The 115,343-nt window shown below is 66.0% G+C and carries 93 protein-coding genes (1 of these 93 running past the window's edge); 22 read left to right on the forward strand and 71 right to left on the reverse strand.

Annotation, left to right across the window (positions count from 1 at the left end):
* From SH602x_RS21625 to ubiE, 6 genes are all read right to left on the reverse strand, one after another.
* Positions 1 to 29 carry the 5' end (the start) of an REP-associated tyrosine transposase gene (locus SH602x_RS21625; protein WP_479474261.1) on the reverse strand. Its footprint begins 565 nt before the window's first position, so 29 of the gene's 594 nt are visible here — the first part of the coding sequence; the start codon lies at positions 27 to 29; its stop codon lies off the left edge, out of view.
* 135 nt (positions 30 to 164) lie between these two features.
* On the reverse strand, positions 165 to 1,307 hold the full coding sequence (gene mqnE, locus SH602x_RS21630) for an aminofutalosine synthase MqnE (protein WP_479474262.1): 1,143 nt from the start codon (positions 1,305 to 1,307) through the stop codon (positions 165 to 167).
* Between the two features lie 199 nt (positions 1,308 to 1,506).
* A complete protein-coding gene (locus SH602x_RS21635) occupies positions 1,507 to 2,013 on the reverse strand; it encodes a hypothetical protein (RefSeq protein WP_479474263.1) in 507 nt (168 codons plus the stop codon).
* A gap of 305 nt (positions 2,014 to 2,318) precedes the next feature.
* Complete coding sequence (locus SH602x_RS21640) at positions 2,319 to 3,263, reverse strand: UbiA-like polyprenyltransferase (protein ID WP_479474264.1); 945 nt, start codon at positions 3,261 to 3,263, stop codon at positions 2,319 to 2,321.
* On the reverse strand, positions 3,260 to 3,946 hold the full coding sequence (locus SH602x_RS21645) for a UbiX family flavin prenyltransferase (protein ID WP_479474265.1): 687 nt from the start codon (positions 3,944 to 3,946) through the stop codon (positions 3,260 to 3,262). Before SH602x_RS21645 ends, SH602x_RS21640 begins: the two co-directional genes overlap by 4 nt.
* Positions 3,943 to 4,656, reverse strand: a complete 714-nt coding sequence (gene ubiE / locus SH602x_RS21650; protein WP_479471043.1) for a bifunctional demethylmenaquinone methyltransferase/2-methoxy-6-polyprenyl-1,4-benzoquinol methylase UbiE — start codon at positions 4,654 to 4,656, stop codon at positions 3,943 to 3,945. The genes SH602x_RS21645 and ubiE overlap by 4 nt, the downstream gene beginning before the upstream one ends.
* Positions 4,657 to 4,870: 214 nt before the next feature.
* On the opposite strand from ubiE, the gene SH602x_RS21655 reads away from it, so the two are divergent.
* Positions 4,871 to 5,662: a 2-phosphosulfolactate phosphatase gene (locus SH602x_RS21655; RefSeq protein ID WP_479474266.1), complete on the forward strand. Its 792-nt coding sequence runs from the start codon at positions 4,871 to 4,873 to the stop codon at positions 5,660 to 5,662.
* 36 nt (positions 5,663 to 5,698) lie between these two features.
* Here the strand turns inward: SH602x_RS21655 and SH602x_RS21660 are convergent, their stop codons facing one another.
* From SH602x_RS21660 to SH602x_RS21680, 5 genes are all read right to left on the reverse strand, one after another.
* On the reverse strand, positions 5,699 to 7,108 hold the full coding sequence (locus SH602x_RS21660) for a tetratricopeptide repeat protein (protein ID WP_479474267.1): 1,410 nt from the start codon (positions 7,106 to 7,108) through the stop codon (positions 5,699 to 5,701).
* A 180-nt stretch (positions 7,109 to 7,288) separates the two neighbouring features.
* Positions 7,289 to 8,122: a DUF4394 domain-containing protein gene (locus SH602x_RS21665; protein ID WP_479474268.1), complete on the reverse strand. Its 834-nt coding sequence runs from the start codon at positions 8,120 to 8,122 to the stop codon at positions 7,289 to 7,291.
* A gap of 68 nt (positions 8,123 to 8,190) precedes the next feature.
* On the reverse strand, positions 8,191 to 9,558 hold the full coding sequence (locus SH602x_RS21670; protein WP_479474269.1) for a DUF4331 family protein: 1,368 nt from the start codon (positions 9,556 to 9,558) through the stop codon (positions 8,191 to 8,193).
* Between the two features lie 258 nt (positions 9,559 to 9,816).
* Positions 9,817 to 10,608, reverse strand: a complete 792-nt coding sequence (locus tag SH602x_RS21675; RefSeq protein WP_479474270.1) for an anti-sigma factor domain-containing protein — start codon at positions 10,606 to 10,608, stop codon at positions 9,817 to 9,819.
* Entirely contained in the window at positions 10,605 to 11,204 is a 600-nt protein-coding gene (locus SH602x_RS21680) for a sigma-70 family RNA polymerase sigma factor (RefSeq protein WP_479474271.1), read from the reverse strand. Before SH602x_RS21680 ends, SH602x_RS21675 begins: the two co-directional genes overlap by 4 nt.
* 296 nt (positions 11,205 to 11,500) lie before the next feature.
* Here SH602x_RS21680 and SH602x_RS21685 point away from each other — a divergent pair, with 296 nt between their 5' ends.
* Positions 11,501 to 13,108 carry a glycine--tRNA ligase gene (locus SH602x_RS21685; RefSeq protein WP_479477129.1) on the forward strand — a complete coding sequence of 536 codons (1,608 nt, stop codon included), beginning with the start codon at positions 11,501 to 11,503 and terminating at the stop codon, positions 13,106 to 13,108.
* Between the two features lie 224 nt (positions 13,109 to 13,332).
* Here SH602x_RS21685 and SH602x_RS21690 read toward each other — a convergent pair whose 3' ends face one another.
* From SH602x_RS21690 to SH602x_RS21725, 8 genes are all read right to left on the reverse strand, one after another.
* Positions 13,333 to 13,896, reverse strand: a complete 564-nt coding sequence (locus SH602x_RS21690; RefSeq protein ID WP_479474272.1) for a hypothetical protein — start codon at positions 13,894 to 13,896, stop codon at positions 13,333 to 13,335.
* Between the two features lie 415 nt (positions 13,897 to 14,311).
* Entirely contained in the window at positions 14,312 to 17,170 is a 2,859-nt protein-coding gene (locus SH602x_RS21695; protein WP_479474273.1) for a cytochrome b N-terminal domain-containing protein, read from the reverse strand.
* 54 nt (positions 17,171 to 17,224) lie between these two features.
* A complete protein-coding gene (locus tag SH602x_RS21700) occupies positions 17,225 to 17,893 on the reverse strand; it encodes a QcrA and Rieske domain-containing protein (protein ID WP_479474274.1) in 669 nt (222 codons plus the stop codon).
* A gap of 229 nt (positions 17,894 to 18,122) precedes the next feature.
* Positions 18,123 to 19,127 carry a DHH family phosphoesterase gene (locus SH602x_RS21705; RefSeq protein WP_479474275.1) on the reverse strand — a complete coding sequence of 335 codons (1,005 nt, stop codon included), beginning with the start codon at positions 19,125 to 19,127 and terminating at the stop codon, positions 18,123 to 18,125.
* Between the two features lie 224 nt (positions 19,128 to 19,351).
* The gene (locus SH602x_RS21710) at positions 19,352 to 20,308 is read right to left on the reverse strand and encodes a bifunctional riboflavin kinase/FAD synthetase (protein ID WP_479474276.1); all 957 of its coding nucleotides are present in this window, start codon (positions 20,306 to 20,308) and stop codon (positions 19,352 to 19,354) included.
* 200 nt (positions 20,309 to 20,508) lie between these two features.
* The gene (locus tag SH602x_RS21715; RefSeq protein WP_479474277.1) at positions 20,509 to 22,095 is read right to left on the reverse strand and encodes a hypothetical protein; all 1,587 of its coding nucleotides are present in this window, start codon (positions 22,093 to 22,095) and stop codon (positions 20,509 to 20,511) included.
* Positions 22,096 to 22,181: 86 nt separating this feature from the next.
* Positions 22,182 to 22,991 (reverse strand): hypothetical protein, encoded by an 810-nt coding sequence (locus SH602x_RS21720; RefSeq protein ID WP_479474278.1) that lies wholly within the window; start codon positions 22,989 to 22,991, stop codon positions 22,182 to 22,184.
* Between the two features lie 136 nt (positions 22,992 to 23,127).
* The gene (locus tag SH602x_RS21725) at positions 23,128 to 24,435 is read right to left on the reverse strand and encodes a hypothetical protein (protein ID WP_479474279.1); all 1,308 of its coding nucleotides are present in this window, start codon (positions 24,433 to 24,435) and stop codon (positions 23,128 to 23,130) included.
* A 291-nt stretch (positions 24,436 to 24,726) separates the two neighbouring features.
* Here SH602x_RS21725 and SH602x_RS21730 point away from each other — a divergent pair, with 291 nt between their 5' ends.
* Both SH602x_RS21730 and dtd read left to right on the forward strand, forming a co-directional pair.
* On the forward strand, positions 24,727 to 25,797 hold the full coding sequence (locus SH602x_RS21730) for a hypothetical protein (protein ID WP_479474280.1): 1,071 nt from the start codon (positions 24,727 to 24,729) through the stop codon (positions 25,795 to 25,797).
* A gap of 317 nt (positions 25,798 to 26,114) precedes the next feature.
* Positions 26,115 to 26,564, forward strand: a complete 450-nt coding sequence (gene dtd, locus SH602x_RS21735) for a D-aminoacyl-tRNA deacylase (protein ID WP_479474281.1) — start codon at positions 26,115 to 26,117, stop codon at positions 26,562 to 26,564.
* Between the two features lie 68 nt (positions 26,565 to 26,632).
* Here the strand turns inward: dtd and SH602x_RS21740 are convergent, their stop codons facing one another.
* Positions 26,633 to 27,517, reverse strand: a complete 885-nt coding sequence (locus SH602x_RS21740) for an alpha/beta hydrolase (protein ID WP_479474282.1) — start codon at positions 27,515 to 27,517, stop codon at positions 26,633 to 26,635.
* 121 nt (positions 27,518 to 27,638) lie between these two features.
* Positions 27,639 to 28,745, reverse strand: a complete 1,107-nt coding sequence (locus SH602x_RS21745; RefSeq protein ID WP_479474283.1) for a metal-dependent hydrolase — start codon at positions 28,743 to 28,745, stop codon at positions 27,639 to 27,641.
* A gap of 163 nt (positions 28,746 to 28,908) precedes the next feature.
* On the opposite strand from SH602x_RS21745, the gene SH602x_RS21750 reads away from it, so the two are divergent.
* Positions 28,909 to 29,853 (forward strand): CvpA family protein, encoded by a 945-nt coding sequence (locus SH602x_RS21750; RefSeq protein ID WP_479474284.1) that lies wholly within the window; start codon positions 28,909 to 28,911, stop codon positions 29,851 to 29,853.
* A gap of 820 nt (positions 29,854 to 30,673) precedes the next feature.
* Here SH602x_RS21750 and SH602x_RS21755 read toward each other — a convergent pair.
* The 9 genes from SH602x_RS21755 to SH602x_RS21795 all read right to left on the reverse strand — a co-directional run bounded on the left by SH602x_RS21755 (position 30,674) and on the right by SH602x_RS21795 (position 41,102).
* Complete coding sequence (locus tag SH602x_RS21755; RefSeq protein ID WP_479471027.1) at positions 30,674 to 31,687, reverse strand: acetyl-CoA carboxylase carboxyltransferase subunit alpha; 1,014 nt, start codon at positions 31,685 to 31,687, stop codon at positions 30,674 to 30,676.
* Positions 31,688 to 31,996: 309 nt separating this feature from the next.
* The gene (locus SH602x_RS21760) at positions 31,997 to 32,881 is read right to left on the reverse strand and encodes a serine/threonine-protein kinase (RefSeq protein ID WP_479474285.1); all 885 of its coding nucleotides are present in this window, start codon (positions 32,879 to 32,881) and stop codon (positions 31,997 to 31,999) included.
* Between the two features lie 266 nt (positions 32,882 to 33,147).
* The gene (locus tag SH602x_RS21765; RefSeq protein WP_479474286.1) at positions 33,148 to 34,320 is read right to left on the reverse strand and encodes a glycosyltransferase family 4 protein; all 1,173 of its coding nucleotides are present in this window, start codon (positions 34,318 to 34,320) and stop codon (positions 33,148 to 33,150) included.
* Positions 34,317 to 35,240: a tRNA pseudouridine(38-40) synthase TruA gene (truA, locus tag SH602x_RS21770; protein WP_479474287.1), complete on the reverse strand. Its 924-nt coding sequence runs from the start codon at positions 35,238 to 35,240 to the stop codon at positions 34,317 to 34,319. Before truA ends, SH602x_RS21765 begins: the two co-directional genes overlap by 4 nt.
* The gene (locus tag SH602x_RS21775; RefSeq protein ID WP_479474288.1) at positions 35,237 to 36,253 is read right to left on the reverse strand and encodes an aspartate-semialdehyde dehydrogenase; all 1,017 of its coding nucleotides are present in this window, start codon (positions 36,251 to 36,253) and stop codon (positions 35,237 to 35,239) included. Before SH602x_RS21775 ends, truA begins: the two co-directional genes overlap by 4 nt.
* Positions 36,254 to 36,454: 201 nt before the next feature.
* Positions 36,455 to 37,423 (reverse strand): HTTM domain-containing protein, encoded by a 969-nt coding sequence (locus SH602x_RS21780; protein ID WP_479474289.1) that lies wholly within the window; start codon positions 37,421 to 37,423, stop codon positions 36,455 to 36,457.
* Entirely contained in the window at positions 37,420 to 38,178 is a 759-nt protein-coding gene (locus SH602x_RS21785) for a hypothetical protein (RefSeq protein ID WP_479474290.1), read from the reverse strand. Before SH602x_RS21785 ends, SH602x_RS21780 begins: the two co-directional genes overlap by 4 nt.
* A 170-nt stretch (positions 38,179 to 38,348) precedes the next feature.
* Positions 38,349 to 39,551 carry a TIGR03000 domain-containing protein gene (locus SH602x_RS21790; protein ID WP_479474291.1) on the reverse strand — a complete coding sequence of 401 codons (1,203 nt, stop codon included), beginning with the start codon at positions 39,549 to 39,551 and terminating at the stop codon, positions 38,349 to 38,351.
* A 297-nt stretch (positions 39,552 to 39,848) separates the two neighbouring features.
* Positions 39,849 to 41,102, reverse strand: a complete 1,254-nt coding sequence (locus tag SH602x_RS21795) for a protein-L-isoaspartate(D-aspartate) O-methyltransferase (RefSeq protein ID WP_479474292.1) — start codon at positions 41,100 to 41,102, stop codon at positions 39,849 to 39,851.
* Between the two features lie 219 nt (positions 41,103 to 41,321).
* Between SH602x_RS21795 and SH602x_RS21800 the strand changes: the two genes are divergently transcribed.
* The 3 genes from SH602x_RS21800 to SH602x_RS21810 all read left to right on the forward strand — a co-directional run bounded on the left by SH602x_RS21800 (position 41,322) and on the right by SH602x_RS21810 (position 43,853).
* Positions 41,322 to 42,119, forward strand: a complete 798-nt coding sequence (locus SH602x_RS21800) for an HpcH/HpaI aldolase family protein (protein ID WP_479474293.1) — start codon at positions 41,322 to 41,324, stop codon at positions 42,117 to 42,119.
* 40 nt (positions 42,120 to 42,159) lie between these two features.
* Positions 42,160 to 42,969, forward strand: coding sequence for a hypothetical protein (locus tag SH602x_RS21805; RefSeq protein WP_479474294.1), 810 nt, complete (start codon positions 42,160 to 42,162; stop codon positions 42,967 to 42,969).
* Between the two features lie 92 nt (positions 42,970 to 43,061).
* Positions 43,062 to 43,853, forward strand: coding sequence for a protein kinase family protein (locus SH602x_RS21810; RefSeq protein ID WP_479474295.1), 792 nt, complete (start codon positions 43,062 to 43,064; stop codon positions 43,851 to 43,853).
* Positions 43,854 to 43,968: 115 nt separating this feature from the next.
* Here SH602x_RS21810 and SH602x_RS21815 read toward each other — a convergent pair whose 3' ends face one another.
* Both SH602x_RS21815 and SH602x_RS21820 read right to left on the reverse strand, forming a co-directional pair.
* Complete coding sequence (locus SH602x_RS21815) at positions 43,969 to 44,874, reverse strand: hypothetical protein (RefSeq protein ID WP_479474296.1); 906 nt, start codon at positions 44,872 to 44,874, stop codon at positions 43,969 to 43,971.
* 55 nt (positions 44,875 to 44,929) lie between these two features.
* Complete coding sequence (locus SH602x_RS21820) at positions 44,930 to 45,292, reverse strand: hypothetical protein (protein ID WP_479474297.1); 363 nt, start codon at positions 45,290 to 45,292, stop codon at positions 44,930 to 44,932.
* Between the two features lie 387 nt (positions 45,293 to 45,679).
* On the opposite strand from SH602x_RS21820, the gene SH602x_RS21825 reads away from it, so the two are divergent.
* Positions 45,680 to 46,525, forward strand: a complete 846-nt coding sequence (locus SH602x_RS21825; protein ID WP_479474298.1) for a transposase — start codon at positions 45,680 to 45,682, stop codon at positions 46,523 to 46,525.
* Positions 46,526 to 46,608: 83 nt separating this feature from the next.
* Here the strand turns inward: SH602x_RS21825 and SH602x_RS21830 are convergent, their stop codons facing one another.
* The 4 genes from SH602x_RS21830 to SH602x_RS21845 form a co-directional block, all read right to left on the reverse strand.
* On the reverse strand, positions 46,609 to 47,541 hold the full coding sequence (locus tag SH602x_RS21830) for an ABC transporter ATP-binding protein (protein ID WP_479471012.1): 933 nt from the start codon (positions 47,539 to 47,541) through the stop codon (positions 46,609 to 46,611).
* A complete protein-coding gene (locus SH602x_RS21835; RefSeq protein ID WP_479474299.1) occupies positions 47,538 to 49,910 on the reverse strand; it encodes a hypothetical protein in 2,373 nt (790 codons plus the stop codon). The genes SH602x_RS21830 and SH602x_RS21835 overlap by 4 nt, the downstream gene beginning before the upstream one ends.
* 354 nt (positions 49,911 to 50,264) lie before the next feature.
* Positions 50,265 to 50,627, reverse strand: a complete 363-nt coding sequence (locus SH602x_RS21840; protein ID WP_479474300.1) for a MazG nucleotide pyrophosphohydrolase domain-containing protein — start codon at positions 50,625 to 50,627, stop codon at positions 50,265 to 50,267.
* Entirely contained in the window at positions 50,614 to 53,463 is a 2,850-nt protein-coding gene (locus tag SH602x_RS21845; RefSeq protein WP_479474301.1) for a tetratricopeptide repeat protein, read from the reverse strand. The genes SH602x_RS21840 and SH602x_RS21845 overlap by 14 nt, the downstream gene beginning before the upstream one ends.
* A 257-nt stretch (positions 53,464 to 53,720) precedes the next feature.
* Here SH602x_RS21845 and SH602x_RS21850 point away from each other — a divergent pair, with 257 nt between their 5' ends.
* Positions 53,721 to 54,044 (forward strand): Rieske (2Fe-2S) protein, encoded by a 324-nt coding sequence (locus SH602x_RS21850; protein ID WP_479471008.1) that lies wholly within the window; start codon positions 53,721 to 53,723, stop codon positions 54,042 to 54,044.
* A 96-nt stretch (positions 54,045 to 54,140) separates the two neighbouring features.
* Here the strand turns inward: SH602x_RS21850 and SH602x_RS21855 are convergent, their stop codons facing one another.
* The 26 genes from SH602x_RS21855 to SH602x_RS21980 all read right to left on the reverse strand — a co-directional run bounded on the left by SH602x_RS21855 (position 54,141) and on the right by SH602x_RS21980 (position 89,229).
* Positions 54,141 to 55,121: a DUF6263 family protein gene (locus SH602x_RS21855; RefSeq protein WP_479474302.1), complete on the reverse strand. Its 981-nt coding sequence runs from the start codon at positions 55,119 to 55,121 to the stop codon at positions 54,141 to 54,143.
* A 5-nt stretch (positions 55,122 to 55,126) separates the two neighbouring features.
* On the reverse strand, positions 55,127 to 55,834 hold the full coding sequence (locus tag SH602x_RS21860) for a metal-dependent hydrolase (protein WP_479474303.1): 708 nt from the start codon (positions 55,832 to 55,834) through the stop codon (positions 55,127 to 55,129).
* Between the two features lie 127 nt (positions 55,835 to 55,961).
* Positions 55,962 to 57,386: a glucose-6-phosphate isomerase gene (locus SH602x_RS21865; RefSeq protein WP_479474304.1), complete on the reverse strand. Its 1,425-nt coding sequence runs from the start codon at positions 57,384 to 57,386 to the stop codon at positions 55,962 to 55,964.
* A 280-nt stretch (positions 57,387 to 57,666) separates the two neighbouring features.
* Positions 57,667 to 59,109, reverse strand: coding sequence for an NPCBM/NEW2 domain-containing protein (locus SH602x_RS21870; protein ID WP_479474305.1), 1,443 nt, complete (start codon positions 59,107 to 59,109; stop codon positions 57,667 to 57,669).
* The gene (locus tag SH602x_RS21875) at positions 59,106 to 60,161 is read right to left on the reverse strand and encodes a prenyltransferase/squalene oxidase repeat-containing protein (protein WP_479474306.1); all 1,056 of its coding nucleotides are present in this window, start codon (positions 60,159 to 60,161) and stop codon (positions 59,106 to 59,108) included. The genes SH602x_RS21870 and SH602x_RS21875 overlap by 4 nt, the downstream gene beginning before the upstream one ends.
* Positions 60,162 to 60,328: 167 nt before the next feature.
* Positions 60,329 to 61,213 (reverse strand): hypothetical protein, encoded by an 885-nt coding sequence (locus tag SH602x_RS21880; RefSeq protein ID WP_479474307.1) that lies wholly within the window; start codon positions 61,211 to 61,213, stop codon positions 60,329 to 60,331.
* A 118-nt stretch (positions 61,214 to 61,331) separates the two neighbouring features.
* A complete protein-coding gene (locus tag SH602x_RS21885) occupies positions 61,332 to 64,979 on the reverse strand; it encodes a hypothetical protein (RefSeq protein ID WP_479474308.1) in 3,648 nt (1,215 codons plus the stop codon).
* Positions 64,980 to 65,036: 57 nt separating this feature from the next.
* Positions 65,037 to 67,580, reverse strand: a complete 2,544-nt coding sequence (locus SH602x_RS21890) for a hypothetical protein (protein ID WP_479474309.1) — start codon at positions 67,578 to 67,580, stop codon at positions 65,037 to 65,039.
* Between the two features lie 10 nt (positions 67,581 to 67,590).
* Positions 67,591 to 69,786 carry a BatA domain-containing protein gene (locus tag SH602x_RS21895; protein ID WP_479474310.1) on the reverse strand — a complete coding sequence of 732 codons (2,196 nt, stop codon included), beginning with the start codon at positions 69,784 to 69,786 and terminating at the stop codon, positions 67,591 to 67,593.
* A gap of 191 nt (positions 69,787 to 69,977) precedes the next feature.
* Positions 69,978 to 70,874: a DUF58 domain-containing protein gene (locus SH602x_RS21900; RefSeq protein WP_479474311.1), complete on the reverse strand. Its 897-nt coding sequence runs from the start codon at positions 70,872 to 70,874 to the stop codon at positions 69,978 to 69,980.
* Entirely contained in the window at positions 70,828 to 71,895 is a 1,068-nt protein-coding gene (locus tag SH602x_RS21905; RefSeq protein WP_479474312.1) for an AAA family ATPase, read from the reverse strand. Before SH602x_RS21905 ends, SH602x_RS21900 begins: the two co-directional genes overlap by 47 nt.
* A gap of 99 nt (positions 71,896 to 71,994) precedes the next feature.
* Positions 71,995 to 74,448 carry an outer membrane protein assembly factor BamB family protein gene (locus SH602x_RS21910; protein ID WP_479474313.1) on the reverse strand — a complete coding sequence of 818 codons (2,454 nt, stop codon included), beginning with the start codon at positions 74,446 to 74,448 and terminating at the stop codon, positions 71,995 to 71,997.
* A gap of 145 nt (positions 74,449 to 74,593) precedes the next feature.
* A complete protein-coding gene (locus SH602x_RS21915; protein WP_479474314.1) occupies positions 74,594 to 74,953 on the reverse strand; it encodes a hypothetical protein in 360 nt (119 codons plus the stop codon).
* A 20-nt stretch (positions 74,954 to 74,973) separates the two neighbouring features.
* Entirely contained in the window at positions 74,974 to 75,504 is a 531-nt protein-coding gene (locus tag SH602x_RS21920) for a DUF420 domain-containing protein (protein ID WP_479474315.1), read from the reverse strand.
* 34 nt (positions 75,505 to 75,538) lie between these two features.
* Positions 75,539 to 76,309 carry an SCO family protein gene (locus SH602x_RS21925; protein WP_479474316.1) on the reverse strand — a complete coding sequence of 257 codons (771 nt, stop codon included), beginning with the start codon at positions 76,307 to 76,309 and terminating at the stop codon, positions 75,539 to 75,541.
* A gap of 66 nt (positions 76,310 to 76,375) precedes the next feature.
* On the reverse strand, positions 76,376 to 76,819 hold the full coding sequence (locus SH602x_RS21930; protein WP_479474317.1) for a cytochrome C oxidase subunit IV family protein: 444 nt from the start codon (positions 76,817 to 76,819) through the stop codon (positions 76,376 to 76,378).
* A gap of 72 nt (positions 76,820 to 76,891) precedes the next feature.
* A complete protein-coding gene (locus tag SH602x_RS21935; RefSeq protein ID WP_479474318.1) occupies positions 76,892 to 78,526 on the reverse strand; it encodes a cytochrome c oxidase subunit 3 in 1,635 nt (544 codons plus the stop codon).
* 73 nt (positions 78,527 to 78,599) lie between these two features.
* On the reverse strand, positions 78,600 to 79,511 hold the full coding sequence (cyoE, locus tag SH602x_RS21940; RefSeq protein ID WP_479474319.1) for a heme o synthase: 912 nt from the start codon (positions 79,509 to 79,511) through the stop codon (positions 78,600 to 78,602).
* Positions 79,508 to 80,650, reverse strand: coding sequence for a COX15/CtaA family protein (locus SH602x_RS21945; RefSeq protein WP_479474320.1), 1,143 nt, complete (start codon positions 80,648 to 80,650; stop codon positions 79,508 to 79,510). The genes cyoE and SH602x_RS21945 overlap by 4 nt, the downstream gene beginning before the upstream one ends.
* A 56-nt stretch (positions 80,651 to 80,706) precedes the next feature.
* Positions 80,707 to 82,554 (reverse strand): cytochrome c oxidase subunit I, encoded by a 1,848-nt coding sequence (locus SH602x_RS21950; protein ID WP_479474321.1) that lies wholly within the window; start codon positions 82,552 to 82,554, stop codon positions 80,707 to 80,709.
* Between the two features lie 119 nt (positions 82,555 to 82,673).
* Positions 82,674 to 83,579, reverse strand: a complete 906-nt coding sequence (locus SH602x_RS21955) for a cytochrome c oxidase subunit II (RefSeq protein ID WP_479474322.1) — start codon at positions 83,577 to 83,579, stop codon at positions 82,674 to 82,676.
* Positions 83,580 to 83,622: 43 nt separating this feature from the next.
* Positions 83,623 to 84,882 carry a c-type cytochrome gene (locus SH602x_RS21960; protein WP_479474323.1) on the reverse strand — a complete coding sequence of 420 codons (1,260 nt, stop codon included), beginning with the start codon at positions 84,880 to 84,882 and terminating at the stop codon, positions 83,623 to 83,625.
* A gap of 295 nt (positions 84,883 to 85,177) precedes the next feature.
* Positions 85,178 to 85,951, reverse strand: coding sequence for a cupredoxin domain-containing protein (locus tag SH602x_RS21965; RefSeq protein WP_479474324.1), 774 nt, complete (start codon positions 85,949 to 85,951; stop codon positions 85,178 to 85,180).
* A gap of 343 nt (positions 85,952 to 86,294) precedes the next feature.
* Entirely contained in the window at positions 86,295 to 87,140 is an 846-nt protein-coding gene (locus SH602x_RS21970; RefSeq protein WP_479474325.1) for a cupredoxin domain-containing protein, read from the reverse strand.
* Positions 87,137 to 88,441: a M14 family zinc carboxypeptidase gene (locus SH602x_RS21975; protein WP_479474326.1), complete on the reverse strand. Its 1,305-nt coding sequence runs from the start codon at positions 88,439 to 88,441 to the stop codon at positions 87,137 to 87,139. The genes SH602x_RS21970 and SH602x_RS21975 overlap by 4 nt, the downstream gene beginning before the upstream one ends.
* The gene (locus tag SH602x_RS21980; protein WP_479474327.1) at positions 88,441 to 89,229 is read right to left on the reverse strand and encodes a cupredoxin domain-containing protein; all 789 of its coding nucleotides are present in this window, start codon (positions 89,227 to 89,229) and stop codon (positions 88,441 to 88,443) included. Before SH602x_RS21980 ends, SH602x_RS21975 begins: the two co-directional genes overlap by 1 nt.
* 317 nt (positions 89,230 to 89,546) lie before the next feature.
* On the opposite strand from SH602x_RS21980, the gene purD reads away from it, so the two are divergent.
* Positions 89,547 to 90,842 carry a phosphoribosylamine--glycine ligase gene (gene purD / locus SH602x_RS21985; RefSeq protein ID WP_479470981.1) on the forward strand — a complete coding sequence of 432 codons (1,296 nt, stop codon included), beginning with the start codon at positions 89,547 to 89,549 and terminating at the stop codon, positions 90,840 to 90,842.
* A 238-nt stretch (positions 90,843 to 91,080) separates the two neighbouring features.
* On the opposite strand, the gene SH602x_RS21990 is transcribed toward purD, so the two are convergent.
* Entirely contained in the window at positions 91,081 to 91,935 is an 855-nt protein-coding gene (locus tag SH602x_RS21990) for an NYN domain-containing protein (protein ID WP_479474328.1), read from the reverse strand.
* A gap of 10 nt (positions 91,936 to 91,945) precedes the next feature.
* Positions 91,946 to 93,409 (reverse strand): hypothetical protein, encoded by a 1,464-nt coding sequence (locus SH602x_RS21995; RefSeq protein WP_479474329.1) that lies wholly within the window; start codon positions 93,407 to 93,409, stop codon positions 91,946 to 91,948.
* A 145-nt stretch (positions 93,410 to 93,554) separates the two neighbouring features.
* On the opposite strand from SH602x_RS21995, the gene SH602x_RS22000 reads away from it, so the two are divergent.
* On the forward strand, positions 93,555 to 94,610 hold the full coding sequence (locus SH602x_RS22000) for a bifunctional transcriptional activator/DNA repair enzyme AdaA (RefSeq protein WP_479474330.1): 1,056 nt from the start codon (positions 93,555 to 93,557) through the stop codon (positions 94,608 to 94,610).
* Positions 94,611 to 94,774: 164 nt separating this feature from the next.
* Complete coding sequence (locus SH602x_RS22005; protein ID WP_479474331.1) at positions 94,775 to 96,319, forward strand: porin; 1,545 nt, start codon at positions 94,775 to 94,777, stop codon at positions 96,317 to 96,319.
* A 149-nt stretch (positions 96,320 to 96,468) separates the two neighbouring features.
* Here the strand turns inward: SH602x_RS22005 and SH602x_RS22010 are convergent, their stop codons facing one another.
* The gene (locus SH602x_RS22010; RefSeq protein WP_479474332.1) at positions 96,469 to 97,737 is read right to left on the reverse strand and encodes a dihydroorotase; all 1,269 of its coding nucleotides are present in this window, start codon (positions 97,735 to 97,737) and stop codon (positions 96,469 to 96,471) included.
* Complete coding sequence (locus tag SH602x_RS22015; RefSeq protein ID WP_479470971.1) at positions 97,734 to 98,753, reverse strand: aspartate carbamoyltransferase catalytic subunit; 1,020 nt, start codon at positions 98,751 to 98,753, stop codon at positions 97,734 to 97,736. The genes SH602x_RS22010 and SH602x_RS22015 overlap by 4 nt, the downstream gene beginning before the upstream one ends.
* A 401-nt stretch (positions 98,754 to 99,154) precedes the next feature.
* On the opposite strand from SH602x_RS22015, the gene SH602x_RS22020 reads away from it, so the two are divergent.
* The gene (locus SH602x_RS22020; protein WP_479474333.1) at positions 99,155 to 99,664 is read left to right on the forward strand and encodes a hypothetical protein; all 510 of its coding nucleotides are present in this window, start codon (positions 99,155 to 99,157) and stop codon (positions 99,662 to 99,664) included.
* Between the two features lie 3 nt (positions 99,665 to 99,667).
* Here SH602x_RS22020 and SH602x_RS22025 read toward each other — a convergent pair whose 3' ends face one another.
* From SH602x_RS22025 to SH602x_RS22035, 3 genes are all read right to left on the reverse strand, one after another.
* Positions 99,668 to 101,299, reverse strand: coding sequence for an ABC transporter permease (locus SH602x_RS22025; RefSeq protein WP_479474334.1), 1,632 nt, complete (start codon positions 101,297 to 101,299; stop codon positions 99,668 to 99,670).
* A gap of 191 nt (positions 101,300 to 101,490) precedes the next feature.
* Entirely contained in the window at positions 101,491 to 101,871 is a 381-nt protein-coding gene (locus SH602x_RS22030) for a hypothetical protein (protein WP_479474335.1), read from the reverse strand.
* 87 nt (positions 101,872 to 101,958) lie between these two features.
* Positions 101,959 to 103,173: an argininosuccinate synthase gene (locus SH602x_RS22035; protein ID WP_479474336.1), complete on the reverse strand. Its 1,215-nt coding sequence runs from the start codon at positions 103,171 to 103,173 to the stop codon at positions 101,959 to 101,961.
* 226 nt (positions 103,174 to 103,399) lie between these two features.
* Between SH602x_RS22035 and larB the strand changes: the two genes are divergently transcribed.
* From larB to SH602x_RS22050, 3 genes are all read left to right on the forward strand, one after another.
* The gene (gene larB, locus SH602x_RS22040) at positions 103,400 to 104,179 is read left to right on the forward strand and encodes a nickel pincer cofactor biosynthesis protein LarB (protein WP_479474337.1); all 780 of its coding nucleotides are present in this window, start codon (positions 103,400 to 103,402) and stop codon (positions 104,177 to 104,179) included.
* Positions 104,176 to 105,081 (forward strand): NAD(P)H-hydrate dehydratase, encoded by a 906-nt coding sequence (locus SH602x_RS22045; RefSeq protein ID WP_479474338.1) that lies wholly within the window; start codon positions 104,176 to 104,178, stop codon positions 105,079 to 105,081. The genes larB and SH602x_RS22045 overlap by 4 nt, the downstream gene beginning before the upstream one ends.
* 232 nt (positions 105,082 to 105,313) lie before the next feature.
* Positions 105,314 to 107,476 (forward strand): alpha/beta hydrolase, encoded by a 2,163-nt coding sequence (locus SH602x_RS22050; protein ID WP_479474339.1) that lies wholly within the window; start codon positions 105,314 to 105,316, stop codon positions 107,474 to 107,476.
* A 133-nt stretch (positions 107,477 to 107,609) separates the two neighbouring features.
* Here SH602x_RS22050 and cobA read toward each other — a convergent pair whose 3' ends face one another.
* Positions 107,610 to 109,178, reverse strand: coding sequence for a uroporphyrinogen-III C-methyltransferase (cobA, locus tag SH602x_RS22055; protein ID WP_479474340.1), 1,569 nt, complete (start codon positions 109,176 to 109,178; stop codon positions 107,610 to 107,612).
* 162 nt (positions 109,179 to 109,340) lie between these two features.
* On the opposite strand from cobA, the gene SH602x_RS22060 reads away from it, so the two are divergent.
* Positions 109,341 to 110,777 carry a tetratricopeptide repeat protein gene (locus SH602x_RS22060; protein ID WP_479474341.1) on the forward strand — a complete coding sequence of 479 codons (1,437 nt, stop codon included), beginning with the start codon at positions 109,341 to 109,343 and terminating at the stop codon, positions 110,775 to 110,777.
* A 136-nt stretch (positions 110,778 to 110,913) separates the two neighbouring features.
* The gene (gene rpsT, locus SH602x_RS22065) at positions 110,914 to 111,192 is read left to right on the forward strand and encodes a 30S ribosomal protein S20 (RefSeq protein WP_479470962.1); all 279 of its coding nucleotides are present in this window, start codon (positions 110,914 to 110,916) and stop codon (positions 111,190 to 111,192) included.
* Between the two features lie 318 nt (positions 111,193 to 111,510).
* Here the strand turns inward: rpsT and SH602x_RS22070 are convergent, their stop codons facing one another.
* Positions 111,511 to 112,947, reverse strand: a complete 1,437-nt coding sequence (locus SH602x_RS22070; RefSeq protein WP_479474342.1) for a hypothetical protein — start codon at positions 112,945 to 112,947, stop codon at positions 111,511 to 111,513.
* A 479-nt stretch (positions 112,948 to 113,426) separates the two neighbouring features.
* Between SH602x_RS22070 and SH602x_RS22075 the strand changes: the two genes are divergently transcribed.
* The 3 genes from SH602x_RS22075 to SH602x_RS22085 are packed head-to-tail and all read left to right on the forward strand — an operon-like array spanning position 113,427 to position 115,249.
* The gene (locus SH602x_RS22075) at positions 113,427 to 113,921 is read left to right on the forward strand and encodes an RNA polymerase sigma factor (protein ID WP_479474343.1); all 495 of its coding nucleotides are present in this window, start codon (positions 113,427 to 113,429) and stop codon (positions 113,919 to 113,921) included.
* A complete protein-coding gene (locus tag SH602x_RS22080; protein ID WP_479474344.1) occupies positions 113,914 to 114,318 on the forward strand; it encodes a hypothetical protein in 405 nt (134 codons plus the stop codon). Before SH602x_RS22075 ends, SH602x_RS22080 begins: the two co-directional genes overlap by 8 nt.
* A gap of 40 nt (positions 114,319 to 114,358) precedes the next feature.
* A complete protein-coding gene (locus SH602x_RS22085) occupies positions 114,359 to 115,249 on the forward strand; it encodes a hypothetical protein (RefSeq protein ID WP_479474345.1) in 891 nt (296 codons plus the stop codon).
* Positions 115,250 to 115,343: the final 94 nt, after the last annotated feature.

Raw genomic sequence — 115,343 nt, forward strand, 5'->3', positions numbered from 1 at the left:
GGCTCCTGATCGTCGTCGGGTTGAGTCATCGCTGTCCCAGCCTTACTGAAACGCCGAATGCCGATTCGCTTCCAGCCGCGGATTCGGCATGCCCACCCTGCTGCGCGATGTGGGCATGGCACACGGACAAACGCCGCGACCGACTGAAGTTCGCCATCGACTCGCTACGCCGTGACGATCTCCTCCCCCACGCTCCAGGCGTTGGGCGTCGCGGCGTCGCGGACGATCTTGCGGTAGAGCGTGTCGCGTTCGACGGGTTCGCGGCCCGCTTCGCGGAGGATGCCTTCGATCTGCTCGACGGTCAGCAGCTCGGGCGTCTCGGCGCCGGCGTCGTGATAGATCAGCTCGTGCCGCACCGTACCGTCCAGGTCGTCCGCGCCGTAGGCGAGCGCCGTCTGGGCCGTGCCGATGCCGAGCATGATCCAGTACGCCTTGATATGCGCGACGTTATCCAGATAAAGCCGGCTGACCGCCATCGTGCGGAGGTCCATCGCGGCGCTCGGCTTCTTCAGATAATCGAGCTTCGTGTTCTCCGGATGGAAGGCCAGCGGGATGAACGTCTGGAAGCCGCCCGTCTCGTCCTGAAGCTGACGCAGCTTTTCGAGATGGTCGATGCGATGGTAGGCCGTCTCCAGATGGCCGTACAGCATTGTGCAGTTCGAACGAATGCCGAGGTTGTGCGCCTCCCGGTGGATCTCGATCCACTTGGAGGAGTCGGCCTTATGCTCGCAGATCTGCCGGCGAACCTCGGGATGAAAGATCTCCGCCCCGCCGCCGGGCAGGCTGCCCAGGCCGGCGTCCTTCAAGATTTCGAGAATCTCGCGGACGGACTTCTTGGTCAGGAATTCGAACCAGTTGATTTCGACGCCGGTCCACGCCTTGAGGTGCAGATCGGGGTAGGCGTCGTGCAGGATCCGGACGATGTGGACGTACCAGTCGAAGCCCCGCTGATGATGCAGGCCGCCGACGATGTGCATTTCGGTGCAGCCGTTGTCGACCGCTTCCTGGCCGCGGGCGAGGATCTGCTCGTCGCTCATCGCGTAGCCCTTCGGATCCCGCAGATCGGATCGGAAGGCACAGAACCGGCAGCGATAGATGCAGACGTTCGTCGGGTTGAGGTGGGTGTTGATGTTGTAGTAGGCGAAGTTGCCGTTCTTCCGTTCCCGGACGACGTTCGCCAGCGCCCCCACCTCGTGCAGCGGCACGTCGGGCTCGTACAGGAAGACGCCGTCGTCGAAATTGAGGCGTTCGCCCCGCTCGACCTTGTTGCGGATCTGGTTCAGTCGCGTCGCCGTTTCAGTCTTCATCGCGTTTCCGTTCGATTCCGCCCGCTATCTGAGCGGGGGACGTAAGTCCCCCGAGGCATGGGAGCCAAAAATAGTTCGGACTCGGGGGGTTCACGCCCTCCCGCTCAGAGACGTGGCTATTTCCTTCCCGCGTCGGGCGGGGCAGCTTTCACTTTCGTCCCCTGCGACAAACGGTCAAGGCGGGGCAGGGCAGGGGGGGTCAGGCGTAGGGGTTCGTCGGATCGACCTTTTTCAGCGGAGCGCTCGGCGTCGCGTAGGTCGGAACGATCCCCGCGGCTCCCCGTTCTACCTGGCCCTTGAGATCCCAGAACTTCACCAGCAGGATGATCACCAGGACGAACCACGCCAGCGCGGCGACGTATTGCACCAGCGGAACGACCGAGAACACCGCGCACAGGCAAAACCACAAGGCCAGGCCGGCGCCGCAGTCGCCGTTCTGATGGTTGCCCGTCGCGTGGAAATAGCGCTGGTAGCCGCTGGCGATCTTCGGAAAAACGAAAAAGTTCCAGACCAGCGGAAAGCAGGGAATCAGCAGCAGCCAGACGAGGCCCGGTTCGACCTCGCGAAACTGCCGCGGAATGGCCGCCGCGGTCTTGGCCGTGACCCAGCAGATGAAGGCCTGAATGCCGAGGCCGATCAGCATCGCGCCCGCCATCACGGCGAGCACGACGATCAGTTCGATGAGTTCCGGATCGGTCTGTTGCATCGTCACCCTCGGCTCCCTGGCTGCCGTTCGTCGCACGCCCGCGACGGGGGCGGACCGAGCGGATTCTAAACAGGGGGCCGGACGGGCGATATGGCGATGCTGGCGCGATTTGTGTGTGCCATGGCTGGCTTGTCCAGCCGTGCCGGAAGCAGGAAAGTAGCTCCACTCAAGGTTCGAAAGATTCGGCTCGGCTCTGAATCGAACGACTCCGGCGAATCCGTACGCACGTCGCACGGCTGGACAAGCCAGCCATGGCACACGGGACCGTTGCCGCGCTGCACCGGATCGGGATAACCCAACACATCTCAAGTGAAAAGAGCCGCCCGGCCGCATTCCATCGCGACCAGCACGAACAGGCCGAGGCTGATCACGGCGTTCGTGTGGAAGAAGGCCTGATTCACGCGGGAGAGATCGTCGGGCCGCACGATCGCATGCTGATACAGCAGCAGGCCCGCCGTCGCCGCGACGCCCAGCCCGTAGATCCATCCCAGCGGAAGTTCCGGCCCGCCCAGCGTCGCCGACCAGGGCAACGCCGCGAAGAAGGCGAGGCAGAACGCATGCAGCGCCGCAGCGATGCGCAGCGCTCCGGCGACCCCGAACCGCGAGGGGATGCTGTGGAGGCCCGAACGCCGATCGAATTCGGCGTCCTGACATGCATACAGGATGTCGAACCCGGCGACCCAGAACAGCACGCCGGCGCTCAGCAGCACGGAGGGGATCAGCTCTCGCGGATCGGCGACGACCTGCTCGCCGCGAATCGCGCTCCAGGCACAGACCGGAGCGAGGGCGAGCGCCGTGCCGAGCCAGAGATGGGCCAGCGACGTGAACCGCTTCGCGAAGCTGTAGCCGCATAGAAACAGCAGCACCGGCGCCGCGAGCGCTACGGGCAACCAGTTGGGCCAGAAGAGCAGGGCGCCTGCGAAAAACGTCAGCCCGGAGACGAGCGTGAACGCCCAGACTCCGGCGCCGGAAAGGAGTCCCGCGGGAAGGTGCCGGCCCGCGGTGCGGGGGTTGGCCGCGTCGATCTTCCGATCGGCGAGCCGGTTGAACGCCATCGCCGCCGAGCGGGCCGCGGCCATGCAGACCAGCACGCCCAGCAGATCCCGCCAGCGAAAGGCTCCGTCGCCCTGCTGTTGCGAAACCGTCCAGGCCAGCAGACTGCTCGCGAGCGCGAACGGCAGGGCGAAGACCGTGTGGCTGAAACGGATCAGTTCCAGGTAATGCCGCACGCCGGCGAACAGGCCAGTCATCGCCGTTCCTCGCTGCGCTCGGGTACGACTCCGTTCGCGTCCGGCGAACCCCACCGCCGCATCAGATCGTGGCGAATGCGAAGCTGGTCCAGGATCCGCGCGACGATGAAATCGACCAGGTCCTCCAGACGCGTGACGCCGTGGTACCAGCCGGGCGACGCGGGAAGAATGATCGCGCCGACTTCCGCCGCGCGCTTCATGTTGTCCAGATGCACCAGCGACAGGGGCGTCTCCCGCGGCACGAGGACCAACGGGCGGCGCTCCTTCAGATGCGCGTCCGCCGCGCGCTCGACCAGGTTATCGCTGGCTCCGTGCGCGACGGCGCTGAGCGTGCCGCCCGAGCAGGGGCAGATCACCATGCCGCGCGTCAGGAAGGAGCCGCTCGCCAGCGGAGCGAGCATGTTCGCATGATGCCAGTAAACCAGCCGATCCGCCGGGACGCGCTTCCCGAGGAACGTCTCCGGATCGAAGCGATCGAGGTCGAGATATCGGCCTGTCTCGTGCAGGAAGACTTCGCGCCCCGAGGGGCTGATCGACAGGTGGACCTGATGCCCCAGTTCGATCAGGACTTCGATCAGGCGCAGGCCGTAGACCGCGCCGCTCGCGCCGGTGAAGCCGACGGCGATCGGCAGTTCGTCGTCCATCACGTAGCGGCTCGCGTTCTCGAATCGCGGTTCGATCATGGCTTCGTCCCGCGATAGATCGAGGCGATGCCGAAGGTCATCGGCGTGACCTTCACGTCGGTCAGTCCCGCCGCCCGCATCCGCTCGGCCAGGGCTTCGCCGGAGGGAAACTGGCTCACGCTCTCGGGCAGGTACTCGTACGCGCGGGAAGGATCGTTCGCCAGCGTCCGACCCACTCGCGGCAGCACGCTCTTGAAGTACCAGGCGTACATCCCCTTCAGCGGCTGCACGCTCGGCATGGAGAACTCGAGCACGACGACGGATCCTCCCGGTCGACAGACGCGAGTCATCTCGGCCAGGCCCTGATCGGTGTCGGCCACGTTCCGCAGGCCGAAGGCGACCGTTACCGCCTGGAACGCGTCGCTGGGAAACGGAAGGCTCTGGGCGTCGGCTTCGACGAAGGTCGTGCGGTCGGAGTAGGGATGCGTCGCCTTTTTCTCTTCCGCGATCTCCAGCATGGGCCGGCAGAAGTCGGCGCCGATGACATCGGTCTGACCCTGCATCTTCTTCGCCAGCGCGAAGGCCAAATCGCCCGTCCCGGTGCAGACGTCCAGAATCGGAACGCCGGGGGTCAGGCCGAGTTCGCGCACCGTCCGGCTCCGCCAGTACCGGTCGACGTTCATCGACAGGACGTGGTTCATCAGGTCGTAGCGTCGCGCGATCGACGCGAACATGCTGCGAACGCGCTGATTCGACTTGTCGACCGTCATCGTGCCGTCGGCAGACGCCCGGGTAGGGCGAGAGAGAAATCGGGAAAGACCCGTCGCCGCCCCGACCGGGGCAGCGCAGGGGGCGCTACGTTAAGGACCGTCCGTCCGCGACAGCCGGACGGCGAACCCTCTTCGTTCACCGGAATCAGCCGGCGGACGTAACGCGGCCGAACCCTACTCGGGCCTTCGCTCGATCGAACCGACAGGCATCGCCATGACGCCGGTACGGACCTACTTCTTACCATCATCGATCCGACCGGGCGACCTGCAAGGGGCGACGGCGATCGTCGTGGACGTGCTGAGGGCGAGCACGACGCTGATCCAGGCGTTCCAGTCGGGCCTCCGCCGGGCCTACGTCGAAGGGGAGGTCGGCGCCGCCATCGAGCGGACCGCGGCGCTTCGTCGCACGCTCGGTAAAGAGGCCGTTCTGCTGGGCGGCGAGCGAAAGGGAATCCGCCTGCCGGGCTTCGACCTGGGCAACTCGCCGGCGGAGTACGACCCGGAAACGGTCGACGGAAAGACGCTGGTCTTCACCACGACGAACGGCACCCGCGCGCTGCTGGCGAGCCAGGAGGCGTCGCGGATCGTCTTCGGCGCCTTCACGAATCTCGCAGCGATCCGGATGCTCCTCATGCAGCGGGCACCGATCGCCATCGTCTGCGCCGGCACCGACGGCGAGGTGACGTGGGAGGACGTCCTCTTCGCGGGCGCTCTGGCCGATCGGCTGCTGGGGGGAGCGGTCGACCTGCCGAGCAGTTTCGACGAACTTCCGCCCGGTTACGACGACGCCACGCGGATCGCGATCGGCGCCTGGCGGGAGTTCGCGACGTCGACCGGCCTGCGGGTCCCGCTCGCGTCGCTCTTCGCCGAATCGCTGGGCGGGCGGAACCTGATCGAACTCGGGATGGAGAGCGACCTGTTCCTCGCCGCCCAGATCGACAAATCCGCCTTCGTCCCCACGTGGAATCCCGACGAACGGGCGATCGAAGCCGTGGCGCTGGTGTAGCCTGGACTGCCGCTGTTCCCTGGGAGCGAGGCCCATTCAATCGGCGGCGACGGCTCGCATCTTCTCCAGCGTCGCTTTCGCCTCGACCGCTTCGAGCGGCGCGAACGCGGGATCGATCTTCAGCGCCCGGGCGAGCAGTTCTTCGGCGCGAGCGAAGTCCTTGCGCTGGAATGCGATCATGCCCGCGTGAAAGAAGAGCAGCGGGTCCTGCGTGCCGGGCTCGAGCGCTTGCGCGATCGCCTGCTGGGCTACGTCGAACTTCCCGTTGCGGTAGAGCGCCCACGCGAGCGTGTCGTGGGCGTAGACGTCCTGCCGGGTCTCGGCGTCATACCGGGCGAACTCCAGCGCCTGTTCGCTGCGGACGCCGCGCGCGGAATAGATGCGCGAGGCTTCGCGACGATGGGCTTTCCCGGCGCTGCTGGCGGCCTCTTCGTCGATCGACGCGTCCAGTTCGGCGTAGACCTCCGCCGCGTCGGCTTCGCGACCGAGGCGCTTCAGAAGATCGCCGTACTGAACCACCAGCGGCGGGGCCGGCAGAATTCCGACCGCCTGCTCGTACAGTTCGACCGCTTCGTCGGTGCGACCTTGTGCTGCCCGCACGGCGGCGAGCCCCGCCATCGCCTGCGCGTCGCCGGGCGACAGTTCCAGCGCCAGGAGGAATTGTTCGGCCGCTGCGTCTTTGCGGCCTGCTTTCGAGAGAATCGAACCGAGCCGCCAGCGATACCACGCGACACTATCGGCGGGCCGGCCTTCCTCGACCTCGCGACGGACGGCTTCTTCGATCGCGGCGACCGCTGCATCGGTCTGGCCTCGCATCTCGGCCAGATGGGCCGTCCTCGCGAGAACCGCCGGCGCCTGGCTCTGCTCCGCCAGCTTCCCGTACGCATCGGCCGCTTCGTCATAGCGTCCGAGTTCGAGCAGCGCGTCGCCCGCGACGGCGAGCGTCTTCGGATCTTCCGGCGTTTCTTTCAAGTCGACCTCAATCGCGTCGAGCGCTTCGGCGAATCGGTGCTGCGCCTGAAGAGCTTCGGAGAGAAACAGCCGAGCCGCGCGCGACTTCGGATCGCGTTCGAGCGTTTCGCGGAACAACGCCTCCGCGCGCTCGTAGGCGGAGAAATCGTCGTCCTCGCGTGCCTGGCGCAGGTAGAGCTGGCCGAGCGTGATCCGGCTGGCCGTATCGCCCGCGCTGGCAGCCACGCGACGCTCGAACATGGCGATCGAAGTCGCCGTCGGCAGCAAGCCGCTCTTCGGAGCGAATCGCGTCTCCGGCTCTTCCGACGACCCTTCGTCATCGTCGTCGGCGGTCTGCTTCGCTTCGACGGTCGGATCCGCGCCGGCCGGCGACGGTTCGTCAGAGCGGGCGATCGAAGGCGAACCGACGTTCGCCGCGAACGCGGAGCAGAGCAGGCAGGTCGCGAGGCCGCGCTGCCGGATTCCGAAGATCATCGAGGCGCTCCGAGAGAAATAAATCGCGTCTCGCGAAACTGCAGCGGCCTGTGCGTTGAATACGCAGCGATTCAGATCGCCGGGAACGCTACATGTGAGTGCGACACGCACTAGAAGCAGCGCCAAGGCCGCGATCGCGACCAGGGCGCAAATGAAGTTCGCGAGAAGTGCGGCGGAATCTTACGGCATGACCGTCAGGCCCGAGAGCGGGAAGAACCCGAGCGCCGGGACGCCGAGTTCGATCGCAGCTCCCGAGTTCTGGTTGATGCGATAGATGCGCTGCCCGCCGTCGACGGTCAGAACCGCGAAGGCGGTTCCCGTCGCGGAGACGTCGAACCCGCCCACGGCGGATGCGTCGACGCCGAGCCGCCCGATCGTCTCGAGCGTGCCCGCGTTGTTGGCGACGGTGACGACCGAGTCGAGGTCGACGTCGATCCCGCGCTGCAGCGTCGCGGTCGCTCCGTCCACGTTATTGTCGTACGCGATGTGAGCGACCGCCGGATTCGCGTTCTGGTTCCGGTCGCCGTCGGCATAGAACAGGTCCGTCGCCAGGGTGGTCGTCCCGTCGTTCGGATTGAAGACGATATTCTGATCCGCGGTGGACACGAGCCGAATCCGATCGATCGTCGGATTGAAGTCCATCCCGAACTCCGTACCGCGCGGATTCCGCAGGCCGTTGAATTCCGGACCGACGGCAGTCGCCTGGATGGAGGGGCCGCCGTCGTCTTCCAGCAGGTAGAGCTGCGCGACGCGTCCCTCGACGCCGATCGCATAGAGCTCGCCGGTCGCGGGCCGGAGATCGAGGCCCATCAGAAGCTGCCCCTCGCCGACGCCGAGAATCTTCTGAATCCGGACCAGCGGCTCGGTAGCTTCCGAGTCGATTTCGATCAGCACGGGCACGAACGTGACCGACGAGAGAGCCTTCAATCGTTCCGCCGAGGCTGTCGAGACGCCTGCCGCGCCGGCGACGATCGCCAGCGCCGTCGCGGCGCGAAGAATAATGGTTCGATGCATGGGAGTCATCCTCAGATGTTCGGGTTCGAAGCTTCAGAGAGCGCGAGAGCGAGATCGCGAGCGGACGATCAGTCGCCGCCGCCGGTCAGGCTCCGCAGATCCCGGACTTGAACGCGATACGCGGCGAGAGCGTCGGCGCTCGCCTGAGCCGCTCCGGGCGCCGTTCCGCCGGATGGTTGATTGACGTTGAACTCGATGAAGAAGTACGCGAAGTATTCGAGCTCCGCGGCCGTCTGCCGCAGATTGGCGTACTGCGCCACGTCCTGTCCGGTGAAGTACCGAACCTGGACCTTCTCCGCCTCGAGCGCGTAGAGATAGGCGTAGTACGCGTAGGCGCTCGCGTAGGCGGCGAACGGGTTCGACGTATCGGCCTGATACGCGGCGTCCACCGAGAGAAACGCTTGACGCGGCAGCGTCGTGAGCTGGTCCGCCAGGGGACGGCGATCGATGAATCGTTCCCGCGTCTTCGCCAGGTAGGGGAAGTCTCTCGGGAAGCTGCGATCATTCGCGTCGACGCCGTCGGTCGTCAGGCCGCCGTTGGAGAGCAACGTCAGTTCGACGTCGATCACGTCGTCCGACAGGGCTCGACCGTTCGGGAAGGCCGCCGGCACGTCGGCGTCGTACGTCAACAGGTCCGGCAGCAACAGGTTGGCGAGATCGTTCGCGAGCGGGCGGTTACCGCCGTTGTACGTCGCGATCTTGTTCGTCATGACGTCGCCGAAGCGGGCGAAGTCGTTCTGCGGATCGCCCGCGTTGAAGGCGTTCTTGTTCGCGTCCGCGTCGAGCAGGGCGGTCGTGATCGCGGGACGTCCCATGCGATCGAACTGCCGACCGCGAATCGTCGTGCGGGCCCACAGGCCGAACTGCGTCGCGCCGAGCGAGGAGGTGGGCACTTCCAGAATGATCGCCGAGGTGAGGAAGCCCTCGAAGAAATCGTCGCCGGTGAAGTTCAGACCGTCGTTGAAGCCGTTTAGATCGAAGAAGAACGGATCGTCGAAGACGTCAGCGCGGAGCTTGCCGCCCCCCTGGAGCGAGACGTTCCTGCCCGCGGGACCGGATCCGAGTTCGCCCCCGTCGCTGCTGCGAATCGTGACGATCTGCTCTTCGCCGCGACCCTTCGCGAACGTGATCGAAAAGGTCAGGTCGGCGACCGCGTCCAGATCGCGATCGACGTTGAACTCATAGACGCCGGCCGTGTTGAACGAAGTCGGGCTCAGAACGCCCGCGGCCGGGTTGACCGTCATAACGAAGACGGTCCGGTTCGGATTCCTGGACGACTGAAAGACGTAGAGATCGTTGATATCGAGTCGCCCGTCCGCTTCGACCGAAGGCGAATCGAGATGGTCCGCTCCCCGAACCAGCGACGCGGGAAGGGACAGCGTCGCGAACGCGACCAGTCCGGTCCCTAAAAGAAGCGATCTCGCGCTGAACGACATGGTGGGTCCTTTCGTTGACTTGCTCGGACGAAGCCGAATGATGACGGCGGCTCTGCCGAGCGATTTCGAGGCCACGGATCCGTCGCTATAGAAATAGCTGTCGAAGAATCCGAAGCCGGCCTCGCCTCGAACGGCAGCATGCCGATACCTACGCACGCGCTTCCGATCCGGATTCCGACAATCGCGAGAATCAGGATCGTGCGGCTCAAGCGAGGCCGCAGCAGCGTCGCGCGGACGCGGAGAGACCGGACGGGGCGGTCAGCGGACCGCCCCGGCGAGCAAAATGGGACCGGTGGGCGCGGAAGATTCGCCGATCGGCTCCTCGGTCACCATCGCCGACGCCCACGCGATATCGCCCGCCGGGAGTTCGGCGTCGAACGTCGCCAGACCGTGTGCATCGGGATCGAACGATCCGAGCGAGACCGTTCGCTGGTCTTCCCCGACGGCCCAGAGGCGATAGCTGCTTCCTTCCGCTGCGCGATGCAGTCCACTGGCGAACAGGACCCAGCGATCGCGGTGGTCGTCCCATAGCACGCGACCCCAGGAGAGCTGATCGCCGGCTGCGGTCGGTTTCAGATCGAACCAGCGCGCCTCGCGCGTCCGGATCGCATCCAGGGCAGGGCGGAATCGCTCGTGCTCCGCGGTCAGCTTCGCGAGCTGAGCGTCGCTCTCCAGCGCCCGATAGCGATAGACCAGCCCCTGCGACGCTCCCGCCGCGACGACCAGCAGGACGATGCATGCCAGTCCGGCGACCAGTGCGAAGCGGATCGCTTTCCGGCGTCCTCGGGGAGACTCGGCGAGAGGACGGGGCGCGAGCGAAACCGAAGACGCAGGCAGGCCGGCCATCAGTCGCGGAAGCGCCGACGGCGGCAGCGGCTCGACCGGGAGGAGATCCGCAAGCTGCGCGACGACCGCCTCCATCTCCGCCATGCGGCCCGCGCAAACGACGCATCCCGTCGCGAGATGCTTCTGCAACTCGCGAAGTTCGAACTCGTCGGCAGCGCCAAGAGCTGCCGCGGCGATGATCCCTTCCGCCTGTTCGCAGTTCAAGTTTCTTCCTGCTCTCCGAACGCGCGTTGTAAGGCGTCCCGTAGTCGAGCCAATCCGGTCCGTATGCGAGTCTTGATCGTTCCCAGCGGCGTTTCCAGGCGCTCCGCGATCTCGCGGTGCGTCAATCCTTCGAAAAAAGCCAGGTCGATCGCGATGCGCTGGCTCTCTTCCAGTCCGGCCATGGCTCCTGCGATCGCCTTGCGGCGTTCGTCACGCTCCGCCGCGTCGTCCGGTCGCTCCGCCGTCGGAACGAGGGACGCCGACCCGAGTCGATCCGAGCCCCCGCCCGCATGCGGGCGACCGCCGTGGGCGTCGCGACGCCGTTTGCGGTCGATCGCCCGGCTTCTCGCCAGGAGCGTCAGATAATTACGGGGCGCCGCACGCGACGGATGGTATCGGTCCGATTTTCCCCACGCCTCCCAGAAAACCTCCAGCAGAACGTCTTCCGCCTCCTGCCGGTCGTCGAGAATCCGCACGCAGACGGCGAAGACGATGCCGCCATGACGGCGAAACAGGGTCGTCAACGCGGCGACGTCCTGTTCTCCGATCGCCGCCATCAGGGCGAAATCGTCGCGCTCGTCTTCCGTTTCGGCCAAAACCTCGGTCTCGTCGCGTCGAAGGCGTGCGGATGCGGGAGAAGCGTCACGCATTCTAGTCGGAAGGCGCCGACGTCGCCGCTTCGCCCCGAACCCGCGTTCGCCCCCCGCTCTCCCGCAATTCGACCCCTCCGGTAAACTACTCCTTTCCTTGAGAGCGTCATTCCTCGGGAAGCAGGTATCCAGCGACCCACGGAGGGCTTACGCCCTCCGCTCGCCCAGGGCTGACGCTACACGAGCCTGCAAGCTCGCTTCCGCCGATCCGTTCGATACGCAGAAAGCCATTCGTCATGGAGATGAACGAGCTCGTTTCGCTCGCCAAGCGCCGCGGCTTCCTCTTTCAGTCGAGCGACATCTACGGCGGCTTCCAGGGCTTCTGGGATTACGGACCGCTCGGCGTGGAACTGAAGCGGAACGTGAAGGAAGCCTGGTGGCGGGACATGATCGTCGGCCACGACGTCACGGCGGTGCCGCCGAACGCGCCTGGCGAGTTCGCGATGACCGGCCTCGACTGCGCGATCATCATGCATCCGCAGGTCTGGAAGGTCTCCGGGCACTACGACCTGTTCCACGACCACATGGTCGACTGCCGCGAAACGAAGAAGCGATATCGCTACGACCAGGTCCGCGGTCGCTGGGTCAAGCATCGCGAGGAGACCATCTTCGTCTGCACGCAGGCGGTCACCGAAGAAGAAGAGAGCGACATCCAGCAGAAGGCGCTGAAGCGGTTCAAGCTCCGCGCGAAGAACGCGGACGAACTCTCTTATGAGGGAGACATCGTCTCGCTCGACAAGGTCGGCGTCGCGAACTTCCCGAAGGTGCTCGGTCCCGACGCGAAGGAACTCGGCACGCTGACCGAGCCTCGCGAATTCAACCTGATGTTCAAGACGATCGTCGGCGCGCTCGGCAGCGAAGCGGACGCGGCGTTCCTGCGTCCCGAGACGGCGCAGGGGATCTTCGTCAACTTCAAGAACGTCCTCGACAGCTCGCGGTATCGACTGCCGCTGGGCATCTGTCAGATCGGCAAGTCGTTCCGCAACGAGATCACGCCGCGGAACTTCACATTCCGCTCGCGCGAGTTCGAGCAGATGGAGATCGAGTTCTTCTGCCATCCGAACCAGTCGGAGGAGTGGTATCGCTACTGGCGGAACCGCCGCTTCCAGTGGTATCTCGACCTGGGCCTGAACAGCGACAAGCTCCGCCTGCGCGATCACGACCACGACGAGCTATCGCATTACTCCCGCGGCACGGCGGATATTGAGTACGCGTTCCCCTTCCTGCCCGCCGGCGACTACGGCGAACTCGAAGGGATCGCCCATCGCGGCGACTTCGACCTCCGCAGCCACATGGAAGGGAAGCTCGACCCGAACACGAACCCGCTCGAAGTCGAGAAGGGCGCCGACGGCAAGCCGAAGTGGAAGGGGAGCGGCAAGGATCTGAGCTACCGCGACGACCTGACGGGCGAGCGGTACATCCCGCACGTGATCGAACCCTCCGCAGGCGCCGACCGGGCGACGCTGGCCTTCCTGTGCGAGGCCTACTCCGTCGATCAGGCGCCCGACGACAAGGGCGAGATGCAGGAGCGCGTCGTCATGCGATTTCACCCGCGACTCGCGCCGGTGAAGGCAGCCATCTTCCCGCTGGTGAACAAGGACGGCATGCCGGAGATCGCGACCGACGTCTACCGCGCGCTGAAGAAGGAACTGAACGTCTTCTACGACGACAAGGGCGCCGTCGGTCGTCGCTATCGCCGCCAGGACGAAGCAGGCACGCCCTACTGCGTCACCATCGACGGCCAGACGCTATCCGACAAGACAGTCACCATCCGCGACCGCGACACGCTGGAACAACGCCGCGTGAAGATCGACGACGTCGTCAGCGAGATCGTCCAGGCGGTGAAGTAGGGCGGCCGAGCGTCGATCGACGGACGCGACGAGCAGATCCGTGTGCCACGGCTGGCTTGTCCAGCCGTGCCGAGCCCCTGGACGATGCCGCTATCCGAATCGCCTTTCGCCGAGCGCGCGGCGCTTGACGCTGAGGCGTACGACGATGCAACACGGCTGGACAAGCCAGCCGTGGCACACAAGCCGTGAAGATAGCGAAACGGCTGAGATAGCTGCCCCGTCGCTCAAACCGCCGCGCGGGCCTTCCGAGGAAGCAGGGCGTCGAGGTGGAGCACCGCGTTCGACGACAGGGCGACGAAGCCGAACAGGGCGATGACGCCGCCGGTGCGCAGCAGCGCCGGGTCGAACAGGACGCCGCGAAGGAGCCACAACAGGCCCCAGCCGATCAGCGCCGTCGCGACGGTCGTTCCGAGCCAGAAGAAGGCGCCCAGCGCCGCGGGCTTCGCGGTCACGTTCGCTGACGAAGCGGCCGTCGCGGAAGCGGCTTCGACCGGCGTCGTCGGTTCGGCGGCGATGGCGGCGGCTTCGCGTTCGATCTCTTCCCCTTCTTCGTCGAGCGCCTGCCGCATCCGCACGAGCGTCTGCTCGAGCAGGACCTTGCGAACGGCCATCTCTTCTAGCATCGGCGCCAGTTCCTCCGCGTCGTAACGGAGCGTCGGAACCTCCTTCACGGCCATCTCCGACGGGCCGAGCAGCGTCGCTCGGACGTCGACCGGGGCAGGGGGCTCCGGCGGCGACGGCTCTTCGACGGGGGCGGGAGCAGGCGTGCGTTCCGCGGCGGATTTCACCTTCGGAAAGACGATCGGCAGGATCGTCGGAAGGTCGAAGGCATCTGATTCGGAAGCCTCTGTAACCTTGGCAGCGGCGACCGGAGTTGCGGCCGATCGTGTAGCGACCGTTCGCGACGAGGCGGGACGCTGCGCCCGACGGCGAACTTCGACCCTCGGTCGATCCGAAACGGGAAAGCGCTGAGGGTCGATCGGCATGACGAAACCGAGAGGCCGCGGAAACCGAGCGCCGACCCGCCCCGAGGCGGATCGACGATTCGTCCGCTCCTATCGTCCCACGACTCGTCGAACTTGAGCCGTTTCGGCGGGGCGACGAATGTCCCGTGTGCCATGCCCACGTCGCACAGCGTCGAAGTCGCGAAGCAGCGTGGGCATGGCACACCATGAGGAGAGGAGACCGCTACTTTCTACGCAACTACTCCGCAGCCGGTTCGCTCGTTTCCGCAGGGGCGGCCTCCGCAGGAGCCGTTTCAGCAGGCGCTGCCAGCTCTCCGCGCATCCACTTGAGCAGCAGTTCCAGATCGGTCTCGGAGAGCAGGCTCAGGTCGGGGTGATCCTCCCGGCGGAAGGCGGGCATGCGGTCGTTGCCGGCGCCGTAGAACTCTTCCGCCGCCGGGTTCGCGACGAAGCGCTTCAGCCAGTCGAGCGACCCGTAGCCGGTCAGATCGGGCGCGCCGGTTCCGACGTCGCCGTCGTCGCCGAACTTGTGGCAGTCGATGCACGAGCCGCCGCCGAAGGAGAACTCGACGAGCGCCGTCCGCCCCTCTTCGATCGAGCCGGCCTCTTCCGCTTCGGCGTCGAGATCGGCCTGCGAAGCAAGCTTCGCCTCGGCGCTGAGGGCGATGACGACCGCGTCGTAGGCCGCATTCGTTTCGTCATCCATGTCGGCGAAGGACGACTCGGAGAAGTCGACCATCTCGCCCTGTGCGTGGGCCGTTTTTCCGAAGAACCGGGCGCTCTGCATCTGCTCGGGCATCAGGAAGTCGGCCAGCCACGCCCGCGAGGCGAAGCCGTGCAGATTCGGCGCGGAAACGACCTTGGCCGCGATTCCCTGGCCCGCTTCGTCGGTGAAGGCGTGACAGGCGGAGCAGTTCCGCTCGAACAGCGCCTCCGCCCGGGCGACCTGGCCCGCCAGCGGATCGGCGAAGTCCTCGACGCGGGGAAGGCGTTCGACCGATGCGAGCGCCGACGTGGCCGCGGCGAGCGCCTGCTGCGGCGACGAAGAATCGACGGGCCGCTCGTCTTCGGGGCGATAGAAATCCCGGCGGAGCCAGTCGGCCAGCGTCGCGACCTCGTCCCACCGCAGGGCGTTGTTATGCGGCTTATCGAGGTCTGCCGCGAAGGCCGGCATGCGGTCGTTGCCCGCTCCGTAGAACCGCGGATGCGAGGGGTCGGCGATCATGCCGACGAGCCATTCGTAGGAGCCGTAGCCGGTGAGATCGGGCCCCAGGCCGATATGCCCCGCCTCGTGAAACTTGTGGCAGTGCGTCGCGCAGGTCGACTTGATCAGACGACGCCCCTCTTCGATCTGCGCCTTGTCTGCGGCGTCTGCGTCGCGTTGATAGGCCAGCCCTGCCTCTGCCGAAAGCGCGGCCGCGATGGCGTCGACCTGTTCGTTGATCAGCATCGGCGAGTCGGTATCGACCTCGGCGCCGACCGGAGCGATATGTTCCCGCACCCACGTCGCCATGCGGCTGTTCTTGTGGGCGGTGGAGCCGAAGTAGGGGGCGTCGATCCGGACAGGCGAACTCACGAGTTCCTCGCCGTCCTTCACAGGCGGCAGAGCGACGAACTCCTCCTTCGCGATCAGCGCGGGATCCAGCAGGCCGCGAATCCACGCCCGACTGCCGAAGCGATACAGATTGGGTCCGCCCAGTCCGGCATCCTGTTTCGGACGTCCCGCTTCGTCGAGAGGCCCGTCGATCGTGCGAACGAACGTCGGTTCGTCCGTCGCGTCCGCATCGGGCGTCGCGGGGTCGTAATGGGTATGGCAGCTCGCGCAGTGCTTCCCGAACAGTTCCGGTCCCTGGCCGAGCGGATCGCGGCGGAGCAGGATCGCGGCGCCCTCTCGCGAGATCAGGCCCTGCTGGGAAAGCTCGCCCGATTCCAGCGCGACGCGGCGCTGAATCAGGTCGCGCATCCGCAGAGCGTCGGCGTCGGCCTGCGCCACGGCGGCGTGATAGTCCTCGTTCTTCGCGTCTTCCTGCAGCGCCATGCGACTGAGCAGGACCATCGCCACGCCGAGAGCCGCGAAGCCGGCGATGTTGGCCCAGTGGCCGATCTTCCAGCGGCCCCACAGCGGGGCGAGCAGGATGAACGCCGTGACCAGCGTCGGGATGACGATCGCGCCGATGAACTCGCTCTCGCCGGGGAAGAACTTCAGTAGCTGAAACAGGTAGAGGAAGTACCACTCGGGGCGCGCGGCAGGATACTGCAGCGACGGATCGGCCGGCGGCTTGAGATCGGCGCCGGCGAGCGGTCCCTTCGTCATCGGGTCGGCCAGCACCGACGCGTCGAAGTGAATCGTCAGCGCCAGCGTCACGGCCAGCATCGCCAGGCAGCCCACCAGCGCCGCGAGCGGCTGATGGGGCCAGTAATAGATGGTCGCCTCGTGCTGCCTGGTTTCGCTCTGACGCGTCACGTCCTGGCGGTAGGCGGCCCAGGCGCGAATCCCGGTCAAAACGATGTACAGGATCGGCAGGATTCCGGCATGGACGGCGAAAAAACGGGTGAGCGTGTGATGGCCATACTCCGCTCCGCCGATGACGATCGCCTGGAGATCCGTTCCGCCCGGCGCGAGCGTCATCAGGTGGGTGCGAACGTTGCTCGACCAGTAGTTCTGCTGATCCCAGACCAGCAGATAACCCGCGAGCGCCGTCGCCACGAGCACGAACATCGAGACCAGCGTCAGCCAGTAGCGCAGTTCCCGCGGCGGACGGTACGCGCCGGTCAGGATCAGCACGACGAAGTCCAGGACCATGACGACGATCAGCACGTCGGTCATGTAGTGGTGGACGCCGCGGACCAGCCAGCCGAGGAACATCTCGTGCTGGATGTAATAGACGCTCTCCCACGCGGTCTGGGCGCTCGGACTGTAGGCGGTCCAGAGGAAGATGCCGGTGATCGCTTCGACCAGAAAGCCGAAGAGGATCATCGACGTCGTGACGTACCGCGCACGGAACTTCGCCGGCACGCGAAGATTGACGAAGCGCTGCCAGGCCGTCGACAGGCCTGCCCGCGATTCGAAATACTGCGACACCGGTCGAAAGTTCATCGATGCTCCGATCGTTCCGTTCCGTTCGCCCCGGCCGCGCGCGATGGCGACGACTCAGTCGGCGATCTTCTGCGCCGTCCCTGCCTTGTAATTCTGAAAGCGAACCCACACCTCGACGGACGACGCCGACTGGGCGGCGGTCTTCTCGTCGATCGGCTTCTCGACTCCCGGCAGCCGATACTCGACGGCGAGCGCGTCGAGCGGTCGGGGACTCGGGTTCGCCATCTCCGGCGTTTCGATCTTCGCCCCGTCGAGTTCGAACGAACTGTTATGGCAGGGGCAGCGAAAGACCGCCCGGGCGACGGAGAACCCGACGTAGCAGCCCGCGTGAGGACAGACCGCGTTGAACGCGAGAACCTGATCGGCGAGCCGCCTCAGGAAGATCGATCCGACCGGCTGGTTCGGCTCGCGATTCCAGGCGTCGACCTTGTCTTCCATGATCGCGAACTGAACCGGCGATCCGTCGAGCGGCAGCGCGTCGAGCGTCGTGATCCGCGTGAACTTGCCCTCGCCTCCTTCGCCGCCGCCCCCCTTCGAGCGCCGAATCAGCGGATCGAGGAACATCGCCAGTCCGGCGACCAGCGGCGTCCCCAGCGCAACGACGGCGAGAACCATCGTCGCCAGCGACGCCAGGAACGTCCGGCGCGGCGCAGGACCGGTCTCGGCGGACGACGATTCGGCGACGACGGGCTCCGGGCGCGTGTCCGTTTCCTTTCGGATCATCGAGTTCGAACCTCCTGCGGCGACTCAAAGATGGACGACGCGACCGTCAGCGATGGAAGAAACTTGCCGCGACAGGGCGCTCCCGCCGCGCTCGCGCAGAATCGCAGGCGCGAAGCTGAAGAGCGAAGGGCGAGCGATCGACGCCGTTCCACGATCGAAACGACGAGCGGATGCGAGGCGGGGTAGTGGGCGGGCGACGGATCGACCGGGAAGGGCAGGTCCGACACCATCAATCCTCCATAGCGGCTCGAACGGAGTCAAGCGCCAGCTTCCGAACGCTCGCCAGGTCGCCCTCCAGCCGGATGCCTGCCGCGTTCTGATGTCCGCCTCCGCCGAGCAACTCCGCCAGCCGCGAACAATCGAACGATCCGCGCGACCGGAGGCTTACCTTGAAGGAGTTGTCAGGCAGTTCGGAAAAGAATACCGCGACCTGCACGTGGGGCGTCCGCAGCGGCTGGTTGACCAGGTTGTCGGCGTCGTTGGGCGTCGCCGACAGCTCGACGTAGTCGCTCCGCAGCAGATAGGAGTGCGCGAGGCGACCCTCCTTTTCGAACGTCAGCCGGTCGAGCGCGCGGCCTTGCAGCTTCAGCCCCGCGATCGATTCCTGCTCGAACAGCGTGCGGTAGATGTAGTAGGGTTCCGCCCCCGCTTCGATCAGTTTGGCCGCCGCGCGGTAGGTCCCTTCGTTGACCGAGGGATAGCGGAACCAGCCCGTATCGGTCGCGATCGCGGCGAAGAGCGGCGTCGCCATCTCGGGATAGAGGGGCGTTCCGGTCGCGGCGAGACCGTCCATGATCAGGCGCCCGGTCGCTTCGACCGTCGCGTCCTTGAAGACGTCATGGCCGAGCGTGTCTTCGGTCTGATGATGGTCGAGCACCGCGACGCGGATATCGGTCTCCCGCACGTACTCCGCCATCCGCCCGATCTGGTTCCAACTGCTGGTGTCGACGATCAGCAGCACGTCGAAGGGGCCGACGCCGAAGTGATCGGTCAGCCGGTAGGGCTCGACGTCGACCGGCAGCGACTGAATGCGGTTCTCCGGATCGATGAACCGCAGGTTCGCCGGCGTCGGATCGGAATTGCAGATCAGCGTCTGTTTGCCGAGACGCCTGAGCCAGGCGTCCATCGCGAGTTCGCTCCCCAGCGCGTCGCAATCGGGGCGAGAGTGGCTCGTGATGATGAAGCGATGGGCGCCTCGCAGGACTTCTTCGAAGGCGTGCCAATCGATGGCCATGGGCGAATCGTTCTAGTGCGGGCGAATCGTGCAGGTCGCGGATCCAGCGATCGATTTTTTGTCGCCGGTAAAAGTGCTGGGCGCCAGGTTGTTCGACGGGGCTTCAGGGCGTCCGTGTGCCACGGCTGGCTTGCCCAGCCGTGCTGAATGGAGACCGCGGAACGCACGGCTGGACAAGCCAGCCATGGCACACGAGTCAACGACAGGAGCATCGCCGCTTCGATCTAGTGGGTCGATCGCGGCTGTGCGTCGGCGCTCGTCAATGTAACGATTTCGCGAGTCCGCGCGACGTCGGCATGCAGGGCCTCGATCAGGCGTTCCGCCGAAGGAAAGGGCTGCACGTCGCGCAGCCTCGCGAGAAACGTCACCTCCGCCGGCGTGCCGTACAGATCGCCGCTGAAGTCGAGCAGGTGGCACTCGATCTTGCGGACGTTCTCGCCGAAGGTGACGTTCGGCCCGACATGAATCGCCGTGGCCCGTTCGCCCCCGGGCCAGACGAATCTGCCGGCATAGATTCCGTCGCCCGGGATCAGCGTATCGACGTCGTCCAGATTCGCGGTCGGAAAGCCGAGATTCCGTCCGCGTCGTTCGCCGGAAACGACCCGTCCGCGAATGCGATAGGGTTCGGTCAGGAGCGCCGCCGCCTCGCCGACCGCCCCGGCGGAAAGCAACCGTCGGATGCGACTGCTGGAGATCGTCTCCCCTTCGCTGACCGCGGCGTCGAGGATTTCGAGGGCGATGCCGCGCTCGTCGCAGAGCGAGCGGAGCGTCTTGACGTCGCCGGCGCGATCCTTGCCGAAGTAGAAGTTCGGCCCCTCGATCAGCGCCCTGGCGCCGAGGGCGCCGGCGATCGCCCGATCGAAGAACTCGCGCGGCGAGAGCGCCAGGAGGTCGTGCGTCGTCGGACAGGCGAGCAGCACGTCGGCGCCTGCCCTGGCGAGCAGATCGGCCCGGCGCTCCATCCAGGTTAGCGGCGTCGGCGCCCGATCGGGACGGAGCAGCGTCGCCGGATGGGGATCGAACGTGAAGACGACGGCAGGTCCGCCGACTTCGTCCGCGCGACGGCGGAGGCGTTCCACGAGCTTCGCATGCCCGCGATGGACGCCGTCGAAGTTGCCGATCGAGACGGCTCCGCCGCGAGCCGCCGTCGGAAGCCGATTCAGATCGCGGAGCAGCAGCACGGAGGGCAGGGCAGGGGAGTACGAACGAAAGCGGTCGAGCCGCGCGTCGTCATCATACCTTGCAAGTCACCGACTTGGGACGTGCTATCGTCGTGCCGCCAAGGCGAGCGGAGGGTGTCAGCCCTCCGCGTGTTCCGCCAAGACTAAGACGTTTCGAAAGCCACGGAGGGCTCACGCCCTCCGCTCGCCAGGAAGTCGATCTACCGCACGCGGGCCCGGAAGCGGACGATGCCGCCCTGACCGACGGGGAGCGGATCGACGATCTCCCACCGCAGGACGAGCGAGTTGGCTTCGTTCGCCTCGACGAAGAACTCCGCCTCGCGGCTCGACTGGGCGGTCCCGTCGATGTATTCCAGGCGGGTCGTCAGGTTGTCGAGGATGGTGACGTTGCCGACCAGTTGCTCGCCCACGTTGTCGTAACGCAGGGTGAATTCAACCTCGTCGCCGGGCTGAGCGGCGCCCTTCGACGCCATCTTCACGACGCGGATCTGCGGCTTGCCCTGACGTTCGTAAATGATCGCCTCGGCGGGCTCCGTCACGCTTCGTTCGACCAGCGGGACGTCTTCGTCCACGAGCACCTGCACGGCCTTGCGGTCGGTCCAGGTCATGGCCGCGTCCATGCTCTTGGCCAGCCGCGGCTTCTCGCCCGCCAGGAATTCGCCCGTGCGGGTCAGGTGGAAGTCCTCGTAAAGCTGCAACGTATCGACGAACCGGGCCAGCAGGCGCGCGCCGTCGAGCCGACGGATCGCCTGACGTTCGAGCAGCGAGATCGGGTTCCGCTGGCCGAGTTCGGTCTGCGGCTGGAGCGGCTGGATCGCAGTCGTGACCGGGGCATGCTCGGTCTGGCCCTGAATGCGCGAGGCGTCGATCATGCCGGCCAGATAATCTCGCGACTGCGATGAGACGACGCCGCGAGTCTGTCGCACGGCCGCGAATCGGGGAGCGTAAATCGCTACGCGATTGCTGGGGCTGACGCGGGTTTCTCCGTCGAGCGTGTCGAAGTGGCCGACGGCGTCCTCGATATCGAGACCGCGCACGCGCCAGTCGGGATCGACCACCGCGGGCAGGTCAGCGTCGCCGCCGTCGAAGATCCACTCGTCGAGCGGCCAGGGGGCGGGCAGTCCGTCCGGACGCCAGCCCGCGTAAGGCTGCGGCCCCGCGGTGTAGGGCGCCATCGAAGGAGCCTGCGGAACCTGCGCTCCTGCGAAACCGTTCCGCGCCGCGGCCGCCTCTTCCGCCTTGCGCTTCCAGATCGCGGCAGTGACCGGCTGGCAGTGCGGGCAGACCTCGCCCCACGGCGTCATGATCGGCGGGCCATGATCGGCCGAATGGCTCGGCGGCAGGGCGGGCGGTTCGCCGATGACCGCGACCGGCGCGTCGCCCGATTCCAGATGCTGGACCGTCTGAATCGTCGCCGGTTGCGGCGCAGTCGCCGGAGCCGCTTCGGTCAGAACGGGCGCCACGGAGGATTCGTTCGCCACGGGCATCTCCGCGACCGGCTGCTTCGCGACGTTCGTCTCTGCCGGCGAAGACTTCGTGCCGACAGGGAACGGCGGCGCGGGAATGTCCGTCGCGACGGAGCCCGCAGGCGGAGTCTCCTGCGCGGCGAGCGGCGGGGCAGGGGAGGGCGTCGACCCGAACTCTTCCGCCGAGAGCGACGGCGGGGCCGCCTCCGCGACGGAACCGATCGTCGTCGTGCGCGAGGACTCGCTGAGATGACAGCCCGACAGCGCCAGCGCTCCCGCGGCGCAGGTCGCGGCGATGCCGGACCAGGTCAAGCGTCGCACGCTAGCAGATGCCATTCGTCGTTCAAGAACGATCGGGAAGACTCGAGTCATGCCTCTTCCTGTCGGCGCGTCTGCGCCTGCAATCGTCAGGGAGCGAAGGGCAGGGGATAGCGCCGGAGATCGAGATTCGGATCGGCAGCCTGCGGTACCGTCGGATGCGTCACCTCGCGCGGCGGCATCCAGATCGGCGGCGAAAGCATGCCCGGCATCTGCGCCCTGGGATCGACCGGCGGCATCCGCGAACCGATCCGAAGCACCGCCATCGGACGCCCCAGTCGGTCGGCCGTTTCCAGCGGTTCCTGCGTCGGGGCGATTTCGAAGTAACGTTGGAAGTCGTGACGATCCTGGACCGGCAGCGCCTGGTTAGGATCTTCCAGATAGACGACCCGCGTGACGAAGCTCCCTTCGAGCGCGAGGTCCAGTTCTTCGACCGTCAGGTGGATCGGAACGGGAAAGTTCCATTCCTGACCTGCGGGCGGGTAGAGCCGGCTCGTCAGTTCGATCGTCGGATAGAGCTCTTCGCCCGGACGAAGCGGAATCCCGGTCACCCGCAGCCGATAGGCGTAGCCGATCTGCATCGCGACCTTCGCCGAGCCGGCCTGGGGAGGCGAGAACTGACCGTCGACCTCGAACGAGACCGATCCGCCGTCGGGCAGCACGATCTCGACCGGTTGCCAGTAACCCGCCATGGGACCGCCGCGGGCAAGTTGCTCGCGACCGATGGCGCCGGGCGGCAGCTCGGTGTCGTGTCGATAATGCACGCCGCCTTGGGCCAGCGCCGGCGTCGCCGCCCCGCAGAGCAGGGCAGCGGCGAACGTCGCCTGGGCGGCAGTCCGCAGACTCGCGACGACGCTCTGGGGCGTCGTTCCGAACTGGGGTCGCGGTTTCGAGGTCATGCGCGATCTCGCGATACGCGGTCCCGGTACGAAAAACGATCAGGCGGCACTCGCCTGATCGTCCCGGATGTTGCGTGGCTTGAAGAAAACGCGGGACTTGCCCGCGTCTCTGTCCTGAGATTCGTTCGCGGTTCGCTTACGGGGTCGCGATGACGCCGGGGGCGACCGTCTCGGGCGGGCAGTACTCGCCGTCGACCACCGTCTCGCCGCCGATCTCGCCGCCCGAGTAGGCGCCGGGGAAGGCGGAGTTGCCGTAGACATGGACCATGTCGGTCTGCGGCTGGTTGAACTTCAGGTTCGGGCGATGCGTCTTCTCATGCACGTAGACGCGGTCCGCCGGGTTCGGGTAGCTCAGACCAGGAGTCTGCTTGACGTGCATCTTGATCGAGGGCGAGGGGCCCGGGATGTGATGCGGCGTGTGGTTATGGATCGAGTGACGCTGCAGACCGGCGGGCACCCCGAGCGGAATGTGGGGCGGACCGGGCAGTCCGATCGGCGTTCCCGTGTAGGGCATGCCGTACTGCGGACCGGCGCCGAAGCCCGGATGACCCGCCATGGCGCCCATGGGAGGACCGTATCCTCCGGCAGCTCCGGGCGGGCAGTAAGCGCCAGCGGCGCCAGCGTACCCCTGCGGGTAACCGCCGCCCTGCGGATAACCGCCGCCCATCGACGGATCGAACGAGGCAGCCCCTTCATATCCGGCAGGAGCGATTCCCGCCATGCCGCCGCCCGCCATGGCGCCGACCGGACCTTCGAGGTCCTTGTTGCCGAGGCGAATGATGGCCAGGATCGAACCGCGACGGTCCGCTTCCACGATCGGGTCGACGCCCGGATCGAGGCGAGTGCTGACCAGCGTATCGACGCCGGCGAGCGCCAGTTCCTGGAAGTCGGGATCCGGCAGGTAGATGACCTTCGTCACGAAGTTGCCGGTCAGCGCCTGGTCGAAGTCTTCCGCGGTGAACTGCACCGGGATGGCGCCGTGATCGAGGAACGTCGCCGTGCGAGGCGTCGCCGGTCCGATCTCGATCGTCGGGTAGAGTTCGACGCCGACGTAACCCGGACCCGGGATGTTCGTCAGCTTGAGTCGATAGATGCCGCCCTGGGTGAAGTCCATACGGGCCGGCGTGACCAGCGGCACCGAGTCGAAGCGACCGGGCGCGGTCACGTCGAAGCGGACTTCCATCTGCTCCGGATCGGCGAAGTAGACCTGGGCCGTGGCCGCAGGCGCGCCCATCATCGGTCCGTACATCGGAGCCGGAGGAATGACGCCCGGTCCGGGACCGCCGACGCCAGGACCCGGTTCCATCAGGCGGCTCGCAGGCGGCAGATTATGCGCGTGCGGGTCGCCTCCCCGACGGAAGTGAGGCTGCGCGACGGCGATCTGACAGACGCCGGCGGCGGCCGCAGCCGCGACGCAGAGGTAGAACGATCGACCGATTCGCATGAGGATCCCCCCCGAGTTTGTTATCCGCCCGCGAACGTCCCGCCTGTCGGCTGAGACGCCGCCTCCCTGCGGCTGTTCGCCCTTTGCTTCGAACCGTCCCGGTCGAAACTCGACTGGACGCTTCTCGGCGGCGCTCCCTAAGATGCCGCCCGCCGATTCGGACCGACTGCACCGCCAGGAAAAGTCGCCGACTTTCCCCGGCGCCGAGGGGATACCTCGCGCAGGGCGTTCCTGAATTAGGTGATCGGTTCGGCACAAAGGAATTCTTCGGCAAAAACGGCGCATCCGGCCATGGGTTTTCGACGATCGGTCCTCGCAGCGACGCTCTCCGCGGTCGCGATCGCCGTCACGGCGCCGTTTCTCCTCGAAGAACGGGCCCTCGCTCAGGCTCCGTCGGGCGGCTCGACCGTCCCCGAGATCAACCCCGGAAAGCCGCTGACGCCGCCCCCCGCTTCGCCTTTCGAGCGTCCGCCGGCAGTGGTCGGCGGGGCAGGGGAGGGCGCCGAATACGTCGAACGCTCGGCGGTGCTCCTCCGGACCGTTCCGCACCTCCAGTGTGCCGTTCGCTGTCGTACGGACATGAGCGGCCTCTCCGCCGTCGGCGCCGGCAGCTACGCCCAATCCACGATCGGCGATCGGCGTCGGATTCGATTGGAACTCGACCTGAGCGTAGGCGAGAACCTGCGGGCGGAGTTTCTGCAGGTCAGCGACGGCGACGTCGTCTGGGTCAGGAAGCGCCTCCCGGAAAAGGAAACGCTCGAACGCCTGCGCCTCCAACGGCTCCGCAAGGAACTCTCCGTCAACGCGACGGTCGATCCCGGCATCCAGATCGCCGAAGGAGGCCTGTCGCGGCTCCTCTTCGCGATGAACGAGGCCTTCGCCTTCGGATCGCCCCGGCAGGACACTCTGGACGGCGAACCGGTCTGGGTGGTCGAAGGGCTCTGGAAGCCCGAACGCCTGGAAGCCCGCTATCCGGCGATCGCCGAGTCGCTGCGTGCGAAGAAGGTGGTCGCCCTCGGCGCTCTTCCGGAGCGGAGTCCGACCGGCGCGCGGCTCTATCTTCGGCGAAGCGATCGGCTCCGCCTGTTTCCCCACCGCATCGAGTTCACGCGGCAGGAGACGTCCCATCCGCAGAGCCCGAGCCGGACGCTGCTGCAGTACGATCTGTTCGAAGTCCGCGAACCGTCGATGATCGACGACGCCCTCTTCAATTTCGACCCGCAGGGCCAGCCCTACGTCGATCGGACCGAGTCGTTCCGGGGCAAGCACTTCCCCGAAGGATCCCGTCCGCTGCCGCAGCCTGGCGCCGACGTCGTGCCGGGCGAACTCACCGCCGGCAGGCCCGAGTCCGGCGTTCGCTGACGCGCTGCGGCCGAGTCGAGGGGGCGGATGGCCTACGCACTCTCATCTCGGGGCTTATCGTCGATCGTGTGCCACTGCTGGCTTGCCCAGCAGTGCAGGGCCCCGGCAACGACTTCGACATTGCAAGAAGATCCATCACGGATTCGCCGTTCGGATATCGACGGCTTTCCTTCGGGATACGACGTCTGAGATCGGCGAACGCACCGCCGCACGCTGCACTGCTGGACAAGCCAGCAGTGGCACTCGGAAAGATTTCGCCGACCAACGTCGCCGCGCTCTGAGCGGTGCATCTTGAGTCTGTTCTAGAGACCTGTTCTATGCGAGCCGTCGTTCAACGCGTCCTCTCGGCACACGTCACCGTCGAAGGGCGCGAGGTCGGCAGGGTAGGGCAGGGGACCCTGGTCCTGATCGGCGTCGCGGAAGGCGACGAGCCGGCGGACGCGATCGCGCTGGCGGATAAGGTGGTCCACCTGCGCATCTTCGAAGACGACGAAGGGAAGATGAACCGCTCGCTGCTCGATACGGGCGGCGGACTGCTGGCGGTGAGCCAGTTCACCCTGCTGGGCGACTGCCGCAAGGGTCGCCGCCCCAGCTTCGCCACCGCCGCGGCGCCGGAACTGGGGAAGAAGCTCTACGAACGCTTCGTCGAAGAAGCCGCCCGCTTCAAGATCCCGATCGCGCTAGGACAGTTCCGTGCCCACATGCAGGTCCATCTCGTCAACGACGGACCGGTGACGATCCTGATCGATACGAAGAAGGAGTTCTGAGCCCCAGGCAGAGCAGGGCAGAGCAGGGCAGAGCAGGGCAGAGCAGGGGACTTTGAAATCGATGCCGTCTACTTCCTCGCCGCCGTCAGCGCCTTCAGGAACAGGTCCTGATGCAGCGCGAAGAGGTTGCCGTGATCGCCGCCGGCGATGACGGTCAGATCGACGGCTTCCTGGAACTCTTCGGCAAGCGTCCGGCTCATCTGGACGGGGATCACGTTGTCGGCGTCGCCGTGCAGGATCCAGGCGCGACCCTTGTTCGCCGCGAGCGCCTTAAGTCCGACGCGGTTGTCGAAGACGTGCTGAATCGGGATGTCCTTCGATACCAGGAACTTCGTCCGCGCCATATCAGGCGTGCTGGTGAACGGCGCATAGCAGACGACGCCCGGGATGTCCCATTCCTCGACTGCCATCAGCGCGGCGGCGGCTCCCAGCGAGTGCCCGAACGCGCGGAGCTTCGACGGCTCGGTCGTGACGTCCAGGCCGGTCGCCTTCTCGGCGGCCTGAAGCGACCGCTTCACGTTCTCGCGAATGGCGCTCGGGCTGGGCGAGCCTTCGCACGCGCCGTACCCGGGGTAGTCGACCAGTAGATACGCGTCCGAAGGCAAGGGCAGGGCACGGACCAGCGGATCGAAGTCGAGCGCCAGCGTTCCGTTCCCGCCGCAGAAGATCCAGACGCGTTCGGGCGACTCGCCCTTCTGCTGGGGAACCCACCACGCGGTCTGCGCGCCCTGTTCGGTCCGATAGTCGATCCGGACGCCGCCGCCCTCGGCGAACTCCGCGACCGTCTCCTCGCCGTACTTTCGCGGGAAGTACAGAAAGCTGCGCTCGATCTGTTCGAGCTGTCGCAGCATCTCCGGCGAAGGGGGCGGTTGTCCGTACGCTGTGAGACCGCCGGCGAGGCTGCAGCAGATCGCATACGCCATCGCCGCCAGGCCGGGTCGAAAACGATTCACTGCGCAGACTCCGGGCGAGGCGCCGAGAAGAACCGGGCCGAGCAAGATCGCTCCACGACCCGTGTGTTTCATCTTACGCGGCAGGAGCAGGCGCTGCGGCGATTCTCGCTTCCGCAGCGTTTCACCGCGGATAGAACGGAGCGCCGGGCGAGGGCAGGGCAGCGCTCGACGGCGATTCCCGCAGGCCGCTCGTCGGAATGGTCGAGAGCCCGGACGACGACGGCTGCATCGGGGGCGGCGAGAAGAACGACGGCGCGGGATTCGGCTGGGGCTCGACCGGACGATACGGCTGCCACGTGAAGGTCGATGACGGCGACGACGATGGCGAAGACATCGACGGAGGCGCCGGCGACGGGATCGATACCGTTCGCTCAACGGACGGCTGCGAGAACGGCGACGGATTGACGACTCCTGAGCGCTCCCCGTTCGACGGCAGCGTGGCAGGCGCCGGCTGTGCGAGCATGGAGCGCACGCGTTCGGCGGAGGGACTCGTTCGCTCGATCGCGCGATCGAGCAGCGAGCCGGGCTTCCGATCGAGGGAGTCGTACACTTTCTGAGCCACTCTCGGCAGGTCTTCGCGTTCGACGCCTAACTGTTCCAGGACCATCGGGTCGTTGGGCAATAGAAACGCCAGCAGCGCCAGCTTTCCGTAGACGCTGAGATTCGCCAGCGGTTTCGGACCGAAAAACTTCAGCGCCGTGCCGAAGGACTTCTTCACCTTCACGCCGCCGATGCCGACGTTGACGCTCCAGATCTCGTCCACGATCAGGTGCGACATGAACCCGACGACCACGCCGGCGGTCTTGAACAGCCGGATGTCGATCGTCTCGCCCGAGACGATCATGAACGACGCGACGCCGCAGATGGCCGCCGCCGGGAAGCTATGCCACATCCCGCGATGGACCGTATAGCGCTTGATGATCTCGGCGACGCCGAAGCGCACGAATGCGTAGAGGCAGATGGAGGCCAGCGCGATCGACTCCGTCGACCAGTGCAGCGCCTGCAGGCGATCGACGAACATCATCGGCACGATCGCCGCGCCGAACGAAATCGTCTCCCGCAACGGAACGCCCGAGTCGCTGTCGATATCGGGCAGCATTCCCGCGACCGAACAAAGCGTCCCGGTCACGATGCACGTGGCCGGATGCATGCCGAAAGCGAAACCCGCCCCGGCGAGGCCGACGCCGCAGGTCGTGCTGACGGTGATGTGGGTCTTGAAACCGGCCATGTTTCTCGGTCGTCGGCGACCCGTCGATCCTGAGTTCGCAGCGGAAGGTCCGCCGTCGCTCGCCGCGCCGAACACGCGCAGGGCGAAAAACTTATTACGAGACGCCCTGCTCTTTCGCCAAGAGGAATGTTTCCGTGCGGCATTCCCGGCCCGGAAACTGCCGTTGGCCGATTCCCGACCGGAGACGTATATTTCCGCGCCGTCGCCTCCGGCTATTCCGGAAGCGGGAACGCCCAAGACTGACGTCGCGGGAACGAACGGCTTAAGAGACTCGTCCCGCGACGAAGCTGACTTACTCCGACGGAGTTCCGCGCCGATGCAGGTGCAGATCTACGACCTGATCATGATCGTGGTGCTCGCCGCGGCGGCGCTCCTCGGCTTCTGGAAAGGGCTCGCCTGGCAGGTGGCCTCGGTCGGCTCGATCGTGCTGTCGTACTTCGTCGCCTACAACTTTCGCGACGTCGTGGCGTCCAAGATCCAGGCCGATCCCCCCTGGAACACCTTCATGGCCATGCTGTTGCTCTACCTGGGCACCATGATGGTGGTCTGGATCGGATTCCGGTTCGTGAAGGGCTTCATCGAACAGGTGAAGCTCTCCGAGTTCGACCGGCATGCGGGCGCCCTGCTCGGCGCCGTGAAGGGGGCGCTGATCTGCGTTCTGATCACCTTCTTCGCGATCACCCTGCTGGGCGATTCGCAGAAGAAGCAGATCGCCACGTCCTATTCCGGCCAGGCCATCGTGCAGGGAATCGACAACATCCCCATCGCCGTGCCGGAGGAAGTCCACGGCGTGCTCCAGAAGCTTCGCGATCAACTCGTCGCCGATGCCGGCGGCATTCCCAGTTCCGGCTTTCCGAGTTCCGGCGGAACGACGAGCGGCGGCGGACTCTTCTCCGACGGCGGGTTCTTCTCGTCGAACGATCCGCCCGGCAGCACGATTCCCGCGCCGGCGGAGCAGGGGACTCTGGGAGGACTTCGGGAGCTCTTCCCGACGACGCCGTTTCCCTCCGGCAACGGCCCTGCTCCCACGACCGGTCTGCGACCCGAAGGAGAGCGCGAAGCGAACTCTCTCCTTCGCGAGATCGAGCAGCATCTCAACCGACGCTGATCGGGATTCGCGTCCCGGTTAATCGGTTGCTCACTGGCGCGCTTTTTCTGCGCCGGTTTCCGGATCGTCAGCGCGCCGATTTATCGCGACGAACGAACACGCTTTCGCGCGCGAAATCGGGCTCCGCCAACCGAGCCGATCGGTCAACATCGGCGCCTGAAAACGAGCAACCTCGGGTCTTCGTTTCCGAAGCGCCCTGCCTCGTTTCCGGCAGGGGAGCAGGCCTCCGTCCGGAGCGCTTTTCAGCGCCTGTTGGACGCGTCGCTGCGCTGCCGAATCGAGGCCGAATATCGAAGTTCGAATCGGCGCTCGTGCGGACGGCTCGAAGGCCTTCGAACAGCTCGCCGAAGCCCGGCAGGCGAGGAAAGCGGTCGGAAGCGACTATGCCGTTTCCCGGGCGAATTTGGGTCCGCAACCGAACATAAGGGACATTATCGGACGTTGCACCGGGGGACTTTTCCCGGGAACTCGCCTCCCGGAAATGCCCTCGCCCGCATCGCGAAGCGGCCTCCGCAGAGCCTCCAGGAACGCGTCCGACAACAGGCTTCGACGCGACGATCGAACGCGCGATCCGACGCGAGCCGAGAGCCGATTTCCGAAACGAAAACCGGCGCGCGAAATCCAACTTCGCCGCGCGCGAACGACGAACATCGGCGGTCATCCGAGAGTGAGGTTCGAGGCGCGCCGAAGGCCTCGAAAACGCGCGCGAAAGCAGCGGCCGAAAGCGACCGAGAACGGGGTTCGAAAGCCGGCCGAAAACCGGGCGCGAACCGACGCTCCGCGCTCTCGAATCGAGCGCGAAAACAAACGCCGAAAATCGTCACGCCGACTCGGCCCGGACCAGCTCCGGAGCCGACTCGTGAAAGACGCCGATCCGGCGGAACTTTTCGTAGCGTTCCTGGACCAGCCGGTCCTGCGGAATGGACTTCAGTTCCGCGACGGTTCGCGCCAGAAAGTTCTTCAGATAGAGCGCGGCCAGATGCGGATCGCGATGCGCGCCACCGACCGGTTCCTGGATAACCTCGTCGACAATCCCGAACTCGCGGAGGTAACGCGAGGTGAACTTCAGCGCCGTCGCCGCGCTCTCGGCGAACTCGTGACTCTTCCAGAGAATGCCGGCGCAGCCTTCGGGACTGATGACCGAGTAGTAGGCGTTCTCGAGCATCGCCACGCGATCGCCGACTCCGATCCCGAGCGCGCCGCCCGAGCCTCCTTCGCCGATCACGACGCAGATGACCGGCGTTTTGAGCCGCGACATCTCGAACATGTTCTCGGCGATGACCGTCGCCTGGCCGCGCTCTTCGGCGCCCACGCCGGGATAGGCGCCCGGGGTGTCGATCAGACAGATGATGGGCACGCCGTACTTCTCGGCCATCCGCATTTTGCGGAACGCCTTGCGATAGCCTTCGGGATGCGCGCAGCCGAAGTAACAGGCCGTGCGTTCCTGATAGGTGCGACCCTTCTCGTGGCCGACGACCATCACCTTGTGCGAGTCGAGCCGCGCGAACCCGGTCAGCATCGCCCGGTCGTCGCCGAAGTATTTGTCGCCGTGCAGTTCGAAGAACTCGTCGAATACGAGCGACAGATAGTCCTTCGTATGCGGGCGATCCTTATGCCGCGCGACCTGGACCGTCTCCCAGGGCGAGAGATTCGAATAGAGCTTCCGCGCTGTCTCGGTCCACTCCCGGCGACACTGCCGGAGGCGTTCCTCCCGGTCGTGTTCGACCACGTCGCTCTGTTCGAGCTCCGCGATTTTCTGTTCGATCTCTGCCAGAGCGCCTTCGAAGGCAAGGCTTGCCGCGGCGACGAACTTCTTGGGATTGGGAGTCTGCATCGGAAGCGGGATATCGAACGACGGTCCGGCGAAACGGACCGGCGCGTCGGTTCGAGCGGAAGAAAGCGGCGCTGCGGACGGCGTAAAAGAAAGCGGCCGTTCGGCTTGCGCCGTGGCGACTTATTCTAGTCGCCCGGCAAGCTTTCTTGAATATACCGGCTCAGCGGGCCGCTCCGGCAAGAGCGGTTCCGTCGCAACTCCCGGCGCCGAAGAGTTTTCCGATCAGGCGCTCTAGGAGCGCCCAGCGTTCCCGGGCACTTTGCGAGCGCCCTGCCCTCGCCCGCCGAAACGCTGTGCGAGACCGCGACCCTACTTGGCGTCGCCTTCCTCGTCCTTCGGGCGAGACCGGAACATCCGCGTCGCCTTGAGCTTGGCGAGCACGGTCGTCATCGAATCCGGGCGGTCGTCGCGCTTCTTGGACAGCATCGACATCACGAGCGCGTTGAAATCGGGAGTGACGTCGCTGTTGAACGGCAGCATCGAGGGCGCCGGCGCCGAGAGATGCTTCTGCAGCAGTTCGTCCGGCGTGGCCGCCGTGAACGGAAGTCGCCGGCAGACGAGTTCGAACAACACGCAGCCGAGCGAATAAATATCCGCCCGCACGTCGATGTGCTTGCCCGTGATCTGCTCGGGCGACATGTAGCTGCGCGTTCCCTGCACCTTGTTGCGGACGAACATGTTCATCATGCCCGGCTTTTTCTCCTTCTCCGCGATGGAGAAGTCGATCAGCTTCAGCGCGCCGGTCGTGCGCGTCTGCGACAAGTCGGCCAGGAAGTTGTCCGGCTTCACGTCGCGGTGCAGGATGCCCTTGCGGTGGATGTACTTCAGCGACTCCGCCATCTGCTCGAACAGCGGCGTGAGATGCTGCGGCTGGAGCGCGTCCTTGTCGAGCCTGAGCACCTGCTTCAGGTTCTTGACGTTGTAGAACTCCATCGAAACGAACGGCAGCTCCTCGCCGCCGTAGAAGCCGTAGACCTCGATCAGGTTCGGGTGCTGGAGATCCTTGGCGATCTCGTACTCGTTCTTGAGCTGTTCGATTTCCGTCTTCTCGCGGATGAAGGCCTTCTGCAGGACCTTCAGGGCGCAGCGACTCTGCTTCTGTTCGTCGTAGGCCTCCCAGATGTCGCACGAGTGCCCCGTCCGCACGACGCGGATCAGACGAAAGTGCCCGAGATACTCTCTTCCGAACGACATGCCTGATCCCTTCGGGGCCGTTGAATTCCGACGAGTTTAGCGAATTTGACGGTCGGCAGACAGACAACGACGCCGCTCAGTCAGGCCGACAGTCGGTTCCGTTCGTGTGCCATGGCTGGCTTGTCCAGCCGTGCGGGCGGCGGGAACCGGCTCTCCCTTAGCCGAGCGAGCGCTACGACGCACGTCTGTAGCTCGATCGACCCAGGTTTCGCAGGGCTGGACAAGCCAGCCATGGCACACCGAATCGATCGAACCCGGCCAGCGACCTACCGCCGCGGAAAGCGACCCGCGAGGACGTCTTCGTACAACTCGCGGATCTGGCGGGTCATCGTCTCGCGACGGAAGGGGTCGGCGCATCGCGACTGCCCTGCCCTGCCCTGGCGTTCGCGCAGATCGGGATCGGCGACCAGCTTCGAGATCGCGGCGGCCAGACCCTGCACGTCGCCGGGCGCGATCAGTTCGCCCGTCTCGCCTGGGATCACGACTTCGCGGGCGCCGTCGACGTCGTAGCTGATCGCCGGTATGCCGGTCAGCAACGCCTGCGGCAGCGCCCGGGCGAGCCCTTCGCGGTAGCTGGCGTGCACGAGCAGATCGGCAGCGGAGAGATAGTCCGGGATCTGGTCAGGCGGGACGAGCCCGACGAAGAGAAAGCGGTCCGACAGGCCGAGTTCTTTCAGCTTCGCTTCGTGCTGCGAACGAAGCGTGCCGTCGCCGATGAAGAGGAACCGCGTCCGCGGATGGGCGGCCAGAACGGTCCGCGCCGCCTCGATCACGTCGTCATGTCCCTTGAGCGCGAAGAGCCTCGCGATCTTCGCGACGACGACTTCGTCGGGCGCGATGCCCAGACGCGCTCGCATCGCGCCCGTGTTCTCCCGGGCGTGCAGGAAAGGCTCGACGTCCATGCCGCTGCGGATGGTGACGAACTTCTCGCGGGGCGCTACGCGGGCGGCGACCAGTTGATCGGTCATCGCGTCGGCGACGCTGATCAGGGCGTGACAACGTTTGGCCGCATACGTTTCGCACCAGCGATAGACCGTCCGCACCGGCGCCGGCTGATAAGGATAGAACGGCGCCCCATGGACCGTATGCACGACGCAGGAGATCGACCGTTTCCAGGCGGCGAGGCGACCGAGGATGCCCCCCTTCGCGCTGTGCGTATGAACCACGTCGGGGCGGAATTCGTCGATCGTCCGCTTCAGTTCGGCGTACGCTCGCGCGTCGTCGCTGGGCGAGATGGCCCGCCGCAGATGCGGGATGACCTTCACCGCCAGATGGTCAGCGCGGGCCTGTTCGAGCAGAGCGCCTTCGGGTCCCTCGGACGGTCCCGTCGCGAGCAGCACGTCGTCGCCGTACAGCCGCATCAGGTCGAGGCAATTGTAAAGCGTGTTCTCCTGCGCTCCGCCGACGATCATCCGCGTGATGACGTGGAGAACCTTCATTCGAGGTCTCCCTCGTCTGCGATCTCACCAGTAGCGATCTTATATGCAGCGATCTCCTCGCCGGCGCCTTCTCCCCTGCCCTGCCCTGCCCTTTCCTGACCTGTTTCGTCCGAGCCGACGCCGTCGAACTTCGCCGGATAGTCGACGCTCCACAGAAACAGCCCCTGCGGCGGCGCGGTCGGAAAGATCTGCGAGCGCGTGCGTGCGGCGAGGACCTGATCCACCCACTCCGGCGCGGCGCTCCTGCGACCGATCTTGAACAGCAGTCCGACCAGGTTCCGCACCATGCGATACAGGAAGCCGTTCGACGCCACGTCGAACCAGATCGCCTCGCCCCAGGCGGTCTCTTCGCGGGTCACGCGAGCGTGCGTGATCGTCCTCACCGTCGACTTCCGTTGCGAGCCCTTCGCTTCGAAGCTCTTGAAGTCGTGCGTCCCGACGAACCGCGCCGCGGCGAGCTGCATCCGCTCCGAATCGAGCGGTCGGTGGCTGCGCCAGGAATATCGAGCGAGAAACGGATTGGGGACCAGGCCGTCGTCGATGCAGTAGCGATAGCGCTTGCCGGTCGCATGTCGCTGGGCATGAAAGTCCGCCAGCGTCTCGCGCACGTCGAGCACGACGACGTCCTCCGGCACATGCGCCTGGAGAGCCTTGGCAAGCGACGCGGGGGACAGCGACGTCGCTACGCGGAAGGAACAGACCTGCCCCTTCGCGTGCACGCCGGCGTCGGTGCGACCGCTGCCGAAGACGGTCGAGTCGCCGCCGACGATACGATTCAGCGCCTGTTCGAACAACTGCTGAATCGCGACGCCGTTCTTCTGTCGCTGCCAGCCGGCGTACGCGGTTCCGTCGTACGCGACGGTCATGCGAAACGTCCGTTCGTCGGCGGCGATCTTCTCCGCAGGCGACGGCTCGCTCAAGAGACCGCGGCCTGCATCCGGGCGAGCGTCTCCGCGATCTGCACCGCGTTGGTCGCGGCGCCCTTGCGCAGGTTGTCGCTCACGCACCAGAAGGCGATCCCGTTATCGAACGACAGGTCTTCGCGCACGCGACCGACGAAGACGGCGTCCTTGCCCGAGCAGGGCTGCGGCATGGGGTAGGCGCTGTTCGCGAGGTCGTCGATCAACTCGATGCCCGGGGCGTTGCGGAAGAGTTCCTTGGCCTCGTCGGCGGTCAGCTTCCGCTCGGTCTCGACCAGAATGCTCTCGCTGTGGCAGTTGGCGACCGGCACGCGGACGCAGGTCGGACAGACGCGGATCGTCGGATCGTCGAAGATCTTCTGCGTCTCGTAGACCATCTTCATCTCTTCCGACGTGTAGCCCTCGTGCTTGAGCGAGCCGATCTGCGGAATGAGATTGAACGCGAGCGGACGGACGAACGTCTCGTAGGCGTAGTCGCGGCCTTCGAGGGCGGCGCGGGTCCCTTCTTCCAGATCGCGCTCTCCCGCCAGCCCTGCCCCGCTGGCGGCCTGGTAGGTGCTCACGATCACGCGGCGGATCCGCGCGGCGTCGTGCAGCGGCTTCATGGCGACGACCATCTGCGTCGTCGAACAGTTGGGGCTCGCGATGATGCCGCGGTGATTCTTCAGGGCCTCCGGATTGACCTCGGGCACGACCAGCGGGACGTCGGGGCGCATGCGGTGGTAGCCGCTCTCGTCGACGACGATCGCCCCGCGCTCGACGGCCCAGGGAACGAACTCCGCCGCGGCGGGATCGGGCGTGCTGGCGATGACCAGATCGACCCCGTCGAAGGCCTCCGGCGTCAGGAGCTTCACGACATGCTCTTCGCCCCGGTAGACGATCGTCGAACCGGCCGACCGGGCGGTCGCCAGGAACGTGATCTTGTCGTGCGGGAACTCGCGCTCTTCGAGAAGTTGTCGAACGATTCGACCGACGGCGCCGGTCGCCCCGGCGAGCGCTAGATGTCCGATCATGCCTGGCGAGGAAGCTTTCTGCTCGCTGAAGTCAGCGGCGGAACGAAGAAAACGGCGGGGAATTCGAGGCCCGGCGAAACCGCCATGCTAATACGATTCGGAAAAATCGGAAAGAGTCGCCGTTTCGATGCGAGAGATCCTGAGCGGAGGGCGTGAGCCCTCCGAGTCCGGATCGAACGCGACGCCGAAGACTCGGGGGGTTTACACCCCCCGCTCAGAATCCGAGCGTTCTTTCGCGTCGCGTTTCCGACTTAGAAGCCGCTCGACGGTCGCAGGTTCGAGAAAAATGGCGTTCGCGGCGATCATGGCCAGCCCGAACGTCGCCATCCCCATCGCCAGAGCGATGCCGGCATGGACCAGCACGGCCATCGCCAGGACCAGCGGTCGCGTCCAGCGATTCCAGACGAGCGCGATGTAGGAGACCTCCCAGGCGACCGTGAGATGGGTCAGCGTCGCGAGCAGCCAGGGCGCCGCGGCCAGCCAGGTTAGATCGAGCGTCTGGTACTCGTAATTGCTGATGGCTCCCCACAGGGCACCGCCGTCCCACCACCCTGCCCCGCGAAGCTTCGACAGCCCGCCGAAGAGGTAGACGACGCAGAGATGCGACTGCATCAGCCGGGTCGCGATATTGGCGGAGATCGTTTCGGGGGCCTGAGTCGGAAGGAAGCTGCCCGTGCGGCGCCGGGCGTCGACGGAGGCGAACTCCCCTCCCGGATGGACGCAGAGATAGATCGCGATCATCGCGACCGCCTGGTCGAGACCGAACAGCGCCCCTTCCAGACGATGACAATACGCCAGCAGGACGACGAAGCTGGCGACGGCCGAGATGCGGGAACAGAACCCGACGGCGAGCGCGAGGTAACAGAGCCCTGAAACGATGTGGATCGCCCACAGCGCCGGCAGCGACTCGACGTACCACAGGGGCGACCAGGCCCATGATTGCAACCGCGCCGCATGATCGCGGGAGACGTCCGCCGGCATCCAGGCATGCTCGCCGAGGAACCCCGGCAGATCGAGGGCCCAGACGAGATGCATGTAAAGCAGCATGCCGCCCGCGAAGATCCGCAGGCAGGCGAGGACGTGCGGCTTCCTGGGAGTGAACCAGAAGCGGTCCCAGCCGGCGACGCCCTCGGCGAACCACCGCACGGGACTGAATTCGCGTGGGCTCATCGCGGCGCCTCGACAGGCGGCGCCGGGTTCTTCAGCAGGAGCGAACCGGCCTCGCGCGGAAGATCGCCGGGCGAGACCTGTCCGCGGTCAGGCGAGACTTCGGGCACGGTCGCGATCGGTCCTTCCGCGTCGCGAGGCAGCGTCACGTAGAGCGACGGGTCGTTCAATCGCAGGCCGAAACGTCGATGCTCGTACCAGTCGGGCTGGCGATGTTCGATCCGCTCGAGCGTCACCGCGCCCGCGTCGAACTGCGCCTGCACCCGACGCTCGAAGCCGTTCCACTTCTCGATGTAGTTCTCGCGACGGTTCTTCCAGAACGCATGGTCCGGACCTGCCTCGGGCGGAGGACCGGCGGGGCTCGCGTAGTCGGAGTGAAGCTGCTCGGCCAGCATGAAATGCCGGTGATAGAGGAGCCGCGGCCAATGCTGCTTCGTGTCGGGAAAGACGCCCTCGACGGAGGGTCGACCGTCGGCGAACGTCGCGCGGTACCGCACGAGATGACTCGGACCCGGATCGGGCGCGAAGAAGGCGTATCCGTGATTCAGGTAGAGCAGATCGATGTAGGGCTGCAGCGTGCGGAACGCGAAGCTGACCGGCGTCGCCGGAGCGCCCGGGGTGTACGTCTGCAACTGCAGCGGCGGAGCGACGACCGCGATCAGATGGACCGCCACCAGCGCCGAAACGAGCGCCTTCGCCCAGCGCGGCATGGAGGGCCGCGAGGCAGCGGGGGGCGTTTCGACGGTCGGTCGTGCCATGAACGACGAGAGGGAGGCGGAACGGCGGCGGGGACGCTTATCGGCCGAAAGCGCGGGGTCCGACCTTACACTGTAGCTCGTCCGTTTCGGGAAAGCGGGCGACGAAAAAAGCCCTGTCGGCAGGGGGCGCGACAGGGCTCTTCATCGTTTCGACGTCAGAATCGGTTCGTTCAGTCGGCGAGGGCGAACCGCTCGTCGGCGAAGTCGAAGGTCAGTTCCTTCACCTCGCCCGCGGCGATGTTCAGGCGGCGTTCCTGGACGATCTTGCGACCGTCGCGTTCGACGACCGCGCGAACGACGTAGTCGCTCCAGCGTTCGCCGGCGGCCAGTTCGGTCGTCGAGAACGTACGCGACGAGCCCTTCGCCGCCGTGGGAGCGCCCGACAGGAAGACCTGTGCGCCCTCGGGCACGGCGACCTTCACGGTCGTCACCGGATTGCTCGAAACCGAGCGGCCACCGAACGCCAGTTCTTCTCGCTGGCCGGCTCGCAGGACGACGCGTTCGCGCTTCACCGTGTCGCCGACCGCGATTTCGAGTTCGTAGGCGAACGATTCGCCCGGCGCCATCGTCGGCGTGACGAAACGGCGGACCGAGCCTTCGCTGCGGGTGCGGAAACCGTTCACGCGAACGATCGCTTCAGCCGGAACGCGGAGGATCAGGTGACCCTGGTTCTGGACGGAACCCGCGTCCGAAGGAGCGGGAGGAAGCGGCGGCTCGCCGGCGGGAGCCGCGTCGACCGAAGGAGCCGCAGGGGGAGCGTCGTACGCCGGAACTTCGCGGCGATAGGCTTCGGTCGGTTCCGATTCGATCACGCGCTCGCTGATGACGCGTTCGCCCGACGAGTAGGCGGGATAGCTTTCGACCGAGGGATAGGCGACGGACGAGCCGTAGCCGCCCGAGCTGCCGTAACCGCCGGACGAACCGCCGCTGGAGCCGCCGTACGAGACGACCGGACGGGCGACCACGTAGCCGCCGGACGAACCGCCGGAGCTGCCCCAGCCGGAGCTATAGCCGCCCGAGCTGCCGTAGCCGCCGGACGAACCGCCCGAGCTGCCGCCCGACGAACCCCACGCGGCGTGACGACTGGCCTTCCAGGCATGCAGACGAGCGAACAGACCGACGCGAACGGCTCCGCCGGACGAACCGCCCGAAGATCCGCCCCAGCTTCCGCCGGAGGACCCGCCGGACGAGCCGCCGTAGTAGGCGTCATACCCGCCGGACGAACCGCCGCTGGAAGCGCCGTATCCGCCCGACGAAGCGTATCCGCCGGAGCTACCGCCCCAGCTTCCGCCGTGGCTGCCCCAGCCGGCGTAGAGGGGAGCGGCGACGACGAACGCAACCGCGCTCGCCAGCCCCATGGAAAGTCCACGCATTCCTGACCGTGTGAATCTCATGTGTCCCCCCTGACCGAAAAGTTGCCGAAACCAGCGTGCTCGACCCATCCTACCCACTCGACAGTCTCTTTCAAGCTGCCGCAGAGTGTCGATTCCGCTGCCGCTGTGGGGCAGAAGTCGAGCGAACAGACGCTGCCGAGTACGGGTAACCGCTCACGCGCACGCGAAAAGGGCGCCGAATCGGCAAACACTTCCGATCAGTCGCAAACCCCGCAGGCGCCCAAATCGCTGGTTTCAGAACCAGCCCGCGCCGGACGAACCGGGACCCGCTGGCGGTCAGTTAGAAACCGGGATGACGGAAATCGCGTCGACGTCGAGCGTTCCCGTCGCGCCGAACAATCCCGCCCGGACGATCATCTCGCGCGCGGTCGGCGGGACGGCGATCCGCTGGCTCTTCCACTCCCACCCGCGGGTGTCGCGGATCGGGCCGATCCAGCCGCTGGCGACCGTTTCGCGCTTTTCGTCATAGAACGTCACGGCCAGCGCCGGGACCTCGTCGGGGGAAGCTCCCGGTCCGATCTTGGTCGCGCGGACGGCAGCGCGAAGCACGATGTTCGGCGTCTTCGCTCCGTCGATCGACGTCCCCTGCAGCAGCAGCGCCGGACGGCCCCGCTCGGTCGTATGGAAGCGTACGAAGCGACGACCCTCGGGCACGCCCTCGCTCTCTTCGATGACGTTGGCCAGTCGGATGTAGTACCAGCCGGGAACGTATTCCGGCTCGAACCCGTCGGCCTCGAACGAACCGTTGACGATCTCGCCCGGCTTCGGAGGGAGCGTCTGCCGCTTCTCTTCGGCTTCGCCGGTCATCGGGACGAAGAGCGTCGGCTTGAGCCGCTGCGAGACGAGTTGTCCGTTTTCCTTCCGCATCAGGACGAGCGTCTGCTGGTACCGGTCGCCGATCGGGATCACCATCATGCCCCCTTCGCGGAGTTGCTCCACGAGCGGCGTGGGAACCTTGTCGGGCGAGCAGGTGACGATGATCTTGTCGAACGGCGCATGCTCCGGCCAACCGAGATAGCCGTCGCCGACCTTCGTATTAACGTTCTGATAGCCGAGGCGTTCCAGATCCTTCGCCGCCTGCCGGCCGAGCGATTCGACGATCTCGATCGAGTAGACCTCCTTCACCAGGCCGCTGAGCACCGCCGCCTGGTAGCCGCTTCCCGTGCCGATCTCCAGCACCTTGTCGGTCGGCTGCGGGTCGAGCGACTCGGTCATGTAGGAGACGATGAACGGCGAGGAGATCGTCTGCCCCTCGCCGATCGGAAGAGCCATGTCGAGGTAGGCCCTGGATCGCTCGGCCAGCGGCACGAACTCGTGCCGCGGCGTGCGACGCATCGCCTCGACCACGCGCTCCGTCGTGACCCCGACGTCGGTGACCGCCATCTTCACCATCCGCTCGCGCGCGGCGAGCGACGGGTCGTTCGCCGCGACAGGAGGAGCGGACCGAGCGGGAGCGGCGCCCCAAGCGAGCGACAGTCCCAGCAGAACGCCGGGCGCGAAACGTGCGAACGAACGGCGAAGGCAGGGCATCGTTCGACCCCTTCGAGCGATGGAGAGCGAATGGCTGGCAGGCGGGAACGCAGGCCCTGCGTCGCCTTCCACTATACTTTTCTTTTCGAACGAGTTCACGCTCTCTCTCCATCTGAGCGGGGGACGAAAGTCCCCCGAGTCGTCGCTCGAACGCCGCGTAAGAAAGCTCGGGGGGTCGTCACCCCCTGCTCAGAACCGCCTGAACGCCGAATGCGCCTCATGAAGACCAACCCCGTCAAACGCAAGCTCCGCGAGGGCCAGCCGACCTTCGGCACGTGGATCTCGCTGGGCGATCTGTACGCCACGCGACTGCTCGCCCGGATGGGGTTCGACTGGCTGACGGTCGACATGGAGCACTCGGCCATCGACTGGTCGCAGGCGACGACCCTGTTCGGGGCGATCGCCGACGCCGGCTGCGTCCCGCTCGTCCGCGTTCCGGAGGGGAACCACTTCTATATCAAGCGGGCGCTCGACGCCGGCGCCTGGGGGATCGTCGTCCCGATGGTCGACACGGTCGAACAGGGACGCACCGCCATCGCCGCCGCGAAGTACCCCCCTGCCGGGAATCGCTCCGTCGGCGGAGGCATGCACTCCATGAACTTCGACGCGTCGGCTGCCGAGTACTACGCCCGGGCGAACGACGAGATCCTGGTCGTGCTGCAGACCGAGAGCCCCGAAGGCGTCGCGAACGCGAAGGCGATCTACGCCCTCGAAGGCTGCGACGCGATCTTCATCGGACCCAACGACCTCCGCTTCCAGATGCGGGCCGCCGGCGGAACCTTCCCCACGCCGGAGGAACACGAAGCCGCGATCCAGGAGGTGATCCGCGTCGGCAATGAAACCGGCACGCCGACCGGCATCCACACGATGGACGTCCCCTCCGCCCTGCTCCGCGCCGAGCAAGGCATGCAGTTCCTCGCCGTCGGCAGCGACCTGCGGTTTCTGGCGCTCAAGAGCGAAGAAGTCGTGGAGGGCCTATGGCCGGAACGCGGGAAGAAGGATTTGGCGCGGTATTAGATGTCCGTCGCTTTCGGTGACAATACGCGAGGAATCGAGAATGGGAGAGGCAACTGAGCGGCTCCGCCGACGCAAGGACGCGCAGCGACGACTTACCGAGTTAGCGTCCAATCCAAGAAACGTGCTTGCGATTCATTATTCATGCGAAAGCTTCTACGATCGCCCTAACGGCACATCTCCTCGCATCACGTCGATCGCCGCGCGTAATCTTGGGAACGGTCAAACTAAGTCGTTCTCCATTCATCAGATCGCCGAACGCCGCGATCTGATCAATGCTGAAGCTATCGAGGCGACGTACGACGACCTTGAAAAGGAGATGCTTAAGGATTACTTCGCGTTCGTGAGTTCACATCAAGAACAGGTTTGGCTGCACTGGAACATGCGAGATGCGAACTACGGCTTTGACGCAATCTGCCACCGATACCGTGTGCTAGGGGGCAAACCCATTGAAATCCACGAGTCTCGACTTTGCGATCTCGCTCGACTGCTAGTCGGGCTGTACGGTGTCGGGTACGTCGGCCACCCGCGGCTTACGAAGCTCGTCGAAAAAAACAACATCAGCAAGAAAGACTTTTTAACGGGCGAGGAAGAGGCGAAGGCATTTGAATCGAGGGAGTATGTCAAACTGCACCAGTCGACCCTTCGCAAGGTCGACATCCTGGCGAATATCGTCGAACGTGCATCGGACGGGTCTTTGAGAACGAATGCTAAGCGATCGGAAATCTACGGAGGGCGCGCAGTAGCTGTAGCCGAGTTTCTAAAGGAGCACTGGTTGGCCGCAGCCATATTGCTCCTGCTTGGCGCTGTGGGCTCGATCGCTAGTATCATCAGCTTATTTCAATCAACGTGAGTTCAATGAGCGACGGACCAAGCCTCCCTACACCACGTACCTTTCGCCCTCCGCAGGCGGGAGAACAGATTTCGCACGCCGGACAAACGTTCATGATCGGCAAGCGCCTGGGAGGCGGCGCGTTTGGAGCAGTCTACGAGTGTAGTGATGAGTGGAGAAACGAACTGGTTGCAAAAGTCGTGGTACCGGGGGACCGCACGTACGAACAAGTGCGAGACGAATGGGATCGCGAGCTCACTAACTTAGTGCTGCTTCGGCATCCTAACATCACATTCATCCATGACGCATTTGAGTACCGGGACACGTTTTACCTGATCGTGGAACGGTGCACGTGGACGCTCCGGGAGGTTGTCGAGCAATCTCCCCGTCCCGCACGCGACTGGCTCTTTCATGTCGCACGGGACTTGTTGAATGGCTTGCATTTCATGCACCGACAAGGCTACGTCCATAAAGACCTACATGCTGAGAACGTGTTCGTATTGCAGATCTGCGACCGATTTGACCCGAATCAGTGGATCGTGCAGTTCAAGATAGGTGATCTTGGCATCAGCCGCCTCGAGTCCGACATTCGCATGTTCGGTACAGTGCTCGCCGCCTGGATGCTCCCGCCGGAGTACTTGGCACCTCAAGAATTCGGATCGGTCGGTCGCGTAACAGACGTCTATCACATCGGCCTGCTGCTACTTTCATTGGAACTCAATCGCCAACCCGCTTTCACGCACGAAGAAATCCTCGCGGGGCAGCCACGTCAACTTGCAGAGTCGCTCGACTCGCCCTACTCACAGGCAATCGCAGGGGCACTCCGTCGACATGTGGCACATCGCACGCAGACACCCCTCGATCTCTGGAAGCAAATTGTCAGTGCTACGTCGCCACGGCAGTGATTCGCGTACCGCGTCCGTGACTGTCCTACTATCAAGAGGGCGAGGGTAAACGGAGCACTCCCGACGTTTAAGCACCGCATATGCTGGTTTCGCGTCCGTACAGAACGCAGCAAAATCATGGTTCCGCCTTAACCGTAACCCCGCTCAGCGGATGACTGGTCGCCGCCTCCCACGCCAGTTCCTGCAGCAGGAGATTGAGCTTGTCGGCTTCCTTGTACTTCACCGAAGAGAGGCCGTCGGGCGTGGGGATGCCGACGGGGCTCTGGCGATAGATGAGCGAGTAATAGACGTATGTCGCCAGAATCTGGATCGGCTGGTGGGGGTGTCCGATCGGGTCGGTGAACAGCTCGTTCTGTTCCTTCAGCCCGGGCGCTTCGCCGGCGAGGATCTTCTCGCGTAGCGCGATCACGGCCTGACCGACCGGCGCGGCGAAGATGGCCGGGCGATCGGTCCGCCCCAGCTTCTCGTTCAGCTCGCGGACGTGCGCGTCGAGCTCTTCGAAGTACGGTCCGTGGACCTTGCGCAGGGACTCGACCGTCGGGGCGTTATGGTCGACGGGCCGGTTCCGCAGCGGCGCGACCTTGTCGTATTCCTCGTACGGCAGCCAGTTCTCCTGGATGAAAATCCGCACGTCGGGATTGTGCTCCAGCGCCAGCGTCGCGAAGTTCTCGATCCCTTCGTCGGGCAGAAAGATCGGCGACAGGGTCAGCACGTCGGCCTTCCCTTCGCGAAGGATTCGCTTGGCCTCGTTCCGGGCGTCGGGCACGTCCCAGTGCTGTATGATCCGCGAGCCGCCGATGGCCGACATGCCGACCTGCGTATGCCCTTCGATACCGGCCTTCTTCGCCACGTCCGGCAGCAGCAGCGGCACGAAGAAGTGAAAGCTGTGGGCGCAGGTGAAGATGCGCTGACCTTGAACGGCGGCCGGCGCGGGGGCGGCTTCTTCCTGAGCGATCGACATCTCCGGCACGAGGAGCGCCGGCAGGCTCAGCAGCACGCAGATCGCCAGCCGTCGGTTCATGGCATCGCCTTTCGAAGAGCGTTCTAGGAATCAGCGCCCCGCATCGAGCCGTCCGTCATGCATCCGTCGAATCGGCATCTCCGCCCCGGCGACGCAGGGACGACCCGCAGGCGAGCAGTCCGACGACGAGGCAGAGCGCGAACGGGATGGCTCCGGCGACGGCGATCGTCGGCGCCGACCAGTCGGTCTTGATGCCGCCGAAGCCCCAGGAGATGTAGGTGCCGGTGACGTCGCCCTCGTACTCCGTCAGCCCGATGCGGCGGAAGTCCGAGTCGTAGCCGTCGTACGCGGACTTCCTGTCCTCCACGCCGACCGTCCAGTCACGGATGACGCGATGCCCCAGCTGGGCGGAAGCGATCGAGGGAACGACCGCGATCAGGAATAGCGTCGCAAGCCGCACGACTGCCGATCGAGACATGCGATCCTCCCGGTTTTCGTAGGTCAGGCATCGCCTGACGGCTATCTCGAAGGCGTCTTCGCGAAGATCCGCGTCGGCGGATGGACCTCTTCCGACTTAGAAGCGATCGAAGCTTCCGAACGGCCATTCACCGTGGTCAGGCGATGCCTGACCTACTGATCTGTCCATCGTTTTCTGTCAGGTTGAACGAAGAGTTTCGGGTGCCACTGGCTCCGCCAGTGCTGCAGCTTGAAGTGTCGTCCAACACCCGCGATCCGGCCTCCGGAAAAGCACTGGCGGAGCCAGTGCAACAAATTGCACGGGCCGTTTTGGATTCGTCTTGTCCGTAAATGCAGCGATCTTCCAGACTTACCTTTTCTCGTCGCCAAACGAAGAAAGGGGCAGGTCATGGAAGATCGCTTGTGGGAAATCGTCGTGCAGTTCGTGCCGGAAGACAAGTCGCCTTCGTCGTACGTCTACTCCTCGCGAGAGATCGTCGCGGTGATCCTCTGGGCCGTGCTGCACGACCGACCGATGTGCTGGGCCTGCCAGGCGGAGAACTGGCCGAGCGAACGCCGGCCCGCACGCATCCCCGACCCCAGCACGATCAGCCGGCGCTCGCGAAAGCCTGAACTCCTCGCGGCTCGCGAAGCGACCCAGGCCGCGATCGCCGAGCGTCTGGGCGAGCCGACTCCGACGGCCGCGATCGACGGGCAGCCCTTCCGCGTCAGCGACTACAGTCGCGACCGCGACGCCAAGAACGGACGGGCGTATCGCCGCTTCGGACGAGGCTACAAGCTGCATGCCGTCGTCGACGGGCGGGGCGTCGTGCTGCGACATGAAGTGCGACCTCTCAACGAACAGGAGCGAGTCGCGGCCAAGCGTCTGCTGCCTCCGCTCGCTCCGCGCGTGCGACGCGTCTTCGCCGACGGGAACTACGACAGCGGTCCGATCCACGACTGCCTGAAAGGGACCGGCATGAAGTTCTACTGTCCGCTCATCAAGAACTACGTCAGCCCCGGCGGTCACCCTCGGCGGAAGGTCGTGCATCGAATCATGAACCACCCGCTCGGCGAACGGATCCGCGTCGCCCGCGAACATATCGAGCGACAATTCGGGAGGATGACCAACCTCGGCTTCGGCCTGAAGGGCCTGCCCAACTGGGCGCGAAGGCTGCATCGAGTCGATCGCTGGATCAGCCATAAGATCTTGCTCCATCACGCTTACCTGCTCCTGCGAGCCGAAACCGCGTGATGCAATATGCTGCAGTGGCACCCGGAGGAAAAGCTGACATTTAACGATAGACAAACCGCCACGAACCGACGTACGCTGGCCCCTTAAATCTTTGCCCCCACGCCCTTCGTCAGCGTCATGAAGGCCGATTCGAGGTTGATCTCTTCCTCGGCGAAGTGGGAGATCGCATAGCCCCGCTCGATCAGGTACGGGACGAGCGCGCTGTAATCGGCGACGCCCGGCTTCAGGCTGACGCGGAGGCGATCCTTGACCCGCTCCACGCCGTCGACGAACTCATGCGATTCGAGGGCGGTCGCGGCCTGCTCCTGGGAAGCGCCGACGCCGATCATCAGCACGACGTACTGGCGGACCTGCCGCATGACCTCGGCCACGTCGGCGTTCACGATCAGTCGTCCGCGGTCGATCACGCCGACCTTGTTGCAGATGTCGGCCAGTTCGGGAAGGATGTGGCTCGACACGATGATCGTCTTGCCGAGTTGTCCCAGCCGGCGGAGCAGGTTCCGCATCTCGATCCGCGCCCTCGGGTCGAGACCCGACAGCGGCTCGTCGAGGAGCAGCACCTGCGGATCGTGCAGCAGCACCCGGGCGAGGCCGAGCCGCTGCGTCTGTCCGCGGGAGAGCGTGTTGGCGAAGGCTTCGCGTTTGAAGTCGAGGTCGACGACCTCGAGCATCTCGTTGCACTTCTTCAGCCGCGCGGGGCCGTGGATGCGATAAGCCGACGCGAAGAATTCGAGATACTCGATCACCTTCATGTCGTCGTACACGCCGAAGAAGTCGGGCATGTAACCGACGAGCCGGCGGATCTCCTTCGGCTCGGAATAGATCGAGTGACCGCAGACGTAGGCCTCCCCCCAGCTCGGTTCGAGCAGGGTCGAGAGGATCCGCATCGTCGTCGTCTTACCGGCGCCGTTGGGACCGATGAAGCCGAACAGGTCGCCCTGCTCCAGCTTCAAATCGATCGCCTTGATGGCGAACAGATCGCCGTACTTCTTGGTCAGGTCGCGGGTCTCGATCAAGGCTGGGCCTCTTCGGCGGCTGGCTCTTCGGCGATGTCCGTAGCGGCGGCGGGCTCTTCGGTTGAATCTTCTTCGGCGTCCGCGGCGTCGGACTCCGTTGCCGGAGATTCTTCGCGAACGCGACGGGGCGCCGCCGCTGGAGCGACGGGGAGGACGATCCGCACCCACGTCTCGACCCGGCGATCGGAGGCGTCGAACGCGTCCGGTTCGGCGGTCACCGTCAGCGCCGGCTGAGCGATCCGCCCGACGAGCATGGCGCCGGGATAGTCCAGCCGGTCCGACAGATCGAGTTGCGGATAGTAGTCATGGCCGAGGTTGGCGGAATACGATCGCCCGCCCGCGGCCCGATGGAACATCAGCATCTCGACCAGGCGTTCGAAGCTGGCGTGCGTCGGGTTCCAGATCTCCGTCTCGTCGCGATTGTCGGCGGTCGATCGGCGGCGCTTCAATCGCCATTCCAGGTTCATCGGCGAGTCGAGCTCCGACAGGCTCCACGTCTCCCCCGGCTCCAGATCGTCGAGGGCGTAGATCCAACTGCCCGAGATGATCCGGGCCTCTTCGAGCGTCACCGGCAGCGGATTGGTCACTTCGCCTCGGAGCAGGTCGTTGATCGGCGAACGGAACAACTTGCCAGGCGCCGGCGCTTCGAAACGTTCGGTCCAGCGTCCGACGAACGCCTTCGTGGAAGAGACCGGGATCGGCACGTCGCGAGGCGAATCGCCCTGCGCTGTCTGAATCAATTCGTACGCAGGGAGCGCGAGCGCGGCGTTGACCGCGCTGCTCATGCCGCCGACGCCCGTTCCCGGGAGACCTTCCCAGGAGTAGACGACGGGCGGACCGGCCTGACCCTGTTCCGTGGCAGCGGGAGCGAAGCGCCGGGCGCTCGCCTGCAGGTCGTACTTTCTTCCCGCGTCGCTGTAGGCGACCGACCAGGAATAGCCGCGCACGAGCGCCCCGCCCTGTTCGTCGTACGCGATATCGACCACGTCAAGTTGATTCCACTTCGACGCGTCGCCGCGGAGGTAGCCTGCGGCAAGCCACATCCCGACGCCGATCAGCGCCAGCGCGACGGCGAACGTGGCCCAGGTCCACTCCATCCGTCCGACGATCCGCTTCAGAAAGAACCAGTCGCCCGGTCCGATCCACGCCAGGTAGACGATCAGCACGAAGACGATGGCCAGAAAACTGGGCAACCGCACGCCCTCGAACCGCTCCAGCGTCGTCCTCACCTGACCCGAGAGATCGTCGAAACCGAGATGTACAGCCCTGCCGACGCTCTCGCCGGAGCCTTCCGCCGCCTCGGCTCTGCGACCGCGAGTCAGGATTTCCCGCCAGAGACCTTCGCGCCCGACCCAGCCCGCGAAGGGCGCCTTCGTCAGATCGAACGCGACGTACGTCGTTTCGCCGAACCGAACGGGGTAGCGGACGATCGTCGCCCCGGCTGCCGGAACGACGCCCTCGAAGCTGATCACGCGACCCTCGACGTCGCGAAAGAACGCGGTCGCGACCGTGAGCGGAGCTCCGGCTGAGTCGACCGACGCCAGCGGTTCGTCGACCGCGGCGAGCGTCTCCAGACCGCGCAGGCGGGAGAGCCGTTCGAGCCGGTCGAATGCACCTGGCGCGAGCGCCGCCAGCGGACCGTTCTCTCCCAGCAGGGCTTCGCTCGAAGCGCCTCCGACGACGACGACGCGTCCGCCGAGTTCGACCCATTCCACCAGCGCCTGCCACTGCTCGGCGGTCGCCTGCGCGGCTGCGCCGTCGTCTCCCGCAGCGATGACGATCGTGTCGGCGGCGTCGAGCCCCCACCGCGAACGGGGGAGCGAAGCCAGCGAGTCGACGCGAACGTAGACGCGGCGGCTGTCCGTCTTCCCCGTCGATCGGAGCGTACGGAGCGCCTCGGACAGCCCCGATTCAGGACCGAACGCCACGAGCAGGCGCTGCTCCGCAGGTCGCGGCGCGGCCAGCGCAAGGGGCGAAGGTTTCCGCCGCAGCGAAGCCGCATCGACGAGCGCCAGCGACGTTTCGCTCAGCGGTTCGCGACCTCGAAAATCTTTGATATCCAGGTCGAGCTTCTGTCGGCGATAGAGTCGAACCTGCACGTTCCCCCGCGGACGCCCCAGTCGCACCGGCACGTGGATCGTCGGCGTTCCTGCCGGGAGCGAGATGTCGGAAAGCTGCTCTACCGGGACGCCGTCGCCGTCGGGGACTTCGATGCCGAGTCGTCCGTCGAAGGCCTCGTTCGATTCGAACGTGAGCGAAAGTTCGGTCCACAGGCCGAGCTTGTATTCCCCGTCGAAACCGATCGCGGCGCTCTTGAGGACCGGCGGAGCCCCCTGCGAAACGGAGGGCGTCGCGACGAGCAGCGTCACGAAGAGCAGCCCACCGAGCAGCGTCAGCGCCGGCGTCGCGAGCCTCGGACGCCTGGTTGCCTGTCGACGTTCGCCTTCCTGGCGAACGTCGACCTCGCCAAGCTCAGAACAAGTTCTTCGCGGCTCGCGAAAACTCGGAGATTCCGAGTTTTCGTCGCGGCGTCCTGGCCGCGAGAAGCAGCCCGTCGAGAGGATCAACGGGCTGTTCACCAGGAAGTCCATGAACGGACGGATCGCGAGGGGGGGCCAGCGGCGCGTGCCGCAAAGGGTTCAGCATAACCCCCGCCCCCCGCTTTTTCAGCGGGGCGTCCGCCCTCCCCTGCCCTGCTGTTCCGTGAAGTACTGATGAAGGTCTTACGGCTTCTCCGACAGGTCGCAGACGCAGGCCATCTTGCCGCAGCCGGGGCAGCCGGTCCCGTACTTGCGATGGAGCGCCGCGGTCAGGTCGACGCCGGAGACGTTCGCGATCGTGGTCAGCCAGGCGATCACGTCGGCGAACTCTTCTTCGAGATTGTCCTTCGGCCCGACGCGAAGCGCGGTCGCCAGTTCGCCGACCTCCTCCATCAGCCACAGGAACGTCGCCTCGACGCCCCGTTCGACGTCCTTCTCGTGATACATGTCGCGGATCAGCTTCTGAAAATCGCGAAAGCTGATCTCAGGCGAAGCCTGGAAGCTGGTCTCGGGCGAACCGTCGCCGGCGTCGTCAGGGGAGTTCATCGTCGGGTGACGGACTTTCTTCTCGGGCAGGGGGAGCGGGCGCTCGTTCGAGTCGGCCCCGCAGTTCGTCGGCCAGGGTCTGGTCGCCCTCGCGCTGGGCCAGTTCGATCAGTCGGGGCAGAACGTCCGTCCGCTGCGGATCGAAGGCGAGCGCCGATTCGAGCGCCAGTCGCGCCCGGTCGATCTCCCCTCGCAGAAAGGCCCGCTCTCCGACATAGGCGTGAGCCGCCGCGTCGTCGATCCGGATCCGCAACAGGGCCTCGGCGGCGCTCTCGGCCTGGTCGGGACGCTCCGCCTTCAGACACGCCTGGAACAGGCTCTGGGCCAGAAGGGGATCATCATGCTCCTGCCGGGCGAGACGCGTCAAGACGCCGACCAGATCCTCCCAGGACTCCTGGCGCTCGAAGACCTTCGCTGCGCCGCGGAGCCAGCGTTCCTCGTCGGGCCGCTGTTCGATCGCCGCGCGATAGAGAGCGCCGACCTGATCGAGGTCGCCCGCCCGCAGGCCGACGGCGATCCGCAGCGTCGTGAGGCGGTCGTCCAGTTCCGGAAGCGCCTCCTGCGCCTCGCGGAGCAGGTTCTCCGCCTCGTCGAGCTTGCCCTCCGCGACCGCCGCGCGTGCCAGCGTTGCAGCGGCGACCGGATGGTTCGGAGCCTTCCGAATCGCGGCCTTCGCGAACGGAATCGCCCGGTCGAAGTCGCCTCGCAAGGCGTAGGCTTCCGAGAGGCCGGCCAGCGTCTCGACGTCCTGGGCATCCTTCTCGAACCGCCGCGCCAGTTCGACCAGCGTCGGCGGCGGCTCCTGCTTCAAAGCGCCGCTCTCGGCAAGCGCTTCCTCGATCGCCGACGCGTTTGCCGCTTCGAGTTCCTCGGGCGTCATCTCGAAGACTTCGTTCAACGCCTCGTCGAACGACTTTCCTGTCCGGATCTGAGCGAGGAGCGCGCGCAAACCTTCGACGCCGCGCAGCGCATGCAGCGTACGGACGTAGATTTCCGCCTGGCAGTAGGCGAGGGCCCAATCGTCCTGCGACTCGGGACGGATGAACCCGGCGTTGATCGATTCGAGATCGAAGAGCGTCCCCGCAGCGCGCCGCTGGGCCAGGACCGTGAGCCAGGTCTTCGGACGGGGCACGTCCTCCGTCCAGACGGCGAGCCCCTCGGTCAGCCAGTGGGGGACGTTGAACTCCGTCTGGTCCAGGTTCACGACATGCACGAATTCATGCTTCAGGACGCGGGCCCAGGGGTAAGGCTCTTCCAACGAGGCAGGCGAGACGATCGCGACGACGCGCCCCGCACAGGCGGCGACCGTGCCGACGTACGGCATCCCGGTCATTCGGGCGCTGAACCACTGATGGCCGGTGGAGCCGCGACCGTCGCTGAAGATTTCGATCAGCGTCTTTCGCGGCGGCTCGCTCCCCATTCGCTCGACCGCCTGCGGATACACCTCCTGTTCCAGCACGTAGGCCATGTTCTTCGCGAGCGCCTCGTCCCGGCCGCGATCGAACCGCAGGATGAAATGCTCCGTCTCGAGCGCGGCGTAGGTATCGAGTTGATCGAGGACTTCGAGCTGGTTCTTCGCCTGCACGTGGTACGGGTCGATCTCGAACGCCCGCTCCAGCGTTCGCCGGGCTTCGCGTTCCTCGCCCAGCCGCATCTGAATCAGACCGAGCCGCGCATAGAACTGGCCGGAGGCAGGGTTCCGCCGCAGCGCCTCGGCGTATGCCTCGCCCGCCTGCGGATACTTCCGTAGCCGATCGAAGGCGTCGCCCAGCGTCTCGTAGAACAGGCTTCCCTGCGGCGCCCGCTCGTTCGCGAACGCTTCGACGGCGGCAGAAGATTCGACCGGACCGTCGAGCGCGAATTCGCCTCGCGTGGCGTGAATCGCCTGCAGGCGACCGAGCGTGCGGGGGTCGTGCGGATCGACGGCGAGCGACGCCTGGAGCGCGGGAAGCGCATCGTCGAACCGGAACTGGGTCAGTTCGACGTCCGCCCGGAGGCGTGCGGTCTCCGCCGGAAACGGATCGGCGGCGGCGAGCTTCGCCAGCGTTCGCCGGGCGGCGGCAGGCCGGAAGCCGTCGATCTCCCGCCTCGCCTGCGAAAGCGTCAATTCGGGCTGGCGCGGAGCGATCGCGCGGGCGAGATCGAACTGTCGCTGGCCGTTCCCGTCGTCGAACTTGGCGAAGTAAAGCTCCGCCGCGTCGAACGCCGCCCACCAGGCGCTTTCGTCCTGCTCCAGAATCCGCGGATAGAACTCCTGCACAAGCCGCCGGAAACGCTCGGGCTCGCCGCGCAAGTTCGCCAGTCGCGACTCGGAAAGTCCCACGTACCGCAGATCGTCGGTCGGCCGCGGCGCCTCTTCATGCAGTTCGAGCGCCTGCTCGCACGCCCCGATCGCAGCCTCCGTCTCGCCCCGTTCGAGCGCCAGTTCGGAAAGAAGCCAGAAGCCGCGTGCCGTCGGAGCCTTCTCCGCGAGTTCGGTCAGCAGGTCGCGAGCCGCCTCGTCGCGACCGGAACCGAACGCGTCGTGCGCCCGTTCGAGGCTCAACTCGGGAGAGGCGAACTTCGCGTCGTCGAACGCTGCCTGCCTCTCGGCCAGGTGCTCTCGCTGGCCCGACATGCGAAGCGTCCGGACGATTCCGGGCGCCGCTTCTTGTGGGCGAGTCTCCAGCAGGCCTTCGTATGCCTCGAGCGCTTCTTCCCAGCGAGCGGTCCGTTCCAGGCGCCGTGCAACGTCGAGTTCGTCAGCCCGACCGGCGAAAGCAGGCAGAGCCAGCGTCGCCAGAAGCAGGGCACCGCTGACCGGGCCTCGAAATCGTCGGACGACGCTGAGCGACAAGGGAACGATCCTGCACGCGATCGAAGAGAGACGTCCGCCCCGTTTCGGCACGAGGCGCTAGACTACCTGCGTACTCACGTCGGTGCGGATCGCGTCGCGATACCACGGAGGGCTGACACCCTCCGCTCGCCAGGAACGAACGCTCGACGCGACGAACGCGATCTCCATTGAATCTACGCGAAGCTGGAACCGATCGCGAGAGAAGCCGGTTCGCGAAGGCGATCCGCCGCAAGCCGTAAGCCAGGGGCCCCGTCAGGATGGAAGAGTTCGTGACCGTCGCGAAAGTGGGCGACATCGCTGAGGGCGAAGGACAGGCCTATCCGGTCAACGGTCGGATGGTCGCGGTCTTTCGCGAGGGGGACGCTTACTTCGCGATCGACGACTTCTGCCCCCACATGGGCGCCTCGCTCGCGGGAGGATTCGTCCGCGACGGCGTCGTCGCCTGTCCCTGGCACGCCTGGCGGTTCTGCATCCGCGACGGCTCGTGGTGCGACAACCCGCGGATCAAGATCGACGCCTTCGAGGTTCGCGTCGAAGGGGACGCCATCCAGGTCAAGGCGCCGCCGAAGAAGACTGCCTAGCGATCGTGCCTGGCGAGCGGAGGGTGTCAGCCCCCCCGGGGGACGCCGCAGATCGATGCGAAACGTCTAAGCGAGTCAGTTCCCGTCCGCGACTCTTTACGGCGTCTGCGGGTCGACCTTCTTCGTCTCGACCGTCACGGCGCCGGACTGCTGGGTCGAAAGGAGGTACTCGCCCGAACGCTTCCCCAGGTTCAGCTTCGTCTGCGATCGCAGCGACCGGAGCGTTCCGCCGGCCAGGTCGAAGGTCGCGCTCCCCGTCCGCTCGAAACCGGTCACCGCGACGCCTGCGGTTTCAGGGGTTTCGCCGGGCGCAGCGCCCTGCCCTGCCCCGTCTCTCGCTGCATCGCCGGCTGGCGAAGTCTTCTCGACCGAAGATTCGAACGTCAGCGACGCGACATCGTCCTCGACGCCCGCGAGCGTCCATTCGGTCGTCATGCGATACGGAAGTTCGCCCAGCGGCGGATCCTCGTTCGTCCACGTCGCTCCCGCGTCGACCGCCTTCGCAGGCAGCGGCGTGGTCGAGGAGGCGAGCAGACGCTTCCAGCCCTCGGGCGTCGAAAGTTGCTGGGCGGACGGTCCCAGTTCCTCGTTCTCCGCCAGCTTGGTCCATTCCTCGGGAAGCTCCACCGCGAGCGGCTCGCCGGCGGGAGAGAGCGTCACGCGAATCGGCACGCCGAGCGCCTGCTGCAACGCTGCCGCCAGCGCCGCGAACTCCTGGGGCGGCTCTTCGGCGCTCGGAAGCTGAAGCTGCCGCAGAACGTTCCCCGGGGCGCGCACCGCGAGGGTGAGCGACTCGATTCGCTGTTCGGTCACCGCTCCGCCGTCGTCGGCGACGCTCGCGATCGTCCAGCTGATCCGCATCGAAAGGTCGTACTTCGTCTCGATCTGCCGCAGGGTCTGCCCCTGTCCGTCCTGGATCGTGACGCGGGATTCGAGGCCCTGCTTCCACTCGGTGACGAAGGCCTCCCCCTCTTCGAACTTCCAGCGCAGCTCGACCGGCTCCTGCGCGGTCGCGGGAAGCCCCAGCACGCTGAAGAACGACGCGACGATCGCGAGTCGAAAGGTGAACGAACTCATGCGGATCACGCGTTTCCGAAAATGTCGTCGAACGGAACGGCCTGGCCCGGCACGAACAGATGGGGCTTCGCGGCGGTCTTCTCGCGCACGTCCCGCGCCCACTTCTCGGCGTCCTGCTCGATCGGCGGCCAGGTATTGAAATGGGTCGGAGCGGCGTGCGTCGGCGTCAGTTCCAGAATGGCCAGAATCGAGTCTTCCGGCCCCATCGTGTAGAGATCGCCGATCGGCAGTACGGCCAGGTCGATATCTAGGCGACCGTACAGTTCCATGTCGCTGAAGAAGGCCGTGTCGCAGGCGAAGTAAATCAGGCGATCCTCGATCGTCAGCAGGAAGCCGCCCGGGTTGCCGGCGTACGATCCGTCCGGCATGCTCGACGAATGGACCGCGTGCACGTACTTTACACGACCGAACGGCAGGCTGACGGAGCCCCCCGTGTTCATCGCCACCGCGGCATCGAGGCCGTGATGCTTGCCGTACCACTGGCAGATTTCGAAGTTCGACACGATCGTCGCGCCGGTCCGCTTCGCGATGCGTGCGACGTCGGCGGTGTGATCCTCATGCCCGTGCGAGACCAGGATCCAGTCGGCTTCGACGTCATCCGCCTTGACCGGGCACGAAGGGTTCGCGTCGAAGAACGGATCGAGCAGAACCTTCCCCTCAGGCAGGTCGAGGCTCCACGTTGCGTGACCGTACCAGGTGAGGGAGCCTTGCATGTCGCTTTCGCTCTTATAGATCTGAGCGGGGGACGAAAGTCCCCCGAGGGTTCGACGCTCAATCGGGTGGTTCGATCCGGACCCGGGGGGTTTACACCCCCCGCTCGGAGAAGCTGAAGCTTCTCGACTACTTCCGCCCCAGCGCCGCGTTCATCTGCTTCTTGTACGCTTCGACGCCGGGCTGACCGTAAGGATTGATGCCGACCAAGCGCCCTTCCAGAACGGTCGCGAGCATCATCATCTGGAAGAACTGGCCCAGCGACGCTTCGTCCGCCTTGGGGAGGCGAATGTCCGCGGTCGGGCGTCCGTCCAGGCGGTAGGCTTCGTTCGTTCCCTGGATCGCCGCACGCATCACCTCGGGCAGCGTCTTGTCGGCCAGGTCGTTCAGACCGTCCTGGTTCCGATCGCTCTTGCCGACCGGAAGCGCGTCCCACTTCCAGTTATCCAGGATGACGTTGGTGAAGAGCTTGTCCCGCTTCCCTTCCTGATGCTGCTGGGCGCGGGAATGCAGGTCGCGAGTGTTGACCACCGTGAGGGGCAGCGCGCCCTGCTCGTGCTTGCCCAGACTCTCGGCCAGGAGTTGGTCGTACCAGAGCCCGGTCGATTCGAGCGACTTCGACCAGACGGAAAGAACGCGGGTGTTCGCCCCGCGGAGAACCTCCATCTGCCGGCAGACGGCGACGTAGTCGAGGACCGGGTTCTCCCCCGGCGCCGCGGTCGCGAAGCGGTCGTTCATCTGCACGGCGCCTTCCAGCAGCCGCAGCACGTCCAGGCCGAGAATCGCCGCGGGGAGCAGGCCGACCGCCGACAGGATCGAGAAGCGACCGCCGACGCTATCCGGTACTTCGAAGACTTCCGGGCAGCCGATCGCCTTGGACAGGTCGAACAGTTTGCCGGACGTACCGGTCACCGGCACGACCCGCCGGGCGAGCTTCTCCTTGTCGCCGCCGAGCGACTGTTCCAGCGCCCTCAAGTACTGCCGGAAGGCGATCGCCGTTTCGAGCGTGCCGCCCGACTTGCTGATCACGGCCAGGCCCCAGGCGCCTTCGACCGAGTCCTTGGGACCGCTGGCCAGCAGATCGAGCAGGGCCGCCGACGAATCGTTGTCGACGTTGTTCCCTTCGAAGTAGAGCCGGGGACGCATGCCGCGATGGGCCCGCGAGCGTTCGTTCCAGTAGGGATCGCAGCAGGCTTCCATCAGCGCCTTGGCGCCCATGTACGACCCGCCGATCCCGAGCAGCACGACCCGGTCGACCTCCTCGCGAAGCTGCGCGGCGACGCGGAGGATACGCCCCAGCTCGCTCTTGTCGCGATCCTTGCGGTAGGCCTCCAGCATCCGCTCGGGCAGCCGATGAAATCCGGCGTCGAGGGGCTGCTTCGCGGAGGGAACGTCGCCGCCCGAATTCCACAGCGACAGATCGCTCTCCAGCATCTCCTTCCGCGCGGCGAGCAGCGGATCGCGAACGGCGTCCAGATCCGACTGGGCCAGGCCGCGCTGGGGCAGAAAGACGCCGGAAGGATCGTAAACGAGACCCGGAGAGGACTTCGACATGGGGCAGTTTCGACGACGAAAGACGGGGGAGGCGCACGCTGCGAGCGAAGCGTCCAAGTTTACGCCTTTCGCCCGGTCGTCTAAAGCAGGGGCCGCAGAGAGGCCGCGCTGACCTCCCCATGAGCGCTTTGAGCGAGTTGCACCCGTATTACGACTCTTTCGTGTGCCATGGCTGGCTTGTCCAGCCGTGCCGAAGGGAGAACTCGTATGCACGGCTGGACAAGCCAGAAATGGCACACGGCGACCGCTTCGCCCAGCGAGCGACGAAAGGAGCCCCGTATTACGGCACGAGACGCGCGTCGAGCCACGCGGCGCGGTCGAGCACGTCGGCGCCGTCGGCCTCTTCGACGACCAGCATCAGCGCCTGAGCGCCCGTCACGTCGAAGTTCAGGCGAAACGGCGCGTCGCCTCCGCGTACGACCGGCGTCTCGACCGTCCGGGACCAGGCGCCCTCCTTCAGCAGGTACAGGGCGCCGACCACCGAGCCGCGATGCGATCCCTCGACTGAATCGGTCGTATCCTCGACCGCCAGTTCGGCGTCGAAACGGCGATAGGCCCGATCGAAGGCGAACACGACGCGGGATCGGGCGTGCATGCCGATGCCCGTCGCGACATAGCCGCCCCCCGCACGAAGGCGTCCCCCCATCGAGGAAACGTCGACGCCGAGAGGAAGCGACCTCCCCGTCAGCGGCGTGTGGCGATAGGCCTGCCCCTCCAGGCGAGAGAGGGGCCGCGCGTGCGGCCCGACCGATTCGATCAGAACCAGATCCTCGCGAACCCCATCCAGTTCCAGCGTCAGTTCCAGGCCGCAGGCGAGAGCGACGCGGACGGTCTCCTCGCCCGGCGTCCGGCGAACGACGCGCAGTAGGGTTCCGTCGCGAAAGCCCCACCACGCGAAGGCGGCAGCGTCGTCCGCGACGGTTGCCCGGGCGGCCGGCGCGATGAAGAGCGCCCTCACTCGCTCTCGCGAATACTCCAGCGGTCGCTCCGCCGAGGCCGTCTCGATGAAGAAACGATCGAGCCGCGTACCGAAGGGAACCGGTCCCGACGGGCGTGCATCGTTCGAAAGCCCGGGCGACCAGACGCCGACCGCCGTCGGTCCGTCGGTCAGTTCCAGGGCGTCGTCCGAGCCGTCGTACTTCGCGATCCGATCAAGCAGCGCGTCGCGCGCCGCCGGATCGTAGGGGGGACGCAGCACGATCCCGCGAATCAGCCCCAGCGGCAGCGACAACTCTCCGTAGAGCGGCGAGTCGAGAAGCAGCGCCTCGGTTCCGAGCGACACGAGTTCGCCGGCCAGAATCGAGCCGTCGACCAAGGACACGAGCGGAAGCCTGGGACGGTCGACGCCGAGCCCGAACCGGATCAGTTCGTCGTCGCGAACGGTCCGCTCCTCGACCCCCTCGGCGTTCGCGTCGGGAAAGATCGCCTCGGCGACGCCCGGCCCGGTCAGGAAGCGGTAGCCTTCGGCGTCGATCCCGTGCAGACGAGCCGGCGCCGGATCGCCGCCGTCGGTCGTACGCAGGAGGAAGTTCGGAGCGGGCGAGATTTCTTGAGCGAAGCCTGGCGTCGAGAGCGCGCAGGCTGCGAGGAAGACCAGCGACAGAAGGCGACCCGAGCGGGGAAGCAGGGCCGCTTTCCTCTTGTCGACTTCGTCGACCCCGACAGCAGAGCTATCGGGGCCACCCGAGGAAGAGAGTCTGGTCCGAAACCGCGACGACCTCATCGCTGAAAGATCGGCAGGTAATTGTTCGGCATCTGCAGGATGATGCAGGCCATCGCCGTTCCGTATTCGGGGCCCGTGTCGTCCCGCCAGCGTCCGTCCTCGGACTGGGCCGCGAGCAGCAGATCGCGAACGGGCGGATACCACTCCTGCCAGTACTCGCCCCCCGCTGTCCACATCGCCTGGGCGGCGTAGTAGTGACCGTAATAGAAGTACATCTCGTCGGGTCGGGCGCCAGGTTGCGGCTGGTACTGCTTCATGAAGGAGAGGCCCTTGCGAACCTCATCCCCTTCGTAGACGCCCGCGCTGTAGAGCGCGACGACGCCCGCGGCGCTGCGAGGAAAGGCGCTGGGGCCTGTCTCGGCCGTGTAAGCGAAGCCGCCGTCGACGTTCTGGCAGCGCTTGACGTAATCGACGCACCGGTCGACCGTCTCGATCGGCACGTGGATGCCGGCGTTCCGCGCGGCGCGCAACGCCATGATCTGGCAGATCGTGACGCTGATGTCGGCGTCGTCCGGACGCGGCTGATAACGCCAGCCCCCCTCGTCGTTCTGGCTCTCGACGATCAGTTCGACCGCTCGCGACAGCTTGTCGCGAACTTCCGAATCCTGGGTCATGCCGTAAGCTTCGGCCAGGAACAGCGTCGCGAAGCCGTGCCCGTACATCGGACCATGTCCCGCGGAGGGAGGGTCGATGATGTAGCCGTTGTCGCGACTGCGCGACAGGAGATAGCGCAGCGCCTCGGAGCAGGCCACGCCGAAGCGTCCGCGCCCCGGAACGTGCCCCCCCGCGAGGAACGACATTCCGCAGAGCCCGACGACGCCGACGTTCCGCGACATCGGTCCGCTGCCGAACGAGCCGTCCTCGTTGATCCTCGACGCCAGATAGGCGAGGCCCCGATCGACCGCGGCCCGCGTTTCCGGGGTGACCAGATCGGCGGGAAACTCGTCGCCGCGCGGCGCGATCTGACCCCAGGCGCTTCGCTGCGCGGTCCACGCGAGCGCGCCGCCGGCCAGGCATACGCCGCTCAGGAACGATCGACGAGTCGCGTGCATCCTTACCGCTCTTTCCTAACAGCCCGTCGATTTGTCGACGGGCTGGGTCCGCCGCACGGATGCGGCGTCAAAACAGCGGTATCTCCGCTGTTTTGCGAGGCATGAGAAACTTGTTTCGAACTTGCCGAGCGTGATTTTCGCCACGACGGCGAAAATCGACCTTACTGCTAACGAGCTTCGCCCGAATCTTCCGCCAGCCGACGATAGTAGGCTTCGATCATCGGTTCGTACTGCGGCAGCGTCCTTTCGGTCAGGCCCTGCTTCAGGCGCTGCTGCACCTGCGGCGGAAGCTGACCCCAGAGTTCGTCGAAGTCGGCCGCCGACCGGCGGAGGACCTCTTCCAGTCGCGTCGGATCGAGTCGATCTTCGCTATCGGTCGCGCCGGGCGCGGAGGAAGCCTGCGGGTCGGTCGCGTCGCCCGGATTCGAGGGCGAATCGGATTCCCCGTCCGGCGTCTCGTTCGGGTCGCCAGGTTCCTTGCCCTGTTCGTCCGGCGAACCGGGTTTCGGATCTGACTTCCCTTCGCCGGGCTTCGAGCCCGAGGAAGAAGAACCGGGCGAGTCCTTCTGACCGCCGCTGCACTGGCTGCACTTCTTTTCCTGCTGCTCCAGCATCGCGCGCAACTGCGTGACGATGTCTTCCTGAATCTGCTGCGTCGCCTGCGAGCTGTCCTTGCCGACGAAGCGCTCTTCGACCGACCGCATCATCGATCCGATGCGCTCGGTCGGCGATTCGCCGGCGGAACCGAGATCCTCGCCCTCCGGTTGCAGTAGCCCGCGGAGTTCCTCGACGGACGGCGCATCGACATCGGGCGCACCGCCGGCAGGCGCCGGCGCCGGTTCGCTCTTCGCAGGCGGGGGCGGAAGCTTCAGATCGCCCAGGCCTTCGAGTAAATCGGCTTCCAGCGCTGCATCGAAGTCGCCGTCCGAGGGAACCGGATCGGCGGACCAGGCAGCGGAGGCGACCGCGAGAGCGCCCAGCGTCAGTCCGGCCGAGAGCGCTCGACGAACGACGCGTCCTAAGATCGGCATAAATTCAGACCGCCATTCCATCGGGCGACTCGCATTCGAGCGGCTAATTCCGCGACGCTCTATTATTGGACTCTCGCAGCCGGTCGTCTTCAACAGGATTTCACAATTGCTCGGGTCGACGACAGCTTCTTGAGGAAGTTTACGGCTGCGGAGCGGGAAGTTCGGGCAGATTCTCCAGCGCTTCGTCGATGTCGAGCGGGTCGACCGGAGGCGCTTCCTCGGCAGCGCTGGCCTGCGAATATTCCTCCAGCAGCCGGGCCAGGCTCCCCTGCTCTTCCGCCAGGGAGCGATACTCTTCGGCGATCTCCGGCGCGACAGTTTCGCCCTCGGGCCTGCTCTGTTCCAGTTCGCGAGTCCGGCGCAGGATTTCTTCCTGCATCAGCGCGAGAAGCCGAATCTCCGCCAGCCGGTTCAGTTCTTCTTCGCGATTCCCCGGCGGGGGCTGCGGGGCGCCTTCGTCGCCGCCCTCTTGAGGCGGCTCGGGTTCCTGCGGCTGCTGAGCCGCCTGTTCGCGCGCATCGAGCGCCGCGAGCGCCTGCACCAGACGTTCCAGCGCCCGGTTCTTGGCGTCGATCGCGTCGGGTTGAAGACGTCGTCGACGGGCAAGCGCCGCGGCCCGCTGCATCTGATCGTGAGCGCCCGACAGCGCCAGTCGGAAGGCCTTGAACGATTCGACCTCTTCCGCGAAGGCGGAAGTCTCTTCGGCAAGACCTTCCTGCTCGTCGGCCATCGCGCGGACGGAGGCGAGTTGGCCGGCGGTCCAGCCCGTCGCGGCGCTGCCGAGTTCGGCCAGTCGCACGGCTTCGTCCCGCAGGCGTTCCTGACGCTCCTTCAGACCCTCGAAGAAGTCGCGCATCCGCGCCATCAGTTCGTCGGCCAGACGTTGTTCGGCCTGAGCAGCGGCCGATTCGGCGGCCGCCGCGGCCGCGTCCAGTTTCTCGGCGGCTTCCTCACGAGCCGCGGCGTCGGCGGCAGCGTCGCCCTGCTCTTTCGCGTCGGCGGCTTCGCCCTGCGACGCCTTCGCTTCGCGGGCCTGCTCCGACGCTTCGCGGGCGCCGAGGCGTTCGAGCTTGCGCCGCAGCTCGTCGGTCGCCTGGCGATCCGCGGCGCGCTCGGCATCCGTGGCGGCGTCGTCGCGCTCGCTCGCCGCGATTCGACGCGCTTCCTCCGCCGCGTCGCGAAGCTCGTTCGCCTGACGATCAAGACGCTGTTCGCGACGGCGGTTCAGTTCGCCGGCGATCTCGTCGAGCGCTTCCTGGATCGGGGACTGTCGCTCGCCCGCGCCTGCCCAGTCGCTGGTCTCCAGTTGGCGAGCGGCCTCCTGCATCCAGCCTGCCGCGCCCCGTTCATGGGCGATGTCGGCAGCGTTCTGCAGCGTATCGGCGGCCATGCCGTCGCTCTGCCGGATCGATTCCGCGGCAGCTTCCATCTCTTCGATCGCCTTGCCGAGTCGCCGCGCGACCTCCCGCTGCCTGGCCGCAAGCTGCACGGCGAGCGCCCGATCCTGCGCATTCAGATCGTCCCCCTGTCGTCGCTTTTCGACGATCGGTTCGATGGCGCGGGCGATCCCTTCCTGTTCGCGGACGAGCCCGGCGATCTCGTCGCGGAAGCGACGGTAGCTGTCCCACTCCGACAGTTCGCCGATCAGCCGTTCCAGTTCGACGATCGCCGCGTCCTGAGCCGTCGACGTACTCGCGAGCAGCCCCCGAAACTCGGGCGGAGCAGGCAGTTCCTCTCTCCGCACGGCGGCGAGCGAATCGCGAAGGCCCGCTTCCGCTGCGGCGAACGCGTTCGCACGCAGGGCCTCCAGCGTCACGCGCGTCTTCTCCAGCGACTCCACGGAGTCTGGCAGGTCGAGACCGTTGTCGCGAATCGAAGCGAGCGTCGCGTCGATCGCGGCGAGGGCGCTTTCTTCGTCGCGGAACAAACGTCCGCCCGCGTTACGCTGGTTCGACTCGGCCCGCTGCAAGCGATCGGCGGCGCCCGGTTCGATGGATCCGATCGTCTCGACCGACAGATCGACCTCGCGGACTTCCTGCGTCGAATCGCGCAGCAGCCGGAGCGCTTCGCGCAGCAGCGAGAGCAGCCGGGACTCCCGTTCGGCGATGCGCGTCGCCATCCGTTCCGGCGCGAAGATCGGCAGACGGAAGGTCGCGCTTTCGCCGACGTTCCCGGCCAGATCCGTCGCGATCAGCTTCGCCTCCCACGACGTGCCGGCGACGATTCGCGAATCGTTCAGCACGAGCGCGCGTTCGAACGTCAGCGACTGCGATTCCGAAGCCCCTTCCGGCGAAGCCTCCGCTTCCGCGAGCGTCCACTCGGGCGGCAGATCGAGTCGCACGTCGGGCTGCCCTTCCTGCGTGATCTGCCAGACGATCTCCGACAGGCCGACGTCATCCGTCACCGTCGCGACGTAGGGCAGCGTCGCCCTGGGCGCGACCGGTTCGCCCGAACGAAGTCCCGCGACGACGACGCGGGGAGCGGCGTCCTGCACCAGTTCGATGCGATAACGCGCGGGCTCGCCGCCATGCTCGGCGTCCCATGACAGGATCGCGCCGTCGCCTTCTTCGAAGAAGTACTCGCCCGACGTCGCGGGCTTCCAGACCGTCCCCTTCGGGAGCGTCCAGAGATCGCGCTCTTCGTCATGAGCCAGATCGAAGCGAAGTTCGCCGGCGCCTGCCTCTCTCGCTCCGGCTGGAACGAAGACGAGCCTCGCAACCTGCGGCTCGGGGTCGAGACGAAGTTCCACGTCGATCGTCGATCCGACGAGCGTGCGTACGAAGCCCGGCACGCGGGCGACGTTCTCGCCCCACGACGATCGCAGATAACCGGGCGGCGTAACGAGCGCCTCCAGACCGACGACCTTTGCGGGATCGACGATCGCGACGGATCGCCAGGGCATCGTGTCGTCGTCGCCGCCGAACGCGCGGTAGGAGAAGGGCGCTTCGACGCCCGAACGCTCGAAGCGGAAGCGGTCCTTACGGTTGGTCAGTTCGAACGTCTGAGCGCCGGACGCTCCTTCCGACCGCAGTTCGAGCGTCACCTTCTCGGGCGGCGCCCCCTCCGCGTCGCGGACCTCGATCGCGAAGCGTCCGCCGCGGACGAGCGAACGGACGTCGGGCTCCACGACCAACCGATCCCGGCGGGGCCATTCGACCGCCGTCCACGGCGCGATCAAGCGGGCCGACGCCAGCCGCAACGGCGAAGCCGGAATCGCCAGGCCGACGATCAGCAGCGCCAGCGCGGCGAGGGCGAACGCTGCGGCGATCGCGGTTGGCCTCGCTGAAAGCGTCGAGCGCAGATCGAGCGGCTCGACGCGACTCCACGTTTCGTTGATCATCTGCCGGCGCAGCGTGGCCGAACCCAGGGCGTCCGCGAACTGCCGGTCTTCGAGGAACTCGATCGCGTCGGTCAACCGATCGCGCAGCGACGGGAAGCGCCGCTCGACTTCCAGCGCCGTCCCCTCCAGCGTCAGCGGTCGACGCAGCGTCGGCAGGGCCCAGCGCCGGAAAGCCAGCGCCACGCAGGCGATCCAGACAGCCAGCGCGAGCCAGCGCCAGACCGGCTGCGACGTTCGGACGGTCGCGTCCAGACAGGCGAGCAGGATCCACCCGGCGATCGCCAGCGCGATCACCCGCGCAAGCCCCCACGCGAACCGCAGGCGATTCGCCCGTCGGCGAACGTCATCCAGTCGCGTATGGAGGGGATGGGACACAGGTAAACTCGCGCTCCAGGTTTCGTCGCTCTGAGCGGGGGACGAAAGTCCCCCGGGGCTTCGACACGTCAATTCAGCGCCGACTCGGGGGACTTTCGTCCCCCACTCAGAAAGTCGGAACGTCTTCGGTTATAGCATTCCCGCGCGGCGTCTCAGAATCCACTCCAGCGTCAGGACGGAGATGAAGACGCACGCGGCGATCCAATGGTTCCAGAACGGAACGGGACGCGAGGCGTCGACCCGCACCGCCCGACCCGTCGGCAGATCTTCCAGCGCCTGGGCGAAGTCGGGCTCGCGATAGACGCTTCCGCCCGAGCGGCTCGCCGCGGCGCGCATGCCGGAAAGATCGGTCCGCGTGCGAGCCAGTTCCCCGGGCGGCGGAGCGACGGCGAACGTCGTCGAGGGAGGCGCGGCGCCTGTGGCGGGCGTCACCAGCAACGCTCGATAAGATCCTTCGGGCAGTCCTTCCACGGCGCCGGAAAACTCTCCCCGCGCCGCGCCCGGGCGAGAAAGTCGCAGCGTTCTTCTGGCGCCGTCGGCTCCCGTCACGACGAGCGACACTCCGTCGTCGTCCGCGGGCGCCTGGCGTTCGTCGAAGAACCGGACGCGCAGATTGACCGCTTCGCCGAAGCGATACTCGCGGCGGTCGGACGCGACCTCGATCTTCGCCTCCGACCCGAGCAGCTTCGCCCGCGCGAGATCGCGCACGGCCCGGGTCCAGAACAGGCGGAAGGCTTCGGCCCCGCCGCCGCGGCGCCAGATCCAGGTCTCGTCGGTGCCGACGAAGAGCGTCTTGCCGGCGCCGAAGTACTGCATCGCGACGACCGGGATCGGATCGGTCGACGAATCGACCGGCGTCAGTTCAGCAAGCGACCTGGCGCCCGGACGAAGCGATCGGACGGGCACGTACCATCGCAGTCCGGATAGATCGCCCCACTGCGCCAGCGACTCGCCCGGCGTCGGGGCGAGTTGAAACTCCGCCGTCGTCAGCCCCAGCCGCGTCGGCGTGACCTTTCGCTCGGCGACGAGATCGCCCGCCGGCAAAGGCGTCACGCCGGCGGGATCGAAGGGAAGCAGGGGTTCGATCGGCGATTGCCGGTAATCCCACGGCAGGTTGCGCGGACCCGCGGCGAAGATCAGGCCGCCGCCCCGTTCCTCGACGAACTGCCGCAGGTTCTCCATCCAGGGTCGCCCCAGATAGCCAGGCGGAACGTCGCCCAGGATCACGACGTCGTAGGCGAAGAGTTCGTCCCTCGTCGCCGGCAGCGAGGAAAGCGCCTCTTCGTCGACGCGCGTGTATCCGAGATCGGCCTCCTGCAGCACGACGTTCAGGTCGAACGTCTTCGCGTCCTCCGCGCCCGGCTTTCGTTGCCGGGAGAGAGCGTCCTTGAGGTGGCGAAACTCCCAACTGGGATAGCCCTGGACGTACAGCACGCGGATCGTCTCGTCGCGCACCTGCACCGCCACGACGCGGGAGGACTCCGCGTCCGCATCGTCTTCGGACGCCCCTTCCGCAGCAGGCGCTTCGGCGGCGACGACTTCCACCTCGAAATCGAAATCTCCAGCCTCGGGCGGTTCGTATTCCAGCGTCGCGGAGCCCTCCCCCGAAGCGCCAGTCGATTCGAGCGCGGCCTCGGCCAGCGTTTCGGTCTCGCCCTTCTTTCGCAGCGCGACGCGTGCGCCGGCGTCGCCGACGAGTCCCTGCACGCGGACCTCGAACGTGACGCGATCGCCGACGAAGACGACCGGGTCGGCGACGAGATCGACGATCCGCAGCCGTTCGTTCGCCTCGTCGTCGCCGAGCGCCCAGAAGAAGAGCGGAACGTTGCGTGCCCTCGCCGTCTCGCCCGCCTCTTCCCATTCGCGCCCGCGCGTCACCACGCCGTCGGTCGCCAGCAGGATGGCCGCCGTCGAACGACCCCGCTGCGTTTCGAGCAGTTCGCGAACGGCGTCGGCCAGGGCGCTCGATGCGTCGCGCGGTTCCAGCCCGGCAAGAGCTGCTTCGACGCCCCCTTCCGCTTCCGGATCGACGGGCCGCACCGTCTGACCGATGAGATAGACCCGCAGGCGATAACGCTCCGCCAGTTCTTGCAGGGGCCTCTCCTTCGAGTCGGCGAGAAACGTCAGCGCCGTCGTCAGGCGATCGGCCTCCTCCTCGGGCGCGACGCCCCAGCGCTGGGCGAGCGTCGAGGCCAGCTTCGCCGCACGCTCGACGTCGCGAGTCCCCATGCTTTCCGAGACGTCGATCGCGACCAGAACCTCCGGCAGGTCCGTGCGGAAGGTCTGCGAACTCCAGCCGTACCACATCCAGAGGAGCGTCGCGATCGCCGCCAGACGGAGCGCCATCAATGGCATCCGCGCGGCGAGCGGCCACGTGCCGCGTTCGCGCCAGTAGAGCCAGAAGACTCCGACGACCGCAAGGATCGAGATCCCGAAGACCAGCCAGTCCGCCGGCTGGAACGTCGGAACCCACTCGGTCTCGATCCCCTCGCCCGGCAGCGTCGTCAACTCCTCCGCCGGAATCTCGAGCGCGGTCTCGGCCGTTCGCATGTCGACCGCCAGAGTCTCGCTCTCTGGCGACTCCGCTTGCGGCGACTCCGGACCCTGGGCCCGCGCCGCGGTCGCGGCGAGCAGGAGCGTCAGAGCGAAGAGAACGACTCGAAGGGAAGACACGAGAACTTTCTTAGGAGCGTCCGCCGAAGAGCGATGCAGGAGCGGAGGGCCCGCCGTGCGAGCCGAGTTTCCAGGCGAGGAAGGCTTCCAGCCCGACGAGCGCCAGCAACACGCCGATCAGGATCGGAAAGAGCGGCGCCGGCCGGCTGTCGAGCCGGGCCGCGTCGGTCGCCTCGCTCTTCGCCGGCACGCGATCGAATACCGGAGGAAGCGCCCCGAGGTCGGTTCGTGCCAAGTCGCTCTCCCGCAAATCGACGTCCACCGCGAAGCGCCGGACGAGGTCGTTCTTTCCCGCATCCTGAACGAGATCGTAGAACCCGGCGCGATTCGTTTCGCCGAACGTCCAGGTCGTTTCGCCGCTCCGGCGGACCTCGCCCTCCAGGCGAACGCGTGCCCCGTCGGGACGAACCATCGCGACCTGATCGCTGGCGACGCCGACCGTGGTGGACGCGACGAGCGGATCGCCGACGCGGACGTTTCGCGATGCGGCGGCGCCCTCGACCAGGAACCGCACGGTTTCCTGCACGAGCGAGACGAAGTCGCCGACGGCCGGAATCGCGGTCCAGGCGTCGCTCTCTGCTCCCGTTCCTTCGCGGGTGGGCGCGAACCCCGCCGTCGCGAAGAGGACGACCCTTCCCGCGCGGTAGGACTTTTCGACCAGAGCCGGCTCGCCGTTCTCGAACGCCAGCGCGACGCGAGCGCCTTCGCTGTCCTGCGGTTCCAGCGCGACCCGGCGCCACGTCGGAATCCGGAACAGGCCCGACTGCGCGTTCCCGCGGAACGCGGCGGCGAGCGGGTGCGAAAGGCTGGTGGCGGAGAGGCGGAGATCGCCGTCGAGAACGTCGCCCAGCCGCGCGGGCAACAGTCCGGCGGCGCCTTCGGATCCCAGCGCTTCGTTCCAGTTCTCGCGATCGACGGCAGGTCCGGGAAAGAGCGCGAGTCCCCCGCCCTGCCCTGCGAAGCGTTTCAGCGCCGCCGCTTCGTCTTCCGCGAAGCGACCGAGGTTGGAGACGAAGACCGCGTCATAGTCGGATAGTTTCGCTTCGGCGAGCGCCGCGGGACCGACGCCGTCGACGGCGATGCCGAGACCTCCGTCGCCGAGCGGATCGAGCGCCCTCGATAGAAAGAACCGGCTGCGCGGGTCCTCGCCGACGAGCAGGATCCGCAGGCGATCCCGCACGACCGCGCTGTAGCGCCGGACGTCGTCGGGCGGCAGCGAGTCGCCCGAGAGTCGGACCTCGATCGCGCGAGCGACCGCTTGGTCGAAGCGATGCTCGAAGAGGACCTGAGCCTGTTCGCCAGGCGGCACGTCGACCCGCTTGGACTCGACCACTTCGCCGTCGATCGCCAGCGACACCGCCGTCGATCGACGTTCCGCGCCGAGGTTTCGGATCTCCGCCTCCCAGACGGTCGGTCTTCCGGCGAGCACGATCGGATCGCGAGGCCCAAGCCGCGCGACGGCCAGGTTGGCCGCGTCGTCCGACCCGACGTCAAGAATCGAAAGCTCGGCCCCCTGCGCGAGCGCCTCCAGACGCGCGGCCGAGGTCGGCGTCGCGGCGGCATCCCAGGTTCGCTTCTGCAGATCGGACAGGAACACGATCGAGCGGTTCGTGAGGCGGGGACTCTCCCGGGCGGCCTGCAGCGCGAGCCGTTCGACTTCGCCCAGCGTGGCGTCCAGGTTGGCCCCGCCGTCGAGCGCTTCGAGCGACTGCAGTTCTTCCCGCACCGCCGACGGATCGAACGAAGGCGCTCCGACGACCGGGATCGCGGAGTCGCTCATCAGGACGACGGAGAAGCCGTCGCCGCGCGGGGCCGCGGTGACGATCTCGTCCGCGCGACGCAGCGCCCGTTCGAAGGCGTTCCCGTCGTCGTCGCGACGCTGCATCGAGAACGACGCGTCGAGCACGAGGATCCAGTGCGTCCGGTCGCCCGACGTCGCGTCGGCCCAGGCTCCACCCTTGGGCAGAAACGGGTCGGCGACGATCGCCGCGAACAGCAGCATCACGAGCGTACGAAGCGCCAGGAGCGAAAGCTGCTCGACCCGCATCCGCTTCGATCGCTTCTTCAGCGCGGCGACCAGGAACTGCATCGCCGCCCATTCGACGGTCTGCCGACGTCGCCGGTTCCACAGATGCAGCACGATCGGAATCGCCGCCGCCGCAGCGAAGGCGAGCATCGTCACGCTGGCGAAGGGAAGGAACCACATAGGTCAAGCGGCTTCAGCGAGTGCGGTCGGCGTTGCAGAAACGGATCCGTGTGCCATGGCTGGCTTGTCCAGCCGTGCCGAATCTTGAAGGAGAGATTATTCAAAGACGAGCGTCTAACCCGCTGCCATGCACGGCTGGACAAGCCAGCCATGGCACACGGGCTGAACCAACTTTCCACCTTTCGAAGTTCTCAAGTCGACAGCCGTTCGTGTCGGGCGAGAAACTGAGCCAGGGCGTCGTCGATCGGCTCGTTCGTCGTCATCAGGTAATACTCCATCCCCCAGTGCCGTGCGGCCTCGGCCAGTTCCCGCCGAAACCGATCGATCTCCTCGCGATAGGCCGCTCGCAGCGAGACGGGGTCGACCTGCGTCTCGCCCGAATGTTCCATGTCGCGGAAGAGCGTCGGCACGTCGAAGGGAAACTCCAGTTCCGCGGGGTCGAGAACGTGCAGCACGGCGACGCGATGACGCCGGGCGCGAAGCTGCTTGAGTCCCGCGAGCGTCGCTTCGAGGTTATCGAAGAAGTCGCCGATCGCGATGACCAGGCCCCGCCGACCCATCCGTTCCGCCGCGTCGTGCAGCGCCGGCGCGAGCGACGTCTTCTCGTCGGTCGGACTGGCGTCGAGCGCGTCGACGATCTGGTTCCAGTGCGCGCCGGAAGATCCGGGACGCACGTGCATCCTCACCCGCGAATCGAACGTCGTCGCCGAGACGGCGTCCTGTTTCTGCAACGCGAGCCAGGCCAGCGACGCGGCGAGGCACTGTCCGTATTCGAACTTCGACAGGGGCGAGTCGGGATGGCGATAGGCCATGCTCCGGCTCGCGTCGAGCGCGATCCAGACGAAGAGATTAGTTTCGTCTTCGTACTGTTTCACGAACAGCTTGTCGGTCCGCGCGTAGGCCTTCCAGTCGACGTAGCGCAGATCGTCGCCGGGCGCGTACTCGCGATGCTCCGCGAACTCGATCGAGGTTCCCTTGCGACGACTGCGGTGCATGCCCGACGCCAGCCCCTCGGCCAGCCGGCCCGCGCGCAGCCGGAAGCTACGGATTCGCGCGAGCGTCTGCGGGTCGAAAAACTTCGGCGACATGGTCGTCCCGGGAAGGCGCGGCGGAAGCGATCTGGAGCAGACGCTCGATGACGGCTTCGACGCCGACCCCTTCGGCGTCCGCGTGAAAATTAGTGCGGATGCGATGACGAAGCGCCGGCGCCGCCACCGCCTGGACGTCCTCCAGCCGGACATGACGCGAGCCCTTCAGCGCCGCGCGGGCTTTGGCGCCCAGCAGCAGGTACTGACTCGCACGCGGTCCCGCGCCCCACAGGACGTACTTCTTCACGAAGTCGTCAGCGCCCGGTTCCGTCGGACGCGACATACGCGCGAGCCGCACCGCGAACTGCGCCGTGCGAGGCGAGACGGGCATCCGGCGAACGATGCGGCGCAGCTCGACGATGTCCGAGCCGTGCAGCACGGGCGAGACGGTTCGGGTCTCTCCGGACGTCGTTTCGAGCGCGATCCGCAGCTCCTCTTCCTCGCTGGGATAGTCGACCTGGATCTGCAGCATGAACCGGTCGAGCTGCGCCTCGGGCAGCGGGTAGGTCCCCTCCTGTTCGATCGGGTTCTGCGTCGCGAGGACGAAGAAGGGATCTTCCAGATCGTGCCGCACGCCTGCGACGGTGACGGATCGTTCCTGCATCGCCTCCAGCAGCGCGGCCTGAGTCTTGGGCGGCGTGCGGTTGATTTCGTCTGCCAGGACCAGGTTCGCGAAGATCGGCCCCGGCATGAAGCGAAAGCCCCGCTCGCCCGTCTCCCGATTCTCGTGGATGACCTCGGTCCCGACGATATCGCTGGGCATCAGGTCGGGCGTGAACTGCACGCGGCGAAACTTCAGCGCCAGCGAGTCGGCGATCGTCCTCACCGTCAGCGTCTTGGCCAGACCCGGCACGCCGACGAGCAGCGCATGCCCGCCCGCGAACATCGCGATCAGGATCTCTTCGATCACGCGATGCTGGCCGACGACGACCTTGGCCAGCTCGCCCGCGATGCGACGCTGGGCGTCGTTCAGGCGTTCGAGCGCCTGGAGTTCGAGGTCGGCCAGTTCAGCGGATTCCATGAAGGACTCGTCAGACAGGCTGCGGAACAAAGATCGTTCGGAAGGCGATGCGGAGGAATGATTCTACGGCACGGTCGTAGGTCAGGCATTGCCTGACGGCTATTCGTTGCGAACCTGACCCTCGGACGACGGGGGCGCCTTGGCCGACAGAGCCGGAGCGTCGCTCGGCGGTTGCACGCGAAACGCGACGATCTCGTCCGAACCGGCGATGACCAGGAAGGGCGACGCGTAGACCAGGTTTCCGCCCGTCACGCCCCGGTCGGCGAGCGACTCCCGACGCTTCAGCACGGCCCGGCGGAACTTGCCGGCGCTCTCCGTCGCCTGGTCGAAGACGAGCAGTTCCTGCTCGGTCGGAAAGAGAATCTCCTCGCCGACGAGCAGCCCGCGACCGAAACCGGGCGGAACCTGCTGGCCCGGCTCCGGCCATTGGCCGCGCCAGCTTCCGTCGACCTCGTCCAGCCAGACGAGCCCGCGACCAGCCGCGATCAGCGAACCGTCGGCGAACCCGAGTAGATGCGAGCAGGCGAATTCGTCCACCAGCGGATCGCTTTCCCACAGCAGCCGACCCGTATGGATCTCGATCGCGAAGATCCGGTCGTTCTCCTGCGGCGCGGCGTACCAGACGCCCCGGCGAACGAGTCCCCGGGCGAGATCACGATACGAAGGAGGAAACTCCCGGCTCGCTTCGGGATAGCCGCGCATCGAGCGATCGTCGAACGGATAGACGATCGACCAGATCGGCTCGCCCGAAGCCGCGTCCAGACAGGCCAGCGTCCCCTGCCCCGTATCGACGAGAACCTTTCCCTCGGCCAGCAACGGTCGCACATGCGAAGCGATCGACGGCGGCGACTCGGCCTCCCATCCGCCTGACGAGACGAGCCGCTGCCAGAGCGTCGCGCCGGTCGAAAGTTCGAGGCACGCGATCCCGATCCGCGAGCGCCGGTCGTTCGCTTCGGCGACGCGATAGGCGGCGAACATTCGGTCGCCCTCCACGACGGGCGAGCCTTCCCAGAGTCTCCGCGGCTCGCCCGAAGGAATCGGGAAGCCGGCGAGCATGCGCCCCTGCGCCGCCAGATCCAGGCCGACGAAGACGCTTTCCTCGTCGACGGCTCCGGAGCGGAAGTCGTTCCCGATCCGCGTCCTGGGGCCGCCCATCCGCGCGACCAGCAGATCGCCGGCGATCGTCGCGGTGAAGCGCGGCACGCCGAACGCCGAAGCCGCGAAGTTCGTCCAGGCCTGGCGATCGGTCGACCGCTGGTAGATCGCGCCGATCTTGTCGGGCGGAGGAAGCTCGGCGTCGAAGCCGGACCAGAGCGGCGTGCCGGTCTCGAGCTCCACCGCCCGGATCGATGACGGTTCGACCCAGAACAGGCCGTCGCGCCACGCCACGGGAAAGTACGGCAGCAGGGCCTCGGACCGCTCGCCCGCCCAGAAAAAGCGTCGCCCCTGCGCTGACGCGGACAAGGTCACGACCTGCGGAAGGGGAAGGCGCCACTGCGGAGTCTCGGCCAGTTCGCCGAAGGGAAGCGTTCGCGGCGGAGCCCCCTGAGCGAACGCCGCCTGCGCCAGTTCAATTTCCTTCGCGAGCGTTTCCGCCAGGTCGCCGGTCTGTCCGGCCAGTTCGCCCTGCGCGCCCGGATGAGCCAGTCGCAGCGCGGCGAGTTCGACCTGCGCCCGAGCGAGGTCCCCTTCGAGCACGCTGATCCAGGCGAGCTTCGCCCTCAGCGACGCGACGTCTACCTTGGCGTCGGGAACGAACCATCCGTCGAAAGCCTCGGGCGCCTGCGACAGCCAGGTCTTCGCCTCGGCCTGGCGCGCCGGATCGGACAGGTCGACTCCCCGGAGCGCGAGCCAGAACGGATAACCTTCCGCCGCGGCGCTCCAGGCGGGAGGCGCGGGCGGAACGCGCGTGAGCGGATGCAGGCGTTCCAACCGCGCGCGCCCGAGCGCGAAGTCGCCCCGTTCCAGCGCCCAGGCGGCGGCCTCGGCCAGGGCGGTCTCCGCCGCACGCGTCAGAAACCACCGCCGATAGACCTCCGTTAATTTGCTTTCGTCGCGCGATGCGATAGCTTCCTGAAGATGGGTCGCCGCGATCGGTTCGTAGCGACCGCGGTACGCTTCCAGCAGCGGCGGCGCGGCCTGCGCGACGCGGGAGAGGAACCGATTCGCCGCTTCTTCGGCATGCAGGAATAGCTGCGGTCGCTCGGCATTTTCGCGATCCTCCGCAGCCCTCGCCGCATCAGCCGGAGCGAGCCTGCCGACGTCGCGCTGCGTCGCTTCGACCAGCACGTCGAGTCCGTCGCCCCACTGCCCTCCCGCGAAGGCGTCGGCAGCCCGCTGCAACGCCTGGTCGAGCGCCCGGGCGGAGTCGAGTTCCGGCGGCAGTCGCGACGGCGCGGTTTCGACCCGCTGGCCGAACGGCCCCGGAACGATGAACGGAACCTGGGCTCTGAGCGGAAGGCCAACCGCGAGGGCGACGACCGCGACCGTAGACGCGATGACCGACGCGCAGCGGAGGCGTGACGCAGGCCGGCGGACGAGCAGGGAGAACAAACGCGACTCGTGCGTAAGCGACGACCGGAGACGCGGCCCCAGCGGCGTCCCGTGCCTCGATTATACGAGCCCGGCGTCGGCCGATCGATGCGCGAGAGACGCGACGGTGTGCCATGGCTGGCTTGCCCAGCCGTGCGGCAGCGGATTACGCGCGCTCGGCAGTCGGTACGGCGCCGTGAGCGAACGGCGACGCATCGAGACCTGGCATGGTCGAACGGCTAGCGAGGTCTGCTCGGCGGGACAAGCCAGCCGTGGCACACGAATCGGAAGCCGCTGCCGCGCGGCGGGCCTTGCGGACTTCCAGCCAGCAGAGGAGCGTGAGCCCGCCGAGGATGACGAACGGCATGCTCATCATGAACAGGATGCTCCAGTAGAAGCCCGTCGCCAGGTTGCCGCCCGAGTGCTCGATCGAGTTCCCGCACGTCGGACAGGCGCACGCGACCTGGGCGAACGCCAGACCGGCGACTGCGACGAACGCGGGAAGGATGCTCTTCGAGCCGTTCATAGGTCGGGTCTCCCGTCCCGTCAGGGAGTCGCGACGGCGGATGCGGGAATCAGCGCCGCGGAAGGCCCGCCCTGTTCAGCGGGAAGCCGTGCAGCGGGAAGCGATTCAGCTTCCGGCGGATAAGCGTGATAGAGCATGGCGTACACCACCACCCCGGTCACCGAAACGTAGAGCCAGATCGGAAGCGTGAACCACGACAGCCGGCGATGCGCCGCCCGGCGGTCGCGCAGACCCAGCACGATCGACCAGATCGCGAGAACGGGCACCGCCATCGCCAGCAGGATGTGACTGAGCAGGATGGCGTAGTACGTGTAGCGTACCCAGTCGGGCGGGTAGGACGGAAACGGCGTGCTGATCCCCTGCTTCACGACGATGTGGTAGTACAGGTAGCTGAGCAGGAAGATCGTCGACGTCGCGAAGGCGGAGATCATCAGCCATTTGTGAAGTCCCTCCCGCTTCGATTTGATCGACGTAAGACCTGCGACGAGCAACAGCGTCGCCAGCGCGTTGAGGCTGGCGTTCCAGTGGGGAAGAAAGTGGGCGAGGTCCACGCGGCTCTTTCGATCGTCAGGCAGGTGCGGGTCGTCAGGAGGGGTCGATCGCGACGGCGGTCTCTTCTTCCGCGGCAGTCTCTTCGGTCGCGCTTTCTTCGGCGGGAGCTTCTTCAGTCGCGTTCTCTTCGGCGGCGGCTTCATCGGTCGCGACAGCGAACTCCGCCGGCGGCTCGGTCTCGACCAGCAGCTTGTCGACGAGGATTTTCAGCTTCACGATCTCCGCGGGATCGGTCCAGTCGAAGGCGCCGCGGAAGTTGCCCCACTTGTCGCGGACCGCGAACCGGTCGACGTGCCCCCGCTCTTCCACGGGCAGGAAGAACGCCTCGCCGCCGACGCGTTTGAGGTAGTTCATGTCGCCGGTCAGGAACAGCCAATCATCCTTCGGCGCCTCGAACTCCTCGGCGTACTTGCTCAGCGCCTCGGGCGTGTCGAAGCTCGGGTCGCACGTGATGCTCAGGAAGACGACGTCCTGGCCCTGGTAATCTTCCTGCACCGTCCGCATCGTCTCGGTCTGCTTGCGACACGACGCCTGGCATCGCGCGAAGAAGAAGCAGGCGACCTGCACCTTCCCGTGGAGGTCCTGGCTGGCGACCTGCTCGCCCGAACGCTCGGTCAGGGTGAACTCCTTCAGCCAGCCGGGCTGATTCGCTCCGGGCGCGGAGACCTGCTCGACCTGCGTTCCCAGAATCTGAATCGCGGGGCGATCGGCCTGGCGTCGCCACTGGCGATAGCCGAGGAAGCCGAACGCGACGGCCGAGCCGACAAGCAGCACCAGAAAGAAGACGAGAACGTTACGGTTCATGATTCGATCGACCTCGCGGAGTCGCAGCGGATGCGTGCGTCCCGCGAATGAATGTCAGGCGGGAGGCTACGGCGCCGAAGCGTCGGCGGGAACGGTCGCTTCGGGGGCGGCGACCGTCGGGGCGGGCTCCGCGTTCGGTTCGACGACTCCCGACTCGCGAACGATCGGCTGCGCGGCCTGGAGCCAGCGCTCTTCGGAGTATCGTTCCGTTCGCTCGCCGATATCGGGAATGAGAGCGAAGACCAGGAAGGCAGCCATCCCCAGCGTCGGAATGGTCAGCACGTACTTCCAGTTCGCCTCGTACTTGAGGTGCATGAAGAACAGCACGACCAGCAGCGCCTTGCCGGCGGAGACCGCCATCATCAGCGACCAGCCGACCGACGGGTTCGCCATCAGCGCCTGCGAGTTCGCGACCGCGAAGGAGATGCCGGTCAGCACGCAGAGCGCGACGAAGACGGAGAGATACGTCTTCAGGCTGCCGTGCGGACTGCTTTGGGCTGAGGTCGCCATGGTCGGACGTTCCGGGTCGTCAGTCGGTCCGAAGCGGGACGCGCGAGCCCCGCTTCGACCCTTCCGCGAATTCTAGAAGAGGTACAGCAGGGGAAACAGGAAAATCCAAACCAGGTCGACGAAGTGCCAGTAGAGCCCGACGTTCTCCAGCGCGCCCGCGCGGGCGGGGGTGAGCGTCAGGGGGAGCATGACCGCGAACGCGACGATCCCCACCAGAACGTGCAGGGCGTGAAACCCGGTCAGCAGGAAGTAGGTGCTCGCCCACATGTTCCCGGAGGGAATCCAGATCGGCAGCCGCATCCAGGGATGCTCGTCGGACAGTCCGTGCACGTGGCCGGCGCCTGCATGTTCGAGATGCGACAGGTTCTCGCGCAGAAAGCCGAGCCTGCCGTCGACGGCGGTCAGCCGCGCGGAGAGCTTCTGTAAATTGGCGTCCGCCACGGCCTTGGCCGGACGGAGAGCGTCGATCTCCTTCGTGAGATCTGCCCGTTCGTCTTCCGCCTCGTCGAGCAGGTCTTCCTTCGCTTCGAGGTCGGTTTCCAGCTTCTCGACGAGTTCGTCGTCGTCCGCGTCTTCGGCGTCCTCGATGTCGTAATCGAGATCGTCGATTTCGTCTTCGAGGTCCTTGATCGTGTCGTCCAGTTCCGACTGCTTGCGAACCAGTTCTTCGAACGAAGCGCCGGCGGTTTTCACCTCGGCTTCGAGTTCCGGAATGCGGGCGGCGAGCGTCGGACGCTCCTCGTTGAGTGCGACCTGCTCGCGTTTCATCGAGGCGATGGCCGGAACGCGGGCGACCTCGCGCGGATAGACCAGGTAGCCGAGGGACCGCATCAGGTCCCGGCGGTAGGCGTCGTCGGTCGACAGGGCGACCTCGGACTCCACCCACCGGACGCCGCTGGAAAGCAGCTTCTCCGCCGTCTCGCGACGGGCGCGAAGCTGCTCCTCCGAAAGCGCGTCCTGCGGCAGATGGGCGCCGACGTCGGCATGCGCCGCGGATGCGGACGGCCCCGGGTCCGCGGCCGACAAAGCGCCCCCCAAGGACCCCGGGAGGAAAGTCGTCGCGTCCGGCGCCGTTGCATCGGGCGCCGTCGCCGCTGCGGTCAGTTCGGCGTCGAGCCCGGAGATCTCTTCCTGCAGGCGCGTTCGCGTCGCGGCGAGATACGTGAGGTCGGCCCGCTCGTAGATCCTGCCGCGGGGATGCTGCGGGTAGATGCCGTGGCGGAACTTCTGATCGTACTCGTACGCCTTCACGCCCAGAAAGAGCGTGCCGAGCACGGCGGTCGCGACGAGCCAGAACTTGGCCAGTCCGCGGCGATCCAACCGGGCGAACTCCATCGCGAGGACGATCGTCACGCTGGAGAGAATCAGCACGAACGTATTGAACGCCCCGATCCCTTCGGCGAGATGAACCGTCTCCGGCGCGGGCCAGGTCCCTTCCGGAGCGCCGAATCGCAGCACGATATACGAGCCGATCAGCGCCGCGAAGAACATGATCTCCGTCGACAGGAACAGCCACAGGCAGAGCTTGCCCCGCGGGATCGGCAGCGCGGTCTGATACTCCAGCGCGATCGGGGCGTGGCCGTGATGACCCGCCACGGGATGCGCGGCGTCATGTCCGTCTTCGTCGCCGCCGTGCGAGCCGTGCGCCGACGAAGGCGTAACGCCGGCCGGGGCGTGCGTCGGATCGTCGTGCGGTCGGTCGTTCATGGCAGCGGAAGGGAGCGAATCGAGCGGTCGATCGAAGTTCGTCGGCGAAGAAACGAATCAGGCGCCCATCGACTCAGAAGCCGGTGCAGATCGCCGTCACGGCGAGCCACGCGGGAAGGTGCAACAGGCTGGTCCGCATCAGCCGCATCGCGATGCCGTCTTCGCGATTCCTCGCGAAGCGAATCGACGCGGCGAGCAGCCAGAGATTCAGCAGCGTGACGCAAACGATCGCCGCCAGCTTCCAGGCGACCGGCCCTTCGACGAACCAGAGCGCTCCGCCGAGCGCGATCAGCGCCAGCGATCCGCCGATCGCCTCCAGTCCGGCGGTGCGCCCCGTGGGGTCGGAGACGGTGACCATGCGGATGCCGGCGTCGCGATACTGGTTTCGCAGCTTCCAGGCGATCGCCATGAAGTGGGGATACTGCCAGAAGAACAGGCCGAGGAACAGGATCCACCCCAGCGGCTGGGCGAAGTCGCCTCCGTTCGCGGTCCATCCGATCCAGATCGGCATCGCTCCGCCGACGGCGCCGACGGTGGTGTTCCAGGTCGTGACGCGCTTCAGCGGCGTATAGAGGACGACGTATCCGGCCCACGTGAGCAGGCCCATCGCGCCCGCGGTAACGTTCACGAACGCGAACAGCACGAACGCTCCGACCAGCAGCAGCGCCAGGCCGAACAGCGACGCGGGAAGCAGATTCACCCGATGCGCCGGCAGGGGCCGCTTCATCGTGCGGGGCATCTTCCCGTCCGACTTGCGCTCGAGCACGTGATTGAAGACGCTCGCGCTCGCCGCGGTGCAGAACGTTCCGATCAGCGTATTCAGCAGCAGCCAGAAGTGGAGCGATTCGCCCGGGACCTTCAGCGCGGCGACGCAGGTCGTGACGAGAACCATCGTCACGATTCGCGGCTTGGTCAGCGCGACGTAGTCCGTCAGCCTGACGCGCGCCGTTCGAAGGGATGTCGTAGTCGTCGTGCCCGCGCTCAAGCGCTTCCTCCCCGGATCGCGGCCGCGAGGCCGGCGGTTCCGCCTGATTCGTTCGTCCTGCCCTGCTCGACGGCACGCGCCGACGCGCTCCGTCGCTTCTTCGATTCGCCGGCGGCCAAGGGCTCGCCCATTGACAAAGGATCGCCAGTCGCGAGCGAACTTGCATAGAACGCCGGCTTCCACTCGAACGCGACGATCGTCATCGCGGCGCCGAGGATCAGCGTGCCGAACATGACATGCGCCGTGACGATGTAGGACTGCAACAGGCCTTCCTGCTCGATGACGTAATGCGCCAACCAGGGGGCCAGCGATTCCACGTCGGGCAGCGAGTAATTCACGATCCACGTCGCGACGCCGAAGCCGACCTGCATGGTGACCAGCAGGAGCGTCACGAACGTCCTGCCCGTCGGAGCGCGACCGGTGCGATGCGAGTAGGCGATCAGGAACAGCAGGAAGGCGTAAAACCAGAGCGCGACCGCGACGGCGATGTGCGCGACGACCAGCCCGACGAAGAACTCCCGCGTGGCCAGCACGTTCAGATGGCGCACGCCCGCCCCCAGACCGATCTGCGCGAGCGTCAGCGCGGCGAAGCCGATGGCGACGAAAAGATGCGTCCGCGAGACGGCCCGTTCGCCTGACTTCGCGTCAGGGCGCCAGACGGCGTCCTGCCAAGATCGGCGGGTGAGCGCGATCAGAAACACGCAGTAGGCGAAGAACGCGGGGCCGACGGTACCGTGCAGCATCGCGATCAGGCGCTGGTCGAACAGCACCCGCACGCCCCCCAGCAAGCCCTGAAAGAGCACGAGCGCCAGCGCGCCGAGGCTGAACCAGAAGAGCCAGCGTCGGGTCCGGTTCCGCCACGCGACGATGCAGAGCACGATCGCGACGAACCCGCACAGCGACGCCAGCAGGCGATGGCCATGCTCGACGAACAGATCCCAGGGTCCCAGGATCCAGGTCGTCCAGGGATAGAGGAACAGGTTGTAGCCGTACGTTCCGGGCCAGTCCGGCACCGCCATGCCGGCGTTGTACGTCGTGACCAGGCTGCCGACCCAGATGACCGGGAACGCGACCGCCGCGAGCGCGACCGCAAGGCGGTGCGTCCAGGGCGAGTAGGTCGGTTCGGTCAGCGGATTCATCGCAGTCTCGGTATCGATCTTCTATTCGTTCGATCGGAGTTCTCGTCGACGTCGGTCTACGCGTCGTCGTGATCGTCGACTTCCTGGTACGTCTCGTCGCGGTGAGTCCAGGAACTCTTGCCGCCGCCGGCCGCGGCGAGTCGCCGGGGGTCGACGTACTGCGGCAGGTAATCCTCTTCCATGTTCGCGACGCCGTACTCGTACGGGCCGCGATAAATGACCGGCTGGAAGTCGAAGTTGCCGTGACCGGGCGGGCTGGGGGCGCCCCACTCCAGGCCGTTCGAATGCCACGGATTCCGCCCCGCCGGAGCTCCGAAAAAGATGCTGGCGAAGAAGTTCACGAAAAACGGAATCTGGAACGCCATCATGGCCAGCGCGCTGATCGTGATGAACTCGTTCAGCGGCTGCCATTCCGAGAACAATTCATAGTCGTACGGATCGGCGTAGCGTCGTGGGAAGCCGTACAGCCCCAGGATGTGCATCGGGAAGAACGTGCCGTTCATGAACAGGAACGTCCCGGCGAAGTGGACCTTCCCCCAGTTCTCGTTCATCATCCGCCCGAACATCTTCGGGAACCAGAAATAGATGGCTGCGAAGACCGCCATCGCCGTGCCGCAGAAGAGCACGTAGTGGAAGTGGGCGACGATGAAGTAGGTGTCATGGATCAGGATGTCGACCGGCGTCGAAGCCATGAAGATGCCCGACAGGCCGCCGATCACGAACATCCCGACGAAGGAGATCGCGAACAGCATCGGCGTCGTCAATTGCAGGTTCCCTTGCCAGATCGTGGCGAGCCAGTTGAAGACTTTGATCGCACTCGGGAGGGCGATCATGATCGTCGCGACCGTGAAGACCATCCCCAGGATCGGGCTCATCCCAGAGATGAACATGTGGTGGCCCCACACGATGAAGCCGAGTCCCGCGATCGTGATCGTCGCGTAGACCATCGGGCGATAGCCGAAGAGGGGCTTCCGCGAGAAGCAGGAGATGATGTCGCTCACCATCCCGAACGCCGGCAGGATCATGATGTAGACCGCCGGGTGGGAATAGAACCAGAACAGGTGCTGCCACAGCAGGGGTTGCCCGCCGCCCGCGACGGGAACGCTGTTGTTGGCGAACGCCCCTTCCGGCAGAAAGAACCCGGTGCCGGCCGTCCGGTCGAGAACCTGCATGAAGGTCGCCGCCGTCAGGACGGGAAGCGCGAACGCCTGCAGCACGGCGGTGATGAACATCCCCCAGATCGTCATCGGCAGACGAAACATCGTCATGCCGGGCGCCCGCATCAGGATGATGGTCGTCAGATAGTTCACCGACCCGAGCATCGAACTGACGCCGACGCAGGCGATGCCGAGCAGCCACATCGTCTGGGCGTTGCCGCTGCCTGGCGCAGCGTCGAACAGGGCCGCGAGCGGCGGGTAGCTGGTCCATCCCGACGAAGCGCCGTGACCGTCCATGAAGAAGGACGACCCGACGAACAGGAACGCGGGCCACATGAACCAGTAGCTGAACATGTTCAGCGTCGGGAACGCCATGTCCTCCGCCCCGATCATCAGCGGGATCAGGAAGTTGCCGAAGGCGCCCGCCAGGATCGGGATGATCACGAAGAACACCATGATCGTGGCGTGCATCGTGAAGAGCATCGTGTAGAACTCGGGCGAGATCTGCCCTCCCTCGGCGGAGAAGAGCATCCCGCCGATGATCGGCATGTCCGACCAGGGCCACGCCAGTTGCCAGCGGATGGCCATCGCCAGACCGCCGCCGACGAGAAACCAGAGCAGCGTCGAGAACAGAAACTGCAGGCCGATGATCTTGTGATCCCGGCTGAAGACGTACGTTCCCAGGAAACCCAGGATCGACTCCTCGGCAGCGTGTTCTCGGTGCGGATCGACGGCGATCGAACTCATCGGGGGAGGCGCCGGGGTCGCGAGTCGGATTTCATGGTCTTGTCTGAGCGGGGGACGAGAGTCCCCCGAGTTCGAATCGGCACGTACGTCGCAAGCCTCGGGGAACTTTCGTCCCCCGCTCAGGGGCTCGTCGCTTCAGGGTCTGTCGTTTCAGCGTCAGTCGTCGTTTCAACCGGCGCCGTAACCGCCGTCGGATCGAACGCGGAAAGCTCCTGTCGGGCGAAAGCGTCGGCGAACCAGGCGTCGAAGCGCTCGCGCGGTTCGACGATCAGTCGCCCTCGCATCTTGTAATGGCCCCAGCCGCACAGTTCGGTGCAGGCGATGTCGTAATGATCGGCGACGGGATCGACTTGAATCGCCTCCAGCCAGACGAACTGCTTCATGCCGGGGACGATGTCCTGCTTCACCCGCATCTGCGGCAGGAAGAAGCTGTGCAGCACGTCCTCGCTCTTGATCGTCAGGACGATCTCTTCGCCCGACGGAATGTGCAGTTCGTTGACGGTGAACAGATCGTCGCGCGTGCCGATCTCGCCGTCGGGGCCGGCGTAACGAAAGCGCCATTCGAACTGACGCCCCGTCACTTCGGCGAGGGGCGGCTTCGGCACGGTCGCCTCAGCCTGACCGTCAGCGACGGGCGTACCAGGCGCGGGAATCTGCGGGATGCGGGTCTTGGCGCTCGCCCAGGCGTCGAGCTGGTAGACCGCCAGCGCGAAGAGCGCGACCGCAGGAACCAGGGTCCAGGCGATCTCCATCCGGTGGCTGCCGTGCGAATAGACGGCCCGCCGTCCGTCGCCCCGGTCGCCGTAGCGCCAGACGAAGAGAACCTGCGCCAACGCCGTGAGCACGAACACGACCGTCGTGAGGGCGAGGATCACCCAGAACAGGTGGTCGATCCAGGCAGCCTCGGGGCGCGCGTTGACGTTGGCCGGCAGGAGCCCCGTCGGCAGGTAGAGCGCGTAATAGACGAACGAACCGATCGCGAGGAGCGGTACGATCGCGAAAAAAATGCCCCAGAACTTGCCCACGTCGTCAGCTCGTTCGCTGTGTCGTCGAAGAAATCGTTCGTCGCTACGGGCGTTCCCGCACGTTCTCCGGAACCGCCTTGTACGGGTCGTTCAACTCATCGTAAGGGAGCGCCCTGACATACTCGATCAGGGACCACATCTCTTCCGGCGTCAGGCCGGTGATATCTGCAGGCGAACCCTCGGGCTTCGTCAGAACCGCAGGCATCGGCGTGCCGTCGATACCGTTGGCCAGTCGCCAGTAAATATCGACGGGCCGACGTCCGCCCCGGAGCACGCCGAGCCGCAGGTTTCGCGGTTTGGCGTTGCGCGCCGGCAGGACGCCGAACTGATCGACGTAGATCTGGTGCACCTCGGGGTCGAGCGGATCGTACTCCTTGGCCCAGTCATCGAAGTCCGTCGTCTGGCCGTCGCCGAGAGCAGTCGTCCCGTGGCAGCGGGCACAGTTCCCGACGTCGCCGTGGAAGATCGCCTTGCCCCGCTCGATCGCGGCGGCGAGTTCCTGCGGGTCGTCGAACTTCGCCGGACGGGGCGGCACGGGCGAAACCGACTGCTCCGCCTGCATCCAGCGATCGAGGATCCGCTTCACGTTCCCCTGAACGCGCACCTTCTGTTCGGCGGCGGCTTCGTCATCGGAAGCAGCGTCCTCGGGCAGCAGGCGCTGACCCTCGCTCAATTCGTTCAGTTCGCCGATCAGCGCCCGTTCGACTTCCCCGCGGATGGAGAGGTAACGGACGTAGTCGACCAGCGACTCGAGTTCCTCTTCCTTCAGCAGCCGGAACGACGGCATCGAAGTGCCGGGCACGCCCTCGACCAGGATCCGGCGGAGGTCGTCGTGCGTGGGTCGCGAACCGCGGGGCGTGCTCTTGAACTTGAACACCCCCATCCGGTAGTCGCGGGGATACGGGTTCAGGAAGGGCGCCGTCGGTCCCCTGCCGTCGCCGGTGACGCCGTGACAGTGGGCGCAGTGCTCGCGATACAGGCCGAACTTCGTGTCTTCCTGATCGCTGTAGACGGCGCCGCTCGCCATCGTGAGTCGATCGGCGTCGAGCACGGTCGAAAAGTCGAGGTCGCCGATCGTCGGAACCTTTGGCTCGTCCGGCGTGCCGAACCATTCGGTCAGCAGCCGCTCGACGTCCTCGGTCTGAGCCGGCTCGAAACGAAAGTCCTCGCCCCGGGCCCGCTCGGTGCGGTAGAGATACGCCGCGTCCGATTCGAACTCTGCCGGTTGCGACAGACACCCCGTCGCCGTCGCGAGGAGAGCGACGAGCGAGCAGAAAGCGACTGCGACGGACGATCGCGTCATCCGATTCATGCGCGTGCGATACGCCTGGCGGGAGAGCCGATCGTCGACGCCCAAGGCGCCGACGCCTCGGGCGAACGAACAGGTTCGGACGGGAAAAGCGATCCGGAGGGAGGAGACCTGCCGGACAGTGCATTATGCCCCCGACGGCGGGGCGCGGGGAACGGGCTGCTCGTGCGGCGATTGGGCGCACCGACCGCCGACGCGAAGCCCGGTAACGAGAATCGCCCGTGCTCGACGGCGAGAACGGGCGATCGATCGACCGGCTGATCGCGAAGATTATCCGCGACGCGGACCCTTATTTCTGGAAGACGGCCAGCGGAACTTCGATCTTGCCCAGGTCGTTCTTGCCCGGCTTAATCGTGATCGTGAAGCGACCCTTCTCCCACTTGGTTTCCTTGCCGTCGAGGACGACGTCCTGGACGAAGCCGCTCTTTTCCTGCCAGACCTGGAACGTATGTTCGCCGACGGGCAGATTCTCGATCTCGAAGCCGCCGCGATCGTCGCTGACCGCCATGTAGGGGTTATCGCGGATCAGGACGTAACCCAGCATCCAGGGGTGAATCGAGCAGCTCGCCGGCAGCGGAACGATTTCCTTCTGGTCGAACTTCTGAATCATCGACCCGTTGGCGGGGATCAGCGGGTTGATCGAGTTGTTCGCGATTAGATCCATCTTCACGTTGTGACCGACCGTGTCCGAGTTCTTCAGCCGGATCGGCTGACCCGCGCGGACGGTGACCGCGTGCGGCTCGAAGCGGCACTGATTGTTGTCGAACACGACCTCGTCGGTCGCCGTCTTCTCGTAGTCCGGATGAACCGCGGTCGGTTCGGTGCGGAGGTAGACGAAGACGTTCTGGATGCGACCGCGCTTGTCGACGACGAGCGATTCGTCGACCAGGCCGAAAGCGCCGCAGAACTGCTTATCCTTATCGACGGCGATCGGCGCGGGAGCGGGCGCCTCGCCCTGCAGCACGAAGGAGCCTTCCAGCGTGCCCCATTCCTGAGCCGAGGCGAAACCGCCGAGCGATCCCATCGAAAGCGCGACGACGCACAGCGAAAACAGCTTCTTCATGATCGTTCCTTGTACGTAACGGTCCCACGCGGCGAGCGGCGGCTAACCGAAGTAGCCGGAGGCTAACCGCTGCGACCGATCGGAGAGGCGGGAAACTTCCGGCGACGGCGAGAATCAACCGCAGGCCCCGCCGGCGGATGTCGCACGACGACGGAAAGTCCGAACGAAGGCGGGAGACGAACGAATCCCTCTCGCTAGAAAGGGCCCGAGCGTCCGCGATCCATGATACGTAACGCAGGGGACTTGGGGCAACCACCTGCCCAATCAGTTTTTACGGACGCCGAACCGCCGCAGTTCGCGGTTATCGATAGATCAAGCACCGCTAAGACGTGCCTGCGCCGAATCAACGCTCACGCAGCGCCGCAGCAGCGACCGAAAGCGTGCCGACATCGTTCAGCCCGTTCGCGATCGACCGTTCGAAACGACCCTTCGCGGAGACCTCCGTCCCCGGCTGCTCGTCAGCGACGAATCGTCCGTCGATCCATCCAGTCCGCTCATGCCAGATCCGGAAACGCAGCTCGCCCACAGGCAGCTTTTCGATCCGGAAGCGACCGTTCGCGTCGGTCGTCGTCGCGTAAGGATGTTCGGTCGGCAGAACGTACCCGCTCATCCAGGGATAGATCGCGCACCGGACGGGGCATGGCATCCGCTCGGCTTGCTCGAAGACGCGGTCGAGCGAGCGCCCCGCTCCCACGCCGCTCGTCTCGCGAAGAATCAAAGCGCCTGCCGGGGCGTTGACGAACGTGTCCACTCGCGGAACGTGCCCCACGTCGTCCAGATTCCGGAACGTCAGAGTCTGGCCCGCCTGCACGACGGCGACATGCGGCTGAAGGCGACAGCCCTCGATCGCCAGCCGAACGGGCAGCTTCTTTTCCGCTGCCCGATCGGGATGAATCGCCGCCGGCGTCTGGTCGAGCCAGATGAACGCGTTCGCGAGGCCCCCTTCCGCGCCGACGAGCAGCGAATCGTCGTACACCACGATGTCGCCGCAAACCTCCGCGAACTCCTTCGCGAAGTCCGATTTCGGCAGCTCCCCTTCGACGACGATCCTGCCGACCAGGTCGCCCCACGCCTGCTCAGCCGCGGCAGTCTCTTCGCTGCGAGCGGATACGGAGACGCATGCAGCCGTCGCCAGAAAGAACGCCTTCGCGAGCGAGATCGCGAACCTTGTCGATGAAGGCCCGTTCATTCCCGCCTCGGATCGAGGTCGAGATACTTCGCGAAGGCTTCGCCAAGCTGGCGACCGACGATGCGGTAGCCTTCCTGCGTGCTGTGCGGCGTATTCCAGGCGGTCTCCAGCGTCGTACTGACGGCATGCGGCGCCGCCCGGTCGCGGACCCAGTTGGAACTCATCCGCCGGCGCTCTTCGTCCGTCGTGACGTACGACGCGATCTCGTACCGCGGCTGAAGCGGAAGCGGACCCGCGATCGACCCGGCAGCGACGGCGATCCAGTCGGCGTAGTTCCGCTGCTCGATCGCCGAAAGCGCCTCCAGGTCATGCGGCCCGTAAAAGTAGGGCTTCTTGTTGCCGGCCGCCGGATTGTGCAGGTCGAGATAGAAATCCAGCTCGCCCGCGTCGTTCAACTCGACGAGCTTCCGCTGCGCGGCCGCGACCTCCGGATACCGCGGCGTATCGGTCCAGTCCCGATTGTGATCTCGCGGCGACGCGTCCTTGCCGCCGAGGCCGCCCGCGACGCTGTCGAGGTCCATGATCGGCACGAAATGAACGGTCGCGACGCGGCGCAGCTCCACGGCGGCAGGATCGTCGCTCGTCGCCCAGTGAAGGAATCCGGCGCCGACCCAGCTCGAACCCGATTCCCAGGCATGCTGACGGGCCTGCACCCAGATACCGTACTTCGCCGGCGCGTCGGCCGTTCCGCCTCCGAAGCGAATGCCCGGCACGTCGCGACCCTCCCGCGTCTTCGCCAGAACGAAGCGTTCCGCCTCGGGCAGTCGCTCGTGGGCGCGAGCGAGCAGTTCCTCTGCATGCGAAGGCAGAAACGGCGGCCCCCAAGCGAGCCAGACGGTCTCCGCCGGCGCCTCGAACTGGTAGAGAGCGCTGTTCCGATCGAGCCGCTGGCCGGGGGGCGTCTGCGTCCAGACGACGTCGTCCGCGCTGATCGCCGCCCGCTCGGGCAGCGACCAGTCGCCGACCAGCAGCGAACTCCCGCGGTAAGGCTGCTTCGCGGCGCTGACCTTCACCGAAAACTTCTGCCCCGGCGTGAGCCCGTCGATCCGGACGTACCACCAGCAGGGCCACCCGCGCCCCTCCGCCACCGGCGGGCTCAGGTCGATCTCGCCTCGCGTCGCGTCGATCCGCGAGACGTCCGCCGCGCCGCCCGGGAAGTCGGTCGAGACGCGCAGCGCTGCGTTCGGCTCTTCGCCGGCCAGAGCGGACGCGCATGACATCGCGAGCACGACGGCCCATTGGAAGAACCGAGCCCGCGTGATGCCCCATGCGAGGTGCGATAACTGATCGATCAACGTCATTAGAATTCGGCGAGGTCGATGCCGACGCAACCGAGGTCGTTCTTGCCGGGCTTCACTTCCACTTCGACGACTCCCTTCGGCCATTGCACGTTTTTCTTCTCGATCGTGACGTTATCGATGAAGCCTGCCCGTTCGTGCCAGACGCGGAACTGCCACTTTCCGACGGGCAGATTCTCGATTTCGAACGTCCCGCGTTCGCTCGTGACGGCGACGTAGGGGTTCTCCGTGATGACGAGATAGCCCTGCATCCAGGGGTGGATGTTGCAGGTGACCGGCATCGGCAGTCGTTCCGCGACCTTGAACGTCTTCGTGATGTTCGCGTTCGGCGGCAGCAGGACGTTGAAAGCCTGATTCGCGAAGAGCGCCGCGTTCACGTTGTGGCCGACCTGGTCGACGTTGCCGATCTTCAGCGTCTGCCCGACCGTCACGACGCCGATCCGCGGTTCGAATCGGCAATTGGCGTTGTCGAGAATCGCGGGTTGCGCAGCCGCCGCGGCGACCTGCGGATGGATCGGAGCGACCGCGCCCGCCGCCGGTTGCAGCACGACGAGGATGTTCGCGATGCCGTTGCGACGCCCGATCACGAGCGACTCATCGACGAGCCCGAACTTGCCGCAGAACGGTTTGTCCGTCGTTATGACGAGCGGCGCCGGCGCCGGGGCCTGTCCGATCAGTTCGAACGTTCCTTCCAGATCGCCCCACTGCGGTTGCTGGGCAGCGGCGAACGAGGTCCAACCGAGCGCTAAAACCAATCCGCAAATCGCGATCGACCCTGTACCTGAACGCATCGTCGAATCCTGGGGAGAGGCGGGAAAAGAGCGAGGACTCGTCAGTAGACGCTCCGCGAGCCGCGCGGGGCAACCTTTTTCTCGAATCCGCCGGGCCCGCGACGGCGGTCCCCGGCTCCGCTGACGGTCCCCCGCCCTGCCCTACAGCCCGGTCGCGGTCGGTTCTACAATGACCCCCCTTCGATCGGCTCCCGGCGATCGGGCCCGAAACGCGTACCACGCGACGGTCGCGGCCCGTCAGCCGGTCGCACGGTGATTCCGATCGCCAGGACACGTTCCCTGTCCTCGCGACACGCACTTTCTGTCTGGAAGTCTCGATGAAGATCCTCGTCGTCGGCCAGGGGGGTCGCGAACATGCGCTCGCCTGGAAGCTCAAGCAAAGCCCTCGCGCGGACGAAATCTTCATCGCTCCCGGCAACGCCGGCACGGCGGAAGAAGGCGAGAACGTCCCGATCAAATCGGACGACATCGCCGGCCTGGTGCGGTTCGCGAAGAAGAACGCGATCGATCTGACCGTCGTCGGTCCCGAAGTTCCGCTGACGATGGGAATCGTCGACGTCTTCCGCAAGGAAGGTCTGAAAGCGTTCGGCCCCTCCAAGGCCGCGGCCCAGCTCGAAGGGTCGAAGAACTTCTGCAAGCAGAAACTGCACGACGCCGACGTGCCGACCGCCGAGTGGCAGGTCTTCCGCAACGCTGAAAGCGCGGAGACCTACATCACCGATCGCTACCCGCCCGAAGCGACCGATTGCCCGGTCGTCGTCAAAGCGGACGGTCTGGCCGCGGGCAAGGGAGCGATCGTCTGCCGCACGCCCGCCGACGCGCTCGACGCGATCGATCGCATCGCCCGACGTAAAGAGTTCGGCTCGGCCGGCGACAAGCTGGTGATCGAAGAGCGTCTCGACGGCGAAGAGGTGAGCATCCTCGCCCTCACCGACGGCAAGACGATCATCACGCTGCCGCAGGCGCAGGATCACAAGGCCGCGTACGACGACGACCGGGGCCCGAACACGGGCGGCATGGGCGCCTTCTCGCCGGCGAACATCCTGTCGCCCGAGCAGATCCACTGGGTCGAGGAACATATCCTCGTCCGGACGATCCACACCATGAAGCGGTCGAAGACTCCGTTCCAGGGAATCCTGTACGCCGGCCTGATGATGACTAATCAGGGGCCGAAGGTGCTGGAATACAACGTCCGTTTCGGCGATCCCGAGTGCCAGCCGATCCTGATGCGGCTCAAGTCCGACCTGGTCGATCTGCTGGAAGCGACCGTCGACGGTCGACTGGACGAGTTGCCCGACGTCGAGTGGGACGAACGCCCCAGCGTCTGCGTCGTGATGGCCAGCGAAGGCTATCCCGACGAGTACAAGAAGGGCCTGCCGATCCGCGGTCTCGCCGACGCGGCGGAAGTTCCCGACGTGAAGGTCTTTCACTCCGGGACGACGTTCAGCGACGGGCAGGTCGTCACCGACGGCGGTCGCGTGCTCTCCGTCACGGCGATCGGCGAATCGATCTCCAAGGCGAAGCTCAACGCCTACACCGCCGTCCGCAAGATCCGCTGGCCCGGCGCCTGGTCCCGCAAGGACATTTCCGACAAGGCCCTGCGACGGAGCTAGGTTCGCTCCTTTTCGGCGAGCGGAGGGTGTCAGCCCTCCGTGGTTCTTCTTCGTAGGACACGAACCGGCGTTGCTTGCCAGTTGCTCCTTCGGGTGGCACTGGCTCTGCCAGTGTCGAATCCTCGTTCAATTCGACCAGCGACGCCGACCGATTTCCGCTGCACACTGGCGGAGCCAGTGCCACCCGAAAAGAGCCTGACCTGACAGAGAACGCTTGGCTGATCTCTTCAGGAACGATCTACGACTTCTTCTTTCCTTCTCCCGGTCGCTTGATCGTCTTGTCGTCCTTGAGCCAGGTCGTGTCGGACAGCAGATCGTCGGCGTAGCCTTCGCCGAAGGGATTGGCGGCAGAGTCGCCCTGTCCGCTCGTTCGCGGTATATCGCCGATCTCGACGCGTCCCTCTTCGAGCTGCTTCGCGAAGTCCTCCCATGCGTCGGGAATACCGTCCTTCTGCGGCTTCGCGGGCGGACTCTCCTGGGCCCTCTTCTTCGAGCCCTTCGAGGGGGTCGCCGCCGGTTCGATCGCAGGCGCGACTCGCTTCGGCGGCTCGGGCACGGAGGCGATCTCCTCGCGGAGCGTCTCTTCGTCGAGCGCGAAGACCTCCGACCACTTCGCCGTGTCGTCGGCGCTCGGCAGGGGCTTCGACGAGAGCCTGGTCTCCGGGCCCGGTTGCGACGCCCGCCGCAGAAGCTTTCCGTCGCGCAGCGAGTCCCACCAGGCCTCGCTCATCATCGAGATCGCCCGGCGACGCTTCGCGGCCCTGACGATGCGTCCGTCGGAAGAGACGACCGTGAGCTTCTCCGGTCGCGACGACCGGCGGATCAGTTCCTCGATCAGGTCGTCGGCCTCGCGGTACTTGGCCGAGAAATGGACTTGGCCGGGAAACGACGCGACCTCCGGTTCGTCGGGCAGGTTCAGCTCGACCCGCGAATCGAAGACGACCGCCGTAGCACGCACGTCCTCTTCGGACAGCCCCTCCCGGATCGCGATCAGCAAGGCGATGCGCGCCTGACGCAGTTCGTCATCCTTCACGTTCTGCGCGAGCAGGCCGACCGCGAAGCAGACGTTGTATCCGTCGATCAGCCAGCGCATCGACGGTTCCTCATTCTGAAGACGAAGCGCGTTCGCCCGCACGCTTCGCGTGGAACGTGACGCGATACTCGCGGTCGGGATCGCAGGCGCGCGGATTGGGTACGAGGATGAAGTCGTCGGTCACGACGGGCGAAAGATCGGCGCCGGCGACGATCTGCGCTGCTCCGATCCGATGCGGCAGAAACGCGACGATCGGGCGATACCCGCGCTGCGAGCCGTTCGTGTCGATGGGCTCGAACGACGACTCGCCGCGGTTGGGCTTGATGGTCAGCGTGTAGATGTCCCCCTCGACGGTCAGCGTCTGATCGTACGCCTTGGGGCGCTCCTCCATCTTCGCGATCCAGGCCGGGTCGCCGTAGAAGGCGAGCGTATCGCGATCCCACAGCAGGCCCCGGGCGTCGTTCGCGCCGAGACCGAGAGCCTTCCCGGTCTCGGTCGGCTTCGCCGTCGGCAGCTTGAAATCGCCGACGGGAAACTCCGCATCGACGATTCCGTCGAACGACGTATCGAGCCGATGGATCAGCGCGTGCTGGTTCGCGAGGAAAGCTTCGGCCAGCGAATAGCGCCCCGGCTGCTCCACGAAGTAATCGAGCGCTCCCCAGCCGGCGTAGCCGTACCAGGTCACGACGGTGTAGCCGATCATCTGGCGGACGCCGACCCCCTTCATCCAGGCCAGCGCCATCGCGTCGGGTCCGTCGATATGCCCCATCAGGCAGTTGCCCACGGCAAGGTAGGCTTTCGGCGAATCGGAGGCGATCTCGAATCGCTCGCCCGCCGTCGGCACACCGAACATCTTCCCCGCCTGCGACTTGAAGTAGCCGTTGCGGTAGGCAAAGCCGATCTGCCAGTCGCGCTCCGTCGCATGGCCGGAGGTGACGAACAGATCCGCCGGAGCGTCGGTCAGCTCGTGCGCGAGCGCCGCGGTCGTGTCGTCCGGTCCGCGCAATTCGATCGCCTCGCCCTCCAGCGACTTCGCGACCAGCTTGTTCTTGACCAGTTCGTCGTACCAGACCCCCTGGCTGCACATGTCGAGCGCGATGGCCGTGCCCGACGCGGTCTTCTTCACGATCAGCGGCTCGCTCGTCTTCGCGATCGCGAGCGCCGCGCCCGCGTCGTAGCCGGTGACGATGCCCCAGAAGGCGTCGGCATAGGGATCGTCGTCGAACTTCCGCGTCAGGCGATGGACGTCCGCAACGAACTCCCTTCCCGCTTCGGCAGAGGTGGCCACGAAACAGGCGTATCGCGGATGCAATTCGCGCAGCCGATCGAGAGACTCGCGGACGTCCTCCTTCCAGACGACGACCTCGGCGCCTTGATGCTTCGCGACGAGCGCATCGACGACCTGATTCCAGGCCGGGTCGCTCTGCGTCGCCTGCGAAACGACGACCGCGTAGCTCTCCGCGGAGGCGCTTTCGAGCAGAACGAACGAGGACGCGATCGCGCAGCAAACAGCGCTGACGAAACGAAACGACATGACTTCTCCGTATGCGAACGCCTGAGAGGGCAAGGTCGATGATCGTCTGCGCAATGCGCGCGGTCTACGGGTCTCCCGGTATTGGACGACATCCACGCCTGAAAATCGGTGGAGCGAGGAAGGGGGACGCTGCTAAAGTTCTGGCATGAACGCTCTCCCCCCGATCGCCGAGATGGAACGTGCCTGGCAGGCGAGCGACGCGTCGTACGACGGCGTCTTCCTGCTGGGCGTGCGGACGACCGGCATCTTCTGCCGGCCCTGCTGCCCGGCCCGCAAGCCGCTGCCGAAGAACGTGGAATACTTCGCGACGACCCAGGCGGCGCTCGCGTCGGGCTATCGCCCCTGCAAACGGTGTCGTCCCCTGGCAGCCGACGATCAGCCCGAATGGGCGACGGCGCTCCTGGCCGACGTCGATCGCGATCCGGCGACGCGGATCACGGAGGGCGACCTGGCTGGCAGGGGCGTCGATCCCTCGACCGTTCGCCGCTACTTTCTGAAGCGCTACGGCATGACGTTTCAGGCGTTCGCCCGTGCTCGCCGACTGGGCGGCGCGCTTAGTTCGATACGCGAAGGCGCGTCGCTCGACGAGGCCGTCTTCCGCAGCGGCTACGAATCGCACAGCGGCTTTCGCGACGCGTTCGCGAAAACCTTCGGCAAAGCGCCTGGCAGTCAGCGCGACGGCGAATGCATCTTCCTGGCGTGGATGAGCAGTCCCCTGGGGCCGCTCATCGCCGGAGCGACGTCGAAAGGGATCTGTCTGCTGGAGTTCACCGACCGGCGGATGATCGAGGCGCAGTTCGCGACGGTTCAGAAACTCTTCCAGGCGCCCGCGGCCCCCGGGACGAACGAGCATCTGGAACGTCTCCAGGTCGAACTCTCCGGCTACTTCGCCGGAACGACGCACGCGTTCAGCGTCCCGCTCGAATTTCCCGGCACGCCCTTTCAGAAGCAGGTCTGGGATCAGCTTCTGGCCATTCCGTACGGCGAGACCCGCAGCTATCAGGATCTGGCGGTCGCCGTCGGGAATCCGAACGCCGTGCGAGCGGTCGGTCGGGCGAACGGTCTCAACCGCCTCGCGATCGTGATCCCGTGCCACCGCGTGGTGAACAAGGACGGCCAACTGGGCGGCTACGGCGGCGGCCTCAGAAGAAAGCAGGCGTTGCTCGATCTCGAACGGAACGCTGCCGCACTTCGACGCTGAACGCGCCTACCGATCGTTACGACCGTTACAACTTTCGCTGCCGGAACGAACGGAACGGCAAGCAGGGAAGGCAATGGCGGAACAGGCGGTACGAGCGAACCGCCGGATGGGCGTCGACCGATGATCTGAAGGACGTTAGATCTTGCGCTGTTTTAGAGACGGGCATGGACGCTTCGCTCCTTCTCTCGCGAACCCTGCTCGTCGTCGGCGCCGGAATTCTGGCGTCGTGGGCCGCTCCGCTGCATGCCCAGTCGATTTCGAGCGCCTCCGCGATCACGGAACTCGAAGCCCGGCTCGCCGTTCAGGAAGAAGAGATCCGGCAGCTTCGCGAACGACTGGACCGGCAGGAGTTCGTGCCCGCGGACGGCGGAGGCGGATCGGAGATCGGCTGCCGCGACCTGAGCTGCGTCGAGGAGCCGACGAAGCGTCGCGTCCCGCTCGTCGCCGAAGAGCCCTTCCAGGCCGACTGCACCGACGGTTGCCTGGAGGACGCGGGAAGCGGCGGCAAGGGGGGCGGTCCGAAGACGCTGCACTGGTACACGACGTACGACGACGGTTTCGTCATCCGTCCGTTCGACAAGGAAACCCATCCGTTCGAGCTGAAGATCAGCGGCTGGGGCCAGATGCGGCACCACGCCTTCAGCCGCGACGAAGAGTCCTGGACCGACGGCGCGGGCGTGACGCGCACGATTCGCAACCGCAACGCCTTCGACGTCGAACGGGCGCGGCTGGTCCTGTCGGGCTACGCGCTCGATCCGCGGCTGCGGTTCTTCATCCACATGGACGGCGATACCGACGGAGCCGAGACGGTCGATTTCTTCGACTACTGGTGGAGCTGGGAATTCGACGAGAGCTTCGTCGTCCAGATCGGCAAGCGAAAGGTATCCGCCAGCCGGCAGTGGCTCCTCACCGCGCGGAACACTCGCTTCGTCGAGCGTCCGATGGCGAACGACTTCTTCCGGCCCGACCGCACGGTCGGCGTCTGGGCGACGGGCAAGATCGAAGATTTCGCCTACGAAGCGATGGTCGGCAACGGCTATCGCACGACCAACCTGCCGCTCGACCAGGTCGACGATCGCGTCACGTTCGCAGCGACGAGCTACTGGGACGCCTGCGGAACGTACGGCGGACAGCTCGTCGATTATTCCTGCACCAGCCCGGCAGCGATTCGCTTCGGCCATTCATTCGTTTACGCCCCCAGCGCCGCGGTCGAGCTCGGCACGCCGCTCGATGAGACCGATTACGTTCGCCTGACCGACGGCACGCCTTTGACGCAAACCGGCGCTCTCGCGCCCGGCGTGACGGTCTCCGACTTCGACGTCTGGTTCTACGGAGTCGACGCCGCGGCGAAGTGGAACGGCTGGAGCGTCAACAGCGAGTACTTCGTCCGCTGGATCGAGAACATCGAGGGGAACGGCCCCCTGCCCGACGACGACCTGTTGCAGCACGGCTACTACGTCGAAGGGGGGCGCTTCCTGATCGCGAAGAAGCTCGACTTCAACCTGCGTTACTCGCGCGTGATGGGCGAGCAGGGAAACCGAAACGAGTACGCCGCGGCGATGAACTGGTATCCGCTCGATACGAGCAAGCTCAAGCTCACCTTCGACGTGACGCAACTCGACGGCAGCCCGGTGCAGAACACGACCAGCGACATCCTCGCCGGCGACGACGGCACGCTCTTCCGCACGCAGGTGCAGGCGGAGTTTTAGAGCGAGCTGAACGCGATCGCGTCCTGTCGGCGCTTAGTCTTAGTAGGGTGGGTCATTGACCCACCTCCCTGAAGTTCGCGAAGTCGAAACGCAGAAGTCGGTGGGTCAATAACCCACCCTACGCCCGTCGCGGCACCTCTCCAATATTCTCAGCGCTTCCGATCCCCTTTGACGAAGACCGCGTCGACGCGTCCCGTCATCGACTTGCCGATGAACGGCGTGTTCGCGCTGCGGGAGCGCAGACCTTCCCGCGCCAGCGTCCACTTCGCGGCAGGATCGATCACGATCACGTCGGCGTCCGCTCCCGCGGCGAGCGTTCCCTTCGGGATGCCCAGGACATTCGCCGGATTGATCGACAGCTTGGCGAGCGCCCCGGCCCAGTCGAGCGTGCCCGGTTCGATCAGGTATTCGATGACGAGCGAAAGGGCCGTCTCCAGGCCGATCATGCCGAACGGCGCCAGATCGAGTTCCAGCATCTTCTTCTCGCCGGCGCGCGGGGCGTGACCGGTCGAGATGACGTCGATCGTTCCGTCGGCCAGTCCCGTCTGGCAGGCGACGATATGCTCCTGGCTGCGAAGCGGCGGATTGACCTTGTAGTTCGTATCGAACATCCGCAGCGAGCGGTCGGAGAGGACCAGGTTCGGGACGCAGACGCCGGCGGTCACCGCTACGCCGCGCGCCTTCGCCCTGCGCACCAGATCGACGCTGCCCGAGGCGGACAGGTTGAGCAGATGGAGCTTTCCGCCGGTCGCTTCGGCGAGGCGCAGATCCCGCGCGACGGCGACCTCTTCGCACTCGACCGGCATGCCCGCGATGCCGAGCGCGAGCGACGTGCGCCCCTCATGCATGATGCCGCCGCGGGTCAGCTCGGGCGTTTCGGGGTGCGACAAAATCGGCCGCCCGAACATGCGGCAGTACTCGAGCGCCCGATGCAACAGGTCGGGGTTCGCGATCGGGCGTCCGCCGTCGCTGAAGGCGACCGCCCCCGCCTCGACGAGGGTGCCGATCTCGGCCAGTTCCTTGCCCTGCCGATCCTTGCTCACGCAGGCGGTCACGAAGACGTTCGCGGACCGCGCCCGCGCTGCCTTCTGCCGGACGTACTCCACGCCGGCCGGGGTATCGATGGGAGGATCGGTTTCGGGAAGGACGGCGAGCGACGTGAACCCGCCGGCGAGCGCCGCAGCGCAGGCGACGTCGATCGTTTCGTCTTCTTCGAATCCGGGTTCGCGAAGCTGCGTATGCAGATCGACCAGCCCCGGCGCGACGATCTTGCCGAACGCGTCGTAGGTCTCGAAGCCGCCGCCCCCCGATTGGGCTTCGTAGGAAACGCTACCGTTCACGATCCAGAGATCGCCCACGCCATCGACGCCTGCCGCGGGATCGACGATTCTTCCGCCGCGAATGAGCCAGTCCGTCACGCGCGTCCTCCTCGGGGAATCATCTGCACATAACGTCGATTCGATCCGTCCGCCGCCTTCTGTCGGTCCCGCGCGCCCAGGCAGAGCCAGAGCGTCGCCATCCGCACCGCCAGTCCGTTGGTCACCTGGTCGAGGATCACGGAGTGGGCGCCGTCGGCTACGTCGGTCGTGATCTCGACGCCGCGGTTGATCGGGCCGGGCGCCATGATCAGGATCTCGTCTTTCGCCCGGGCCATCCGTTCGCGATTCATCGCGTAGAGAAGCGCGTATTCCCGGATCGAAGGAAAGGGCCGCGTCGTCTGGCGTTCGAACTGGATGCGGAGCAGATTCAGCACGTCGCAGCGGGGCAGGATGTCGTCCAGCGAGTGCGACACCTCCACGCCGTAGTGCTCCCAGTCGCGCGAAACCAGCGTGCTCGGCCCGCAGAGAATCACGTGCGCGCCCAGCTGCTGCAAGCCCCACAGGTTCGACCGCGCGGTGCGGGAGTGGGCGATGTCGCCGACGAGCGCGACGGTGAGCCCCTCGACCGATCCGCGGCGTTCGAGGATCGACATGATGTCGAGCAGACCCTGCGTGGGATGCTCGTGCGGACCGTCGCCGGCGTTGATGACCGAGCAGTCCAGATGCCGCGACAGGAGGGTCGGCGAACCGGGCGTCCGGTGCCGGACCACCATCGCGTCGACGTTCATCGCCTGGATCGTCAGCGCCGTGTCGACGATCGTCTCCCCCTTGGAGAGCGAACTGGTCGAGGCGGCGAAGTCGACGACGTCGGCCCCCAGTCGTCGGGCGGCCAGCGCGAAGCTGGTCTTCGTCCGGGTGGAGTTCTCGAAAAACAGATTCGCACAGGTCTTCCCCGCGAGCAGGGAAAGCTTCTCCCGGCAGCCGTCCGTCGCCCGCTTCATCGCGAACGCGACGTCTAGGACGAGGTCCAGTTCTTCCCGGGCCAGCGACTCCAGATCGAGCAGGTGGCGGCGCTTCCACTGCTCCGGAAACCGGGCAAGATCGATCGGATCCATAAGCCGCCTGTGCTGGGACACGCCGAATCCGCCGCCGCCCGGGAATCGATCGCCGAGGGGAGGCGTACAAAATTGGGGTAGTTTTAGGCTGCGGCGCTAGCGACGCCAATCCCCGGGAGAACGGCATGCGTGCCACGGCTGGCTTGTCCAGCCGTGCTTTGCGCGGCGAAAAACGGCGACGCCGAAGCATCGTCCGGAGATTCCCAGCGCTTCCGAACACGGCTGGACAAGCCAGCCATGGCACACGAAAGCGCCCGCACGACCCGTACGTTTTCCTTAATGCCTGCGACAGGAGCGGTCGATAAGGTCGATCGCCGAAGAACTGCGCCGGACGCGACGAGCGCCCGACGACCGGTTCCCGGGTCGACGAACGGATCCTTGGCGTCCGAAAGGGCTTCGCGATGCGCGGCTGGAAAACCTCGTGGTCGTTCTGCACGGCGGCGGCGCTCGCCGCGTCGGCCGTCGGCTGCACCGCTGTTCCCAGCATGTCGGAAGTCTGGTTCGGCCCGTCCGAACCGACGCCCGAGATGAAGGCGGAGGCCGAGCGGATCGCCTCGCTGCCGACGTACACCCTGCTGACGCGGTACGACGGCTACAAGCCGGAGTCGAAGGAGATTCCGCTGGAGGACGTCGTCTTCGTGCAGGACGCCATCGACAAGTCGGGCGTCAAAGGGAACATGGGCCGGATGAAGATCCTGCTCGTTCGGCCGCTCCCCAACAAGCACGAGCCGCTGAAGTTCGAGTGCGATTACGACGCGAAGAAGAAGATGGTCTCCGTCACCGAGAACTATCAGGTCAAGCCGGGCGACAAGCTCTATCTGAGCGAAGATCCCTCGACGCCGATGGACGACATCGTCAATTCGATCTTCCCCGGCGGCGAGAAGATGCCTAGCGTCTGGACCGCGGAGTAGGCGTCACGCCGTCGAAACGCGCCAGCGGGCTTTGAAGAACCAGAGCATCAGCCCGAACAGGGCCAGGTTCGACAGCAGCGTCCAGGCGACGTAACCGAAGTAGACCCACGGCCTGCCGACGGGCGGATCCTGCGTCGGATCGGTCCGGACGTCGAGCGGCAGGCTGAAGATGGCGGAGAACGGGCTGAGCGAGCCCGACGCTTCGATGAACTCCGCCGCGGGCGTGTCCGGAAAGAACGTCCGGGAGAAGTACGCCGCCGCGGGAGGCAGGCAGAACATCGCCGCGACCGCGAAGTAAGCCGCGATCATGCTGGTCGACGTCTTGTGAAAAATTACTGAGCAGAAGAGCGCGACCATCGCCGTGGTCAGGCAGGTCAGCGGGATGATCGAGACGTACGCCAGCACCTTCAGCCAGTTGCCCCAGTAGTCGTCGACCAGCACGGCGGCGAGCAGCACGGGCCAGAGCAGAAACAGCGTCAGCACCGTCGAGACGCGCAGGCCCGCGAGCAGCTTCCCCCACAGAATCTGCCACGGCGTGAGAAGCGTCACCAGCAGCAGGTCCATCGTCTGGCGTTCGCGCTCGCTGCAGACGGCGCCCGAGGAATAGACGGGCCCGACCAGCATGTTGAACAGCACCAGGTACGCCACGTACCAGCCGGCCAGCGACGGAAAGATGTACAGGCAGACCGCGACCAGCGGGAACGCCAGGAGCATGCTGATCTGGATCACCAGGCGGAGCATGAGCGTCCCCTGGCTGAAGATCTCGCTCCGTATTTCCTTGTCGTAGATCGGGTTGGCGTTGTCGTCGAGCAGATCGGTCCGCTTCCCCGGCGCGAACAGCCGGTCGGGGAACTTGTTGGGCTCGATGACCAGGCCCACGGCCTGCTTGGCCTCTTCTTCCAGATCGACGACGTCCGCCCCCATGCTGCCCACGTCAGGCGGATGAAGGAGGCGAACGCTGGTCAGAAAGAACAGGATCAGCGTCGTCGCGATCGCGCCCGCGGGCAGCAGCGTCAGCACCAGAAACAGGCGAATCTCGCCGTAGTCGGCCAGCGATCGCCAGACGATCGCGCCGGCGATCGCCAAAGGCAGGATCAGCAGGTACGACACGACCAGCGACGCGCTCGTGCGATAGAAGAAGCTGCTGCACGCCACGCTGATCATGCCGAACGTCATCACCGACAGGATCAGGCCCAGGTACGCGGCCAAGACTTCATAGAAAGAGACGCCCCCCAGCGGCAGGCATAGCATCACGACCGGCAGCGACGCGAAGACCAGAATCCCCAGGTGCGTCAGCGACGCCAGCAGCTTCCCCAGCACGATCGCCGTGGGGCGCAGCGGGCTGGCCAGCATCATCTCGTAGGTCTTGCGCTCTTTCTCTCCGGTGATCGAACCGGCGGCGAAGCTCGGCGCCATCAGCGCCGTGAGGATGTACTGCCCCAGGAAGAACAGGTCGATCAGGTTCTTCGCGGCGGTCGGGCTCTGCGTCAGATCGAGCCGGCTATCCTGCGGCCAGGCGAAGTAGACCACCGCCCCCAGCGCCGCCTGATAAGCCAGCAGCAGCAGAAAGCTCCGCGACATGCGGAGGTTGACCAGAAGCTCGCGCTGAAGCACCGGGTTTTCGAGGAGATACATAGCTCGAGTTACCCGGCGAGATGAATTGTCTTCGTAGGGCGGGTCTTGACCCACCGTGGATCGTTACAGCTATTCGTTCCAAGTCTGCAGTACGAAATCTCGACTTGGCGCGACCGTCAGAACTCGCGGCGGCTCATGCGATGGATGACAGCTAACGATAAGCGAATACTGCAGAGCGCGATGTAACCAAGTCATCTTCCGAATACGAAAACTCCAAACTCCGGAACGAAAGCTGGGGCATGCGGCGGATTCGCGCCGAACAGCGACAGCATCGCCTTCGCGGCGACATAGATGACAACGGTTTCGGTCGTGTCGACCGGGTTGCTGACGATCCGCTCGACATGGATAGAGATGCCGCGTTCGTCCCGACACTCTGACGCCGCCAGCCTCCAGCCCATTCGTATGCCGATAGATGCCGCTTCCCGCCATTCGGCAGCGACATCATCCGAGAAGGCGATCGATATGTCGCTTAGTTGGTCCGAGGTGACGTCGGCACGGAGCGATACGTCCGCGAAGTATCCCTTCGCGCCTGCCTGATGGGCCAATCGAGCTGTGCCGACGAGCGTTTCCATACAGACCGAAGCTAGAGGACAAACGCTTTGGTGCCCTGACGCTGACTACTTCCTGCAAGACACGGAGGGCTCACACCCTCCGCTCGCCTAGTAGCTTCGCGGACGAATGTGTCCCTGCACGCGTGCCGGCAGACCCTGGATACGGAGGAAGCCTTCGGCATCCGTCTGGTCGTAGGAGCCGCCGCCTTCCATCGTGGCGATCCCTTCGTCGTACAGGCTGTTGGGGCTGCTGCGACGTTCGACGGTCAGGTTGCCCTTGTAGAGTTGCAGCGTCGCCTCGCCCGTCACCGGCTTCTGCGCTTCGTTGATGAGCGCCATCAGCGCGTCCATCTTCGGGCAGAACCAGAAGCCGTAGTAGATCATCTCCGCCACCTCGGGCGCCATGCGGTCCCGCAGGTGCGTCAGGTCGCGGTCGAGCGTGAGCTGTTCGACCAGGCGGTGCGTCTCGTACAGGATCGTCATCCCGGGCGCTTCGTAGACGCCGCGGCTCTTCATGCCGACGAAGCGGTTCTCGATCATGTCGATGCGCCCGACGCCGTTGCGTCCGCCGATCTTGTTCAGTTCCTCGACGATGCCGGCTGCCGAGAGCTTCTTGCCGTTGACCGAGACGGGAACGCCGCTCTCGAAGGCGACGGTGACCGATTCGGGCTTATCCGGCGCGTCCTGCGGCGAGACGGTCATGCCGAAGTCGACCAGCGCGCAGCCGTTGACGTCCAGCTTTTCCAGGTCGCCCGCTTCGTAGCTGATGTGCAGGCAGTTCTCGTCGCTGCTGTAGGGCTTCTTCGACGTCGCCTTGACGGGGATGCCCTTCTCTTCGCAATACTCGAGCATGGCCGTCCGACCGGGGAAGCGGTCGCGCCACTCTTTCATGCGCCAGGGCGCGACGACCTGCACCGTGGGGTCGAGCGCTTCCGAGGCGAGCTGAAACCGGCACTGGTCGTTCCCCTTGCCGGTCGCGCCGTGAACGAAGGCCTTGGCGCCGACTTCGCGAGCGACCTGCAGGCAGACCCGCGAAATCAGCGGGCGGGCGATCGACGTTCCGAGGAGGTAAACCCCCTCGTACTTCGCCTGCCACATCAGGGCGGGAAACGCGAACTCGCTGCAGAGTTCTTCGCGGACGTCGATGATCCGGGCGCTCGCGGCGCCGATGTTCTTCGCCTTGTCGAGGATGGCCTGGCGGTCCTCGCAAGGCTGCCCCAGATCGACGTAGACGGCGTGCGTGCGATAACCTCGATCCTGAAGCCATCCGAGAAGTACGGAAGTATCGAGACCGCCCGAGTAGGCCAGAACGCAGTCTTGCATGCGGAAAAACGACGGTGAAAGGGTGACGGTTCGGCCTGTACCAGTTCGGCGAACGGAGCCGGCCATTGTGGTTTCCGCGTAAGATTCTGACAAGAAGCGGCAGGTTCGGGGGATTGCGACAAGCGCGCTCTTCCCTGAGCGGGGGACGACTGTCCCCCGAGGCCGCATCGAACGAGCGCCAGGAACCTCGGGGGATTTACATCCCCCGCTCAGAAAATACGAGAACATGCAGCACGAAGACTGGTCCCATCTGGGCGAAGCGCTCCTCGCGGGTCGCCTCTCCCTTTCCGAATTCGCGGCGGCGGCGTCCAGCAAGGAAACCGGCGCGGAGATCGCGCTCGAGGGGGCGACGCTCGACCTGGATCGGACGCGACGCTGCGGCTTTCCAGAGGTCGTCTACGCCGAAGGCAAGCCCGACGACGCCCTGCTCGCCGCCACGAAGCGCCTGCTCGTCCACCTGGGCGAGGTCTTTCTCACCCGGGTCAGCCCGTCGCAGTACGAACTGCTCGCCGATGTCGGCGACGAGCGGATCTACAACCCGAGGGCGCGGACCCTGCGGATCACCGCGGCGGACTATGTCGCCCCCGAACCCGTCGGCAGCGTGGCGGTGGTGACCGCGGGGACGAGCGATCTGTTCGTCGCCGAAGAGGCGGTCGAGACCCTCCGCTGGATGCGGGTGCCGGTCGATCTGATCGCCGACATCGGCGTCGCGGGACCTCATCGCCTGGCCGCGAGGCGGAAGGAACTGCTGGGCCGCGACGCCGTCGTGGTGGTCGCCGGGATGGAAGGCGCGCTCCCCAGCGTCGTCGCGGGCTACGTCGACTGCCCGGTCATCGGCGTTCCGACCAGCGTCGGCTACGGCGCCAATCTCGGCGGCGCGGCGGCTCTCCTCAGCATGATCAACAGTTGCGCCTCGAACGTCGCGGTCGTGAACATCGACGCCGGCTTTCGCGGAGGCTATCTCAGCGGCATGATCGCCCGGAAGCAGAGCAAGGATAACGCATGAAGTCCCCTCCCCTGCCCCGCCTGTCGAAGCGTCAGCCTGACGGGCATAAGGGAACGTACGGTCGGGCACTGCTCATCGGCGGGTCGCGCGGGATGGCGGGATCGATCGCCCTCTCCGGCATCTCCTGCCTGAAGAGCGGCGCGGGCCTCGTCACGCTGGCCGTGCCCGACCGGTGCGTGGAGACGGTCGCGGGCTATCACCCGGCCTACATGACGATCCCGCTGCCCGACGACGCGAACGGAGCGCTCGCGGAGAAGGCGCTGGCGAAGATCCTGGAACTGCTCGAATCGAAGGATACGGCAGCCGTCGGACCGGGGATGGGCCAGTCGCCGGACGTGCAGCGAATCGTCCAGGAACTGTTCGCCTCGGCGCCCTGTCCGCTCGTCATCGACGCCGACGGCCTGAACGCGCTGGCGAAGGCGGGCGCGGCGCTGAAGGTTTCCTATCACCCCCGGATCCTGACGCCCCATCCGGGAGAGTTCGCGCGCCTGGAGGCCCTCCTCGAAGAAGAATCGGCTTCGCCCGCGAACGAAGGTAGAACCACGAAACCCGATCGCGACCGGCAGAAGGCCGCCGCCCGGCGCCTCGCGGCGAAGCTGAACGCGATCGTCGTGCTCAAGGGCCATCGCACGTTCGTCACCGACGGCGAACGGACGTACGAGAATGACACGGGCAACCCCGGCATGGCGACCGGCGGCACGGGCGATTGCCTCACCGGGACGCTCACGGCGCTGCTGGGTCAGAAGCTCGCTCCGTTCGACGCCGCCCTGCTGGGCGTGCATGTGCATGGTCTCGCCGGCGATCTGGCCGCCGCGGCCTGCGGGCAGGTCGGGATGACGGCACTCGATCTGGCCGAGCATCTTCCCGCGGCGTTCAAGGCGCTGGAACGCAAAGAGAGCTGAATCATTCGTCGGCGAGCGGAGGGTGTGAGCCCTCCGTGTCTTTCTTGTCGAAACGCGTACCGACTGTTCGAAGGAACGGAGCCTTCACTTCCTCGCACAGGACACGGAGGGCTCACACCCTCCGCTCGCCCCAGACCCTGTCGGAATCATTTGGTTTCTCGTTACGGCCGGGTCACAATATCGACGCTCCTGCTCGGCTCCCCTCCTCTGCCTGCCCCCTGAGATCGCTCCCATGCTCCGCCTCATCGATCGCGTCTGCGGAACGGCCCTGCGCCATTTCGCGATGGCGGCTCTCGTCGCCGTCGCCGCAGGTCCGACCCTCGTGCCTGCACAGGAACCGTCGTACGGCATGCAGGCGTCGCAGCGCTGGTTCGAGAAGCAGGTCTTCGACGTCGTACAGCCGCGCGAAGCGGCCTTCTACGACGAAGTGCAGTCCTGGGACCATTGGCAGGCGCTTCGCGAGGAAGAGCATGCCGCGCTCTGGCACGACCTGGGACTCGACGGGCTCGAACTGGGCGGACCGCTCGAAAAGCAGGTAACGGGAACCGTCGAGCATGACGGCGTCGTGGTGGAGAAGCTGCACTTTCAGTCGCTGCCCGGCCTGTACGTGACGGCCAACCTCTACCGTCCGAAAGATCGCGAAGGCAAGCTGCCCGCGATTCTGTATCTATGCGGTCACGGGCGCGTCGAGAAGGACGGCGTCAGCTACGGCAACAAGGTTCACTACCAGCATCACGGCATCGGCTTCGCGAAGCATGGCTTCGCCTGCCTGGTGGTCGACACGATTCAACTCGGCGAGATCGGCGGCCTGCACCATGGCACCCACAATCTGAAGCTGTGGGACTGGGTCGACCGCGGCTACACGCCTGCCGGGATGGAAGCCTGGAACGCGATGCGGGCGATCGACCTGCTGGTCGCGGACGAGCGGATCGACGCGAACCGCATCGGCGTCACCGGTCGCAGCGGCGGCGGAGCCTACTCCTGGTGGACGGCCGCCCTGGACGAGCGCGTGAAGGCCGCGGCCCCCGTGGCCGGCATCACCGATCTGCAGGATCACGTGGTCGATAACTGCGTCGCCGGACATTGCGACTGCATGTACTTCGTGAACCGCCGCGGCGTCGACTACTCGCGCGTCGCGGCGCTGGTCGCTCCGCGGCCGCTGCTGCTGGTCAACACCGACCGCGATCCGATCTTCCCGCTGCTGGGCGTCGTGCGGACCATCGCGCCGGTCTTCGGCCTGTACGAACTGGCGGGCAAGCGGACGGACGTCGGCGTCGCGTTCGGCCCGGGCGCCCATCAGGACACGCCCGATATCCAGCTTCCCGTGCTGCGGTGGATGCTGGCCCATCTGCAGCCTGACTTCGCGGGCACGGTCTCCGTCGACGCGTTCGGCGACAAGCCCTTCGAGCCCGAACAGCTCAAGGTCTTCGATCAGATTCCGAAAGACGAAATCGTCACGAAGATCCATGAGATCCGGCTGCCCGCGCGCGAGCTTCCTCAAAAGCTGACGCCGGGCGAATGGAACGAACGGGCGGCGGAGCTTTCGGACTGGGCCCGCGAATCGGCGAAGGCTGACACCGCGGCCATGTCGGAATTGCCTGCTCGTTCCGGCGATTCGCGAGAGTGGGTCCGCTTCGCCGAAAGCCGCGAACCGTCCGGCGTCGGCTTCGGCTGGTCCGCCGCGATGCAGGCTCCCCGCGACAAGGCCCCGGCGCCGACGATCGTATTCGTCGAGTCGGGCATGGGCGAAACGGGCCAGTCGATCGCTGACGGAAAGGGCGCCGAAGAAAAGACCGACGAAGAAAAGACTCCTTCGCGCAGCCCGCTCCCGGCGAACTGGAAGCTGCCGACCGATCAGGAGAGCGCTCTCGAACTCGCGAAGGCCGGGAACAGCTTCATCTACTTCCTGCCGAGCGGAACGGGCCCGACCGCCGTCGGCGGCGACGAGAAGGCCCGCACGCACTGGCAGCGAAAGCTCTACCTGCTGGGTCAGACGCCGCCGATGCTGCGAGCGGAGGATCTGGCGCAGGGCCTCGATCCGCTGCTGCAACTCGCCGCCGAGGAGAGCGAGAGCGGCGATCTGCCCGCGCGCGTCTACGCTCGCGAGGACGCCGTGCTGCCGGTCCTGGTATGGGCCGTGCGCGACGAGACGCTCGAAGCGGAACTCCATCTCGACCTTCGGAACTGGCGCCGCGACCAGACCCAGTGGATCGGCATCGCGCAGACGATGGACCCGCGGGAACTGATCCTGCTCGCCGCCGAGCGGCACGACGTCCACCTGATCGTGGACGACGACGACCGCGCGGCGCTGGAAGCGCTCGCCGATTCGATCGGACGCCGCAGCTTCCGGATGTCGTTCGAATCGCCGGACGTCGAGTCAGGCGAGACGAAGTAGAAAGGATCGGAGTTCACCTCCCGTAGGGCTGGCGCCCTCGCCTGCCGCGACGCTGGTACCGACGGCAAATGGCAGGCGAGGGCGCCAGCCCTACAAGACCCGGGCGCCAGCCCTACGAGATAAGCCTGCGAGACTACGTTTCGCTGTCGTCGTCGAACGGGTGCAGGATGCCGGCGAGCGCCGCTTCGGGGTCGACGCCGGCAGCTTCCAGAAGGGCGCAGGCGATGCCGCGCATGGTCGCGGCGGAGGCTTCGACCGCGGCCGGATAGCCCAGGTCGGCCAGCGTCTGGCTAGTCAGCGGACTGATGCTGACCAGCTTCGTCTGCTTCAGCCCTTCGCCGTACAGTCGCACGAGCGATCGGGCGATCATCGAACTCGTGGCGACGACGTAGTCGATCTCCCCGTTCTGCATCCGCTCGATCGTCGCTTCGTCCGCGACTTCGACGTCTTCGCTCGCGTAGAAGACGACCTGTTCCACCGAACGTCCCGCGGCGACCAGCGTTTCGGCCAGCGTCTCGCGACCGCGACTGGCACGGACCAGCAGGACCGGCTTTTCGCCCGGCAGCGTCATCAGCGCCTCGGCCAGCGTCTCCGCGCGGTAGGGCTCTGCCGCGATCAGATCGGGCACGTATCGCTCCTCCCGAAGCGCGGCTGCGGTCCCGGGTCCGATGGCGACCAGTTTCGCCGACCCGAGCGCCCTCGCGTCCTTCCCCGCCAGGGTCAGCGCTTCCGCGAACGCCTCCGCCCCGTTGCGACTGGAGAAGGCGATTGCCTCGAACTGATTCAGCCGCCCGATGACCTCCTGCACGGCATGCGACGAGGCGAGCGAACGAATCTGAATGGCCGGCGCCAGGATCGTCTCCGCGCCGAGTTCCGCCAGGGGAGCGGCCAGCGCCGCCGCCTGCGCCGCGGGTCGCGCCACGAGAACCGTCTTGCCGAACAGCGGTCGTCGACTGAACCAGTCGTACCGCTCGCCGAGCGTCGCGACGTCGCCCACGATGGCGAGAATCGGCGGGCGCAGCTTCTGCGTTCCTTCGAGCCGGTCGGCCACCTCCGCCAGCGTGCAGCGATGCACGCTCTGCTCCGGCAGCGAACACTTGCGGACGAGGGCGACCGGCGTCGCGGGATCTTTGCCTCCCGCCAGCAGCGCGGCGGACCAGGCGCGGGCGGTGGTGACGCCCATGTAGATCACGATCGTTCCGGGGAACTTCGCCAGCGCCGCGAAATCGACGGCGGTCTCGGGCTTGTCGTTCGCTTCGCGGCCCGCGACGAGGGCGACGGCGCTCGCCAGGTCGCTGTGCGTGACCGGGATGCCGGCGTAGGAACCTGCCGCCAGCGCGCTGGTGACGCCCGGCACGGTTTCCCAGGGAATGCCGGCTTGTCGCAGGGCCTCCATTTCCTGAGCGCCGCGGGCGAAGACGGCGGGGTCGCCTCCCTTCAAGCGGACGACGATCCGGCCCCGGCGAGCATGCTCCACCATCGCCGCTTCGATTTCGACCTGGGTCCAGATCCGTTCGCGGCCATGCTTTCCCAGGCAGATGGTTTCCGCTTCGGGCGAAACGAAGTTAAGCGCGGCGGGGTTAGCCAGATAATCGTAAAGGACGACCTCCGCCCGGCGAAGAACTTCCACGGCGCGCAGCGTGAGCATGCCCGGATCGCCCGGCCCCGCCCCCACCAGATAGACCTTGCCGAAACGTTGCATGCGAGAGGCGACCGGGGCGACGGTCTGGACTGAAGTCTACGAATCGACGGATCTCCGACAGCAGAGAAATCTCCCGCGTAGTTTGACTCTGCCCGCCGACCCTCGACAAGAAGAGATAGAATGAACGTTCTCTCCCGCGGGTCTCTTCCCTCCCCATCCGCGATGAACTCCGCCGATCATTCAGGCTTCGCGGAGCCCTTTCCCGTTCCGGACGGCGACGCCAGCCGTCGCCTGCAGGCGACGTTTCGTCGCGCGGTCGCGACGGCCGAACGGCCCGACGCCGACGGACGAATGATCTATTCGGCGATCGCGGCCTGCTTCGCGCAGGATCCCGGAACGACGCTGTACGCCAAGTCGTTCGTCGAACGAATTCGCGCTCGTAGCGGGGCGAACGCGACGGGGCGGATGCTCCGGCGCTGGTTCGGCAATTCGAAGAAGCTGCGCCAGGCCCTGGAACGGGGAGCCTGGAGCGAGTTCTTCCCGGCGGCGATCGACCGCCTGTCGCACGATCCCGACGACGCCGAAACGGCGAGCATGCTGGCCGAAGCGTGCGTCGCGGGCGCGGCGTACGGCTCGGCGCTCATCTTGTTCCAGCACGCCACGCGAAGCGCCAAGGACGATCCGGAGATTCACCGCAAGGCGGCCCGAATCCTGGGATCGATCGGACGTTACGACCAGGCGATCCTGCTGTGGCGCCGGGTCGAATCGCTGGTTACGGGCGATTCCGAAGCGGGCGAGCAGATCGCCCTGCTTACGTTCGAAAAGAGCGGAAAAGTTCCCGATACGGTCCGAGACGCTTTGAAGCACGAAGGCGCCGAGAGCCCGGCCCCGGCGAGACTGCGTCCGCCTGCGAAGGCGAAGAAGCGGCAGGCCTCCGACGCGATCCCCCAGACGCCGGTGCAGCAACTGGCCCAGCACGTCGAAGAGCGTCCCGACGACTTGGCGAAGGTCTTCGAGTACGTGACGCTGCTCGAACAGGAACGAAAGTTCGACGCGGCCGAACGGACGCTCGAACGGGCCCTGGCGGCCAGCGGGCGGTCGCTGCTGCTGCTCGAACGGCTCGAAAACGTGCAGATGGAACGGGCGCACGCCCAGTACGAGACCGCGGCGGCGTTCGTCGAACGCGAGAACGTCCCGGCCGCGCGGGAACTGGCCGGCAGACTGCGGCAGAACTGGCGCCGCGTGCAACTGGATGCGTTCCGGTCGCGCTCGCTGCGGGAACCCGATCGCCTGGACTGGCGGTACGAGTATGCCTGGCGGCTGAAGCGGGAAAAACTGTACGAGGCGGCGGAAGAGGCGTTCCGGGGCCTGATCGAACGGGCGCCCGATCGATGCGAATGGATGATCGACCGGGGGGAGTGCCTGCAATTCCTGGAACGGTTCGACGAGGCGCTGGCCAGCTACGAACAGGCGGCGAATCACGCTCCGCCGGGGGAGGTCCGCCTGCTGGCGCAGTACCGGTACGCGGTTCTGGCGGTCGGGATGGAGCGGCTCGACGCGGCCCAGCCTTATTTCGAGGCGATCGTCGCCGCGGAACCGAATTTCAAAGACGCCCGAGAGCGTCTGGACAATCTCCGCCAGATGCGTCAAAGTAGTTGATTCTTCGCGGCGGCAGGATCTACCTGTCGACGTCTCCGGATCGGGGGCGTCCGGGGACTGTGGTTCTCCGCCGTCAAATGATCGCCGTCGGCGCCTCGCCGCCGCAGAACCAAGACTCAGAACGTCCGCGACGAACATGCCTAATTCGCCCAGCGCCAAGAAACGTCTCCGCCAGAGCATCGAACGCCGCGATCGCAACCGTGCGAAGAAGTCGGCGATCAGGACCGCGATCCGTGCCGTCCGCGAGGCCGTGCAGGCGGGCGACGTGGCGAAGGCTGACGAGGCGTTCAAGCTCGCCGCCAAGCGTCTCGACCGCGCCGGCGCCCAGCGGGTGCTCCACCCGAACAAGACCTCCCGCCTGAAGAGCCGCCTGTCGGCTTTCATCAAGAAGGCGAAGCAGCCCGCCGCGGCGTAGTCGCGCGACGCAGTCGCCCGCGTCAGATCGCGGGAAGCCGCGTCTTCGCTGAGTTGAATTCATCAAGCCTCGCCACGGATCCCGTCGCGAGGCTTTTTTCGCGCGCGATACGCAGGGACTGCAGAGGGTCGGACAGGAGCCGAACCTGTCTCCGTCGATTTCTCAGCCGATCGACCGGGACCGCCCTGGTTAACGAGCGCCATAGGGCGACCCGACTCGGCGCCGAATCCGCCTTCGACGGCCAGATCCGCAACGAAACGAGGCCCGGGAGTCGCTACTCCCGGGCCTCGTTCGAATCTTTCGGTTCTTGACCCGCGATCAGTTGCGGATGGGAACGGTGCGCGGACGGAAAGCGGAGCCGCCGGCGCCTTCGACGCTGGGCGCTCCGCCGCCGGCTCCGAGCGGGGTGACCGTCGCCTGGGCACGATAGCCCATGTACTCCAGCAGTTTCTGCAGGTCGATCCGCTGGATGCTGTACTCGTCCGCTTCGCCCAGCATGCGGCTGTAGGTATCGCGGAACGCCTGCGGCGAGCTGTCGGTCGGACGTTCGCCGACGACCAGGTAGCGCGTCTTCACCGACATGGTGCCGGTGTAATCGCCCTGCTCCGTCATTTCCGCGTCGATCACGCCGTTGTTCGAGCGGATGATGTTCCGGACCAGGTCCAGGTCGGAGTCTCCGTCGCCGTCGACGTCCAGGATGCCGGCCAGCGCGAAGCGAACCTGGTCGCCCGCGTTCCAGACCGGCGACTGGATCAGATCGCTCCGCTGGATCGGATTGAACGCGTCGGATTTCAGAACCCGGAACTCGGCCTGATGCGGCCCGGTGATTCGCGTGATCTCGATCTGGCCCTTCGGTTCGACTTCGCCGAAGCGGGTCTCTTCCTGGTTGTAGATGGAGAACGTCGTGGCCGGCTTCAGACCGTCCGCTTCGCCGATGTTGACGTAGCCCCGGTCGTTCCGCTGATCGATCTGGGTGATGCGACCGTCCGCGGGGCTGGTCAGTTCGCCTTCGTATTTGGCCAGCGTTTCCTGCAGGTTGGCGACGCTCACCGTGAACGTCTGAATCTGGCTCTGGAGCTGGTTGCGTTCCGTCTGGAAGTCCTGGTTCAACTTGGCGATCTGCGCGTTCTTGTCGCCGACCGTCTTGGCTAGGGTATCCCGTTCCGCGTCGACGCGGGTCTTCTCCTGCGTCGCCTGCTCCTTGATCTTGTCGCGGTCGGCGATCGCGGCGTCCCGACCCTTTTCAGCCTCCGCCGTCTTGGTCTGCTCGGTCTGCTTGACCTGGGTCAGTTCGAGATCCTTCAGCCGGACCTGTTCCCGGGCGTCCGCGACGCGGGCGTTCAGATCGCGAATGATGTCCATCAGGTTCTGCGGCAGAACGTGGTAGTTCCGGTTCTCGGCCGGGAACTCCATGGCGAAGCTCTGCATGTCGGTCTTGTACGCGTCGCCGATCGCCTTGACCTGGGCCTGCAGTTCAGGCGTCCCGCTGGTGGCGACCATCGACTCGTACGACTGGACCTCGGCCTCCGTCTTGGGGGCGTTGCCGACGTAGTGGGCGACGAGGTTGAACGCCGCAGCGTTTCCTTCCGCCCGCTTGCGCTCCGCCTGAAGCTGCGTCTCCTTCGAGGCGACGGCCTCATCGGCCCGCCGGGCGGAAGTGTAATAAACCCAGGTCGTGGCGCCGAGCACGACGGAGATCAACACGAAGATGATCAGCGCGGCCTGGAGCCAGACATTCTCGCGAGAAGCAGCCATTTGGGTACCTGAAGGAGGAGCGAGGCCCCTGGGTTTCAGCGTGGCGTACGCCGTTCGGCGAACGAATATCGGGAACGGCGAACCGACGAATCGGCTCTCGTCGCGAACGCGGCAGCCGAATCGCCGTAGCGATAAGAGGATACGGCACCCGAATTCTAGTTGACGCGGTGCGCCAGTCAACGAAATCGGAATCGGCGTCCGACGACCTCCTTCCGCAGCCGACGCCCGCAAGACCGGAACGTCGCACGTTCCGACCGATCGGCTGACCGCCCGAAGCTCCGCCGCTCTCGCCCAATCGACAGAATTCCTACAATCGATTAAACGGCGGACCTCCCATTCGCGATCAGCGATCCGTGAAGCGGTCGCGGCGTCTCGAAGGGATTCGGGAGAAATCCGTCTCGCTCGTGCATAAATTCGCCGAACGGGACGTGGATACGAGTAAGGACGCCTTCGATCGAACTTGCAGGGACGCCGGGACGATGTCTCCTTCCGCGTGGCTCGGCCCGCTGTACGAACAGTTCCGTCGGGAACTGTTTCTGACGGCGTGGTCGACGCTCCGACAGCGGGAGGCGGCTGAAGACGCCGTCCATGCCGCGATCGTGAAGCTCGCGGCGCTCGACGCTCCGCCGCGGGATCCGAAGCTGTACCTCTTTCGCTGCGTCCGAAACGCGGCGATCGATCTGAGGCGGTCGCAGTTCCGTCGGAGCGAAACGAGCCTTCCCGGCGACGACCAGATTCCTTCGCAGCGCCTGGACGTACCGGATGGCTTCGACGAGGAAACGCTTCGCTCCGTCCAAGGCGTTCTCGAAACGCTGGACGAGCGAAGCCGGGAAACGATCGAACTCCGGCTCCATGCCGGGCTGACGTTTCGGGAGATCGCCGACTTGCTGAACGAACCCTTGCCGACCGTCGCTGCGCGCTATCGCCGGGCGCTGGAGCGACTGGGCGAGCGACTGGAGGCGCCGCATGAATGAACTCGAACGGACGGAACTCGAACGCCTTGTCGCCGCGACAGGCCCTGCCGGCCCGAGCGAGGAACTGGACGCGCGGGTGCGGCAGACGCTTCTCTGCCTCGACGATCGCCGCAGGAACGACGGCGACCGGCCACCCCGTCGCAGGCTTGCGTTGGCGTTCGCTGCATCGGTAATCGCCGCGACGGGAATCGGATTCCTCGGCGGGCGGCTGACGGCCGTCTCGAACGATACCGATCTCGACGCCGTTCACGGTTACGCGAATTCGACGGAGGTCGCCTCGAACGTAACCACAGTCCTGCTCGAGGAGGAACAGGTAGCGAGCCTTCTCCATCCCCGGTCGCGGGAAGGCCTGCTCGGAGCCGGACCCGTGACGGTCAAGATCTCCAACGTTCCCTGACGTCTCGACGGACTACTCTTTCTTACCTGAAGGACTCTCGATGTCGAATCGATGGATCGCATTTTTCGCTTCGATCGTTCTCCCGTGCATCGCAGCCGCCCAGTCGCCGCCCGCTTCGCCGCCGCCGGCTCCTGAGACTTTATCGACGCTGCAAGACCTCAAGGGCCCGATCTACGCGGTCGAACTGGTGATCGTGGAAGGAGGCGGACACATCGCCGACTTGCATTCGCATTCTTCCGACCCCGCTCTGCCTGCTCCATCGGATCCGAAAGCGACGTTCGCAAGCCCGGAGGAAGGCGACGCGGCGTCAGCGAATACGCCGCCGAAGACGATCCAGGAGGCGCTTCGATACGAACCGATCGCCGAAGCGCTGAAGACGCTTCCGCCTCTCACGTCGATCTCGGGCGAGATCGTCTCGCCCGCCCCGCAACCGACGCCTACGGTCACCTACGCCAAGTCGCGCGACCTGCGTACCCGGATAGCCGAGGATCCGAACGTCAACATCATTTCGGCGCCGAGATTGTCAGTGATCGAGAAGCAGGAAGCGACGGTCTACGTCGCCTCGCAACAGGTCTTCGACTATCTGGTTCCGCTCGGCGACGGCAAGTTCGAGCTTCGCAAGACGGAAGCCTACGAACTGGGAATTCGTCTGAACGTGACGGTGAGTCCCGGCGACGATTCCGATTCGGTCGTTCTCTCTCCGATGGAGATCGAAGTAACGTCCCTCGACGGTCGCGAACCCGTGAAGGGACTGAACCTCGACGTCGGCAAGCCGATCGTCTCGGCCCGGTCTCTGAAGACGACGGTGCCCGTACGACTCGGCGAGGAGCGCCAGATTCCGATCCCGTCCGGCCCGAACCGCGAGGCCGCCGTCATCCTGCGGGTAGAACGCATCGAATCCAATCAGATGAAGACGCAGCAGCAGCGGTAGACAGCCGAACTCCGGGATGCATTCGAACGCGATCCGGCTCCTTGCGGACTCCTTTACGAACCGACTGGAGTTTCTGAGCGACTGGCGCCGCGAC

This window comes from Lignipirellula cremea (assembly GCF_056501455.1).

Coding starts and splice junctions, on each gene's coding strand:
- mqnE (WP_479474262.1), bottom strand. CDS start 1,307: ATGAAGACTGAAACGGCGACGCGACTGAACCAGATCCGCAACAAGGTC.
- SH602x_RS21635 (WP_479474263.1), bottom strand. CDS start 2,013: ATGCAACAGACCGATCCGGAACTCATCGAACTGATCGTCGTGCTCGCC.
- SH602x_RS21640 (WP_479474264.1), bottom strand. CDS start 3,263: ATGACTGGCCTGTTCGCCGGCGTGCGGCATTACCTGGAACTGATCCGT.
- SH602x_RS21645 (WP_479474265.1), bottom strand. CDS start 3,946: ATGATCGAACCGCGATTCGAGAACGCGAGCCGCTACGTGATGGACGAC.
- ubiE (WP_479471043.1), bottom strand. CDS start 4,656: ATGACGGTCGACAAGTCGAATCAGCGCGTTCGCAGCATGTTCGCGTCG.
- SH602x_RS21655 (WP_479474266.1), top strand. CDS start 4,871: ATGACGCCGGTACGGACCTACTTCTTACCATCATCGATCCGACCGGGC.
- SH602x_RS21660 (WP_479474267.1), bottom strand. CDS start 7,108: ATGATCTTCGGAATCCGGCAGCGCGGCCTCGCGACCTGCCTGCTCTGC.
- SH602x_RS21665 (WP_479474268.1), bottom strand. CDS start 8,122: ATGCATCGAACCATTATTCTTCGCGCCGCGACGGCGCTGGCGATCGTC.
- SH602x_RS21670 (WP_479474269.1), bottom strand. CDS start 9,558: ATGTCGTTCAGCGCGAGATCGCTTCTTTTAGGGACCGGACTGGTCGCG.
- SH602x_RS21685 (WP_479477129.1), top strand. CDS start 11,501: ATGAACGAGCTCGTTTCGCTCGCCAAGCGCCGCGGCTTCCTCTTTCAG.
- SH602x_RS21695 (WP_479474273.1), bottom strand. CDS start 17,170: ATGAACTTTCGACCGGTGTCGCAGTATTTCGAATCGCGGGCAGGCCTG.
- SH602x_RS21700 (WP_479474274.1), bottom strand. CDS start 17,893: ATGATCCGAAAGGAAACGGACACGCGCCCGGAGCCCGTCGTCGCCGAA.
- SH602x_RS21705 (WP_479474275.1), bottom strand. CDS start 19,127: ATGGCCATCGATTGGCACGCCTTCGAAGAAGTCCTGCGAGGCGCCCAT.
- SH602x_RS21720 (WP_479474278.1), bottom strand. CDS start 22,991: ATGACCTCGAAACCGCGACCCCAGTTCGGAACGACGCCCCAGAGCGTC.
- SH602x_RS21725 (WP_479474279.1), bottom strand. CDS start 24,435: ATGCGAATCGGTCGATCGTTCTACCTCTGCGTCGCGGCTGCGGCCGCC.
- SH602x_RS21730 (WP_479474280.1), top strand. CDS start 24,727: ATGGGTTTTCGACGATCGGTCCTCGCAGCGACGCTCTCCGCGGTCGCG.
- dtd (WP_479474281.1), top strand. CDS start 26,115: ATGCGAGCCGTCGTTCAACGCGTCCTCTCGGCACACGTCACCGTCGAA.
- SH602x_RS21745 (WP_479474283.1), bottom strand. CDS start 28,745: ATGGCCGGTTTCAAGACCCACATCACCGTCAGCACGACCTGCGGCGTC.
- SH602x_RS21755 (WP_479471027.1), bottom strand. CDS start 31,687: ATGCAGACTCCCAATCCCAAGAAGTTCGTCGCCGCGGCAAGCCTTGCC.
- SH602x_RS21760 (WP_479474285.1), bottom strand. CDS start 32,881: ATGTCGTTCGGAAGAGAGTATCTCGGGCACTTTCGTCTGATCCGCGTC.
- SH602x_RS21765 (WP_479474286.1), bottom strand. CDS start 34,320: ATGAAGGTTCTCCACGTCATCACGCGGATGATCGTCGGCGGAGCGCAG.
- SH602x_RS21775 (WP_479474288.1), bottom strand. CDS start 36,253: ATGATCGGACATCTAGCGCTCGCCGGGGCGACCGGCGCCGTCGGTCGA.
- SH602x_RS21780 (WP_479474289.1), bottom strand. CDS start 37,423: ATGAGCCCACGCGAATTCAGTCCCGTGCGGTGGTTCGCCGAGGGCGTC.
- SH602x_RS21785 (WP_479474290.1), bottom strand. CDS start 38,178: ATGGCACGACCGACCGTCGAAACGCCCCCCGCTGCCTCGCGGCCCTCC.
- SH602x_RS21790 (WP_479474291.1), bottom strand. CDS start 39,551: ATGCGTGGACTTTCCATGGGGCTGGCGAGCGCGGTTGCGTTCGTCGTC.
- SH602x_RS21795 (WP_479474292.1), bottom strand. CDS start 41,102: ATGCCCTGCCTTCGCCGTTCGTTCGCACGTTTCGCGCCCGGCGTTCTG.
- SH602x_RS21800 (WP_479474293.1), top strand. CDS start 41,322: ATGAAGACCAACCCCGTCAAACGCAAGCTCCGCGAGGGCCAGCCGACC.
- SH602x_RS21805 (WP_479474294.1), top strand. CDS start 42,160: ATGGGAGAGGCAACTGAGCGGCTCCGCCGACGCAAGGACGCGCAGCGA.
- SH602x_RS21810 (WP_479474295.1), top strand. CDS start 43,062: ATGATCGGCAAGCGCCTGGGAGGCGGCGCGTTTGGAGCAGTCTACGAG.
- SH602x_RS21815 (WP_479474296.1), bottom strand. CDS start 44,874: ATGAACCGACGGCTGGCGATCTGCGTGCTGCTGAGCCTGCCGGCGCTC.
- SH602x_RS21820 (WP_479474297.1), bottom strand. CDS start 45,292: ATGTCTCGATCGGCAGTCGTGCGGCTTGCGACGCTATTCCTGATCGCG.
- SH602x_RS21825 (WP_479474298.1), top strand. CDS start 45,680: ATGGAAGATCGCTTGTGGGAAATCGTCGTGCAGTTCGTGCCGGAAGAC.
- SH602x_RS21840 (WP_479474300.1), bottom strand. CDS start 50,627: ATGAACTCCCCTGACGACGCCGGCGACGGTTCGCCCGAGACCAGCTTC.
- SH602x_RS21850 (WP_479471008.1), top strand. CDS start 53,721: ATGGAAGAGTTCGTGACCGTCGCGAAAGTGGGCGACATCGCTGAGGGC.
- SH602x_RS21855 (WP_479474302.1), bottom strand. CDS start 55,121: ATGAGTTCGTTCACCTTTCGACTCGCGATCGTCGCGTCGTTCTTCAGC.
- SH602x_RS21860 (WP_479474303.1), bottom strand. CDS start 55,834: ATGCAAGGCTCCCTCACCTGGTACGGTCACGCAACGTGGAGCCTCGAC.
- SH602x_RS21865 (WP_479474304.1), bottom strand. CDS start 57,386: ATGTCGAAGTCCTCTCCGGGTCTCGTTTACGATCCTTCCGGCGTCTTT.
- SH602x_RS21870 (WP_479474305.1), bottom strand. CDS start 59,109: ATGAGGTCGTCGCGGTTTCGGACCAGACTCTCTTCCTCGGGTGGCCCC.
- SH602x_RS21875 (WP_479474306.1), bottom strand. CDS start 60,161: ATGCACGCGACTCGTCGATCGTTCCTGAGCGGCGTATGCCTGGCCGGC.
- SH602x_RS21880 (WP_479474307.1), bottom strand. CDS start 61,213: ATGGAATGGCGGTCTGAATTTATGCCGATCTTAGGACGCGTCGTTCGT.
- SH602x_RS21895 (WP_479474310.1), bottom strand. CDS start 69,786: ATGTGGTTCCTTCCCTTCGCCAGCGTGACGATGCTCGCCTTCGCTGCG.
- SH602x_RS21900 (WP_479474311.1), bottom strand. CDS start 70,874: ATGTCGCCGAAGTTTTTCGACCCGCAGACGCTCGCGCGAATCCGTAGC.
- SH602x_RS21905 (WP_479474312.1), bottom strand. CDS start 71,895: ATGGAATCCGCTGAACTGGCCGACCTCGAACTCCAGGCGCTCGAACGC.
- SH602x_RS21915 (WP_479474314.1), bottom strand. CDS start 74,953: ATGAACGGCTCGAAGAGCATCCTTCCCGCGTTCGTCGCAGTCGCCGGT.
- SH602x_RS21925 (WP_479474316.1), bottom strand. CDS start 76,309: ATGAACCGTAACGTTCTCGTCTTCTTTCTGGTGCTGCTTGTCGGCTCG.
- SH602x_RS21930 (WP_479474317.1), bottom strand. CDS start 76,819: ATGGCGACCTCAGCCCAAAGCAGTCCGCACGGCAGCCTGAAGACGTAT.
- SH602x_RS21935 (WP_479474318.1), bottom strand. CDS start 78,526: ATGAACGACCGACCGCACGACGATCCGACGCACGCCCCGGCCGGCGTT.
- SH602x_RS21945 (WP_479474320.1), bottom strand. CDS start 80,650: ATGAATCCGCTGACCGAACCGACCTACTCGCCCTGGACGCACCGCCTT.
- SH602x_RS21950 (WP_479474321.1), bottom strand. CDS start 82,554: ATGAGTTCGATCGCCGTCGATCCGCACCGAGAACACGCTGCCGAGGAG.
- SH602x_RS21960 (WP_479474323.1), bottom strand. CDS start 84,882: ATGACGCGATCGTCCGTCGCAGTCGCTTTCTGCTCGCTCGTCGCTCTC.
- SH602x_RS21965 (WP_479474324.1), bottom strand. CDS start 85,951: ATGAAGAAGCTGTTTTCGCTGTGCGTCGTCGCGCTTTCGATGGGATCG.
- SH602x_RS21970 (WP_479474325.1), bottom strand. CDS start 87,140: ATGAACGGGCCTTCATCGACAAGGTTCGCGATCTCGCTCGCGAAGGCG.
- SH602x_RS21975 (WP_479474326.1), bottom strand. CDS start 88,441: ATGACGTTGATCGATCAGTTATCGCACCTCGCATGGGGCATCACGCGG.
- SH602x_RS21980 (WP_479474327.1), bottom strand. CDS start 89,229: ATGCGTTCAGGTACAGGGTCGATCGCGATTTGCGGATTGGTTTTAGCG.
- purD (WP_479470981.1), top strand. CDS start 89,547: ATGAAGATCCTCGTCGTCGGCCAGGGGGGTCGCGAACATGCGCTCGCC.
- SH602x_RS21990 (WP_479474328.1), bottom strand. CDS start 91,935: ATGCGCTGGCTGATCGACGGATACAACGTCTGCTTCGCGGTCGGCCTG.
- SH602x_RS21995 (WP_479474329.1), bottom strand. CDS start 93,409: ATGTCGTTTCGTTTCGTCAGCGCTGTTTGCTGCGCGATCGCGTCCTCG.
- SH602x_RS22000 (WP_479474330.1), top strand. CDS start 93,555: ATGAACGCTCTCCCCCCGATCGCCGAGATGGAACGTGCCTGGCAGGCG.
- SH602x_RS22005 (WP_479474331.1), top strand. CDS start 94,775: ATGGACGCTTCGCTCCTTCTCTCGCGAACCCTGCTCGTCGTCGGCGCC.
- SH602x_RS22015 (WP_479470971.1), bottom strand. CDS start 98,753: ATGGATCCGATCGATCTTGCCCGGTTTCCGGAGCAGTGGAAGCGCCGC.
- SH602x_RS22020 (WP_479474333.1), top strand. CDS start 99,155: ATGCGCGGCTGGAAAACCTCGTGGTCGTTCTGCACGGCGGCGGCGCTC.
- SH602x_RS22025 (WP_479474334.1), bottom strand. CDS start 101,299: ATGTATCTCCTCGAAAACCCGGTGCTTCAGCGCGAGCTTCTGGTCAAC.
- SH602x_RS22030 (WP_479474335.1), bottom strand. CDS start 101,871: ATGGAAACGCTCGTCGGCACAGCTCGATTGGCCCATCAGGCAGGCGCG.
- SH602x_RS22035 (WP_479474336.1), bottom strand. CDS start 103,173: ATGCAAGACTGCGTTCTGGCCTACTCGGGCGGTCTCGATACTTCCGTA.
- larB (WP_479474337.1), top strand. CDS start 103,400: ATGCAGCACGAAGACTGGTCCCATCTGGGCGAAGCGCTCCTCGCGGGT.
- SH602x_RS22045 (WP_479474338.1), top strand. CDS start 104,176: ATGAAGTCCCCTCCCCTGCCCCGCCTGTCGAAGCGTCAGCCTGACGGG.
- SH602x_RS22050 (WP_479474339.1), top strand. CDS start 105,314: ATGCTCCGCCTCATCGATCGCGTCTGCGGAACGGCCCTGCGCCATTTC.
- cobA (WP_479474340.1), bottom strand. CDS start 109,178: ATGCAACGTTTCGGCAAGGTCTATCTGGTGGGGGCGGGGCCGGGCGAT.
- SH602x_RS22060 (WP_479474341.1), top strand. CDS start 109,341: ATGAACTCCGCCGATCATTCAGGCTTCGCGGAGCCCTTTCCCGTTCCG.
- rpsT (WP_479470962.1), top strand. CDS start 110,914: ATGCCTAATTCGCCCAGCGCCAAGAAACGTCTCCGCCAGAGCATCGAA.
- SH602x_RS22070 (WP_479474342.1), bottom strand. CDS start 112,947: ATGGCTGCTTCTCGCGAGAATGTCTGGCTCCAGGCCGCGCTGATCATC.
- SH602x_RS22075 (WP_479474343.1), top strand. CDS start 113,427: ATGTCTCCTTCCGCGTGGCTCGGCCCGCTGTACGAACAGTTCCGTCGG.
- SH602x_RS22080 (WP_479474344.1), top strand. CDS start 113,914: ATGAATGAACTCGAACGGACGGAACTCGAACGCCTTGTCGCCGCGACA.
- SH602x_RS22085 (WP_479474345.1), top strand. CDS start 114,359: ATGTCGAATCGATGGATCGCATTTTTCGCTTCGATCGTTCTCCCGTGC.